Annotated in this window: 110 protein-coding genes and 5 tRNA genes (1 of these 115 only partly in view); 43 read left to right on the forward strand and 72 right to left on the reverse strand. The window is 63.8% G+C overall.

Features of this window, described 5'->3' with window-relative positions:
• Positions 1-414, reverse strand: partial view of a tRNA dihydrouridine synthase DusB gene (dusB, locus tag ACV1FX_RS07430; RefSeq protein WP_473116896.1) — the beginning only. It extends 588 nt beyond the left edge of the window; only the first 414 of its 1002 coding nucleotides appear in the window; the start codon lies at positions 412-414; its stop codon lies beyond the left edge, outside the window.
• 280 nt (positions 415-694) lie between these two features.
• On the opposite strand from dusB, the gene ACV1FX_RS07435 reads away from it, so the two are divergent.
• The 3 genes from ACV1FX_RS07435 to ACV1FX_RS07445 are packed head-to-tail and all read left to right on the forward strand — an operon-like array spanning position 695 to position 3279.
• The gene (locus tag ACV1FX_RS07435) at positions 695-1876 is read left to right on the forward strand and encodes a bifunctional 2-C-methyl-D-erythritol 4-phosphate cytidylyltransferase/2-C-methyl-D-erythritol 2,4-cyclodiphosphate synthase (RefSeq protein WP_473116897.1); all 1182 of its coding nucleotides are present in this window, start codon (positions 695-697) and stop codon (positions 1874-1876) included.
• A gap of 3 nt (positions 1877-1879) precedes the next feature.
• Positions 1880-2485, forward strand: a complete 606-nt coding sequence (locus ACV1FX_RS07440) for a CinA family protein (protein ID WP_473116898.1) — start codon at positions 1880-1882, stop codon at positions 2483-2485.
• A gap of 20 nt (positions 2486-2505) precedes the next feature.
• A complete protein-coding gene (locus ACV1FX_RS07445) occupies positions 2506-3279 on the forward strand; it encodes an alpha/beta fold hydrolase (protein WP_473116899.1) in 774 nt (257 codons plus the stop codon).
• A 51-nt stretch (positions 3280-3330) separates the two neighbouring features.
• On the opposite strand, the gene ACV1FX_RS07450 is transcribed toward ACV1FX_RS07445, so the two are convergent.
• Both ACV1FX_RS07450 and lipA read right to left on the reverse strand, forming a co-directional pair.
• Complete coding sequence (locus ACV1FX_RS07450; RefSeq protein WP_473116900.1) at positions 3331-3801, reverse strand: type II toxin-antitoxin system RatA family toxin; 471 nt, start codon at positions 3799-3801, stop codon at positions 3331-3333.
• 6 nt (positions 3802-3807) lie between these two features.
• Positions 3808-4764: a lipoyl synthase gene (gene lipA, locus ACV1FX_RS07455; protein ID WP_473116901.1), complete on the reverse strand. Its 957-nt coding sequence runs from the start codon at positions 4762-4764 to the stop codon at positions 3808-3810.
• A gap of 130 nt (positions 4765-4894) precedes the next feature.
• Here lipA and ACV1FX_RS07460 point away from each other — a divergent pair, with 130 nt between their 5' ends.
• A complete protein-coding gene (locus ACV1FX_RS07460; protein WP_473116902.1) occupies positions 4895-5497 on the forward strand; it encodes a DNA-3-methyladenine glycosylase in 603 nt (200 codons plus the stop codon).
• Positions 5498-5608: 111 nt separating this feature from the next.
• On the opposite strand, the gene ACV1FX_RS07465 is transcribed toward ACV1FX_RS07460, so the two are convergent.
• From ACV1FX_RS07465 to ACV1FX_RS07515, 11 genes are all read right to left on the reverse strand, one after another.
• The gene (locus ACV1FX_RS07465; RefSeq protein WP_473116903.1) at positions 5609-8482 is read right to left on the reverse strand and encodes a valine--tRNA ligase; all 2874 of its coding nucleotides are present in this window, start codon (positions 8480-8482) and stop codon (positions 5609-5611) included.
• Positions 8483-8625: 143 nt separating this feature from the next.
• The gene (locus ACV1FX_RS07470; RefSeq protein WP_473116904.1) at positions 8626-9399 is read right to left on the reverse strand and encodes a PopZ family protein; all 774 of its coding nucleotides are present in this window, start codon (positions 9397-9399) and stop codon (positions 8626-8628) included.
• A 309-nt stretch (positions 9400-9708) separates the two neighbouring features.
• Positions 9709-11115: a TolC family outer membrane protein gene (locus ACV1FX_RS07475; protein WP_473116905.1), complete on the reverse strand. Its 1407-nt coding sequence runs from the start codon at positions 11113-11115 to the stop codon at positions 9709-9711.
• 208 nt (positions 11116-11323) lie between these two features.
• A complete protein-coding gene (locus ACV1FX_RS07480) occupies positions 11324-11989 on the reverse strand; it encodes a protein-L-isoaspartate O-methyltransferase family protein (protein WP_473116906.1) in 666 nt (221 codons plus the stop codon).
• A 137-nt stretch (positions 11990-12126) separates the two neighbouring features.
• Positions 12127-12306 (reverse strand): hypothetical protein, encoded by a 180-nt coding sequence (locus tag ACV1FX_RS07485; RefSeq protein ID WP_473116907.1) that lies wholly within the window; start codon positions 12304-12306, stop codon positions 12127-12129.
• 165 nt (positions 12307-12471) lie between these two features.
• A tRNA-Asn gene (locus tag ACV1FX_RS07490) sits at positions 12472-12546 on the reverse strand.
• 154 nt (positions 12547-12700) lie between these two features.
• Positions 12701-13069 carry a hypothetical protein gene (locus tag ACV1FX_RS07495; protein WP_473116908.1) on the reverse strand — a complete coding sequence of 123 codons (369 nt, stop codon included), beginning with the start codon at positions 13067-13069 and terminating at the stop codon, positions 12701-12703.
• Between the two features lie 230 nt (positions 13070-13299).
• A complete protein-coding gene (locus ACV1FX_RS07500; protein ID WP_473116909.1) occupies positions 13300-15003 on the reverse strand; it encodes a flotillin family protein in 1704 nt (567 codons plus the stop codon).
• Positions 15004-15014: 11 nt separating this feature from the next.
• Complete coding sequence (locus tag ACV1FX_RS07505; protein ID WP_473116910.1) at positions 15015-15686, reverse strand: OB-fold-containig protein; 672 nt, start codon at positions 15684-15686, stop codon at positions 15015-15017.
• 10 nt (positions 15687-15696) lie between these two features.
• Positions 15697-16860, reverse strand: coding sequence for a PspA/IM30 family protein (locus ACV1FX_RS07510; RefSeq protein ID WP_473116911.1), 1164 nt, complete (start codon positions 16858-16860; stop codon positions 15697-15699).
• A gap of 283 nt (positions 16861-17143) precedes the next feature.
• Positions 17144-17404, reverse strand: a complete 261-nt coding sequence (locus tag ACV1FX_RS07515; protein WP_473116912.1) for a hypothetical protein — start codon at positions 17402-17404, stop codon at positions 17144-17146.
• A gap of 259 nt (positions 17405-17663) precedes the next feature.
• Between ACV1FX_RS07515 and ACV1FX_RS07520 the strand changes: the two genes are divergently transcribed.
• Positions 17664-17843, forward strand: coding sequence for a hypothetical protein (locus ACV1FX_RS07520; RefSeq protein WP_473116913.1), 180 nt, complete (start codon positions 17664-17666; stop codon positions 17841-17843).
• A 419-nt stretch (positions 17844-18262) separates the two neighbouring features.
• Here the strand turns inward: ACV1FX_RS07520 and ACV1FX_RS07525 are convergent.
• Positions 18263-18336, reverse strand: a tRNA-Cys gene (locus ACV1FX_RS07525).
• A gap of 139 nt (positions 18337-18475) precedes the next feature.
• On the opposite strand from ACV1FX_RS07525, the gene ACV1FX_RS07530 reads away from it, so the two are divergent.
• Positions 18476-18655, forward strand: coding sequence for a hypothetical protein (locus tag ACV1FX_RS07530; protein ID WP_473116914.1), 180 nt, complete (start codon positions 18476-18478; stop codon positions 18653-18655).
• A 373-nt stretch (positions 18656-19028) separates the two neighbouring features.
• On the opposite strand, the gene ACV1FX_RS07535 is transcribed toward ACV1FX_RS07530, so the two are convergent.
• The 7 genes from ACV1FX_RS07535 to ACV1FX_RS07565 form a co-directional block, all read right to left on the reverse strand.
• Entirely contained in the window at positions 19029-19796 is a 768-nt protein-coding gene (locus ACV1FX_RS07535; protein ID WP_473116915.1) for an ABC transporter ATP-binding protein, read from the reverse strand.
• A gap of 9 nt (positions 19797-19805) precedes the next feature.
• On the reverse strand, positions 19806-20603 hold the full coding sequence (locus ACV1FX_RS07540; RefSeq protein ID WP_473116916.1) for an ABC transporter permease: 798 nt from the start codon (positions 20601-20603) through the stop codon (positions 19806-19808).
• A gap of 146 nt (positions 20604-20749) precedes the next feature.
• A complete protein-coding gene (locus ACV1FX_RS07545; protein ID WP_473116917.1) occupies positions 20750-21490 on the reverse strand; it encodes a tRNA-uridine aminocarboxypropyltransferase in 741 nt (246 codons plus the stop codon).
• 57 nt (positions 21491-21547) lie between these two features.
• Positions 21548-24649, reverse strand: a complete 3102-nt coding sequence (locus ACV1FX_RS07550; RefSeq protein WP_473116918.1) for an efflux RND transporter permease subunit — start codon at positions 24647-24649, stop codon at positions 21548-21550.
• Position 24650: 1 nt separating this feature from the next.
• Positions 24651-27797: an efflux RND transporter permease subunit gene (locus ACV1FX_RS07555; protein ID WP_473116919.1), complete on the reverse strand. Its 3147-nt coding sequence runs from the start codon at positions 27795-27797 to the stop codon at positions 24651-24653.
• A 27-nt stretch (positions 27798-27824) separates the two neighbouring features.
• Entirely contained in the window at positions 27825-29240 is a 1416-nt protein-coding gene (locus ACV1FX_RS07560; protein WP_473116920.1) for an efflux RND transporter periplasmic adaptor subunit, read from the reverse strand.
• Positions 29230-30702 carry an efflux transporter outer membrane subunit gene (locus tag ACV1FX_RS07565; protein WP_473117214.1) on the reverse strand — a complete coding sequence of 491 codons (1473 nt, stop codon included), beginning with the start codon at positions 30700-30702 and terminating at the stop codon, positions 29230-29232. The genes ACV1FX_RS07560 and ACV1FX_RS07565 overlap by 11 nt, the downstream gene beginning before the upstream one ends.
• A 603-nt stretch (positions 30703-31305) precedes the next feature.
• Here ACV1FX_RS07565 and ACV1FX_RS07570 point away from each other — a divergent pair.
• Both ACV1FX_RS07570 and ACV1FX_RS07575 read left to right on the forward strand, forming a co-directional pair.
• The gene (locus ACV1FX_RS07570; RefSeq protein WP_473116921.1) at positions 31306-32535 is read left to right on the forward strand and encodes a class I SAM-dependent methyltransferase; all 1230 of its coding nucleotides are present in this window, start codon (positions 31306-31308) and stop codon (positions 32533-32535) included.
• Between the two features lie 85 nt (positions 32536-32620).
• Positions 32621-33655 (forward strand): cysteine synthase A, encoded by a 1035-nt coding sequence (locus ACV1FX_RS07575; protein ID WP_473116922.1) that lies wholly within the window; start codon positions 32621-32623, stop codon positions 33653-33655.
• A 99-nt stretch (positions 33656-33754) separates the two neighbouring features.
• On the opposite strand, the gene ACV1FX_RS07580 is transcribed toward ACV1FX_RS07575, so the two are convergent.
• The 4 genes from ACV1FX_RS07580 to ACV1FX_RS07595 are packed head-to-tail and all read right to left on the reverse strand — an operon-like array spanning position 33755 to position 38270.
• A complete protein-coding gene (locus tag ACV1FX_RS07580; protein WP_473116923.1) occupies positions 33755-34495 on the reverse strand; it encodes an amino acid ABC transporter ATP-binding protein in 741 nt (246 codons plus the stop codon).
• A gap of 11 nt (positions 34496-34506) precedes the next feature.
• The gene (locus ACV1FX_RS07585; protein ID WP_473116924.1) at positions 34507-36027 is read right to left on the reverse strand and encodes an amino acid ABC transporter permease; all 1521 of its coding nucleotides are present in this window, start codon (positions 36025-36027) and stop codon (positions 34507-34509) included.
• Positions 36024-37229: an amino acid ABC transporter permease gene (locus ACV1FX_RS07590; RefSeq protein WP_473116925.1), complete on the reverse strand. Its 1206-nt coding sequence runs from the start codon at positions 37227-37229 to the stop codon at positions 36024-36026. Before ACV1FX_RS07590 ends, ACV1FX_RS07585 begins: the two co-directional genes overlap by 4 nt.
• Positions 37230-37253: 24 nt before the next feature.
• Positions 37254-38270 (reverse strand): amino acid ABC transporter substrate-binding protein, encoded by a 1017-nt coding sequence (locus ACV1FX_RS07595; RefSeq protein ID WP_473116926.1) that lies wholly within the window; start codon positions 38268-38270, stop codon positions 37254-37256.
• A gap of 398 nt (positions 38271-38668) precedes the next feature.
• Between ACV1FX_RS07595 and metC the strand changes: the two genes are divergently transcribed.
• Together metC and ACV1FX_RS07605 are read left to right on the forward strand one after the other, a co-directional pair.
• Positions 38669-39862 (forward strand): cystathionine beta-lyase, encoded by a 1194-nt coding sequence (gene metC / locus ACV1FX_RS07600; RefSeq protein ID WP_473116927.1) that lies wholly within the window; start codon positions 38669-38671, stop codon positions 39860-39862.
• Between the two features lie 135 nt (positions 39863-39997).
• Positions 39998-41689: a Na/Pi cotransporter family protein gene (locus ACV1FX_RS07605; RefSeq protein WP_473116928.1), complete on the forward strand. Its 1692-nt coding sequence runs from the start codon at positions 39998-40000 to the stop codon at positions 41687-41689.
• Between the two features lie 132 nt (positions 41690-41821).
• Here ACV1FX_RS07605 and ACV1FX_RS07610 read toward each other — a convergent pair whose 3' ends face one another.
• Both ACV1FX_RS07610 and ACV1FX_RS07615 read right to left on the reverse strand, forming a co-directional pair.
• The gene (locus tag ACV1FX_RS07610; protein WP_473116929.1) at positions 41822-43603 is read right to left on the reverse strand and encodes an adenylate/guanylate cyclase domain-containing protein; all 1782 of its coding nucleotides are present in this window, start codon (positions 43601-43603) and stop codon (positions 41822-41824) included.
• A gap of 182 nt (positions 43604-43785) precedes the next feature.
• Positions 43786-44691, reverse strand: coding sequence for a LysR substrate-binding domain-containing protein (locus ACV1FX_RS07615; protein ID WP_473116930.1), 906 nt, complete (start codon positions 44689-44691; stop codon positions 43786-43788).
• A gap of 93 nt (positions 44692-44784) precedes the next feature.
• Between ACV1FX_RS07615 and ACV1FX_RS07620 the strand changes: the two genes are divergently transcribed.
• The 3 genes from ACV1FX_RS07620 to ACV1FX_RS07630 all read left to right on the forward strand — a co-directional run bounded on the left by ACV1FX_RS07620 (position 44785) and on the right by ACV1FX_RS07630 (position 47408).
• On the forward strand, positions 44785-45021 hold the full coding sequence (locus tag ACV1FX_RS07620) for a hypothetical protein (protein ID WP_473116931.1): 237 nt from the start codon (positions 44785-44787) through the stop codon (positions 45019-45021).
• 105 nt (positions 45022-45126) lie between these two features.
• A complete protein-coding gene (locus tag ACV1FX_RS07625; protein ID WP_473116932.1) occupies positions 45127-46221 on the forward strand; it encodes a hypothetical protein in 1095 nt (364 codons plus the stop codon).
• Entirely contained in the window at positions 46218-47408 is a 1191-nt protein-coding gene (locus ACV1FX_RS07630; RefSeq protein ID WP_473116933.1) for an MFS transporter, read from the forward strand. Before ACV1FX_RS07625 ends, ACV1FX_RS07630 begins: the two co-directional genes overlap by 4 nt.
• Positions 47409-47475: 67 nt before the next feature.
• Here ACV1FX_RS07630 and ACV1FX_RS07635 read toward each other — a convergent pair whose 3' ends face one another.
• From ACV1FX_RS07635 to ACV1FX_RS07660, 6 genes are all read right to left on the reverse strand, one after another.
• On the reverse strand, positions 47476-47814 hold the full coding sequence (locus tag ACV1FX_RS07635) for a lipid-A-disaccharide synthase N-terminal domain-containing protein (protein ID WP_473116934.1): 339 nt from the start codon (positions 47812-47814) through the stop codon (positions 47476-47478).
• A complete protein-coding gene (locus ACV1FX_RS07640; protein WP_473116935.1) occupies positions 47811-48542 on the reverse strand; it encodes a glycosyltransferase family 2 protein in 732 nt (243 codons plus the stop codon). The genes ACV1FX_RS07635 and ACV1FX_RS07640 overlap by 4 nt, the downstream gene beginning before the upstream one ends.
• A gap of 65 nt (positions 48543-48607) precedes the next feature.
• Positions 48608-49447 carry a phosphatase PAP2 family protein gene (locus ACV1FX_RS07645; protein ID WP_473116936.1) on the reverse strand — a complete coding sequence of 280 codons (840 nt, stop codon included), beginning with the start codon at positions 49445-49447 and terminating at the stop codon, positions 48608-48610.
• Position 49448: 1 nt separating this feature from the next.
• Entirely contained in the window at positions 49449-51191 is a 1743-nt protein-coding gene (locus ACV1FX_RS07650; RefSeq protein ID WP_473116937.1) for an ArnT family glycosyltransferase, read from the reverse strand.
• A gap of 50 nt (positions 51192-51241) precedes the next feature.
• Positions 51242-53437, reverse strand: a complete 2196-nt coding sequence (gene pbpC / locus ACV1FX_RS07655) for a penicillin-binding protein 1C (protein ID WP_473116938.1) — start codon at positions 53435-53437, stop codon at positions 51242-51244.
• Between the two features lie 11 nt (positions 53438-53448).
• The gene (locus ACV1FX_RS07660) at positions 53449-58653 is read right to left on the reverse strand and encodes an alpha-2-macroglobulin family protein (protein ID WP_473116939.1); all 5205 of its coding nucleotides are present in this window, start codon (positions 58651-58653) and stop codon (positions 53449-53451) included.
• 391 nt (positions 58654-59044) lie between these two features.
• On the opposite strand from ACV1FX_RS07660, the gene ACV1FX_RS07665 reads away from it, so the two are divergent.
• The 4 genes from ACV1FX_RS07665 (at position 59045) to ACV1FX_RS07680 (ending at position 62547) form a co-directional block, all read left to right on the forward strand.
• Positions 59045-59121: transfer RNA gene (locus ACV1FX_RS07665), tRNA-Arg, on the forward strand.
• 277 nt (positions 59122-59398) lie between these two features.
• Complete coding sequence (locus ACV1FX_RS07670) at positions 59399-59764, forward strand: hypothetical protein (protein WP_473116940.1); 366 nt, start codon at positions 59399-59401, stop codon at positions 59762-59764.
• A gap of 357 nt (positions 59765-60121) precedes the next feature.
• Positions 60122-60532, forward strand: coding sequence for a hypothetical protein (locus ACV1FX_RS07675; RefSeq protein ID WP_473116941.1), 411 nt, complete (start codon positions 60122-60124; stop codon positions 60530-60532).
• Positions 60533-60756: 224 nt separating this feature from the next.
• Positions 60757-62547, forward strand: coding sequence for a peptide ABC transporter substrate-binding protein (locus ACV1FX_RS07680; RefSeq protein WP_473116942.1), 1791 nt, complete (start codon positions 60757-60759; stop codon positions 62545-62547).
• A 575-nt stretch (positions 62548-63122) separates the two neighbouring features.
• On the opposite strand, the gene ACV1FX_RS07685 is transcribed toward ACV1FX_RS07680, so the two are convergent.
• The 3 genes from ACV1FX_RS07685 to ACV1FX_RS07695 all read right to left on the reverse strand — a co-directional run bounded on the left by ACV1FX_RS07685 (position 63123) and on the right by ACV1FX_RS07695 (position 63957).
• Entirely contained in the window at positions 63123-63263 is a 141-nt protein-coding gene (locus tag ACV1FX_RS07685; RefSeq protein ID WP_473116943.1) for a hypothetical protein, read from the reverse strand.
• Positions 63264-63472: 209 nt separating this feature from the next.
• Entirely contained in the window at positions 63473-63622 is a 150-nt protein-coding gene (locus ACV1FX_RS07690; RefSeq protein ID WP_198031917.1) for a hypothetical protein, read from the reverse strand.
• Between the two features lie 107 nt (positions 63623-63729).
• Positions 63730-63957 carry a hypothetical protein gene (locus ACV1FX_RS07695; RefSeq protein ID WP_473116944.1) on the reverse strand — a complete coding sequence of 76 codons (228 nt, stop codon included), beginning with the start codon at positions 63955-63957 and terminating at the stop codon, positions 63730-63732.
• Positions 63958-64181: 224 nt separating this feature from the next.
• Between ACV1FX_RS07695 and ACV1FX_RS07700 the strand changes: the two genes are divergently transcribed.
• Positions 64182-64448, forward strand: a complete 267-nt coding sequence (locus ACV1FX_RS07700; RefSeq protein ID WP_473116945.1) for a hypothetical protein — start codon at positions 64182-64184, stop codon at positions 64446-64448.
• A 162-nt stretch (positions 64449-64610) separates the two neighbouring features.
• The gene (locus tag ACV1FX_RS07705) at positions 64611-64781 is read left to right on the forward strand and encodes a hypothetical protein (RefSeq protein ID WP_473116946.1); all 171 of its coding nucleotides are present in this window, start codon (positions 64611-64613) and stop codon (positions 64779-64781) included.
• Between the two features lie 262 nt (positions 64782-65043).
• On the opposite strand, the gene ACV1FX_RS07710 is transcribed toward ACV1FX_RS07705, so the two are convergent.
• From ACV1FX_RS07710 to ACV1FX_RS07725, 4 genes are all read right to left on the reverse strand, one after another.
• The gene (locus ACV1FX_RS07710; protein WP_473116947.1) at positions 65044-65838 is read right to left on the reverse strand and encodes a transglycosylase SLT domain-containing protein; all 795 of its coding nucleotides are present in this window, start codon (positions 65836-65838) and stop codon (positions 65044-65046) included.
• Positions 65839-65963: 125 nt separating this feature from the next.
• Entirely contained in the window at positions 65964-66698 is a 735-nt protein-coding gene (locus tag ACV1FX_RS07715; protein ID WP_473116948.1) for a hypothetical protein, read from the reverse strand.
• Between the two features lie 160 nt (positions 66699-66858).
• Positions 66859-67068, reverse strand: a complete 210-nt coding sequence (locus ACV1FX_RS07720) for a DUF2273 domain-containing protein (RefSeq protein WP_473116949.1) — start codon at positions 67066-67068, stop codon at positions 66859-66861.
• Positions 67069-67130: 62 nt separating this feature from the next.
• Entirely contained in the window at positions 67131-67358 is a 228-nt protein-coding gene (locus ACV1FX_RS07725; protein ID WP_473116950.1) for a hypothetical protein, read from the reverse strand.
• 269 nt (positions 67359-67627) lie between these two features.
• On the opposite strand from ACV1FX_RS07725, the gene ACV1FX_RS07730 reads away from it, so the two are divergent.
• The gene (locus ACV1FX_RS07730) at positions 67628-67981 is read left to right on the forward strand and encodes a DUF6481 family protein (RefSeq protein WP_473116951.1); all 354 of its coding nucleotides are present in this window, start codon (positions 67628-67630) and stop codon (positions 67979-67981) included.
• Between the two features lie 127 nt (positions 67982-68108).
• Here ACV1FX_RS07730 and ACV1FX_RS07735 read toward each other — a convergent pair whose 3' ends face one another.
• Positions 68109-68351, reverse strand: coding sequence for a pentapeptide MXKDX repeat protein (locus ACV1FX_RS07735; protein ID WP_473116952.1), 243 nt, complete (start codon positions 68349-68351; stop codon positions 68109-68111).
• A gap of 331 nt (positions 68352-68682) precedes the next feature.
• On the opposite strand from ACV1FX_RS07735, the gene ACV1FX_RS07740 reads away from it, so the two are divergent.
• From ACV1FX_RS07740 to ACV1FX_RS07750, 3 genes are read left to right on the forward strand one after another with little or no spacing between them, the layout of a single operon-like run.
• Positions 68683-69705 (forward strand): TRAP transporter substrate-binding protein, encoded by a 1023-nt coding sequence (locus ACV1FX_RS07740; RefSeq protein ID WP_473116953.1) that lies wholly within the window; start codon positions 68683-68685, stop codon positions 69703-69705.
• On the forward strand, positions 69702-70256 hold the full coding sequence (locus ACV1FX_RS07745) for a TRAP transporter small permease (protein ID WP_473116954.1): 555 nt from the start codon (positions 69702-69704) through the stop codon (positions 70254-70256). The genes ACV1FX_RS07740 and ACV1FX_RS07745 overlap by 4 nt, the downstream gene beginning before the upstream one ends.
• Before the next feature lie 10 nt (positions 70257-70266).
• A complete protein-coding gene (locus tag ACV1FX_RS07750) occupies positions 70267-71625 on the forward strand; it encodes a TRAP transporter large permease (protein WP_473116955.1) in 1359 nt (452 codons plus the stop codon).
• A 98-nt stretch (positions 71626-71723) separates the two neighbouring features.
• Here the strand turns inward: ACV1FX_RS07750 and ACV1FX_RS07755 are convergent, their stop codons facing one another.
• From ACV1FX_RS07755 to ACV1FX_RS07770, 4 genes are all read right to left on the reverse strand, one after another.
• Entirely contained in the window at positions 71724-72635 is a 912-nt protein-coding gene (locus ACV1FX_RS07755; protein WP_473116956.1) for a hydroxymethylglutaryl-CoA lyase, read from the reverse strand.
• Positions 72636-72639: 4 nt separating this feature from the next.
• Positions 72640-74643, reverse strand: coding sequence for an acetyl/propionyl/methylcrotonyl-CoA carboxylase subunit alpha (locus ACV1FX_RS07760; RefSeq protein WP_473116957.1), 2004 nt, complete (start codon positions 74641-74643; stop codon positions 72640-72642).
• A 14-nt stretch (positions 74644-74657) separates the two neighbouring features.
• A complete protein-coding gene (locus tag ACV1FX_RS07765; protein WP_473116958.1) occupies positions 74658-76262 on the reverse strand; it encodes a carboxyl transferase domain-containing protein in 1605 nt (534 codons plus the stop codon).
• A 74-nt stretch (positions 76263-76336) separates the two neighbouring features.
• Complete coding sequence (locus tag ACV1FX_RS07770) at positions 76337-77509, reverse strand: isovaleryl-CoA dehydrogenase (RefSeq protein WP_473116959.1); 1173 nt, start codon at positions 77507-77509, stop codon at positions 76337-76339.
• A 103-nt stretch (positions 77510-77612) separates the two neighbouring features.
• On the opposite strand from ACV1FX_RS07770, the gene ACV1FX_RS07775 reads away from it, so the two are divergent.
• Positions 77613-78641 (forward strand): AraC family transcriptional regulator, encoded by a 1029-nt coding sequence (locus ACV1FX_RS07775; protein WP_473116960.1) that lies wholly within the window; start codon positions 77613-77615, stop codon positions 78639-78641.
• Between the two features lie 66 nt (positions 78642-78707).
• On the opposite strand, the gene ACV1FX_RS07780 is transcribed toward ACV1FX_RS07775, so the two are convergent.
• Entirely contained in the window at positions 78708-79202 is a 495-nt protein-coding gene (locus ACV1FX_RS07780) for an Lrp/AsnC family transcriptional regulator (protein WP_473116961.1), read from the reverse strand.
• A gap of 99 nt (positions 79203-79301) precedes the next feature.
• On the reverse strand, positions 79302-79607 hold the full coding sequence (locus tag ACV1FX_RS07785; RefSeq protein WP_473116962.1) for an ETC complex I subunit: 306 nt from the start codon (positions 79605-79607) through the stop codon (positions 79302-79304).
• Positions 79608-79893: 286 nt separating this feature from the next.
• Here ACV1FX_RS07785 and ACV1FX_RS07790 point away from each other — a divergent pair, with 286 nt between their 5' ends.
• A complete protein-coding gene (locus tag ACV1FX_RS07790) occupies positions 79894-81072 on the forward strand; it encodes an OpgC domain-containing protein (RefSeq protein WP_473116963.1) in 1179 nt (392 codons plus the stop codon).
• 24 nt (positions 81073-81096) lie between these two features.
• Here ACV1FX_RS07790 and ACV1FX_RS07795 read toward each other — a convergent pair whose 3' ends face one another.
• From ACV1FX_RS07795 to ACV1FX_RS07805, 3 genes are all read right to left on the reverse strand, one after another.
• A complete protein-coding gene (locus ACV1FX_RS07795; protein WP_473116964.1) occupies positions 81097-81288 on the reverse strand; it encodes a hypothetical protein in 192 nt (63 codons plus the stop codon).
• A 216-nt stretch (positions 81289-81504) separates the two neighbouring features.
• Positions 81505-81750 (reverse strand): hypothetical protein, encoded by a 246-nt coding sequence (locus ACV1FX_RS07800; protein WP_473116965.1) that lies wholly within the window; start codon positions 81748-81750, stop codon positions 81505-81507.
• Positions 81751-82083: 333 nt separating this feature from the next.
• Entirely contained in the window at positions 82084-82248 is a 165-nt protein-coding gene (locus ACV1FX_RS07805; RefSeq protein ID WP_473116966.1) for a hypothetical protein, read from the reverse strand.
• Here ACV1FX_RS07805 and ACV1FX_RS07810 point away from each other — a divergent pair.
• On the forward strand, positions 82223-82411 hold the full coding sequence (locus ACV1FX_RS07810; RefSeq protein WP_473116967.1) for a hypothetical protein: 189 nt from the start codon (positions 82223-82225) through the stop codon (positions 82409-82411). The two genes, ACV1FX_RS07805 and ACV1FX_RS07810, sit on opposite strands and share 26 nt — an antisense overlap.
• A 763-nt stretch (positions 82412-83174) precedes the next feature.
• Here ACV1FX_RS07810 and ACV1FX_RS07815 read toward each other — a convergent pair.
• The 4 genes from ACV1FX_RS07815 to ACV1FX_RS07830 form a co-directional block, all read right to left on the reverse strand.
• A tRNA-Pro gene (locus tag ACV1FX_RS07815) sits at positions 83175-83251 on the reverse strand.
• Between the two features lie 74 nt (positions 83252-83325).
• Positions 83326-83802, reverse strand: coding sequence for a DUF192 domain-containing protein (locus ACV1FX_RS07820; RefSeq protein ID WP_473116968.1), 477 nt, complete (start codon positions 83800-83802; stop codon positions 83326-83328).
• A 131-nt stretch (positions 83803-83933) separates the two neighbouring features.
• The gene (locus ACV1FX_RS07825; protein ID WP_473116969.1) at positions 83934-84596 is read right to left on the reverse strand and encodes a cold-shock protein; all 663 of its coding nucleotides are present in this window, start codon (positions 84594-84596) and stop codon (positions 83934-83936) included.
• A 199-nt stretch (positions 84597-84795) separates the two neighbouring features.
• A complete protein-coding gene (locus ACV1FX_RS07830; RefSeq protein ID WP_473116970.1) occupies positions 84796-85557 on the reverse strand; it encodes an SIR2 family NAD-dependent protein deacylase in 762 nt (253 codons plus the stop codon).
• A gap of 372 nt (positions 85558-85929) precedes the next feature.
• Between ACV1FX_RS07830 and ACV1FX_RS07835 the strand changes: the two genes are divergently transcribed.
• A complete protein-coding gene (locus ACV1FX_RS07835) occupies positions 85930-86100 on the forward strand; it encodes a hypothetical protein (protein ID WP_473116971.1) in 171 nt (56 codons plus the stop codon).
• Between the two features lie 69 nt (positions 86101-86169).
• On the opposite strand, the gene ACV1FX_RS07840 is transcribed toward ACV1FX_RS07835, so the two are convergent.
• On the reverse strand, positions 86170-86442 hold the full coding sequence (locus ACV1FX_RS07840) for a hypothetical protein (RefSeq protein WP_473116972.1): 273 nt from the start codon (positions 86440-86442) through the stop codon (positions 86170-86172).
• 310 nt (positions 86443-86752) lie between these two features.
• Here ACV1FX_RS07840 and ACV1FX_RS07845 point away from each other — a divergent pair, with 310 nt between their 5' ends.
• Complete coding sequence (locus tag ACV1FX_RS07845; RefSeq protein ID WP_473116973.1) at positions 86753-86968, forward strand: hypothetical protein; 216 nt, start codon at positions 86753-86755, stop codon at positions 86966-86968.
• Between the two features lie 215 nt (positions 86969-87183).
• Here ACV1FX_RS07845 and ACV1FX_RS07850 read toward each other — a convergent pair whose 3' ends face one another.
• The gene (locus ACV1FX_RS07850) at positions 87184-87384 is read right to left on the reverse strand and encodes a hypothetical protein (RefSeq protein ID WP_473116974.1); all 201 of its coding nucleotides are present in this window, start codon (positions 87382-87384) and stop codon (positions 87184-87186) included.
• 161 nt (positions 87385-87545) lie between these two features.
• Positions 87546-87893, reverse strand: coding sequence for a GrlR family regulatory protein (locus ACV1FX_RS07855; RefSeq protein ID WP_473116975.1), 348 nt, complete (start codon positions 87891-87893; stop codon positions 87546-87548).
• A 170-nt stretch (positions 87894-88063) separates the two neighbouring features.
• Between ACV1FX_RS07855 and ACV1FX_RS07860 the strand changes: the two genes are divergently transcribed.
• Positions 88064-88516 (forward strand): VOC family protein, encoded by a 453-nt coding sequence (locus ACV1FX_RS07860; protein WP_473116976.1) that lies wholly within the window; start codon positions 88064-88066, stop codon positions 88514-88516.
• A 328-nt stretch (positions 88517-88844) separates the two neighbouring features.
• A complete protein-coding gene (locus ACV1FX_RS07865; RefSeq protein ID WP_473117215.1) occupies positions 88845-89465 on the forward strand; it encodes a glutathione S-transferase family protein in 621 nt (206 codons plus the stop codon).
• Positions 89466-89547: 82 nt separating this feature from the next.
• Here ACV1FX_RS07865 and ACV1FX_RS07870 read toward each other — a convergent pair whose 3' ends face one another.
• The 3 genes from ACV1FX_RS07870 to ACV1FX_RS07880 are packed head-to-tail and all read right to left on the reverse strand — an operon-like array spanning position 89548 to position 90277.
• Positions 89548-89715 (reverse strand): hypothetical protein, encoded by a 168-nt coding sequence (locus tag ACV1FX_RS07870; protein WP_473116977.1) that lies wholly within the window; start codon positions 89713-89715, stop codon positions 89548-89550.
• Positions 89716-89721: 6 nt separating this feature from the next.
• On the reverse strand, positions 89722-89988 hold the full coding sequence (locus tag ACV1FX_RS07875; protein WP_473116978.1) for a hypothetical protein: 267 nt from the start codon (positions 89986-89988) through the stop codon (positions 89722-89724).
• Between the two features lie 34 nt (positions 89989-90022).
• Positions 90023-90277, reverse strand: a complete 255-nt coding sequence (locus ACV1FX_RS07880) for a PilZ domain-containing protein (protein ID WP_473116979.1) — start codon at positions 90275-90277, stop codon at positions 90023-90025.
• Positions 90278-90486: 209 nt separating this feature from the next.
• Here ACV1FX_RS07880 and ACV1FX_RS07885 point away from each other — a divergent pair.
• Positions 90487-90561: transfer RNA gene (locus ACV1FX_RS07885), tRNA-Glu, on the forward strand.
• Positions 90562-90796: 235 nt separating this feature from the next.
• Entirely contained in the window at positions 90797-91183 is a 387-nt protein-coding gene (locus ACV1FX_RS07890) for a hypothetical protein (RefSeq protein WP_473116980.1), read from the forward strand.
• A gap of 674 nt (positions 91184-91857) precedes the next feature.
• Here the strand turns inward: ACV1FX_RS07890 and ACV1FX_RS07895 are convergent.
• Positions 91858-92055 carry a hypothetical protein gene (locus ACV1FX_RS07895; RefSeq protein WP_473116981.1) on the reverse strand — a complete coding sequence of 66 codons (198 nt, stop codon included), beginning with the start codon at positions 92053-92055 and terminating at the stop codon, positions 91858-91860.
• Between the two features lie 247 nt (positions 92056-92302).
• Here ACV1FX_RS07895 and ACV1FX_RS07900 point away from each other — a divergent pair, with 247 nt between their 5' ends.
• Positions 92303-92623 carry a hypothetical protein gene (locus ACV1FX_RS07900; RefSeq protein ID WP_473116982.1) on the forward strand — a complete coding sequence of 107 codons (321 nt, stop codon included), beginning with the start codon at positions 92303-92305 and terminating at the stop codon, positions 92621-92623.
• A gap of 714 nt (positions 92624-93337) precedes the next feature.
• Here the strand turns inward: ACV1FX_RS07900 and ACV1FX_RS07905 are convergent.
• Both ACV1FX_RS07905 and ACV1FX_RS07910 read right to left on the reverse strand, forming a co-directional pair.
• Positions 93338-93607 carry a hypothetical protein gene (locus tag ACV1FX_RS07905; protein WP_473116983.1) on the reverse strand — a complete coding sequence of 90 codons (270 nt, stop codon included), beginning with the start codon at positions 93605-93607 and terminating at the stop codon, positions 93338-93340.
• A gap of 146 nt (positions 93608-93753) precedes the next feature.
• Positions 93754-94128, reverse strand: a complete 375-nt coding sequence (locus tag ACV1FX_RS07910; protein WP_473116984.1) for an HdeA/HdeB family chaperone — start codon at positions 94126-94128, stop codon at positions 93754-93756.
• 143 nt (positions 94129-94271) lie between these two features.
• Here ACV1FX_RS07910 and ACV1FX_RS07915 point away from each other — a divergent pair, with 143 nt between their 5' ends.
• From ACV1FX_RS07915 to ACV1FX_RS07930, 4 genes are all read left to right on the forward strand, one after another.
• Positions 94272-94541: a hypothetical protein gene (locus tag ACV1FX_RS07915; RefSeq protein WP_473116985.1), complete on the forward strand. Its 270-nt coding sequence runs from the start codon at positions 94272-94274 to the stop codon at positions 94539-94541.
• A gap of 385 nt (positions 94542-94926) precedes the next feature.
• The gene (locus tag ACV1FX_RS07920) at positions 94927-95958 is read left to right on the forward strand and encodes a PrsW family intramembrane metalloprotease (RefSeq protein WP_473116986.1); all 1032 of its coding nucleotides are present in this window, start codon (positions 94927-94929) and stop codon (positions 95956-95958) included.
• 71 nt (positions 95959-96029) lie between these two features.
• Positions 96030-96608: an HdeD family acid-resistance protein gene (locus ACV1FX_RS07925; protein WP_473116987.1), complete on the forward strand. Its 579-nt coding sequence runs from the start codon at positions 96030-96032 to the stop codon at positions 96606-96608.
• Between the two features lie 238 nt (positions 96609-96846).
• Positions 96847-97932: a 3-deoxy-7-phosphoheptulonate synthase gene (locus tag ACV1FX_RS07930; RefSeq protein ID WP_473116988.1), complete on the forward strand. Its 1086-nt coding sequence runs from the start codon at positions 96847-96849 to the stop codon at positions 97930-97932.
• Between the two features lie 53 nt (positions 97933-97985).
• Here the strand turns inward: ACV1FX_RS07930 and ACV1FX_RS07935 are convergent, their stop codons facing one another.
• From ACV1FX_RS07935 to epmA, 3 genes are read right to left on the reverse strand one after another with little or no spacing between them, the layout of a single operon-like run.
• Positions 97986-98237 (reverse strand): hypothetical protein, encoded by a 252-nt coding sequence (locus ACV1FX_RS07935; RefSeq protein ID WP_473116989.1) that lies wholly within the window; start codon positions 98235-98237, stop codon positions 97986-97988.
• A gap of 46 nt (positions 98238-98283) precedes the next feature.
• Positions 98284-99378, reverse strand: a complete 1095-nt coding sequence (locus ACV1FX_RS07940; protein WP_473116990.1) for a lysine-2,3-aminomutase-like protein — start codon at positions 99376-99378, stop codon at positions 98284-98286.
• On the reverse strand, positions 99375-100427 hold the full coding sequence (gene epmA, locus ACV1FX_RS07945) for an EF-P lysine aminoacylase EpmA (RefSeq protein WP_473116991.1): 1053 nt from the start codon (positions 100425-100427) through the stop codon (positions 99375-99377). Before epmA ends, ACV1FX_RS07940 begins: the two co-directional genes overlap by 4 nt.
• A 162-nt stretch (positions 100428-100589) precedes the next feature.
• Here epmA and efp point away from each other — a divergent pair, with 162 nt between their 5' ends.
• From efp to ACV1FX_RS07965, 4 genes are all read left to right on the forward strand, one after another.
• Entirely contained in the window at positions 100590-101156 is a 567-nt protein-coding gene (efp, locus tag ACV1FX_RS07950; protein WP_458149597.1) for an elongation factor P, read from the forward strand.
• Between the two features lie 157 nt (positions 101157-101313).
• Positions 101314-102921: a M23 family peptidase gene (locus ACV1FX_RS07955; RefSeq protein ID WP_473116992.1), complete on the forward strand. Its 1608-nt coding sequence runs from the start codon at positions 101314-101316 to the stop codon at positions 102919-102921.
• 172 nt (positions 102922-103093) lie between these two features.
• On the forward strand, positions 103094-104008 hold the full coding sequence (locus tag ACV1FX_RS07960; RefSeq protein WP_473116993.1) for an amino acid ABC transporter substrate-binding protein: 915 nt from the start codon (positions 103094-103096) through the stop codon (positions 104006-104008).
• Between the two features lie 426 nt (positions 104009-104434).
• Positions 104435-104569 carry a hypothetical protein gene (locus tag ACV1FX_RS07965; protein ID WP_473116994.1) on the forward strand — a complete coding sequence of 45 codons (135 nt, stop codon included), beginning with the start codon at positions 104435-104437 and terminating at the stop codon, positions 104567-104569.
• A gap of 34 nt (positions 104570-104603) precedes the next feature.
• On the opposite strand, the gene ACV1FX_RS07970 is transcribed toward ACV1FX_RS07965, so the two are convergent.
• Together ACV1FX_RS07970 and ACV1FX_RS07975 are read right to left on the reverse strand one after the other, a co-directional pair.
• The gene (locus ACV1FX_RS07970) at positions 104604-105104 is read right to left on the reverse strand and encodes a cupin domain-containing protein (RefSeq protein WP_473116995.1); all 501 of its coding nucleotides are present in this window, start codon (positions 105102-105104) and stop codon (positions 104604-104606) included.
• A 32-nt stretch (positions 105105-105136) separates the two neighbouring features.
• A complete protein-coding gene (locus tag ACV1FX_RS07975) occupies positions 105137-105616 on the reverse strand; it encodes a carboxymuconolactone decarboxylase family protein (protein WP_473116996.1) in 480 nt (159 codons plus the stop codon).
• Between the two features lie 56 nt (positions 105617-105672).
• Here ACV1FX_RS07975 and ACV1FX_RS07980 point away from each other — a divergent pair, with 56 nt between their 5' ends.
• Complete coding sequence (locus ACV1FX_RS07980; protein ID WP_473116997.1) at positions 105673-106173, forward strand: MarR family winged helix-turn-helix transcriptional regulator; 501 nt, start codon at positions 105673-105675, stop codon at positions 106171-106173.
• Positions 106174-106185: 12 nt separating this feature from the next.
• On the opposite strand, the gene ACV1FX_RS07985 is transcribed toward ACV1FX_RS07980, so the two are convergent.
• Positions 106186-106353: a hypothetical protein gene (locus tag ACV1FX_RS07985; RefSeq protein ID WP_473116998.1), complete on the reverse strand. Its 168-nt coding sequence runs from the start codon at positions 106351-106353 to the stop codon at positions 106186-106188.
• 91 nt (positions 106354-106444) lie between these two features.
• Here ACV1FX_RS07985 and ACV1FX_RS07990 point away from each other — a divergent pair, with 91 nt between their 5' ends.
• Entirely contained in the window at positions 106445-107671 is a 1227-nt protein-coding gene (locus tag ACV1FX_RS07990) for a lytic murein transglycosylase (RefSeq protein WP_473116999.1), read from the forward strand.
• A gap of 15 nt (positions 107672-107686) precedes the next feature.
• Here the strand turns inward: ACV1FX_RS07990 and ACV1FX_RS07995 are convergent, their stop codons facing one another.
• Together ACV1FX_RS07995 and recJ are read right to left on the reverse strand one after the other, a co-directional pair.
• Positions 107687-108496: an SDR family NAD(P)-dependent oxidoreductase gene (locus ACV1FX_RS07995; protein ID WP_473117000.1), complete on the reverse strand. Its 810-nt coding sequence runs from the start codon at positions 108494-108496 to the stop codon at positions 107687-107689.
• Between the two features lie 34 nt (positions 108497-108530).
• On the reverse strand, positions 108531-110372 hold the full coding sequence (gene recJ, locus ACV1FX_RS08000) for a single-stranded-DNA-specific exonuclease RecJ (RefSeq protein ID WP_473117001.1): 1842 nt from the start codon (positions 110370-110372) through the stop codon (positions 108531-108533).
• Positions 110373-110390 lie beyond the last annotated feature (18 nt).

Genomic DNA, 110390 nt, shown 5'->3' on the forward strand with positions numbered 1-110390 from the left:
CTTCAGCGTGACCGGGACCTTCACAGCCGCGATCGTCGCCTCGATCAGGCGCACGGCGTGGTCGAGGTCGCGCATCAGCGCCGAGCCGGACTGGCCGCCGGTGACGTGGCGGGCCGGGCAGCCCATGTTGATGTCGATGATGTCGGCGCCTTCCGCTTCCGCGATCCGAGCGCCCTCCGCCATCCAGTGCGCCTCGCAGCCGGCAAGCTGCACCACATGCGGCCCGAGGCCCGTTGCTTCGCAGCGCAACCGCGACATTCTGTGACCGTTCGCGAGCTCGTCGCTGGCCGTCATCTCAGACACGACGAGACCTGCCCCAAGCTCCGCGGCCAGCCGTCGGAAGGGGGAATCGGTCACCCCCGACATAGGCGCCAGGAAGACCGGGTTGGCGACATCAATATCGCCTATTTTCAAGGGCTTAACGCCTAATCCTACCGAGCCGGTCACGGACGTCTCGTCTCAAAGGCCGGCGCCTCATCGCGCCTGCCACGACCTATCTTGCGCACAATTCTTGTGCAGTCAAGCGTCATGCCTACACTTTAGACAGTTCTTCCAAACTTTCAAGTGCAGTGCAGCAAAAAGCTGTGGCTGACATTCCGGCAATCAGCGCTGTTCTTCCCCGGCGACCGTGCTAGAGGCATGCCAAAATCACCTCTCGCCCCATTCATCACTACCAATTGAGTATTTAAGCGCTATGGCGAAATCAGAGCGGACCGCAGTTGTTCTCGTGGCGGCCGGGCGCGGGCTTCGCGCAGGCACGGGCGGGCCGAAGCAATACCGCGCCATCGGCGGCGTTCCGGTGATCTTTCGCGCCATGGAATCTTTCAGCAACCACCCCGACGTCGCGCTGGTGCAGCCGGTCCTGAACCCCGACGACAGCGCCATGTTCACGGCGGCGGTGAAGGGCCTGCGCCACGAGCCACCAACCAGCGGCGGTGCGACGCGGCAGGCTTCCGTGCTCGCCGGCCTCGAGGCGCTCGTCCCGCACAAGCCGGACCTCGTGCTGATCCACGACGCGGCCCGCCCCTTCGTCTCGCAGGCGCTGATCTCCCGCGCGATCGACGCCGCGAGCCGCGATGGGGCCGCCATCCCCGCGATCCCCGTCAACGACACCGTCAAGCTGATCGGCGAATCCGGGCATATCGCCGATACGCCCGAGCGCGCGCGCCTCAGAATCGCGCAGACGCCGCAATCCTTTCGTTTCGATGTCATCCTCGACGCGCATCGTCGCGCGGCAAAGGACGGACGCTCCGATTTCACAGATGATGCGGCGATCGCCGAATGGGCGGGATTGACGGTCGCAACCTTTGAAGGCGATGTTGCAAACATGAAGCTCACCACCCCCGAAGATTTCGTCCGCGAGGAAGCGCGTCTCGCCAGCCAGCTCGGCGACATCAGAACCGGGACCGGCTACGACGTGCACGCCTTCGGCGAGGGCGACCATCTCATGATCTGCGGCGTGCGCGTGCCGCACAGCAAGGGTTTCCTCGCTCATTCCGACGGCGACGTCGGCCTGCATGCGCTGGTCGACGCCATCCTCGGCGCACTCGCCGACGGCGACATCGGCTCGCATTTTCCGCCGAGCGACGCCAAGTGGAAGGGCGCCTCCTCCGACCAGTTTCTGAAATATGCCATCGAGCGCGTCACGATGCGCGGCGGCCGGATCGCCAATCTCGAGGTGACGCTGATCTGCGAGCGGCCGAAGATCGGCCCTCTGCGCGACACCATGCGCGCGCGGATCGCTGAAATCTCCGGCATCGAAATCTCGCGCGTCGCGGTGAAGGCGACGACCAGCGAGCGGCTCGGCTTCACCGGCCGCGAGGAAGGCATTGCGGCGACCGCGAGCGCCACCATTCGTCTTCCCTGGGGTGTGTGAGCCATGGGCGGCAGCGACGCACGCGCCCTCTCCCGCTCGCTGCTCGATCTGTGCCGGATGCGCAAGCTGACGATCGCGACCGCCGAGTCCTGCACCGGCGGCCTCGTCGCGGGCGCACTGACCGACATCCCCGGCTCCTCCGACGTGATCGACCGCGGCTTCGTCACCTATTCCAATGACGCCAAGCGCGCCATGCTCGGCGTCGAGGCGAGCACGCTCGTGAACTTCGGCGCCGTCAGCAAGGAGACCGCGACTGCGATGGCGGTCGGCGCGCTGGAACGCGCCGGCGTCGATCTCGCGGTCGCCATCACCGGCATCGCCGGCCCTGGCGGCGCCACGCCCGGCAAGCCGGTCGGCCTCGTGCACTTCGCCGCCGCCGCGCGCGACGGTCGCATCATCCACCGCGAGCACCGCTTTGGCGGGATCGGCCGCAGCGCGGTGCGCCAGCGCTCGGTGGTCGAGGCACTGCGCATGCTGATGGACCTCGCCCGCGGCCCGCAAGCCGCCGCAAAGCCGCGCCGTGCGGCCCCAAGCCGCCTGCGTACACGCGTGGCACGCTCACCACGCCGCGGCGCAGTCGTGAAGCGGCGCCGGCCGCCGAGGGGCTGAGGCAAACTAAGAACGCTGCGATGAAGTCGATTCGACTGAAGGCCACGGGCGCCAACCTGCTCTATCACGACATCCCTGGACACGGACTGCCACTGATCTTCATTCATGGATTGGGTTGCGCGTCCTCCTGCGATTATCCCGTCGTCGCTTCCGATCCTGCGCTGGCAGGAAGGCGCATCATGCTGGTTGACCTTCTGGGAGCAGGCTTCAGCGATCGTCCCGCAAAGTTCGGCTACTCGATCGCAGACCATGCGAGCAGCGTCGTGGAATTCGTGGAGGCAATCGGCCCGGAGGCCGTCGATCTCTTTGGCCACAGCATGGGCGGATCAGTGGCCATCATGGCCGCAAGTCTGCTCGGCCAACGCATCCGGTCCCTCGTTCTGAGCGAACCCAATCTTGATCCGGGAGGCGGCATCGTGAGTGGGAAGATCGCGGCCATGTCCGAGGCCGACTACGTGGCCCGCGGACACGACCACTTGGTACGAGCTTCCAGACTCGAGGGCAATCATAGCTGGGCGGCGTCACTGGCCGTCAGTGAGCCCTTCGCGATTCATCGTGCGGCAACTTCGCTTGTCGCCGGCAGCGATCCGACTTGGCGAGAATTGCTGCACAGTCTGTCGGCCCCCAGAACCGTGATCTTTGGCGAAGCCTCTTTGCCGAACAGCGGCGATCCGAAACAGCTTCCGCAACAGGGCGTGCATGTAGGCATCGTCCCGAACGCCGGACACGCAATGGCGTCAGACAATCCCAGTGGATTGGCGCTGGCCGTGCGAAAGGCGCTGGGCGTTGCTTGACGCGCTGGCCGGCATTCCGAGCTGGATAAGCCGCGACAAGAACTCGCCAGGCTATGACGACGTGAGCTTCGGCCGGCCGTAGATAGCGTCTGCCCGCTTCTCGAATGCGGCGGAGAAGCGCGCAAAGGCGGTATCGAACATCGAGCCCATCAGCATCGCGAGCATGCGGCTCCTGAACTCGTAAGACAGGAAGAAGCCGACGTCGCAGACGCCCTCGCCCTTCGGCTCGAAGGTCCAGCGGTTTTCGAGATTGCTGAAGGGGCCCTGCAGGTACTCGACCAGGATCTTCAGATTGGCGCGATCGAGCGTGACGCGGCTGGTGAAGGACTCCTTGACCAGCTTGAACGACACCGTCATGTCGGCGGTCAGCACCTCGGTGCCGTCGGGTTTTGCGATGCGCTGGCGAACCTTGAGCGCGCTGCAAAGCGGCACGAATTCAGGGTAGCGCTCGACATCGGCGACCAGATCAAACATTTCGGATGCGCTGTGATTGACACGGCGCTTGCTCGAAAAACGGGGCATATCGGTTCAGCGGGCCGTCGTTGCCCGCGCTGCCTTCAGTCTCGCGAAATCTTCGCCGGCATGATGCGACGAACGGGTCAGCGGGCTCGCCGACACCATCGAAAAGCCCTTGGTGTAGGCGACCTTTTCATACGAGGCGAACTCGTCCGGCGGCACGTAACGCATCACGGCGTGGTGCTTGCGGGTCGGCTGGAGGTATTGCCCAATGGTGAGGAAGTCGACTTCGGCCGAGCGCAGATCGTCCATCACCTGGAGCACCTCGTGGCGCTCCTCGCCAAGGCCGACCATGATGCCCGACTTGGTGAAGATGGTCGGATCGATCTCCTTGACCCGCTGCAACAGCCGGATCGAATGGAAATAACGCGCGCCGGGCCGCACCGTCAGGTAACGCGACGGCACGGTCTCGAGGTTATGGTTGAAGACGTCCGGCTTGGCTGCGGCGACGACCTCCAGGGCTCCCTCCTTGCGCAGGAAGTCGGGCGTCAGGATCTCGATCGTGGTGGAGGGGCAGGCAGCGCGGATCGCGCGGATGGTCTTCGCAAAATGCTCGGCACCGCCATCGGCGAGGTCGTCGCGGTCGACCGAGGTGATCACGACATGGGCGAGCCCCAGCTTGGCGGTAGCCTCAGCCACGTGCTCCGGCTCGGCCGCATCGAGCGCATTGGGCAGGCCGGTCTTGACGTTGCAGAAGGCGCACGCACGGGTGCAGGTGTCGCCCATGATCATGAAAGTGGCGTGCTTCTTGTCCCAGCACTCGCCGATGTTCGGGCAGCCCGCCTCCTCGCACACCGTGTGCAGGCCGTTGGCGCGCACGATGTTGCGGGTATCGGCATAGCCGCGGGTGTTCGGCGCGCGCACCCGGATCCAGTCCGGTTTCGGCGGCGAAGCGGCATCGGGCCGGTTCACTTTTTCCGGGTGACGCGGGCGCAGCGGATTGGTGATGGTATCGACAATAACGACCATGGGGTGTCCGGTCTGTTCAGGTTCTACCTAGTCGGTATCGCAGGGCATCGCAACCCGGCTCGCGCCGCTTCAGGGAACATGGCAGATATGGGCAATATCCTGCTCTGTCGTCTAGCGATTCTCATCTCGAATGGCTCCAAAATCGAAGCCCTCCACACCTGCCCTTGGCAAGCCCCTGAAGCGGGCCTTCTTCGCGCGCAGCGTCCATGAGGTCGCGCCCGACCTGGTCGGTGCGACGCTGCTGGTGAACGGCGTCGGCGGGATCATCGTCGAGGTCGAGGCCTATCATCATACCGACCCGGCCGCGCACTCCTATCGCGGGCCGACACCGCGGAACCAGGTGATGTTCGGCCCGCCCGGCTTTGCCTATGTCTATCGCTCCTACGGCATCCACTGGTGCGTCAATTTCGTCTGCGAGGAGGAAGGCTCGGCCAGCGCTGTTCTGATCCGCGCGCTGGAGCCGACCCATGGGATCGCCGCAATGCGCCGCCGGCGCCATCTCGTCGACCTGCATGCGCTGTGTTCGGGGCCGGGCAAGTTGACGGAGGCGCTCGGCATCACGATCGCGCACAACGCCCTGCCCCTCGACCGCCCGCCGATTGCGCTGCATGCGCGCACCGGCGAAATGGAGGTCGCGACTGGCATCCGCATCGGCCTCACCAAGGCGGTCGAGCTGCCCTGGCGCTATGGCGTCAAGGGCTCGAAGTTTCTGAGCAAGCCGTTTCCGAAGTGAGGGTCATTCCGGGTTCGATGCTGCGCATCGAACCATGGCGCGCAATCGCGCACCTGAGCATCTCGAGATTCCGGGTTCGGCTCTTCGAGCCGCCCCGGAATGACAACAGGTTCACGACACCTGCTTCAACCGCTCCTGCGCCTCAAGCAGCTTTGCCTTGCGCGCCAGCGCTGCCTCGCGCTTTTCGCGCTCCTCCTCGACGACCTCTTCGGCCGCATTGGCGACGAATTTCTCGTTCGCCAGCTTGGACTCGGCACGCTTGATGTCGGCATCGGCCTTGACGATCTCCTTGTCGAGACGCGCGCGCTCGGCTGCGAGATCGACCACGCCCTTGAGCGGCAGGGCTGCGACCTCGCCGCGCACCAGGATCTGCACTGCGCCGTCGGGCGCGCGATCGGCAAACGAAATGTCCGAGAGCCGCGCCATGCGCTTGATGACGTCGGTCCAGCGCGGCGCACGCTCCTTCGTCTCCGCGGAGGCGCCGGCCAGCACGAGCGCCGTCAGCGTTGCCGGCGGGATGTTCATCTCGGCGCGCACCGAACGGATCTGCGTCACGAGATCGATCACCCAGCCGATCTCGGCCTCCGCCGCAGGATCGGTGAAGTCGGCGTGGTCGAAGATCGGCAGCACCATCGGGGAAATGAAAGCCCCGTCATTCGGCATCGATGCCGCCACCATCGCCAGTTCTTCCGCCGTCGGCCCGGTCGACTTCAGCGGCCAGGGGGCCAACGTGAGAAGTCCCTCGCGCTTGGCGGTCACTTCCCACAGCTCTTCGGTGATGAAAGGCATGAAGGGGTGCAGCAGCTTCAAGATTTCGTCGCGCGCCCAGGCAACCATGGCGCGGGTCTCGGCCTTCGCCGGACCGTCGGGACCGAGCAGCACGGGCTTTGCGAGCTCGACATACCAGTCGCAATAGACGTTCCAGACGAAGCGGTAGATCGCGCCCGCGGCATCGTTGAAGCGATAGGCCTCGATCGCCTCCGTCACCTCCCGCGTGGTATGCGCCGTCTCGTGCGCGATCCAGCGGCTCAGCGTCTGCGTCGCCTTTGCAGGCTCAAAACCTTCGGGCACCACACACTGGTTCATTTCCGCGAAGCGACAGGCGTTCCATAGCTTGGTCGCGAAATTGCGATAGCCCTCGACGCGGCTGGTCGCGAGCTTGATGTCGCGCCCCTGCGCCGCCATCGCCGCCAGCGTGAAGCGCAGCGCGTCGGCGCCGTACTCGTCGATCAGATGCAGGGGATCGATGACGTTGCCCTTCGACTTCGACATCTTGGCGCCCTTCTCGTCGCGAACGAGGGCGTGGATGTACACGGTCGAGAACGGCACCTCCTTCATGAAATGAAGGCCCATCATCATCATCCGGGCGACCCAGAAGAAGATGATGTCGAACCCGGTGACCAGAACGTCGGTCGGGTAGTAGCGCTTCACCTCCGGCGTATCGTCGGGCCAGCCGAGGGTGGAGAACGGCCACAGCGCGGAGGAGAACCAGGTGTCGAGCACGTCCTCGTCGCGGGTGATGAAGCCTTCGCGCTTGTCGCGGTCGAGCGCCATCTCGCGCCCCTGCTCCGGCGTGATCACCTCCTGCTCGACGTAATAGCCGAGCGCGTGGCTGACGGCCTCCTCCTCGGTCTCGGCGACGAACACCTTGCCGTCCGGGCCGTACCAGGCCGGGATCTGATGGCCCCACCAGAGCTGGCGCGAGATGCACCAGGGCTGGATGTTCTCCATCCACTCGTAATAGGTCTTTTCCCAGTTCTTCGGCACGAAGCTCGTCTCGCCGCTCCGCACCGCCGCGATGGCGGGCTTCGCCAGCGTCTTGGCGTCGACGTACCATTGGTCGGTGAGGAAGGGCTCGATCACGACGCCGGAACGGTCGCCATGCGGCACCATGTGGGTGTGCGGCTCGATGCGCTCGATGAAGCCGAATGCCTCCAGCCGCTCGACGATGCGCTTGCGCGCGGCGAAGCGCTCCACGTTGTGGAATTCCTCGGCGAATTGCGCGGCGCCTTCCGGCAGGTCGTGCAGGTAATCCTCGTTGTCGACGAGGGCGAGACAGCCTTCCTTGTCGAGCACGCTGATCTGGCGCAGACCATGACGCTTGCCGACCTCGAAGTCGTTGAAGTCGTGCGCCGGCGTCACCTTTACCGCGCCCGAGCCCTTCTCGGGGTCGGAGTAGTCGTCGGCGACGATTTTGACCTTGCGGCCGACGAGCGGCAGGATCACGTGCTTGCCGACGAGCTTCTGATAGCGCTCGTCCTCGGGATGCACGGCAACGCCGGTATCGCCCAGCATGGTCTCCGGGCGGGTGGTGGCGACGACGATGAAGCTCGCGGGATCGTCGGGGCTGAAGCTCTTGCCCTCGATCGGATAGCGCAGATACCAGAGGCTGCCCTTGACCTCGACCTGCTGCACCTCGAGATCGGAGATAGCGGTGAGCAGCTTCGGGTCCCAGTTGACCAGCCGCTTGTCCTTGTAGATCAGGCCATCGCGGTGCAACTCGACGAACACCTTGATGACGGCCTTCGAGAGACCCTCGTCCATGGTGAAGCGCTCGCGCGACCAGTCGCAGGAGGCGCCGAGCCGCTTGAGCTGGTTGATGATAGTGTCGCCGCTCTCGGCCTTCCACTCCCAGACCCGCTCCAAGAATTTCTCGCGGCCCATCTCCCGGCGGCCGGGCTGCTGACGTTCCATCAGCTGCCGCTCGACCACCATCTGGGTCGCGATACCGGCGTGGTCGGTGCCGGGCTGCCACAGCACGTCGCGGCCGCGCATGCGCTCGAAGCGGCACAGCACGTCCTGAAGCGTGTTGTTGAGCGCGTGGCCCATGTGCAGCGAGCCCGTCACGTTCGGCGGCGGGATCACGATGGTGAAGGGGGTGGCATCGCGCCGGTCGGGACGGCCTGCCTTGAAGGCAAGGCTGTCCTCCCAGACGACGGACATGCGGGCTTCGATATCGGAGGGCTGGTAGTTTTTCTCAATCATGGGGCTGTTAAAAAGCCGTGCGCGGGGGCCAAGTCAACGGAAAGTGTCAACGGAAAGCGCGGCGGCGGAGCGGCTTCCCGGCCCGGTCGGCTGGCCGAATGGGTCACAAGAGCGCGGCTTTATCGGGGCCGCGCGGCCCGGCCTCATCGGCCGCCGCGCGAGACCCGCTCGATCTCGGCCTTCACGATGCGTTCAACGAGCCCCGGCAGGTTGTCGTCGAGCCAGGATTTCAGCATCGGCCGCAACATCTCCTTGACCAGATCCTCCAGCGTACGCGCATTCGAGCTCAGCACGGTATGGGCCAGGGAATTGAAGGCGGATTCAACGGCCGAGACCGTCGTCTGGGCCAGGATCGGCTGCTGCGGCGGTAGCGGCGGCGCGTCGAAATCAATCGGCTGGTAGGACGGTGGCGGAGGAGCCGCCCGGAACGGCGACGCCGCGGCCTCGGCGAATTCGACATCGTTGCCCGGCTCGACCTTGCGAAAGCTCGGTGGCGGCGGCGCGGGTGTTTCCACCGCCATCTCGTCGGTCAGTTCGAGCACGTCGGGCTCGGGCTCGGGCTCGGGTTCCGGCGCCCGCATCTCGGGTGCGGGGGTGGCCTCGTCCAGCCCTGCCAACAGTGCGTCGATGTCGTCCTGGTTGTTGCTTGCGGCCGGCGCTGGCGGCGGCGGTGCCGCAGGCTTTGCAGCCGGTGGTGGCGCCGCGGGCTTTTCGGCGGCAGGTTTCGCCGGCGCGATCTTGGACGGGGGAATGTCGTTCATCGCGGCCGGCTTGGCTGCCGGCGCGGCTGCGGGCTTGGCAGGTTCGGCAGCCTTCTCGGTCAGCGGCGGCTTGGCCTCATCGTCGGCAATGATGCGCCGGATCGAGGCCAGAATCTCCTCCATCGAGGGTTCTTGGACCTTTGCAGGCTGCGTCATCTCCGACTCCACATCATCAACGCCCTCGCATGCGTTGTTTTACACCAAGCACGACAGGATTGGCCGGTTCCGAAGGGGTAGCTCGGCATTTTCGCCGCGACAGCCTGACTTGTCCCCAGATCAGGCGATTGCGACTCATTGCGCGGCGGTGCGCCCCTGCCCACGTCACCGAAGCTCTACGCAAACAACACGAGGTGCGGCGCGAATCGCGCCATCACTTCATTGAAAGGCTATGTCAGGGCGTTTGATGATTGCAAGCAAACCGCAAATCGGCATCGCGACGAGGCGACGCCGATCTCATCGCGGAGATCAGCGTCCGTCGGGAGTGCGCACGCCGGCCCAGCTGTCGCGCACTTGCTGATAGTGCACGCTGGGATCGTAAACGTTGGTCTTCAGGCCCAGTACCTGCGGAGACAGGCGGCCGACCGAGCTGAGAACGCTATAGGAGTTCACGACGCGATCGTGTTGCGCGTTCACGAGGTTGATGCGGGCGTTGACCAGCGCCTGCTGTGCGTTGAGGACGTCGAGCGTGGTGCGCTGTCCGGCCTTTGCCTCCTCGCGCACGCCGTTCAGTGCGATCTCGGATGCCGTCACCTGGGCCTGTGCCGATTGCACCTGCGCCTTGGATGCCTCGAGCTGGCCCCAGGCAGATACGGTGTTGGACCGAGCCTGGTCGCGGGTTTGATCGAGCGCAAGCCGCTGCTGCGCCAGCGTCTCCTTGGACTGCCGGATCAGCGAATATTCGGCGCCACCCTGATAGATCGGTACCGAGGCCTGCGCGATGGCGGATGCGCTGAAAGAGCGATACGCAATCAGGGTCTGCTCGTAGCTCTGCGAAACGCCAACAACGAGCGAGATCGATGGCAACAGCGCGCCTTCGTTCACCTTCACGTTCATGAAAGCGACATCGATGCCGTACATCGCAGCCGTCACCGTCGGGTTTTCGATCAGCGTGAGCTCGACCGCTTTCGGCAGCGATCGCGGCAGCAACCGATCCACCGGCGAGCCGGGCGCGAGATTGACGGGCTCGTTGCCGATGATGCGTCGATAGTTCGCACGCGTCGCCGTCAACGTGGCTTCAGACTGCTGCTCGAGGGTCTTGCCCGCCGCCAGCTGCGCTTCCGACTGTGCGACGTCGGTCCGGGTGACTTCGCCAACGTTGAAGCGGTCTTGCGTCTGCTTCAGCGTCTGCTCGAGCACGCGGACGTTGCTCTTGTTGACCTCGACCGTCGCCGAGTCGCGGAGATAGTCCATGTAGGCCTGCGCTGCTGAAAACAGCACTTGCTGATCGAGCGAGCGCAATGCCTCCCGTGCGCCCGAGACTTGATTCTCCGCGGCCCGAGTCCGGTTAGCGGTCTGGTTGCCGTTGAAGAGCGTCTGCGACACGGTAAGAGCGGCAGCACGCGGAGCGTTGGCGTTGTGTGATTCGGTCCGCACGATGCTGGTTGGCGAGCCGCCGGACGTCGCGAGGTTGTCGAGGTACTGATAGCCCACGCTCGCCGTCACATTGACCTTGGGGCGATATCCGGACAACGCCTGCGGCACGTTTTCGTCCGTCGAACGGACCTGTGCGCGCTGCGCGTTGAGCTGCGGATTGTCCTGATAGGCGCGTACAAGCGCGCCTTCGATCGTCTCCGCCAACGCGGACGACGGCCCGGCGAGCGCCATCAGGAGGACCGAAACCGCAGCTCCGGTGAAGAGCTTCACCCCATGCATCCCAGAAATTCCGTTTCATTCTTATCGCCGGCTCGTGCCCGCGAGCCGGGTGACAGAGAGTCGTTGCCCCCGGCGCACCATAGGACGGAGGCAAGCCGGACGGAACTACCTGACGGTTGTTTGCGGCGGAAACTCTTCACGTGCAGCATCCCTGCCACACTTCTGATTCAAAACGGTATTTTTAACGGGTTCCACCCCGTCAGAATACTCAGAATACGAAGGCAGGTGCCCGCGCGAGGCCCGGAAGAACCGGAGCTGCTGCGTCGAACAGCGCGCGGTAGCCAAATTCGCCGTGGGTGCGGGTCACGATCATGGCCCGCTGGGGCGTCGTCTCGGCCGACACGCCAACCAGCCGCCCGCCCTCCTTGAGCTGCTCGAACAGCGCGCTGGGCGTCACTTCGGTCGCCCCGTTCACGACGATTACATCGTAGGGAGCCGCCGCCGGATCCCCATCGCCGCTGGGCGCCGCAGCGCACGCTGCATTCGCAAATCCCAGGGCGGCCAGATTGCTCTTCGCTTTTGCAGCGAGCGCCGAATCGCTTTCCGTGGCCGTGACTTGCGCAGCGAGCCTGGCGGCAAGGGCGGCGACGTAGCCAGTGGCGCAGCCGACCACCAGGACACGATCGCCCTCGCCGATCTCGGCCGCCTGCAGCAGCTTGGCGGTCAGCGCCGGCTTGATCAGATACCGCTTGGCCGATCCGCCTTCGGCCACGTCGAGGTCGAGATCGAGATAGGCGAGCGCCTGCCGGCTTGCCGGCACGAAAGCCTCGCGGGGAATCGTGAGCATGGCATCGAGGATGCGGCGATCGGTGACGTCACTGGTGCGCACCTGGCCATCGACCATCTTTTGGCGCGCGGTCGCAAAACCGGACATTGGGGAACCCTGGAATGCGGACGGCGCCGCGGGAAAACATCGCGGCATCTTTGGAACATGCCCCGCCAAAACGCAACACGGCGATTGCCTCAAGGCGGGAGCCTCGGGCTTGTGACGCAGCTCTGGCGCCCTGCGCCCTACTCGATCGCGACGGCGAGCCGGCCAATCAAGGCGGCAACCTCATCAAGCCGAGCCGAATCGCGTTTCTCGACCGCACGGGCCAGCAACGCGAGGCATTCGTCGTCGCTGAGATCGGGGATGTCGGTGGGCAGAATCGAGGGGACCAATTGGGAATGGTCGACCTGAACGTTCGGCATCGGAATCAGCTCCGCGTAAGCCCAGCGTCAGGAAACCTCGATTTGAATTGAGTCGATTTGGCGTCGTTCCAATGTCGGCGCAGCGAACGACGTGCACGTCCGCGTGAACAAGCTCGCGCTCCGCCATGGCGGCGTGCAGCAAGATATTGAATTTGATGCGGAATTTGGCTCCCCGGGCTGGATTCGAACCAGCGACCATCCGATTAACAGTCGGATGCTCTACCGCTGAGCTACCGAGGAAAAGGGCGAACCGACGTTCGCGCGCGGCTGCGTATAACAAAGCCTCCGGCGCTTGCAAAGGACGAATTCGTCATATCCTCGCCATCAGGAGGAAGGGCTCCCCTCCCTTCCCGCCGGTACTGCCACGGCGCCAAAGGCGCCGTGATTTCGACGCTCACTCCGCGATGAAGGAGGTCGTCTTGGTGCCGGGGTCGTAGCGCAGCCTCAGCACGTTGAACTTGCAGAGGTTGACGTTCTTCCAAAGGACGGACTCGTTGTAGTTCTGCCAGTCGACGCGAATGTTCCAGACGCATCCTTCATCGTCATCGTCGAACTCGACATAAGTGCTCGCCTGGTTCTGCAAGGTCTTGTCGAGCTCGTTGTCCCATTCGTCCAGACCATCGTCCGGCGAATTGAAGCCGAGGAATTTGATGGCGTAGCCGGTCTCGTTCACGACGGAGACGTTGCGGGAATCCGCCGCCTGCGACGGCACGGCTGCGACGGAGAGGCCGAGTGCAATGAGCGCAGAAAGAAAATAATTCATGAGAGCCCCGATGAAGAAGAACATCCGGCGCCTGCACGTCATGGGCGCAGGTGCCGGGGCAACCGATGGCGTTGCCTTGCAATGTTCGTCCGGAGAGCGATCGAGCCGCTCAAGTCACGATCGACCGGCACTCCGGAACGGTACGCCACGCGAGAGGCGCACGGCCTGTTCTTATCGACTGGGGCTCACGCCAGCAATGAATGGACATTCATAGCCGGCGCGTTCGCAGCCTACTCCGCGGCGTCGGTTGTCTGGGGCGCAGGAACGCTTCCCGCAACCTCGACCGCAGCGCCATTGCTCTTGCCGGTGACGGCGCCGACGAGCGCCTTCACGGGATCATCGCCCGGTGCAAAGCCGCTCTGGCGCAGGATCTCGTCGATCATCGGCCGCAGCGCATGCACCTTCAAGAGTTCGCCGGCAAGACCTTCGCCGAAACCGGCATTGCTGCCGCTTGGGCCGTTGCCGCCGAACGCGCCGCCGGTGTGCAGGATGCGGACGTCCTTGATGTTGGCGATCGGCTTCACCATTTCGGCGAGCGCCGAAGGCATCATCTCGATCCGCTTCTTGGCGATCTCGAAATCGATCACGTTGCTGCCGAGCTTGTTCTGCGCCTCGTTCTTCATGGTGATGACGGCCGCCTCGGCTTCACCGATGTTCTTGACGCCGACCGCCTTGATCTTGTTGGCCTCGGCTTCGGCGCTGGCGAGCGTCTTGGTGGCCTCGGCGCGGTCGAGCGCCGCCTTCTTTTCGGCTTCGGCCGCAACGATCAGCTCGGTCGATTTGCGTTCGGCCTCGGTGCGTGCTGCGAGCACCTGGGTCAGACGGGCGCGGTCGGCGACCTCGACCGCACGTGCGGTCACGACCTTTTCCTCTGCGGACACGGCGACAGCTTCTGCAGTCTTCGCTTCGGCGACGGCTTCGGAGGTCTGCTTGCTCTTGGCAGCGATCTGGATCTCGTTCTCCTGCGTCGCGATCTGGATCTCGCGCTGGGCGTCGGTCTTGCGCTTGTTGATCGCGAGATCAGACTCGATCACCGCCGTTTCCTTGATCTGCTTGGCGCCGGCCTCCTTCTCGGCGACCGCCCTATCCGTGTCGATGCGGGCGTTCTCCTCGGTCAGGCGCGCGGTCTGTGTCGCGGTGGCCACTTCGGCGCGCGTGCTCGCGGTCTTGTTGGCGATGTCGCGCTCCTGCGAGAGCTCGGCTTCCTTCTTGGTCCGCTCGATCCCCAGGGTCTGCTGCCGCGCCTCGAGGTCCTTTTGTGCGATCGCCACCTCATTGTCGCGGACGATAGCGTTGCGGTCGCGGCGGCGGGTCTCGGTGATGGTCTTGAGCTGGGTGAGACCCTCCGCGTCGAAGAAGTTTTCCGGGTTGAAGAACTTCACGTCGGTCTGGTCGAGTTTCGTCAATGACACCGACTCCAGTTCAAGTCCGTTGGACTTGACGTCGGACTCTACGGTCGCCTGCACGTGCTTGACGAAATCGCTACGCTTCTCCTGCAGTTCCAGGATGGTCATGGTCGCAGCCACCGAGCGCAGGCCGTCGACGAACTTGGCCTCGACCTGGCTGCGCAGGGCTTCGGCGTCGTTGGTCAGCGCGCCCAGCGTTTGGCTCGCCAGCGCAATGCTCTCATCATCGGGGCGGACGCGGACATAGAACTCGGCGACGATATCGACGCGCAGCCGGTCCTTGGTGATCAGGGATTCCCGCTCCTTGCGCTCGACCGTCAGCCGCAGCGTCTTCAGGTTGACGCTGGCATAGGAGTGGAAGATCGGCAGGATCATGGCGCCGCCGTCGAGCACGACCTTCTTGCCACCGAGACCAGTGCGGACGAACGCCTCGTCGCGCGTGGCGCGCTTGTAGAGGACAGTGAAGACGATGCCCAGAACCACGATCAGCGCGACGCCGATCATGGCCGGGACTGCGATGTCGAACATAGGTCTCTCCGCTAATTGCTTTGCTGATTGCTTAGAGTGGATTTGGACGGTTTGAGTTCATCGCCGGCTTTCACCGCCACGAAGCGGGTGCCGAGGCGATCGACCAGCAGGACGAGGCTTCCCTGCGCCAGCGGCTCCGACGACGGCGCCGCGACTGCCCAGACGAAATGCCGGTTGCCATGGATGTCGGCGACGCTGACCCGGCCGGGCGGACCCTGGTCCAACGGCCCGATGACGACCTCGCCGACGCGACCGACGAGATCGCCGAGGCCGACGACGTAGCTTTCGTCCTTGGGAATGATCCTCGCAATGAACCCGCTGGAGATGCGCACCAGCGGGATCGACGCGACCACCGCACCGAGCGAGGCGACGCTCGCCGGCAAGGGGCCGGCGACCATCCGCGCAATGTCCTGAATCAAAAAGCCGGTGATCGAGAACGCGCCGAGGAGCAACAGCAGGAAGATCAAGAGCGGCACGCCGCCGAGATTGATCCAGGAGATCGCATTGATCACGCCGCTGTGGCCGGGGTGGCCGAAGTCGACGGCATTGCCGAGGATTTCGCTCAGGGAGGCCCCGACCATCATCGAGACCACCTCGACCGAGCCGACGATGACGATCATGGCCGCCGCGATCGCGAACGGCCTGACCTCAGGCGCCATCACATGTTCGAGCAGAACGCTCATGACACGGCACTCAGGAGCGCGTCTTCAGCCGCGCAAGCCTCGCCGCAATCTCCTTGTCGCGATGCAACGCGCTGAGCTCGTCGATGTCGCTCGAAAACGGAATGCCGGCCGGCACGCCGGTCGCCCGCGCCACGGCCCTGCCCGCGCGCATCGCCTTTGCAGCGGCCGAGTTGCCGGTCTGTTTCTTCGAAGTCGCGGTCGAATGCGTGCCCGCGGCCGCCTCGCTCTTCTCGAGATCGGCGCGCCGCTGCTCGGCATCCTGGAGTGCCGAGAGCACCGCGCGCAGCGAGGTGACGCAATTCTCGATCTTCTCGTTGTTCTCGTCGATCGCACGCGACAGCACCTCGAACTGCGCTTCGAGGTCCATCTGCCGCGCGATGCCGGCGCGGGCGAGGTCGTCACGGTTGTCGTCGATCGCGCCCTGGATCTTTGCGGCGAGATCTGTCATCGCGCGCTCGATCTCGCTACGGCGGGCATTCAGCCGATATTCCTCGGCGCGCGCGGCCGCGAGCGCCTCGCGCGCTTCGTTCTCCGCGCTCTCGATCTCGCGAATGGCCTGACCCACGACCTTCAGCTTGTTCTTGCCTTCGGCCTGCTCGATCGCGTCGTAGGCTATGCCTGCGATCAGGCGCCCGACCCGTGACAGGAAGTTCTCGGGAGCGGCAGCGATGGTATCCATGGCGTTCTCCTCCTCTGGCAGGTTGTTCGGCGTGACGCCGTAGTGAATTTCGAAACCGTCGTCGGTGCGGATCAGATGGGCGGGCACGCTCTGGCCCCAGCCCTCGGCGTAGCCGACGTAATCGAAGGGCACGCTGAAGCGCCCCTGCACGGTGGCGATCGAGATCGTGGTCGGACCCTTGAGCTTGGCGAGCTTGTCGTCGAGCGGCAGCCGGCGTGCGCTCGCCGCGCGATATTCAGCGCGGTCGCGCAAGCCCAGCGTTACCAGGCGTGACGGCAAGCCGGTCTGTTTTCGGATGGCGTCGTAGGCGTGGGCATGCAGCAGCACGACGTTGGAGCCCACATTATGCGTGCGGGCGACCTCCTCCAGGATCTCCATCATGCGGTCATAGGCCTCGAAGGTCGCCTCCAGCGCGGCTTTGACGGCCGGCTCAGGGGCGAGCCTGTAGCGCAGCGCGGACGGCGCTTCTCGGGGCGACGGGCTCATGGAAAGCACTAAAGCACCATTTTGGTGCTTTACAAGAAGGGGCGACGATCACGTTCCTCTGATCCTTATGCACTGTATTGATTGGTCGCCGCGGGTACGGGCCGCGTTCAAGGCTGGCGGTCACTGATAGATCACCGCCAATCAAGACTTCTTGCACGCGCCGGTTGTAATTTTCATCGAAATGGGAGCGATCGCCACCCACAGCTTGTCCGCAGCATGTCCACAGGGCTACGGCGCCGATTCCGACTGCGCGGGCGCTGACTTGCTGCGCACAAACTCACAGGCAGCGAATTTAGCCGCCAGCCTGTTCGAACACGGTGCGGCAGGCCTCGCTCAGGCTCGCCTTGTTGCGGCGCAGGCACGCCGTGATGGCACGGACGTTGGGGATCTCGCCGGCGCAGAGGCGGTAGACGTCGGGCGTGCAGGCCCGGCGCTGCTCCGGCGTGCCTTGCGCGAAGGCGGCGGAAGCAAGCAGCGCCAGGAACAAACCGAGGGTCGAGGCCCGCCAGGCCCTGCTCTTCACGCCTGCAAACCTTGGGAACTTCGCCTCCATGGTTGCGTCTCCTGTCGGGCTCGCCCCGGTCTCAAGTTGGCCGGTGTCTCGCCAGACCTACGGGAAAGAAACTTTCGGGAATGTGATCTCCTTCACACTTGCGCGGCAATGGAACCGCCTAGGTTCCCGCGGGCTTTCTTAGGGAATCGCTAACCAATCGAGCGCCGATCGCCGGATCGATAAAATTCGACCGATCCGCTCAATTGGGAAAAAAGCCGGTTTTGCGAATTTGCGCCGTCGGAGTGGTCCGGAGGGTGCGATGAGCGAAGCCGAATTCAACATGCTGCTGGATGCCGTTCGGGCCGCCATCGAGCCCGTGCCGGAGGAGGAATTCGTGCCCCGCTCGTGGAAATTCGACGCGCCGCTCAAAGCCGCCAACGACAATGAAGGCGCCTGGCCGCTGCTGCCTTTTCCGGATGGCTGGTACGCCGCCGGCTGAGCGCGACGTCCCGCGCTCTCCTCTCCATAACGTCCGCGAAAACAGTCGCCGCCGCGCCCCTGGCGGAGACACAATCAATCAGCTCTGAGAGCCTGACTGGTCGTCCGACCCACGGGGGTCCCTGACAGGACCAGTGGACGGAAAGATGCTCTCATAGATCGCACGGGCCTCCCGTATCAGGCGGGCCCGCTCGATCTCGGCTTTCGGAATAAATCGGACGATCTCGCCCACGTTCGCTCCAAGATGCTGGCTTCAGGATTCATCATCTAAGTGATGCGATCTTCATGCCAAGGCACCTGAATCGCCGTTGACCGCCAACCCCGGACAAATCCGGGTGAGTTCCGGGCGCGTCGCATCATCCGCCGCCACGGGCCGCTCCGCGCTGGCGTAAATTATTACAGGAAATCAGGAGTTTGTGATGGAGGCCACGACCAGAATTGAACTGGTGTAAACGGTTTTGCAGACCGCTGCGTAACCACTCCGCCACGTGGCCCCACTGCGATTGCCTTAGACATTTCCATCGCTTGTCGCAAGTGGATCAACGAATTTGCCTGCCTGGCGAGCACGGATTTCTCGCGTTCCCGTTCACATAGTTGAAGGCTCGGAAGTTCGGGCGGGAGCATTGTTCTCCAATGCGAGTCGAACAGATGCGGGCGAAAGCCAAACACTGCGAGAAGATGGCCGAGCGTGCGGATGCCGTTACGAGGTACTTCTATGCCCAGGCCGCCCTGCAATGGCGCGACATGGCCGCACAAATGGAGCTGCTCGAGCGTGAACCGGCGTATCGGATCATTCGGAGCCGCCAAGATTGAGATGAGCCCCCAAGCTGGTGGTTGGTGTCCGATAGCCAGAACGTAAGGCAATCGCCTTCATCCGACTTCCGATCGGGTTTTGGAACGTGGTCCGATTTGCGGCGGGGCGGCCGCTACCCAAGCATCTGCGCCAGCTTGATGCTTGCGCAGAAAATCATCCCCCACAGCGCGAAATTGATCTCGATCGCGGCGAGCATGAGCGTGCTTCCCTGATGGCACTGCTTTAGCCCGCAGTGCTCAGCGCCTACGATCGCTCAGCCTTGCCGTGGGCACCAGCACATAATTTCCATTTTTTGGAAGCGCGCGCCTTGGTCAGGTCACAAACGCGAACAAGCCGGAGCGTCCGATCCAGCTTTCGTGCAGCAGGCCGAAGCTACGCCCTGCCCTCGCCGGCACCAGCCAGATATTGGTCGAGGATGTCCTCGGTCGATCCTGCGGCGGCGATCCGCCCTTCGCGCAACAGGATCGCGCGGTTGCAGGTGTTCTTGATGAGATCGATGTCGTGCGAGGCCAGCACGAGGATGCCGGCGCGGGCCACGATCGCATCGAGCCGCTGGCGCGCCTTCCTGCGGAACTGCTGGTCGCCGACGCCGATCCACTCGTCGAGCAGCACGATCTCACCCTCGATCGCGGTGGCGACTGCGAAGATCAGGCGCAGCATCATGCCGCTGGAATAGGTGCGCAGCGGCAGGTCGAGCCGGTCGCCGAGCTCGGTGAACTCTGCGATCTCCGCACGCCGCGCCTCGATCTCGGTGCGCCGCGCTCCGATCACCAGCCCGCGCCTCAGGATGTTCTCGTAACCGGTCGCCTCCTCGTCGAAGCCGGCCGCGAGATCGAACAGCGACAAGCAGCGGCCACAGACATCGACCGTGCCCTCGGTCGGATAGTAGATGCCGGCCAGCACCCTGAGCAGCGTGGTCTTGCCGGCGCCATTGGCGCCGATAATACCGAGCCGGTCGCCGGCCTGGATATCGAGATCGACGCCGTTCAGCGCGGAGACAAGGTGCGGCCGCGGCGCATTGCCGGCGCTCCGAAGCGTCACCGCGCGCACGAACCGGCTGCGCAGCGAGCGGTCGCGGAACGACAGCACGGGAAACGCGACCGAGACATTACGTAGCATGATGTGGGCAGCGGAGCTCATGCAGCGCACCTAAAGCCAGTACGCCACGCGATGGCGATATCTCGCGTAGCAGCCGAGGCCGATCGTCGCCATGCCGACCGCGTAGAGCACTCCCAGCAGCCACTGCTCCGGATCGACCGTTTGAGACAACAGAGGCTTGCGTACGAGATCGAGCAACGTCGCGAACGGATTCACCCGCGTCAGCCAGTGAAAGGCGGTGCCGCGCACCGCGTCCTCGGTCCAGATGATCGGCGTGAGGAAGAAGACGAATTGCAGGCCGCTGACGATCGCCGACCCGATGTCGCGAAAGCGCGCACAGAGCAGTCCAAGCGCAGTCGCACCGCCGACCAGGGTGACCAGCAGGATCGCAAAGCCGGGAATGGCGAGCACCGAGGTCCAGTGCAGCGGCCAGGGCATCACGACATAGAGCAGACCGACGAGCAGCAGATGGTGCAGGAAGATGACGACGTTGCGCGCCGTCATCTGCAGTACGTGCACGATCAGCGGCGCCGGCACGGCCTTGATCAGATGACCGGATGCCACGAAGACGTTGGAGCCTTCCTGGAGCGTTGAGGCGATCAGAGTCCAGACGATCAGACCTACGGCGAAGGACGGGAGGAAGATCGCGACGTCCTGCTTGAACAACGTCGCATAGACCGTGCCGACGCTGGCGATGGTTGCCGCGAGGGTCAGCGTGATCCAGAGCGGGCCGATCACGGTGCGGCGGTAGCGCAAGGAGATATCCATCAGCGCAAGCGTGCCCCAGCGGTCGAACTGCGCGCCTTGCCTGACGATTTCCCTGGCCGCGGCCTGAATCCGACTTCCCATCCCGCTGCTGGCTTTCCAATCCTAACCCAACGCGCGATGACGATTCATCCCGATCCCATCGCGCTTCAGGCCCGATCACGGGATGACGATATCCCTTCGGGTCTGTATCTGCCCACCCCGCAGCGGGCAAGCCCCGGAGGTATCAGTCAGCCGCGGCGGCTGCGTCGGAAATCGCGGCGGCGGCCTCGGCCTGCCGGTTTTGGCGCAAGTTCGGGCATCTCGGCCACCACTTCGCGGTAGCGTGTTAACATCCGTTCAAAACTCGCATGCAGCGTCTCGGCAATATCGGGACGCCGCTGGAGGCTCGCGAGCATCATGGCCGCGGCCTCGATGGTGGCGAGGCCGTCGCGGCGCGGCTCGCGGCGCAAGCGCCCATAGCGCGATGGAGTTGCCGGATTGAGGATCACGCGCTGACACTTCAGCATCCAGGGATTGCGCCACCACAGCGCCTTGGCCTGGCTCCAGGTGCCATCGAGCAGCACCACGCCCTCGATCCTGCTCAGGATGGCGCGCTGGTTATCGGCGATCTCGCCCTTGCGCGTGAGCGCGATGATGTCGGCGTCGCTATCGAGATCGGTGGCGCGCGCCGATCCGAGATAGAGCACCGCCCAGCGCGCGGGATCCGCGACCGGCCGCCCGAGCGCCTTGGCAAGGCTCGGCCATGACAGCCCGACCCGCACCGTTGCATCGGCAAAATGCCGCGCCGTCAGTCGCGCAGTGCCGAGCGCCCTGTCCTGCTCCTGCGGATGCTGAAGGATCAGGAGCGCAACGCGACTCTCGAGTGGCGCAACGCTGTCGCAGATGCACAGCGGCATCGGCTTCTGGCAGTGCGGACATTCGGCAACGGGTTCGGGCGCTGCGGTGGTGACGTCAGGAGGGTTCGACATCCCGCCGCTATACGCTTGGCCCAAGGCTTCAACAACTGTTATTGCCTTCCACAACCGTTATTCCGCGGGCATATGCAATGCGCCCGGCTCGGAGCGACGGCGCAGGCGATCGATCAAGAGATAGATCACCGGCGTCGTGTAGAGCGTCAGGATCTGCGAGACGAACAGGCCGCCGATGATGGTGATGCCGAGCGGCCGGCGCAGTTCGGTGCCGGGCCCCGTCGCGATGACCAGCGGAATGCCGGCGAACAGCGCCGCCATCGTCGTCATCAGGATCGGGCGGAAGCGCACCTGGCACGCCTCGAAGATAGCATCCGCTGACGACAGGCCGCGCTGCCGCTCGGCGTCGAGCGCGAAGTCGACCATCATGATGCCGTTCTTCTTGACGATGCCGATCAAGAGGATGATGCCGACGAAGGCGATCACCGTCAGCGGCGTGTTGGTGAGCTGGAGAGCGAGCAGCGCCCCCAATCCGGCAGATGGCAAGGTCGAGATGATCGTGAGCGGATGGGCAAGGCTCTCGTAGAGCACGCCGAGCACGATATACATCGCGACCAGCGCGCCAAGGATCAGCAGCGGCTGGCGGCCGCTGGTCCTGGCGAAATCACCCGCGTTGCCGTCAAAGCTGCCGCGAATGCCTTCGGGCATGTGCAGCTCCTCGACCGCACGCTGGATGTTCTGGGTCGCGACCTGCAGCGGCACGTCCGGCAAGGTGTTGAACGACACGGTCGTCGAAGGGAATCCTTGCGAGTGAAATACGGCGAGCGAGGCGAGCCCGCGCTGGGCGCGGACCACAGTTGACAACGGCACCTGCACGTCATTGGCGCCCGCGACATAGATGCGCTCGAGATTGGACGGATCGACCTGGAACTTCGGATCAGTCTCGAGCACGATCATGTACTGGTTGCGCTGAGTGTAGATGATCGAGATCTGCCGCTGCGCAAACGCGTTGTTCAGCGCATTGTCGATGTCCTGTACGCGGACGCCGAGCCGTGAGGCGTTCTGGCGGTCGATGGACAGGGTGAGCTGCAATCCGCCGGGATCGCGATCGGCGGAAACGTCGGTGATGCCTTCGACCGTCTCCATTCGCTTGGCGACGATCGGCGCCCACTGCTGCAACAGGTCGAGATCGGTGCTCGACAATGTATATTGGTAGTTCGAGTCGCTCTGCCGTCCGCCGGCGCGGACGTCTTGTGCCGCGAACATGAACAGGCGAATGCCGGCGACACGGTACAGATTGCGGCGCAAGCGATCGATGACGATCTCGGTCGAGACATAGTTCCGCTCGGCCGGCGGTTTCAGGCTGATGAACATCGTGCCGCGGTTGGAGGTGGCCGGTCCGAACCCGCCACCACCCAGCACCGAGCCGATGCCGGCAACGGCCGGATCGGCCATCACGATGTCGGCGAGCTGCTGCTGCAAGCCCAGCATCGACTGGAACGAGATATCGGCAGACGCCCGCGTTGCGCCGATGACGAAACCGGAATCGTCGGTCGGAAAATAACCCTTGGGGATCTTGATGTAGAGCGTCACCGTCAGGGCGATGGTGGCGAAGAAGACGAGCAAGGTCAGCAGGGGAAATTCGAGCCCCGTGCGCAAGGTTCGGGCATAGAAGGCGACGATGCGCGACAGCGAACCTTCGACGACGCGGTCGAACAGTGTTGCCGTGTCCGATGTGGTCTGCCGGATGTAGTGAGCGCAGATCATCGGCGTGACCGTGAGCGAGACCAGCGTCGAGACCACGATCGCAAAAGTCAGTGTCAGCGAGAACTCGCGCAGCAGCCGGCCGACGATGCCGTCCATGAAGATCAGCGGCGTGAACGCGGCGATCAGCGACAGGCTGATCGACAGCACGGTGAATCCGATCTGCTTCGCTCCCTCCTGCGCCGCCTGGAACGGACGCATGCCGTGCTCGAGATTGCGGAACATGTTCTCGATCATCACGATGGCGTCGTCGACCACGAATCCGACCGAGATCGCGAGCGCCATCAATGAGAGGTTGTCGATCGAGAATCCCGCGAGCCACATCCCCGCGCAGGTGCCGGCGAGCGCCAGCGGCACCGAGATGCCGGCCGCGATCGTCGGCGTGATCCGCCGCAGGAACACGAATACCACGACCATCACCAGGATGGCGGTCGCAAGCAGCGTCCACTGCATGTCCTCGACGCTCGCGCGGATCGTGCTGGTGCGGTCGACCAGGGTCGAAATCTCGACGCCTGCCGGAATCCATTGTTTCAGCTCGGGGATCAGTGCCTTGACGCGGTCGACGGTGTCGATGACGTTGGCATCGCCCTGCTTGGTGATCTGCATGATCACCGCCGGCTGCTTGTTGAACCAGGCGATCGAGCGGGCGTTGCGGACGGAGTCCTCGATCTCGGCGACATCGGAGAGCCGAACGAAATTGCCGTTCGCGCTCTTGATCACGATGTCGCGGAATTCCTGCGCGGTCCGCATCTGCCGGTTCAGCCCCAGCGTCTCGCTCTGGCGCTCGCCGTTGAAGATCCCGACCGGGCCGAGCGGATTGGCATTGATGATCGCGGTCCGTACATCGTCGGTGGCGATGCCCGCATTCGACAGCGCGACCGGATTGAGCTGGATGCGCACCGCGGGCTGGTCGGCGCCGCTGATCGTCACGTTGCCAACGCCCGGCACTTGCGAGATGCGCTGGGCCAGCACGGTGTCGGCGACGTCATAGATCGCACTGGTGGTGAGAGTTTTCGAGGTCAGCGCCAGCACGTAGACTGGCGCGCCCGCCGTGTTGGCCTTGCGGAAGCGCGGCAGCGCCGGCAGATCGCTCGGCAGGTCCACCAGAGAGGCGTTGATGGCGGCCTGCACGTCGCGTGCGGCGCGATCAATGTCGCGGCCTATGTTGAATTGCAGCTGAATATTGCTGATGCCGAGCGAACTGGTCGAGGTGATCTGATTGATGCCGGCAATCTCACCCAAACGCCGCTCCAGCGGAGCGGCGACGGTTGCCGCCATAACTGAAGGATCGGCGCCGGGGCGGCTCGCGGAGACGAAGATAGCGGGAAAATCGACGTTCGGCACCGAGGAGACAGGCAGGAACTCATAGGCCACGACACCCAGGAGGAACAGCCCGATCGAGAGCAGCGTGGTGGCGACGGGCCTGCGGATGAAGGGCTCCGAGATCGATGCCATCTCACATCCCCTCGGTCGCGCCCGCAACCGGCGGGCCCCCCGGCTCGACCGGGGGCAGCGCGCGTTCGAGGCGGCGATTGATCCGGTCGAGCGCGAGATAGATCACCGGCGTGGTGTAGAGCGTCAGCAATTGGCTGAGCAGCAGGCCACCGATGATAGAGATGCCGAGCGGAAAGCGCAGCTCCGAGCCCGTGCCGCTTTCGATCGCGAGCGGCAGCGCGCCGAACAGCGCCGCCAGCGTCGTCATCATGATCGGACGGAAGCGCAACAGGCAGGCTTGAACGATCGCCTCCGTCGGCGCCATGCCCTGCCCCCGCTCGGCTTCCAGCGCGAAGTCGATCATCATGATGGCGTTCTTCTTGACGATGCCCATCAGAAGAATGATGCCGATCAGGCCGATGACGGAGAGGTCCTGCCCGCACAGGACCAGTGCCAGGATCGCGCCGACGCCGGCGGACGGCAGCGTCGACAGGATCGTGATCGGATGGATGTAGCTCTCATAGAGCACGCCCAGCACAATGTAGATCGTGATGACGGCAGCAAGCAGCAGCCAGGGCTGCCCGGCGAGCGCCTTGGCGAATTCGGCGGCATCGCCCGCGTAGACGCCGACGATGCTGCCGGGCATGCCGATGCGGGTCTCGATCGCTTTCACGGCCTCGACCGCGTCGCCGAGAGCTGCGCCGGGCGCCAGGTTGAAGCTGAGCGAGACGGCGGGAAATTGCGCCTGGTGCGAGATCGCGAGCGGTGCCGTGGTCCGTGTGAGTGTCGCCACGGCCGACAGCGGCACCTGGGCGTTCGGCGTGCCGGCGGTGCTGCTGGCCGCGCCCGGCAGATAGAGCTTCGACAGGATCGAGGGATCGCGCTGATACATCGGCAGCGCCTCGAGCACCACGCGGTACTGGTTGGCCTGGCCGTAGATGGTGGATATCTGCCGCTGCGCGAAGGCGTCATTCAGAGTATCGGTGACGGCTTGCAGATTTACGCCGAGCTGGCCGGCGCGGGTCCGGTCGATGTCGAGCTGGGCGCGCAAGCCGCCTTCCTGCGCCTCCGATGATACGTCGCGGAACAGAGGATCGCGCCGCATCTCGGCGACCAGCTTTCGCGACCATTCCGAGACGGATGCCGCGTCGGTGCCGGTCAGCGTGTACTGATATTGCGAGCGGCTCGACTGGGTCGATATCTGCACGTCCTGGACCGGCTGGAAGTACACGGTCATGCCAGGGATCGCGGCGACCCTGCTCTTCAGCCTGTCGACGACCACGCTGACCTCGTCCCGCCGCTCGCCCCGCGGCTTGAGCGTCATGACGAGGCGTCCGACATTGGTGGTCGGGTTGACCGACCCCGCCCCGATCACCGAGACGACGCCGACCACGTCGGGATCGGCCTTGATGGCATCGGCGGCCTCGGTCTGCCGCTTCTGCATTTCGGCGAACGAGACGTCTGCGCCGGCCTCCGTCACTGCCGTGATCGAGGCCGTATCCTGCAGCGGCAGAAAGCCCTTGGGTGCGACGATGTACATCAAGAGGGTCAGGACCAGCGTGGCGAACGTCACGACCAGCGTCGCACGCTGGTGCTCCAGAACCCACAGCAAGGTCTTGTGGTAGAACTCGACGGTGCGATCGATGAAGCGGCTGATCGCGGCGAGCCCTGGAACCGCCAGCTCTTCATGGGCGTGCTTGAGCAGGCGCGAGCACATCATCGGCGTCAGCGTCAGCGACACCACCGCCGAGGTCACCACCGCGATCGTCAGGGTCAGCGCGAATTCCCGGAACATCCGGCCCACGAGACCCGACATGAACAGAAGCGGGATGAAGACGGCGATCAGCGACACCGTCAGCGAGATGACGGTGAAGCCGATCTCGCTCGCGCCCCGGAGCGAAGCCTGCATCGCGCTCTCGCCGTTCTCCATGTGACGGACGATGTTCTCGATCATCACGATGGCATCGTCGACCACGAAGCCCGTGCCGATCGTCAGCGCCATCAGCGACAGATTGTCGAGGCTGAAGCCGGCGAAATACATGATGCCGAAGCTCGTGATCAGCGACAGCGGCAGTGCGACGCCGGCGATCACGGTTGCGCGCAGCGAGCGCAGGAACAGGAGCACGACGAGCGTCACCAGCACGACGGCGAGGACGAGCGTGAACTGCACGTCATGGACGGAGGCGCGGATGGTCACGGTCCGGTCCGAGACGATGGTCAGGTGCACGCCGGCCGGGATCGCGCGCTGGACCTTCGGGATCTCCGCCCGGATCTGGCTGACCACATCGATCACGTTGGCGCCGGGCTGGCGCTGGATGTCGATGATCACCGCCGGCGTGCCCTGATACCAACCGCCGGTCCGGTCGTTTTCCAGGCCGTCGACGATCTGCGCGATATCCCCGACGGTGACGGGCGAGCCGTTGCGGTAGGCCACGATGATCGGCCGGTAGGCATCGGCCCCCGCGATCTGGTCGTTGGCCGCAATCAGGTAGGACTGCTGCGCGCCGTCAAGCGAACCCTTTGGGCCCGAGACGTTGGCATTGGAGATCGCGCTGCGAAGATCCTCCATGGCGATGCCGTAGGCGGCAAGCCGGGCGAGGTCGGCCTGGATGCGGACCGCCGGTTTCAGCCCGCCCAGCACCGAGACGCGGCCAACGCCGGAAATCTGGCTCAGCCGCTGCGCCAAAATCGTGTCGGCGATGTCGCTCATCACCCGCAACGAGATCGTGTCGGAGCGCAGCGCCAGCGTCATCACCGGCGCATCGGCCGGGTTCACCTTGGCGTAGGTCGGCGGATAAGGCAGCGTCCTCGGCAGCACGCCGGCGGCCGCGTTGATAGCGGCCTGCACGTCCTGCGTCGCGCCGTCGATGTCGCGGTTGAGATCGAATTGCAGCGAGATCTGGCTGACGCCGAACGAGCTCGTCGAGTTCATTGACGACAGCGACGGGATCTGGCCGAGCTGCCGCTCCAGCGGCGCGGTAATGAGCGAGGCGATGACGTCGGGGCTCGCGCCGGGCAGTTGCGTCGTCACCTGCACGGTCGGGAAGTCGACCTGCGGCAACGCCGAGACCGGAAGCGAGAAATAGCCGAGCGCGCCGCCGATCAGCAGCGCGATGCCGAGCAGCGAGGTCGCGATCGGCCGGCGAATGAAGGGTTCGGAGACGCCCATGACGCGATCAGCCGGTCGAGGTCGGGGTCATGGCTGCTTCGCTCCATTGCCCGATGTATCTGCCCCCTGTGCCGGTCCGGTCTGGCCTTTCTGGTCGCCCTCGCCGCTCTGTCGCTTGGCGCGGCGCTCGCCATCCTTGCCTTGCGAGTCCTTCGCCCCGTCTTTGGCCTGCCCATCCTTGGCTTGACCGCCCTTCTGGGCATCCGGCGCGCGGGTGCGCTTGCGCGGCGCTAGATCGGCCGACGGCGCCTGGTCGTCGCGGCCGACGATCACCTTGGAGCCGTCGGAGAGGTTGGCAAAGCCCGTGGTGACGACGCGATCGGTCGGCGACAGGCCGCTCGCGATCACCGCCTCATGCTCGTTCTGCTGCGTCACCGTAACGGGTTTTGCCGAGACGATATCGCCCTCGCCGATCACATAGCTGAATGTCCCGATCGGCCCGCGCTGCACGGCCGATGTCGGCACCACCAGCGCCTTCGGCAGCGTCTCGACCTTGAGGCGGACATTGACGAACTGCCCCGGCCAGAGCTGGTAGCTGGCATTGGGGAATTCGGCCTTGAGCTTGAGCGTACCGGTGGTCGGATCGACCTGGTTGTCGATGCCGGTCAGCTTGCCGGTGTCGATCACCGTCACTCCGTCATTGCCGAACACGTCGACCGGCAACGAACCCTTCGACGCGGCGGCGTTGACGCGCATGATCTGCTGCTGCGGGAGGCTGAACCACACCGCGATCGGCTGCAACTGCGTGATGACGACGAGGCCCGTGGTGTCGGAGGCATGGATGATGTTGCCCTGGTCGACCTGGCGCAGACCCGCGCGGCCGGAGAGCGGCGCCACGATCTTGGTGTAGCTCAGCGTCGCCGCCGCATTGTCGATTGCGGCCTGGTCGGCCTTGACCAGCGCCTCGGTCTGCGCGACCAGCGCGCGCTGGGTGTCGGCCTGCTGCTTGGAGCCGGCGTTGGAGGCAGCAAGCTGCTCGTAGCGCGTGAGGTCGATGCGCTGGTTGGCGAGCTGCGCCTGGTCCTGCGCCTTCTTGGCCACGGCCTGATCGTACTGCGCCTGATAGATCGCGGGATCGATCTCGGCGAGCACGTCGCCCTTCTTGACGTCCTGACCTTCGATGAAATTCACCGCGATCAGCTTGCCGTCGACCTGCGAGCGCACGGTGACGGTGTTGAGCGCGCGGATCGCGCCGACGCCGTCGAGATAGACCGGCACGTCCTGGATGCGCGGGGACGCCGCCAGCACCGGCACGGGCAGATCGGGGCGCGCGTTACGGTCATTCGCCGCCTTCTGGTGCCACGCGGTCCAGCCGAAATAGCCAAGCCCGCCGAGGATCGCGAGCGTGATCAGCGTGGAAACAAAGCGGCTGCCGCGCCGGGACGTGCTGCGCTTGCCCGCCTCGTCCTTCGCGCCTTCCTTCGTATCCGGCTTAAAGAGCATTGACCGGTTTCTCCATTCTCGGCTCCCAACCGCCGCCCAATGCCTGATACAGGCTGACGATCGCCAGCAGGCGGGCGAGTTGCGCCTGCGACAGCGCGTCTTCCGCCTGGAAAAGCGTCAGCTGGGTGTTGAGCACCGTCACGATGTCGGCCGTGCCGGCGCGCAATTGCTGTTCGGCGAGATCGAACGCGCGGCGTGACGCCGCGACGACCTCGCGCTGCAACTGCAGCTTGATCGTGGTCTGCTTGATCGAATACAGCGCGTTGTCGACATCCGCGAAGGCCTGGACGACGGTCTTCCGGTAGGTCTGGAGCAACTCGTCCTGGCGCGCCCTGGCATTCTCGAAATTGCCGAGAATCTTGCCGCCGTCGAAGATCGGCTGCGTCGCGCTGCCGACGAGCTGGAAGAAGGCCGCGTGCGGCTGGAACAGCGACACCAGCGCCGAGCTCTGATAGCCGCCATTGCCGGTGAGCTGGATGGTCGGAAAGAACTGCGCTCGGGCATTGCCGATATTGGCGGTGGCAGACGCCAGCTGCGCTTCCTGCCGGCGGATATCGGGGCGCTGCGTCAAGAGCTCGGACGGCAGCCCCGGCGTGACGCGCGGGATCGCGATCCGGTTCAGCGAGCCGCCTGCGACGCGCACGCTCTCCCGTGGGCGTGACACCAACACGGCCAGCGCGTTGATGTTCTGGTCGAGCGTCTGCCGGAGCGGAGGCACCAGCGCCTTCTGGTTCGCCAGCACGCTCTCCTGCTGCGCGACGTCGAGGTCCGTACCCGTGCCCGCCTTGCGCCGTTCCTTGATGGCATCGAGGATACGCTGGGCGCTGGCGATGTTGCTTTGCGCGGTGCGCAAGCGATCCTGCGAGGCCAGCACCTGGAAATAGGCGTTGGCGACGCTGGTGAGCGTGGTCAGCGCCACGACGTCGCGATCGAACCGGTTGGCGTGGGCGGTCTCTTCGGCGGATTGGAGGGCGTCCCGATTCTGTCCCCAGAAATCGAGCTGGTAGCTTGCGCTCAGCGAGGCCGAGTAATTGACGACCTCGCGGCCGCCATTGGTGAGACCCGAGGACGAGGAGCCGGAGGTGCGGGAATAGGTCTCCGATCCCGAGCCGGACAGGCTCGGCAGCAGGGCTGCCCCGGCCTGTCGCGCCTGGGCATCGGCCTCGAAGATGCGCGAGACGGCGGCGGCGATGTCCAGGTTGACGGTCTGCGCCTCCTCCATCAATTGCGTCAACTCCGTCGACCGGAAGCCGCGCCACCAGTCGAGGGGGGGCGGCGCATCGGGCTTGCCGGCGTATTTGTATTGACTGGGCACGTCGAGCGCCGGATCGGGCAAATCCTGTGTCAGCACGCAGCCGGCGGAGCTCAGTGCCAGTGCAAACGCCACTAGCCGGCTGGCCGCGCCCGGCAGCCCAACCAGCAGCTCACATGCGCGACCGTACGATCGCCGGACGGCGACCATCGGGAATTCTCGGGTCACATCCACCCCCTGCCGGGCAGACGCAACTGCCACCGCGCGGCCGGATTAACCGATTCGCGGCGGGTCAGTTGAGGTATGGTCTCCGTTTCGTTCACAGCGTGATGCTTTCCAGGAACCGTGCCGTATATTAGCGGGGCGTGACCGGGGCGGACAGTCCCGCAACTGCGAAGCCCGCCCCGCAAACGGGCTTCACGAAGCTGCAAAACATGCCGGTTTGCCTATTTTTGTAGGGCCTTCGCGCATTTCGATGCGCTCCCGGCAGACAACAAGCTTACCAACATTTCATGTGTCATTGTCGCCACAGCGGGATCAGGACGGCCGCTGAGGGGCAGCCCTCCACTGAAACCTGCGCCGCAGCGCACCGTGGCTCGTCCGACTTCAAGCGGCAGGGGCCTGCCGTTAATGCTCCTGCCACTTGGACGCTCGACGGCAATGTGTCTCGGCAGCGGATGGCTTGGCGGCCGCCGAAACGCGCGCTTATACTATTGGTGGCTGACTGCCTGCGGGGGCGCTCTCGGGTCCAGCAAGAACCGGGATCGGCGCGGCCGCCTGAGTGGTCGGACAGTGCCAGTTCAGGTGATGCCGATGTCGAATGCGATCCCGGTCACCCCCGACAATGTCGAGACGGTTCTCGCCGACTTGCCGCGCCTGGTCCGCCTCGCGCTCGCCTTCGGCTCACGCCTGAGGCGCGGCACGCTCGACGTGATCCTGCCCGACGACCGCATCATCCGGCTCGGCGGCTGTGAGCCGGGTCCGAACGCGGTGATGAGGCTGCACAATTACGGCTTCGCGCACCGCCTCATCAATGCCGGCGATATCGGAATTGCGGAAGCCTATCTCGCCGGCGATTGGGACACGCCCGATCTCACGCAGTTCCTCTATCTCTTCTGCGTCAACCACGACCTGATCCAGGCCATGCTCCGCGACAAGCCGCTGATGCGCCTCGTCCAGGTTCTCCGGCACTGGTTCAACCGCAACACCAGGCGCCAGGCGCGGCGCAACATCCATGCGCATTACGACATCGGCAATGCCTTCTATTCGGCATGGCTCGATCCGAGCATGACCTATTCCTCGGCGCTGTTCGAGGACAACACCACCGATCTCACGGCGGCTCAGACCAACAAGTATCGCCGGCTCGCCGAAGCGATCGACCTCAAGCCGGGACAGAAGCTGCTCGAGATCGGCTGCGGCTGGGGCGGTTTTGCCGAATACGCGGCCAAGTCTTTTGGTGCGCATGTTGTCGGGCTGACGATCTCGACCGAGCAGCGCGACTTTGCGCAAAGGCGCATCCAGGAGGCCGGTCTCGCCGAGAAGGTCGAGATCCGCCTTCAGGACTATCGCGATGAGCGCGACCGCTATGACCGTATCGCCTCGATCGAGATGATCGAGGCCGTCGGCGAGCAGTTCTGGCCGAAATATTTCGCGCAGCTGCGTGATCGCCTGTTGCCGGGCGGTCTTGCCGGCATCCAGGCCATCACCATCCAGGACGGGCTGTTTCAGACCTATCGGCGCGAGGTCGACTTCATCCAGCGCTACGTGTTTCCCGGCGGCATGCTGCCCTCGCCCGCGGTGCTCAAGTCGCTGGGCGAGACGTTTGGTGTGCCCGTCATCCGGGAGCGCATCTTTGGGCAAGATTATGCCAAGACGCTTGCTACCTGGCGAAATAACTTCCGCAGCGCCTGGCCGAACCTCGTGCCACTCGGCTTCGATGATCGGTTCCGGCGTCTTTGGGAGTACTATCTCTCTTATTGCGAGGCCGGTTTCCTCTCCGGGAATATCGACGTTCGGCAGGTCGTCTTCGCAAAGCAGCATTAAGACTCTGCGCCCCTCGCCTTGTGTGGCCGAACACCCTACTTTAGGGTCTCGATCACCTCACAGAACCAGCCGGTAATTGCCTGACATGACCATCAAAAACGACGTTGTCGAAGCCATCGGCAACACCCCCCTCATCAAGCTCAAGCGCGCATCCGAACAGACCGGCTGCACCATTCTCGGCAAGGCCGAATTCATGAATCCCGGCCAGTCCGTGAAAGACCGCGCCGGCAAATGGATGATCCTGGAGGCCGAGAAGCGCGGCGAACTGAAGCCGGGCGGCCTCGTGGTCGAGGCAACCGCAGGCAACACGGGCATTGGCCTTGCGGTCGTGGCAAGCGCGCGCGGCTATCGCACGCTGATCGTGATTCCGGAGACGCAGAGCCAGGAGAAGAAGGATTTCCTGAAGCTGTGCGGCGCCGAGCTCGTCGAGGTGCCGGCGCTGCCTTACGCCAATCCCAACAGCTACCAGCATGTCGGCCGCAGGCTCGCGGACGAACTGCGCAAGAGCGAGCCCAACGGCGTGCTGTTCGCCGACCAGTGGAACAACCTCGACAATGCCAAGGCGCATTTCGAATCCACCGGCCCCGAGATCTGGGAGCAGACTGGCGGCAAGGTCGACGGCTTCGTTTGCTCGGTCGGCAGCGGCGGCACGCTCGCCGGCGTCAGCCGCTACCTGAAGGAGAAGAACAAGAACGTCGCCATCGCCTGCGCCGATCCGCATGGCGCGGGTATGTACGAGTATTTCCGGACCGGCGATCCCAAGGCGACGCCGGGGGGCTCGATCACCGAGGGCATCGGGCTGAACCGCGCGACCGCGATCGTGGAGACCGCGAAGGTCGATGATGCCTTCCTCATTCCCGACGACGAAGCGGTCAACCTGATCTACGATCTGCTCCAGCACGAAGGCCTCTGCCTCGGCGGCTCGACGGGAGTGAACATCGCCGGTGCCGTTCACCTCGCCAAGAAGCTCGGGCCCGGCAAGACCATCGTCACCGTGCTCGCCGATTCCGGCAGCCGCTATCAGTCCAAGCTGTTCAATGTGGACTTCATGCGCGCCAAGAATCTGCCGGTGCCGGCCTGGCTGGAGAAGCGCAGCAACATCAAGCCGCCGTTCGTGTGAGGCTCGCAGGGCGGGCAAGGCAAAGCGTGCCCACCACTTCTGCCGCGATCGTGGAGAGATGGTGGGCACGGCGCGATGCGCCTTTGCCCACCTGCAGCATCACCGCAAGATCTGGCTCAGGAACAGCTGCGAGCGCGCGTGCTGCGGATGGGCGAAGAATTCCTGCGGCGTGTTGGATTCGATGATCTGACCGGCGTCCATGAACACCACGCGGTTGGCGACCTCCTTCGCAAAGCCCATTTCATGCGTCACGACCAGCATGGTCATGCCTTCCTTGGCGAGGTCGACCATGGTGTCGAGGACCTCCTTGACCATTTCGGGGTCGAGCGCCGAGGTCGGCTCGTCAAACAGCATCACCTTCGGGTTCATGGTGAGCGCGCGCGCGATCGCGACGCGTTGCTGCTGGCCGCCCGACATCTGGCCCGGAAACTTGTTGGCCTGGTGCGGGATTTTCACGCGCTCCAAGAACTTCATCGCGGTCGCCTCGGCATCCTTCTTGGGGATGTTGCGCACCCAGATCGGCGCCAGCGTGCAATTGTCGAGGACTGTGAGGTGCGGGAACAGATTGAAGCTCTGGAACACCATGCCGACCTCGCGCCGCACCGCGTCGATGTGCTTCAGGTTCGGCCCGAGCTCGATGCCGTCGACGACGATCTCGCCCTCCTGAAACTCCTCCAGCGCGTTGATGCAGCGGATCAGCGTTGATTTGCCCGAGCCCGATGGGCCGCAGATCACGATACGCTCGCCCTTCTCGACATCGAGATCGATGTCGCGCAAGACGTGAAAGTCGCCATACCATTTGTTGAGGCCGGAAATCTTGACGATCGGGCTGGCGGACATGGTGACCCCGTTCAGTTGCGGCGATGGGCGTTGAGCCGGTTCTCGACGAAGAGCGAGTAACGCGACATTCCAAAGCAGAAGATGAAATAGATGATGCCGATAAAGGCAAAGCCGGTGAAGGCGGTCGTCGGTGTCGTCCAGACGGGGTCTGCAAACGACGCCCTCAGCGATCCCAACAGGTCGAATAGCGCAACGATCGAGACCAGCGAGGTGTCCTTGAAAAGCGAGATGAAGCTGTTGACGATGGCAGGAATGACGTGGCGCAGTGCCTGCGGCAGCACGATCAGCGAGGTCGTCTTCCACCAGGACAGCCCCAATGCGGAAGCTGCCTCCCCCTGCCCGCGCGGCACCGCGGCGAGCCCGCCGCGCAGGTTTTCGGCCTGATAGGCGCCGGTGAACAGGGCCACACCGATCAGTGCCCGCACCAGCCCGTCGACCGTGAAGTTGCCGGGCAGAAACAAGGGCAGCATGTAGGTCGCGAAGAACAACACCGTGATCAGCGGCACGCCGCGCCAGAACTCGATGTAGGCGATCGAAAAGATTCGGATCAGCGGAATGGTCGAGCGCCGCCCCAGCGCGAGCGCAACGCCGATCGGCAGAGACGCCACGATCCCGGTGATGGCGATAACCAACGTCACCAGCAACCCGCCCCACAGCCGTGTATCGACGATCGGCAGTCCGCCACGATCCAGTCCCATCAGCTTGATCATGAGCGCGATGCCGGCGAACGTGGCGAGACTCGAGATCAGCGCCCGCCAGCCGGTCCGCAGCCCGCCGCCGAGAACAAACATGATCGCCGAAACGACGATGGCCGTGACCACGAGATCGCCCCAGATCGGCAAGCCGGAGGCCTGGAGATGATCGCGCAGCCAGGTCAGCGGAAAGATCACCCACGAGATCAGAGTCCCGATCAGCACGATGAGGCCGCCGATCGCTGCGAGCAGCGGACCGATCGCCGACGTCTTGCTGAGACCGACCAGCAACTGACCGGCTCCGGTGATGCTGTCCTCGAAGAGCTGCAACAGGCCCGCGATCCAGCTTACGCCGAAGCCTGCGATGCCGCCGCCGTGCAGCAGGAAGAACGCGACCACGGGAAAGGCGACGAAGAACAGGCCCGAGTTCAAGCCCTTCGCCGGCAGTCGCGGAATGAGCAACGGCAGCAGCAGGATTGCGCCGAGCGCGAAGGTCACGTTCACCCGCCAGCGCTCGGCTTCCGGATAAAAACCGTAGAGCAGCTGCGTCAGCTTTGCCTGGATAAAGGGCCAGCAGGCGCCGACCGGACGCCCAGCATTCTCGGCAAGGCATGCGGTGCGGTCCTTGCCGCTCCACACCGCATTGACGAGCAGGAACTGGATCGCGGGAATGACGGTATACCAGAGCAGCAGCAGGCCAAGGATCGTGAGCAGAATGTTGGTCGGCGAGTTCAACAGCCGCGTGCGTATGAAGCCGATGAAGCCAGAGGTCTTCACCGGTGCGGGGCGCTCGGCCACCAGGTCCCGCCGAACAAAGAAAGACGCGGTGATGTCGCTCATGCCGCCAGGCTCCGGTTGATGCGCCAGCCGTAGAGGCTCATGATGAAGCTGGTGATGAGCGAGGTCAGGAGATAGACGCCCATCGTCATGGCGATGATCTCGATCGCCTGTCCGGTCTGGCTCAACGCCGTGCCGGCAAACACCGAGACCAGATCGGGATATCCGATGGCGACCGCAAGCGATGAGTTCTTGGTGAGGTTGAGATACTGATTGGTCAGGGGCGGCACGATGACACGCATGGCCTGCGGCACCACGATCAGCCGCAACGTCGCACCCCGGCTCAAGCCCAGCGAGGAGCCCGCCTCCATCTGCCCCTTGTGGACCGACAGAATGCCGGCGCGCACGATCTCGGCGATGAAGGACGCCGTGTAGGTCGAAAGCCCCACCGTCAGGGCAACGAATTCCGGAATGATCCGCGCGCCGCCGACGAAGTTGAAGCCCTTGAGCTGCGGCAGTTCAAAGGTAAAGGGCAGACCGAACATCAGCATCGTGACGAGCGGCAATCCAATGATGGCGGTCAGCACATAAGGCCAGATACGGATTACCTGCCCGCGTTGGAACAGCGCCCGCCGCGCAACGCTCCTCAGCGTCAGCGATCCGACGATGCCGAGGCCGAGCATGACCAGGAACGGGACCAAGCCGGCCTGTCCCACCGGCCAGGGCGCGATCAGGCCGCGATTGTTGAGGAAGAAGGCGCCGAAGATCGAGACGCTTTGCCGCGGCGCGGGCAACGCCGCGAGCACTGCGAGATACCAGAACAGGATCTGGAACAGGAGCGGCAGGTTGCGGATGGCCTCGACATAGAGACCGCCGACTCGCGACACCAGCCAGTTGGGCGACAACCGGCAGAGTGCCACGATAAAGCCGATCACGGTGGCGAAGAAGATGCCGACCACCGAGACCAGAAGCGTGTTCAATAGGCCAACCAGGAACACACGGAAGTAGGTGTCCGACCCTGAATAGGAGATCAGGGTCTGATTGACGTCGAAGCTCGCGCTGTTCTGCAGGAAGCCGAAGCCCGCGGCGATGTGCTGGGTTTCCAGGTTGGAACGGGCATTGGAAATGATCTCGTAAGCGATCCATGCGAGGACCGCGCCGAAGACAAGCTGGACGGCCATGCCGCTCCAGCCTGCCTTGCCACCGAGAGCCCGCTTGAGCTTCAGCGCGATTTGCGGTGGTGGTTTCCGGGCCTCGATGCCCATCGCCGCGGCCTGCGGGTTCGTCGATCAGCGGATCGGCGGCGCGTACTGGAGACCGCCCTTGGTCCAGAGATTGTTGATCCCGCGGCTGATGCCGAGCGGTGAGCCGGCGCCGACGTTGCGATCGAACGCTTCTCCATAGTTGCCGACCGCCTTCACGATCCGGATGACCCAGTCCTTGGTCAGGCCGAGCTGTTCGCCGAGATTGCCATCGGTGCCGAGCACCCGCTTGAGCTCCGGCTTGTCGGATTTCGCCATCTCGTCAACGTTCTTCTGGGTGATGCCGAGCTCCTCAGCCGTGACCATCGCAAACAGCGTCCACTTCACGATATCGAACCATTGATCGTCACCGTGGCGCACCATCGGACCCAGCGGCTCCTTCGAGATGATCTCGTTCAGCACGATGTGATCGGCGGGGTTCGTGAGCTTCAAACGACTGGCATAGAGCCCGGACGAATCATCGGTGAAGACGTCGCAGCGCCCGGACTCGTAGGCCTTGATCGCTTCGTCGATGGTGCCGAACGCAATCACCTCGTACTTCATGTTGTTGGCTTTGAAGTAGTCCGCGAGATTCAGCTCGGTGGTCGTGCCCGTCTGGACGCAAACGGAGGCATTGTTGAGCTCCAGCGCGGAATTGACCTTGAGCGACTTCTTCACCATGAAGCCCTGGCCGTCATAGTAGGTCACGCCGGTGAAGTTGGCGCCGAGCGAGGTGTCGCGCGAGACGGTCCAGGTGGTGTTGCGCGACAGCACGTCGATTTCGCCGGATTGCAGCGCGGTGAAGCGGTCCTTGGCCGACAGCGGTACGAATTTGATTTTGGTCGGATCATTCAGCACAGCGGCCGCGATCGCGCGGCAGACATCGACGTCGATCCCGGTCCAGTTGCCCTTGTCGTCGGGCGAGGAGAAGCCCGGCAGGCCCTGGCTGACGCCGCAGGACAGCATGCCCCTGTCCTTGATGGTCTTGAGCGTCTGCGCGTGGGCGACCGGGGCGGACAGGCCGGCGGCGAGAGCAAGGGTGAGAGCCAGAGTTACGCGTTTCATGGGTTGAAGCCTTTCAAGGGCGTCGCTTTTGGGGGCGACGTGCGGTCGTCTCTAGGGGCGTATGGGAACGTTCGTCGAACATGCTTCGCTGAACGTCTTTGGCTGAACGTCTTTCGCTGAACGTCGTGCAAGCTGTGGGCCAACCCCGTTGATCCCCTGCCGAAAACCTTCTGGACGCCAGGCTATCGGGCATGGTCCCTCAGGCGGTGGATCGAAGGTCGCGGCAAGCCCCTCAACATGCGGCGACAGAATAGCACCTGCGCATCACAGAACGACTGGCGAGCCGGGTCAAGGGGTTGACGGGACTCTTCTGTGATCTGTTATTACCAGTTGCGGCCGGCCCGCCGCCCCGCGCGGGGATGCCCTGCGCCGACAATCCCAATTTTGAAAGCACACGCATGGATTCTTCTGCGGGCGCAAAGCCCTTCTCGCAACATCCAGACACCCGGCTGGTGACCTCCGGCCGCGACACCAAGGCGCAGAAGGGTTTTGTCAATCCGCCGGTCGTGCACGGCTCGACCGTGCTCTACCCGACCGCCGGGGACCTGCACGCCCATCGCGGCGAGTTCCAGTATGGCCGCCACGGCACACCCACCACAAAGGCGCTCCAGGAGACGCTGATGGCGCTGGAGGGACCGAACTGCGCCGGCGTCGGCATCGCGCCGTCGGGCCTGGCTGCGATCACCACCACCCTGCTCGCGGTGCTGAAGGCGGGCGATCATCTGCTCGTCTGCGACAACGTCTATCGGCCCACGCGCAATTTCTGCAACGGCCTGCTCGCGCGCTACGGCATCGAGACCACCTATTTCGATCCGCTGATCGGTGCAGCCATCGAGGCCCTGTTCAAGCCCAATACGCGCGCGGTGCTGGTGGAAGCGCCGGGCTCGCAGTCCTTCGAGATGCCGGACATTCGCGCGATCGCCGAGGTCGCGCACGCCCGTGACGCGTTCGTCGTCGACGACAACACCTGGGCGACGCCACTCTATCATCGCTCACTCGACCAGGGCGTCGACATCAGCATGCAGGCCGCGACCAAATATATCGGCGGCCATTCCGACATCATGTTCGGCACCATCTCCGCCAATGCCAGGGCCTGGCCGCTCGTGACTGAAGCCATCCGCCTGCTCGGTGTCTGCGCCGGTCCCGACGACGTCTTCCTCGCGCTGCGCGGCATGCGCACGCTGTCGGTGCGGCTGGCGCAGCACTATCGCTCTGGGCTCGACGTGGCGCGCTGGCTCGCCACGCGTCCCGAGGTCGCGCGCGTGCTCCATCCCGCGCTCGAGACCGATCCCGGCCATGCCATCTGGAAGCGCGACTTCACCGGCGCCTCGGGCCTGTTCAGCATCGTCCTGAAGCCTGCGCCGCAGAAGGCGGTCGACGCCATGCTCGACAGCCTCAAGCTGTTCGGCATGGGCTATTCCTGGGGCGGCTTCGAGAGCCTTGCGATCCCCTTCGACTGCGACAGCTATCGCACGGCAACGAAATGGGCCCCGGGCGGCCCGACGCTGCGTCTGCACATCGGGCTCGAGAGCGTCGAGGATCTCAAGGCCGATCTCGATCGCGGCTTTGCTGCCTTCAACGCGGCAATTTGAGCTTCGAGATCGGGCATCCCGCCTAGCAAACGCGCCGCAACAAAGGTTGATGCCGGCGCGTTGCAACAAAATCGTTGATCCGCGGTCGTTTGGGAATAGCCTGACCCTTCGACTCAATTCCGAAGGACGCGGAGCATGGGAAGCATGGTTCTGCTCGACCTGATGGGCGGCGTGGCGCTGTTGCTGTGGGGCCTGCATATGGTCCACAGCGGCATTTTGCGCGCCTTCGGTCCCGACCTGCGGCGGCTGCTCGGCCGAGCGCTGAGCAACCGCTTCAGCGCCTTTGCGGCCGGGCTCGGGCTGACCGCGCTGCTCCAGAGCAGCACGGCGACGGCGCTGATCACGAGTTCGTTCGCGGCGGAAGGCCTCGTCAGCCTGGTCGCGGCGCTGGCCATCATGCTCGGTGCCAATGTCGGCACCACGCTGATCGTGCAGGTGCTGTCCTTCAACATCGCGGCCATAGCTCCCGTCTTGTTCGTGCTGGGGCTCGTCGCCTTCCGCTCGGGGCCCCGCTCGCGCATCAAGGACATCGGCCGCGTCTCGATCGGCCTCGGCCTGATGCTGCTGTCGCTGCACATTCTCCTGGATACCCTGGCGCCAGCCGAGAATGCCCCCGGCGTTCGCGTCGTGATGTCGGCCATCACAGGCGATCCGGTGCTCTGCATCGTCATCGCTGCGGTTATCACCTGGGCGGTGCATTCGAGCGTCGCCAGCGTGCTTCTGATCATGTCGCTGGCCTATTCCCAGTTCATCTCGCCCTACGCCGCCTTGGCGCTCGTTCTCGGCGCCAATCTCGGCAGCGCGATCAATCCCGTGTTCGAAGGCGCGCGGCGCGACGATCCGGCCAGCTATCGTCTGCCGGTCGGCAACCTGATCAATCGCGTGGCCGGGATCGCGCTGGTTCTACCATTTCTTCAGGTGATCGCCGACCAGCTGCACCTCTGGCAGCCGGATCTCGCCAAGATGACGGCCGCCTTCCATATGGCCTTCAACATCGCAACGGCAGTGATCTTCATCGGGCTGCTCGATGTCCTGTCGCGCCTGCTGACCTGGCTGTTTCCCGATCGCGTGCGGGAGGAAGATCCTGCCCGTCCGCGCTATCTCGACGAGACGGCGCTCGAGACCCCCTCCCTGGCGCTGGCGGATGCCGCTCGCGAAACGTTGCGGATGGGCGATCTCGTCGAGGTCATGCTGCGCAAGGTGATGGCGGCGATGATGACGGGCGACCGCGCGTTGGTCGACCAGGTCTCGAAGACGGACAACATCGTCGACAGCCTCGATGAGTCCATCAAGCTCTACGTGACGAAGCTGACGCGCGGCAGCCTGGATGAGGGCGAAGGTCGGCGTGCGATGGAGATCATCTCTTTCGCCATCAATCTCGAGCATATCGGCGACATCATCGACAAGAATTTGAGCGAGCTCGCCACCAAGAAGATCAAGCGCCGCTTCCAGTTCTCGGCCGAGGGCGCCGAGGAGCTGGCGGCCTTCCACAAGCGGACGATGGACTCGCTGCGCATCGCCTTCGGCGTGTTCATGTCGGGCGATGCCAACGAGGCGCGCAAGCTGCTGGTGGAAAAGTCGGCGCTGCGCAACACCGAGCTCGCCGCCGTCGAGCGGCATCTCGATCGCCTGCGCGAGGGGCGCCCGGAGACCATCGAGACCACCTCGCTGCATCTGGACGTGCTGCGCGATTTGCGCCGCATCCACTCCCATATCTGCTCGGTGGCCTATCCCGTGCTCGATGCAGCCGGCGTGCCCTATCGCAGGAGCGAGACTGAGGCAGCCACCCTGCCCGCTTCCGGCGCGGCGTCCGCTCTGCCTCGTTAGGGCGCGGGCTCATAAATCTTCGTCGATGTCCGGTTCGCCCCGACACCGACCGCCCTTGTGCAACCGCAGCAAATGTCGCGATGGGCCACTAGCTGACTCATTTGCACCAAAGCGCGGCTCGTGATTTCACGCTCATTCGGGCAGCCCCGCACGCCTCATTGCTTCTTCATACCGCGCTACGTCCTCGCGGCGGTAAGGGCCTAGCACTTCCTTCAGATTTGAGACGCACAATGTGGGATAGAGTTGCAGCAAACGGTAAACGGTTTCGCGGGCCTCTTCCGTTCGACCAGCCATCGCGCTACTTGCTGCTCTGATACGAAGCGGGGGTTGAGCATTGGGAGCATCCTGCAGGACAACTGCAGCCAACGATGCCGCTTCGTCATAGCGTTGTTGATAAAAGAGGCAGTGCGCAGCTCCTGCCTTCATTGGAAGAATTTGTTGATCGAGAGGACTCAAGCGCATTGCTCGTTCGAAGCACTCAAGTCCTGCTTTCGGGTCACCCAACCAATTCTTAATCCACCCGCCGTGGTGCCATGTGGTCGCCAAATTGGGGTTCATTACAAGCGAGCGATCAATCAATCTGGAGCCGGACTGCAGGTCGCCGCCAAGATACGCCAATGCCCACCCGCTCAAGGCTAACGCCAACGCATCTTCTTGGCCGCAAGCGATTGCAGCCTGTGCGAGTCGCTTCACTTCGACAATCTCGGAACTGCCTAAGCCCCAACCGCTGGCTTTTGCAATCGTGTAGCACGAAGCCGCAAATCCGTAGGCCGCAGCGAAGCCGGGATCTAAGCCGTAGGCGCTCGCAAAGAGGCCCCTCGCTTCCTCGCCGGTCCCTAGGCTGGGCGAGATGATGCACTGGTAAAACTTTGCCAAACCACGCAAATAAAGATCGTGGGCGTCAAGATTGTCGGTTGACTTGCGCTTGGCACGTTCAATTTCGGCTTTCTCCATCGCCGGGGCGATTGCTCCGACGACGCTTTCCGTGAACTGATCCTGAAGGTCGAAGATGTCAATCGATCCACCCTCGAACCGATCCGCCCATATGTGAGCACCGGTAATTCCCTCGATCAGTTGGCCCGTAATCCGGACACGAGAAGCTGATCTCCGCACGCTGCCTTCGAGCACGTAGCGCACGCCAAGTTCACGGCTAACCTGCTTGATATCAACCGCCTTGCCTTTGTAGGTAAAGCTCGAATTGCGCGCGATCACGAACAGTGATTTGAAGCGCGAGAGCGCGGTTATCGTTTCCTCGACGACGCCGTCTGCAAAATACTCCTGTTCCGGATCACCGCTCATGTTCTGGAAAGGTAGAACGGCGATGGAAGGCTTGTCTGGCAACGCTAGGGGTTTGGTGGCGCCCTCGCTGACCACCCTTCCAGCTGCAAGCCCAGGATGACTCACGCCATAGAGCCGGACCGGTCGGTCTATATTCTTCAGCAATTTTTCGCCGAGGTCATCAAACGCAAAGTCAGTCTTGCCCCGGACTTGATCAAATGCGCTACCGGAAAGATAGACTCCGCCCGGTTGGCACTCGCTCTCAACGCGAGCTGCGATATTTACGCCGTCCCCAAAGATATCGTCGTTTTCAATGATAATGTCACCGATATTGATCCCGACGCGAAACGTGATCTGTGGTCCCGTGTCCGCATTCCGTTCGGTCATCTTAGCCTGCACAGCGACAGCGCAGATCACTGCGTCAACTACGCTTGCGAATTCCACCAGCAGTCCATCGCCGATGGTCTTGACGATGCGGCCACCATGCTCCGCTAGAGCTGGATCGACGACCTCTCGACGGTGCGCCTTCAAGGCTGCCAGCGTACCGACCTCATCCGTGCCCATTAGCCGGGAGTAGCCCACAACATCGGCTGCGAGAATGGCAACAAGCCGGCGTTCAATTCGCGCTTCGGCCATATGGTGCGCTCCGACCGCGTAGACGGCAAATCTACGCGCCGGAACCGGGGCGTGTCCATCAAGTTCCGATGGCCGCTATCAGTCATTCTCGACGGATTCATCGGGGCTCGTCAGGTTGACGTTCGCTTCTGCCCGTAAGCGCCGAACCGGGTCCAGGCGCGTGGACGTCCCGGTCCAAGGAATTAGACCGTGCGCTCCCGCGAAGCTTCCAGTCGCAACCATTTGCTTACGCGCGTCACGCTTCGGCGAACCTTATGGGCGGATGGAAACACGATGTAATATCCGAGGGCGTCGGAAAAATCGGCGTCGAACAGCTTGACGAGCTGGCCGCGCGCCAGAGCCGCGGAAGCGAGCGATGCACGTGCCATCGCGATCCCTTGCTCGTTGATGGCGGCTTCGACGATGACCCCGCTGTCATCGTATTGGATGGCGTCGGTCAGATCGAGTTGATGGCCGACCTGGCGGGCATAGCGGGCCCAGTACCGATAGACGGGATCCTCGATGATCGGATAGTTGGCGATTTCCGGCAGACTCTTCGGCACGTGCTCCTTCTGAAGGAGCCGTGGACTACAGACTGCCACCATACGGTCCTTCATCAGAAGATCGGCATGAAGACCGGGCCATTCACCATCCCCGTGACGGATGGCCATATCCACGTTCTCGACTTCGAAGTCCACGTAGTGCCGCGTGACATTCAGGGCCAGCTGGATGTCCTTCACATCCTGATGGAATTTATAGAGACGCTTGACGAGCCATAGATGAGTGAATGACGGCGACACGCTGAGGCAGATTTGCTCGATCTTCTTGCTTCGCTGCGTTGTCTTGGCTTTGGACGTCGCAGTATCAATGCGCTCAAGCGCCTTGCTGACTGTTTCAAAATATTTCTTGCCGATGTCGGTCAGTACGACCGTCGCCGTTCCGCGCTTGAAAAGAGCGGCTCCAATAAAACTTTCCAGGTTTCTGATCTGCTGGCTCACCGCGCTCTGGGTGATGTGCAATTCCTCGGCCGCCAAAGTGAAGCTCTTCCTACGGGCGGCAGCCTCGAAATAGCGCAATGCATTTAGAGGTGGAAGGTTTCGGAAGGTCATACGTTGGCTTTTCTAATGTGTATTAGAAATTGTCAATTGCCTCAGCGCAACTATTTCACAAAGGTGTCACAAAAGATCAGTGCGGACCAATCAGTGGCTCCCGAAGATTTTGAAGACCAAAGCGGTGGGGCATCTCTCGTCTTCACGGACGTGACCATCGCCCCGAACCTATCGCGCGAACTCTATCGTCGTGGCGTCATCGCGGAGACCTGCGGGCCCAAGGACGAGGTTCTGAAATTCCTGCCGCCGCTGACGATCGAGCTGGAATCGCTCGCATCAGCCCTCGACGCGTTGGAAGCGGTCTGCGCAGTCCCGGCCGTCGCGGCGTGAGCCGCTGTCCCCGACGCGCAACCAAAAAGGTCGCCTATGAACATCCATCTTCATGATTCTCACCTCGACATGACCGCCATCGTCCGGCAAGCGCTGGACGCTTGTATGGCCAACGGATCAGTGAGAAATCGCGGCTTCGCGCCTGACTTTCGTCGGCTGACGAGTGGAACGGGCTCCCTCGCCTTGTTCTACGTTAGCGCAGAGCCTTCGGTCGTCATCAAGATTGGCGCTAGCGACGTGATGCGCGAGCAGACGGACTTCTTCGAAGCCGCCCGCAAGTTCACGAGCAGCGCGCCGCTTATCGACTTTCCCGCGGTGTATTGCCGATCCGTCGAACGATCTGTCGGGTGGTTCGCCATGGAAGCCGGCAAAGACGTGACGATCGAGCACGATCTCTACGATCGTGCGGGCGAACTCGTCGAAGGATGGGAACGGACGCTCAATCGCTTTGCGAACTGCATGGCTCCGGTCTATGCGGAGACATTGACGTCGGAGGCGTGGCGGCTCGATCAGTATCACCTTGCGGGACGGACCACCGCACTCCTGACCGACAACGAGGCCATGCGCATCAATGCCGCGGGGATTGTGGGCCTTCCGCCTCTTTCGGATATCGTTACGAGCCAGGTCGTCATTAACGGGCGTACGTTCGCGGCCCCGCTCACGATGCTGGACTGGGCGATGAACCGTATGACGGCCGACGCGGCGCCGTCCTCGTTCATTCATGGCGATTTGCAGTTGCGGAACATCATCCCCTCGCAGCAACACGAGGGCTTCCTGCTCATCGATCCGAGAGCGAGTTGGGAAGGAAGGGCACCGCACGTCGCCTTCCGCGGATCGCCGCTCTACGACGCTGCGAACGTCCTGCATAGCATAGCGGGCCTCTCCCCGATCCTCATCAAGAAAGAAAGCGGAAGCGCCGCCCCTCTCTGCAAGCTGTCGCTCTCCGACTCGCGGCTTGTCATGGACCTGGACGACCGCAACTTCGCCTCCACGGAGGCCGGGATCGAGGCGGCGGAAGAAAGTGTGGCGCAGATGCTGCCGGCCGCCGCGCTACGCGGAAACTGGCGGGTCAGGTTCTACCTCTATGCCGCGAACTCCTGTTTCGGATGGCTAAGATCTCAAACGGTCGTGCCGGATCTCTCGGCCTGGGCCTGCATCTACGCAACCGGCATTCGCATGCTCGGGAGGACCGCTCAATGAGAGTCGAGCCGTTCGGGCTAGCCTTCATCGTCTTCCGGTTCTCGCGCAACAGCTACTTCCACGTGGCTTTCAGCGTCTTGTACTTCCAGAGCCTGGGCTTCTCACTCGCAACGGCTCTTTCATTGGAGAGCTTCTACTATATCGCCAAAGCCGGCTTCGAAGTCCCGTGCGGCGTCTTTGCAGACAGTGTCGGCCGGAAGCTCACGCTGGTCCTTGGCTCGCTGGTGGCCGCGTCCTGCTATCTCGGTCTCGGACTTTGCGATCAATACTGGCAGATGATGCTCTTCGAGGCCGGCCTGGGCCTCTCGATGTCGATGGCGTCGGGTACTGACTCCGCTCTCGTGTATGACGAGTACAAAGCCCTCGCGAAGACCGAGGAATATGAACGGGTCGAGTCTATCGGATGGGGCATGCGGAATATCGCGCGCGGTGTTGCCTCGGCCTTCGGGTCGGTCTTCGCGACCTGGCACACGATGGGCAGCACATTCATCCTCACATCCATCGCAATCTTCATTTCGGCGCCCGTGGCTGCCGTCTTCCTGAAGGAGGGTGGCCGCCGAAGCACGGCGCTCCGAACCGTCGTTCTATCGGCCGTCGCGCTTGTTCGACGCAACGCCGAATACCGTCGCGTTCTCCTGCAGTTTGCGATCATCACGATCGGCGTAAAGGCCGGTTTCTGGGCCTTTCAGCCATTCTCGTATCTGCATCACCTGCCGCTGGAATGGATCGGCACATGCTTCACCGCACTCCTGTTCATATCGCTCGTGGCCTCGTTCTTCGTCGAGCGCATCTGTCGCGTCTTCGGCCTGCTGCATACGCAAACCGCGCTGATCGTGGCCGCCTTCGCCATCATGAGCCTCTCCTTTGCGTCCGAAGGCAAGCTCGGCATCGTCATCGTTTCCATAGGGCTTGCGCTTCACGCGGTCGCTCAAGGCATCTCCGATCCGATCATGCGCATATTGATCAACCGGTATGCTGAATCAGACAGTCGCGCGACGGCGATGTCTGTCGCGTCCATGGCGGGAGATGGGTCATTCTCGCTCGTTGCGCCTCTCTTTGGATATTTGATCGACAAGCAAGGCGGCGCGGCGGCCAGCCTTGCGATCGTCGTCGTGACGCTATGCTCGCTTTATCCTGACGTGATCAGGCGCCAGCAAGCCGGGGACCAGAAGGCGCTCAACTTATAAAGTGTCTCGGCAGAAATCGCCGGTCTACTTTGTCGGACGGGCCCAAAAGCCCCGGTCCGAACCGGGGTCAGCGACCCAGCGTCTGCGAGGCGCGCCCGCGATTCTTGACGATCAGCATGATGTTGCGGATGTAGATGATTGTCGCGAGCGCCTGTCCGAGGATGATGACCGGCTCGCGCTTCACGACGCCATAGACCAGCGTCATCAGCCCGCCTCCCATGGAGCAGAACCAGAAAGCCATCGGCACGACGCTGTTTCCGGCGCGCTCGCTGGCGATCCACTGCACCAGGAAGCGCGCAGTGAAGAACAATTGCGCGACCAGGCCGAATGCGAGCCAGAAATCGAACTTGGCGACGAAGACGTCGTAGAGATAGTTGCTCAGCGCCTGACCGTATTGAATGATCATGCTTGGACCTCGGTCACGTCAGGTGTCGGCTTCTTGCGGCGGATCAGCCACCACACGCCGGCGAGATCCATGATGCCGATCCAGAGCCGGTCGAAGAAGCCGTAGTTTGACACGCCGGCGCGGCGCGGCCGGTCGATCACGTCGACATAGGCGATCTCGAAACCCTCGCGGCGCACCAGTGCCGGCAGGAAGCGATGCAGTCCGTCGAAATATGGCAGCATCAGAAACACCTCGCGGCGAAAGGCCTTCAGGCCGCATCCGGTGTCGCGCGTGCCGTCCTTCAGGATCGCGCCGCGCACGCCGTTGGCGATGCGCGATTGCAACTTCTTGAAGCCGGTGTCCTTGCGCCCGACCCGCTGGCCGGCGACGAGGCCGATGCGATCGCTTTTCTCGACCGCTGCGATCAAGTCCGGCAGGAACGCCGGATTGTTCTGGCCGTCGCCGTCGAGCGTCGCCACGATCGCACCGCGTGCCGCCCGCACACCGCTTCGCACGGCCGCCGACTGCCCGGTCGATCTTGTATGACGGAGCTGACGCAGATTGCCGCGCTGCTTCATGATGGCCGACAGGCGCTCGCCGGTCGCATCTATCGAGCCGTCATTGACGTAGACGATCTCATAGGCCCAGCGGCCATCGAGCGCGGCGCCGATTTCCTCGATCAGAGGCGCGATGTTGTCCGCCTCGTTGCGCACGGGGACGACGATGGAAACCGAGGGCTGGAACGACAAATCGATGCTCGTGGTTGGAATTTGGCCCGCGGCGGGAACCGGTCCGGGCCCGCAGGCAGCCGCTTTTATGGGGCGGATGCCCCGCGGGCAACCCTTTTGAGGCGGGTGAACACCGGCCCCGGAAGCGCCACGATCGCCCCGTCGCTGCTGATGGAAAAACCGAGCCGGCGGGCCGCGAACCAGTAGCGCACCGTCATGGCGCCGACGATGCCGACCAGAGCGCCGGCCACGACGTCGCTCGGGTGATGGGCAAGTAGCACCAGCCGCGTCAGCAGGATGACGATCGCATAGGTGAACACGAAAACGCGCAGGCGCGGCCAGACTGCGCCGATTGCAAAGGCCAACGCGAACGCGGTCACCGCATGGCCGGAAGGAAGGCTGGCGTGAGCTTCCGTTCCACTGAAGGGAATGAAATTGAAGGCATTGGCCTTGCCGCCGACGAAGGGGCGGCCGCGGCCGATGACGTATTTCAGGATTTCGCCGACGAGCACCGAGAACAGCACGGAAAAGAAGATGTACTGTAACCGTGTGCCGAAGCCGAGCAGCAGCGCGCGCGAGGTGCCGCGCTCGCCGGCCGCAATCAATGCCACGGTCACGAGCGCGGCAGCGAGCGCCGTCAGCACATACTCGTCCTTGCCGAAATCGGTGAGGATCTTGATCGGCCACAGGCCCGGCGTGCCGCGCGCGGGCATCATCTGGATCTCGCTCATGTCAAACGCGACCATCAGCGCGATGATCAGGGCCGCGCCCGCGACACTCAGCCAGAGCGAATGCCGCGCCAGCCGGCGCGCCGCCTCCGCGCGCCGCGAATGCGAGGGGGCACGGACGAGCTGCGTCAGCGCGCGGCCTGAGACCGTCAGTAATTGCGTGCCGTAGCCGGGGCGATGTGCGGCGTCGGTGGACATCTTACTCGGAGCCCTCCGAACGGAAGATTGCAATCGAGATCGCTCGCCCCTGCGAGAAGTTGTAGCCGTCGATGCGCGAGCCGACGCGGTAGCGCAGCCCGATCGCCTCGGCACGCTGCACGAAGCTGCGCTCGGAACGCTGCTCGATGAACGCAAAGCGGCAGCTGCCCTGCTTGAGGAAGTCTGCAGCACCCGAGCCATCGGTCAGGAGCGTCGACGTCCCCGTCAGGAAGACGAGGCTCGGCTCGTGATAGCCGGCGGAAGCCGCCTTTGGACCGACGCAGCGCACGTTGCGCAATTCGCGCGCGATCTCGACGCTCGGAAACAGCGGCGTCAGCGACGGCAGCACCAGGCCGTAGACCACGACCGCCAGCATCAGGGCCGCAACCAGCGCGTTGAGCAGCGAACGTTCGGCGCGGTTGTTGTCGTAGAGCCACCAGGCGAACAGGCCGAAGATCAGCGACGCCGCGATGAACGGCCAGGCCGCGAAAGCCGGCTGGCGCGTCAGCATGACCGCGCCGACGACCGCCATGATCGAGCCGAGCGCGGGGATCGCGAACCACCAGGCCGAACCGCGCATCAGCCAGGACCGCGACAGCACGCTCCGCTCCAGCGCACCAACGGTGAGGATCGCGATCGCCGGATAGAGCGGCAGCACGTAATGCGGCAGCTTGGTCAGCACCGCCTCGAACACGATCCAGGACGGGATCAGCCACGCCAGCAGATATTGCGCGCCGGGCTCACGCCGAGCCCGCCACACCGCGGGCGCTGCCATCGCCGCAAGCGGCGCGCCCGGCCAGAAGGTGATCCAGAACAGGACCAGATACAGTCCGGGCGGCGCGCCATGGGATTCCTGGGCGCCGATCTTGCTGAGCATGTCGCCGCCCACGGAATCGGCGAAGAAGGCATCGCCCGCCCGCCAGAAGATCGCGATGAACCAGGGGAGCACCAGCACCAGCACCCACATGACGCCCCAGAGCGGACGCAGCCGCCACAGCCAGGATGCGTCGCGGTCCTGGATCGCAAGCACAATGATGGTAGGCGCTGCGAACATCAGGATCAGCGGCCCCTTGATCAGGATGCCGACGGCGATCGCGGTCCAGAAGATCGCCGGATAGCTCCACGGCGGATGCGCTTCGTCCTCGCCGCGCTGCCAGGCGAGGTAAACCCGCGCCATCGCTCCCATGGCCGCAACCACGGTGAAAAGCAGCACCGCATCGGTCTTGGCGAGCCGCGCCTCGACGCCGAGCAGGACGGAGGCGCACATTATCAGCGCCGCGAGCACGGCGGCGCGGCGCGTGACGAAGCCCAGCGCGGTCCAATAGGTCATCAGCACCGCCCCGATCGCGCCGATCAGCGACGGCACCCGGTAGACCCAGATGCGCAATTGGGCGCGCGGCAGACCGAGCGCGGAGGCGGTGTGAACGGCGGCCGCTTGCAGCCAGTAGATACCGACCGGCTTCTTGTAGCGGACGTCGTCCTGGAAGCGGATGTCGACATAATCGCCGCTCTCGACCATCTGCTTGGTCGCCTGCGCAAACCTTGCCTCGTCGCGATCGACGGGCGGAATCGTGAAGAAGCCGGGCAACAGCAGCAGCAGCGCACAGAGCACCAGGAAGCCGATTGCGCGGGCGTGGCTGCCGGTCACGGCATCGATCACCCGCACGAACCGGTTGCCCGGATTTACGGGGGTTTTCGGCTCGCGCGGCTCTCCGAAACGGGGGCGGGCAAAGGTCTCGACCATTGGTTCCGCATACGCTGAAACCGCCGCCCCTACAACCGCTTAAGCCGGGATCATTGAATTCGAATGACAACTGTGTCGGCGGCGCCAGTGGCATCGATTACGGTCAGCCGCGCAAAGCCCGGGCCGGGCGGATCGATCAGCCGCTGGCGCCGTCCGTCGATCTCGCCGAGCGCGGTACCGTTGACCAGAATGGTCATGGGCAGGACGCCGCCGGCGACCTTCACAGGCATGGCGGCCGCCTCGCTACCGGCCGAGCGATCGACGTCGATACGGGAGCCGTTCAGGGGAAACTGGATGTGGGGAGCCTGCTCGCCGCTGGTGCGGACGAGTTCCCCGACGGGGCGGAACCGCCTCAGCGGCAACGGCAGCTTGGCGTTGCTGGCCACCAGGGTTCCCTTCGGCGGCTTCGGAAGTGGAACCGGCAGCTTTCCACTCCGGGCGAACGCGTCGAACAGGATGGGTGCCGCTGCCGCGCGGCCGATCAGACCGGGAACCGGCGCGCCGTCGGGACGGCCGACCCAGACCGCGATCGTCATGCGGCCGTCGAAGCCGACCGACCAGGCATCGCGATAGCCGTACGAAGTGCCGGTCTTGAAGGCGATGCGGTTGTGGGCGGCGTTTTCGGGAGGCGGCGTACCGAGGAGCACGTTACCAACCTGCCAGGCCGCAACCTGGTCGAGCAGCCGCAGTGGCTCCCGCGCGTCCCTGTCGGTCATGACCTCGCGCAGCGGGCGCGTGGTTCCGAGCCTGGCGAGGCCTGAATAGAGCTGGGCAAGATCCTGAAGCGTGACGCCGACGCCGCCGAGGCCCATCGCGAGACCCGGCGCTTCGTCCTTGGGGAGCACCAGATTGCCGCCGGCCTGCCGCAGCCGCGAGGCCAGTCGGCTGGAGCCGACACGGTCGAGCAGCACGATCGCCGGCACGTTCAGCGACATCTGCAGTGCCCTCTTCACCGGCACTGTGCCCTGGAACGTCATGTCGAAATTTTCCGGCGCGTAAGAGCCGAAGCGGACCGGACGATCGTCGATCAGGCTGTCGGGGTGGACGAAGCCATCTTCGAAGGCGAGGCCATAGATGAACGGTTTCAGCGTCGAGCCCGGCGAGCGCAGCGCGCGGGTCATGTCGACCTGCCCTGCCCGGCTCTCGTCGAAATAATCGGCGGAGCCGACGCGCGCCAGCACGTCGCCGCTCTCATTGTCGACGACGATGATGCCAACGGAGATGTTCGGCCCCAGCGCAATTGCACGGTCGCGCGCGAGCGGCTCCAGCACCTTCTGGAGATTGGCATCCAGCGTCAGCCTGATGACCGGCATATCCTTGACGGTTGCAAGCGCGGTATCGGACGCATGCGGCGCCAGGATCGGCATCGGCTTGCGCAGCTTCGGCACGGCCACGGCCTTCGCCTGCTTCGCGTCATCGGCGCTGATCTGCTGCTCCTCGACCATCCGGTCGAGCACGCGGTCGCGCGCGATGCGCGCCGCCTCGGGATAACGGTCGAGCCGGCGCGTTTCCGGCGATTGCGGCAATGCGACCAGAAGCGCGGCTTCCGCGAGCGACAGCCGCTTCGGCTCCTTGCCGAGATAGGCGATGGAGGCTGCGCGAATGCCCTCGAGATTGCCGCCATAGGGCGCCAGCGCAAGGTAGAGATCGAGGATCTGGTCCTTGCTGAGCGTTCGCTCCAACTCAATTGCGCGCACGATCTGTCGCAGCTTCGCATGGAGCGAGCGCTGCCGCCTGGGCTCCATCAGACGCGCGAGCTGCATCGTGATGGTCGAGCCGCCCGAGACGATGTGGCCACGCGTCGCAAGCTGGATCGCAGCGCGCCCCAGCGCGAGCGGATCGATGCCGTCATGCGCGTAAAAGCGCTGGTCCTCATAGGCGAACAGCAGTTTGAGGTAGGTCGGATCCACGTTCGCCCTGGCATCGACCGGCAACCGCCAGCGCCCGTCCGCCATCGCATAGGCGCGCAGAAGCTTGCCGTTGCGGTCGACGATGGTGGTGGAGACCTGCCGCGCCTCGTCGAGCGGCAGCGGGCCAAGGGAAATGGTCCAGGCGACGAAGCCGACGATCGCCAAGATGAGTGCCGCAGCACAAGCCGAGAGGACGCGAAAACCGCGTTTCCCTCTCCGCCCGTCACGGCCGGGCTTGACCCGGCCATCCACGTCGTCGCGCACCGCCCATATGGCCGTGGATGCCCGGGTCAAGCCCGGGCACGACGATGGAGTGTGCGGGTCCACCTCGCTCATCTCACCATCACTCACTTCGCCGCCCGCACCTCGACCGACCCCGTCCCCGTCCGGCCGTAGCGCGAGGGATTGTACATGTCCTCGACATAGGCCTGCGGCAGCACGTATTTGCCGGGCGAGACCGCGCGCACGACATAGGCGACGGTGAAGACCGACTTGGCGTCCGAGGCGCGGTCGACCGCTGCGGTGAAGCGGTCGTCGCGGAACTCGGTATCCTCGGGCTCAGCGCCATCCTCGATCCAGTCCAGCGTCCCGCTGTCACCGGACGAGACCAGCCTCGGATTGTCGATCTCCAGACCCGCCGGCAGATAGTCCGACACTATGATGTGCCCGTATTCCGGCTTCGCCTCCGTGATTTTCAACACCACGGCGAAGCGATCGTTCTGCTTGACCTTGCTGATGTCGGCGGGCTTGCCGTCGAGCGTGAAGTAGTTGCGCTCGATCTTGAACCCGGCCGAGGCGGCGGGCTCCGGCGTGACCGGCGAGCCCGACACCGAGACCACCGCCTGAACCGGAGCATCACCGGTGTTGGTGATCTTCAGCGGCTTGCCCTCAAGCGTCACAGCCTTGTAGCTGCGGTACAGCGCGGTCTTGACGCCCTGGCCGTCCACATCGAGCGACATATTCTCCTTCGCCAGCGCCCGTGCTGCCAGCACCAGCCACGCATTCTCCTGCGTCGAGGTGTAAGGCGTCAGCCCGCGGGCCGTTTCGACCCGCGACACGGCTTGCGTCAGCGTCGCCTTCGGCGCGTTGCCTTCACTGGCGAGCGAGACGAGTGCCGCGGCATCGCGGAGCTGCGAGCCGTAATCACTGCGGCCGAACTCCAGCACGGGCTTTGGCGCGAGGCTGTCGAGCGCAGCGCCGTAGACCCGCTCCGCGCGGTTGCGGTCGCCGACCAGAGCGAGCGCTGCGGCAAGCTGTGATTTGGCGATCGGCGTCGCCAGATTGTTCAGCTTGGTATCGGCGAGATAGCGGAGATCGCCGATCGGAGCTGCGCCATTGCGTGCGAGCACGTAGAGGCCGTAGGCGAGATCACGGCCGCCGTCCTTCTCCGGCTCGTTGGCATTCACCACCGAGTTGCGGATGCGGTCGAGCGCGTTCTTGAACAGCACGTCCGGCACCACAAAGCCTTTTTCACGGGCGCGGCTGAGGAAGTCAGTCACATAGGCATCGAGCCAGGCGTCGTCGCCGCCGGCCGACCACAAGCCGAACGAGCCGTTCGAGCCCTGGCGGGCCAGCAGCCGCTCGATTGCATCGCGGATGCGCTGGTCGACCTCGGTGTCCATGGCCAGATGCGCGCCGGCTGCGAGCTCGTTGACGTAAAGCAGCGGCATGGCGCGGCTCGTGATCTGCTCCGAGCAGCCATAGGGATAGCGATCGAGCGCCTTGAGGATCGTCGCGGCGTCGAGCGCGGTCGACAGGCTCGCCGAGACCGAGACGCTGCCGGTACCCGGCACGAGGTCGGAGAACATGTCCGAGGTCAGCGTCAGGCTCTCGCCCTTCGCCAGCGTGCGGATCGAGCGGCGCGCCAGCACCTGCGTGGCCGCCTTGACGTCGAGCGCATAGTGGCGCGCGAGCGTTAGCCCGTTCGGCCCCTTGATGTCGACGTCGAGCGTCGCCTGCCCGGCCGCGGTCGCGTCGAGCGCGAGCGAGAACGAGTTGCGCTGCTTGGCGGCGAGCTTGACCGTGGTCGCGGGGTTGCCGGTCATCTTTACCGGCCCGGCCGTCTTCACGTTGATCGTGTAGTCGCCGGCCTGCCCTTCGACATTGTCGATCTCGAGATTGACCGTGCCGTGGTCGCCATTGAGCAGGAAGCGCGGCAGCGTCGTGGTCAGCACCACGGGGTCGCGGATCACGACGTCCGTATTGGCACGACCGAGCTTCGTCGCAGTCCACGCCACCGCCATCACGCGCGCCGTGCCGGCGAACTCCGGAGTGTCGAAGCTGACTTCCGCCGTGCCGTCAGCACCAACCGTGACAATGCCGGAATAGAGCGCCAGCGGCTTCTGCGCGGGTGGCGAGCCCTGGAGCTCGGCCGCACCGGCGTCGCCACCGGATTTGATCTGGCCGCGCGTGCCCGACATGCCGTCGATCAGTTGCCCGTAGAGATCGCGGATCTCCGCGGAGAGCTGGCGCTGGCCGAGATAGTAATCATCCGGTGCCGGCGGCTTGTAGTTGGTGAGATTGAGGATGCCGACATCGACCGCGGTGATGACGATCTTGGCGTCCTCGCCCGGATTGAGCCCGTCAAGCTTGACCGGGATCTTCAGCGTCGAATTCGGCCGGATCAGATCGGGCGGCGTCAGTTTCACGGCAAGTGTGCGGGCCTGCTTGTCGATCCCGAACCATTTCAGACCGATTGCGCGGCCCGGCATGCGCTGGGCCGCGGCATCGAGCGGACGACGCAGAGTCGCCACCACATAAGCGCCGGTGCCCCAGTCCTTGCCGACAGGCAGCTTCACCTGCGCGGTGCCTTCCTTGACGTCGATGGTCTGCGTCGTCAGCAGGCGGTCGCCGACCACGTTGACGGTCAGCTTGCCGGCGGAGCGGACATTGACCGACACGGTCATGGTGTCGCCGGAGGCGTATTGCGGCTTGTCGATCGAGGTTTCCAGCAGGTCCGGCGTGTCGGCGCTGCCGTCGGAATACCAGCCGACGTCGAACTGCACCGAGCTCACCGGGCCGTCGGCATCGTTCGACTTCACATCCAGGCGGTAGCGGCCGGGCTGCGGGTTGAGCAAAATGCGCGACGGCTTGTCGGCGGCGATGGTGAGATCGCCGTCAGCGACGCGCGAGGTCGACTTGACCGGCTCATACTCCCAGTAATTGTTCTGGCGGTACCATTGATAGCGCGACTCCATCTTCAGGAGCTCGTAGCGCAGGCCATCACGGGGAAGCGTCTTGCCCTCAGGCGAGACGAACACGACGTCGAACTCGGCCTTGTCGCCCTCCGCGACGTTCCTGTTGCCGAACAGCGGCTTGATGCCGATCAGCGCGGTCGCGGGCGCTACGGGGAGCACCAGCTTGCGCTCGACGGCGCGTCCCCCCGTTTCGACCATGCGGACGAAAATCTGCGCCTCCTGGGGACGCGTCGACGCCGGCTGCTTCTCCAACGTCACCGGGAAGGTCGCAACGCCGTTGGCGTCCGCTTCCGGCAAATTCTCCAGCGGCGTGCGCTCGTTCGAGGTGGTCTCCTCGTCATCGACGCCGAACTGGTAGCCGGCAAACCCCGGTCGTTCGCTTGCGGGCGCGATCAGCATGTCGCCTTCGAGGCTGAGGCCCGACGCCGGCGCGCCGTAGAGGAAATGGCCGTCCGCCTTAAGCTCCACAGGAGCGTTAGCTTTGATCAGCTTGTCCTTGGTGGACAGGTCGAATTCGATCCGATCGGGGACGTAATCTTCCACCATGAAAGTGGTCTCGCCGACCGAAGAGCCCTTCGGATCAGTGAAGGCGCGCGCCCGCCACGTCCCGGTCGGAACGGCCGAGTTGAGCGGTACAGAAAGCGTGCGGCCGCCGGCGCCCTGGTCCGCCAGCACGGCGCGGCGGAATTCGACGCCGTCGGGGCGTTCGATCACCAGGGTCAGCGGTCCGCCATTGACGGCATTGCCCTGCCCGTCGCGCAAGAGCGCGGTGAGGTAGACGGTCTCGCTGGAGCGATAGACACCGCGCTCGGCGTAGACGAAGGCATCGGCACCCGCAGGCACCGCACGGCCGGCGACGCCGCGGTCAGAGAGGGCAAAGGCTGATGTCTTCAGGCTGAGGAAGGCATAGTCGGTCTTCTCACCGGTGACGGTGAGCAGCGCCGGCGACAGCCCGCCCTCGCCGCGCGCCAGTCCTGCCTCGAACAGCACGTGGCCGGCCTCGTCGGTCTTGCGCGTCGCCAGAATCTCGTTGTTGCGGGCAACCAGCCGCACCTCGGCCTTGCCGACCGGATCGGTCGACGCCAGCGAGTTGACGAAGACATGGATGCCGTCATTGCCGGAATAGGCTGTGACGCCGAGATCCGAGACGATGAACCATTGCGTCGCGAGCTGGGAATCGTCGTCGCTGCCCGGCCCCTTGGCCGCGGCCGTCATCACGTACACGCCGGGCTGGAGATCGCCGAGTGCCTGGTCGACCGGGAATGCGGTGGTGACGTCCTGGTTCAGCGTCATCGCGGTCGAAAGCTCGCCGGACCACACCTTTACCCCGCGCTCGCCACCGAGATCGGAGAGCTGGTAGCGCGACAACGTCTTCTGGAAATCGCTGTCGACGACCGTATTGATCAGGTTGCGGTCGCCGATCCGGAACACGTTGATGTCGACCGACGGCGTGTTGACGCTGACCACGGGAATGCCGCGCTGGCCGGTCCTCGGCAGCACGTAGGCGCGGCTGGTGAAGCGCACGAACGGCTTGCGATCGCGCACATAGATGTTGAATTCGGCCGATTTCGGCAGCCCCTCCTTCACCGTCGACGGCAGGCCGGCGCGCAAATTGATGTTGTAGCGCTCGCCATGCTTGAGGCCGTCGACGCAGAGCTGCTTGCCCTCGGCCGACAACGCCGGCTTGTCGGTGCCCGCGAGCGCCAGGAACGGCGCGAAATCGGTGCGTTTGGCCAATTCTTCGGAGAATTGGAAGCAGGCGCGCGGGCTGGCCGAGTCCGAATCGACGGTGTAGTCGAGCAGCCGGAAGCCATGCTCGTCCCGCAGCTTCTCATATTGGCCTCTGATGTCGGCGACCTCCCGCATGTCGAGCGACAGCCGCAGCGCATCCAGCGCCGGCCGGAACAGATGCCGCTCGGCGAGCGACTTGCCGAGGACCGCGAGCGCATCAGCCTCCTCGCCCGGATTGCCGGCGCGCATGTAGGCGATGTAGGCGGCGGTCGAGGCGCGCTCGAGCAGGACAGTCTGCTCGCTCGAGCTTTTCGGGGTGATCTGGAAGATGACGCGCGCAAGGCGCAGCCAGTTGCCGGCATCCTCCGGCGTGGTGGCGGCGATCTGGCCGAGGATGGAAAGGCCGCTCCGGCCGTCGTTGCGCCTGAAGGCGGCGTCCGCGTCGGTGCGCAGGGTCGCGCTGGTCTTGGCGACCGGCCCCGCCTCGGTCTTGATCTGGGCCTCCAGCTTGATCGCGGCATCAGCGAGATCGTCCCGCTTGAACGCCTTGTCGGCGGCCTGCGCCGATACCAGGCCGAGCGCCAGCGTTGCGCAGATTGTGACGGCGCGAACCAAACCGATCATGATGGACTCCCGGGAGCGCGGACGAACGCCGCGTAGGCGATGAAATGCGCGGAAAGGTGACAGACTCAAGGCGATGGAACCAGAATAGCAAAACGTCGCATGCGCCATTGGCAAGCAAGCCCGAACGGGCCTCCGAAGTGCCGCCCCTGGCGCCGCCTCAGCCTGTGGCAGCACCGGACAAAATTAGCCGGTGGACAAGGTCCCGAACGCAGGTGCGACGTCTGGAGCGCCGCTGCGCAGAACGGGACGAGAAGAGTCCATCGCATCGCTTTGTCGCGCGGCGGGGGAAAAGGGTTCGATGCGGACTCGAATTCAGACTTGGCGGACGCGCGGATTTTTCATATTTGGCGTGCTAAGACGTCGCCGGGCCCCTCCCCGGGGCCGTCCAGACGGTCCCGTAGCTCAACTGGATAGAGTAGCGGATTTCTACTCCGCGGGTTGCAGGTTCGAGCCCTGCCGGGATCGCCATTGATTTCAGTCATATAGCAAAGGCACTGTGTTCGAAGGTCCGTCGCTCGACTTGCTGTAATTGTCGAGGGGCTCTCATAAACCTCTGATTGCCGTGTTACCCTTCGGCGTCCCGTGCTCAAGGGACGGATATTTTCAGTTGGTTTAGGAGGGGAATGCCATGCGAAAATCTGTCATTGCCTTGCTGATCATCACTTCTGCACCTTCCGCTTTTGCGGCCGAGCTGCCCAAGGAAGGAAACTACGACTACACCGCGTGCTGATCCGGCACGAATAACATGATCACATTCTCCAAGACGCACACGGCGGCGAGCTACGAAATGACGGGCGTTGTTCGAAGCACTGTTCCGGGCGGGATGTTTGACAGGCACACCTTCCGCTGCGTGGGGATGAATGCTTCGCTCGACGGCAAGGCCACCGGCACCACGGTGTGCGAAGCCATTGATGAGGATGGTGACAAGCGCTTGTCATACTTTTCCCTGGGCAATGACGGCAAGGTCACGCGGGAGAACGTCGTGGGCACTGGAAAATACGAAGGCATGGTCGCAAGCGGCACTGTCCAGCCTCTGGGGCCGTTTCCAGTCATCAAAGCTGGGACGTTTCAGGACTGCAATCATCAGAGCGGCACTTACAAGCTGAAGTGACACAGCACGGGAAATGCCGCCGTTTGGGGGGCGGCATTTCTCGCTCGATAGACGTGACATAGGCGCCGGACGCGGTTGACCGATGGCCCGACGAAATCCGGTTCTCTGACCTCGAGCCCCGGTTTGTCTGCCGAGCTTGCAGAACACACGGCACCAGTCTCCGGCGGGCAGAGCCCAAAATGGCACCGACCTGACAGCACTCAGGCTGGACGGAACCCTGCCGCGATGGCGCGGGCGTCGAGGAGCCGGTCAAGGCGGGCGGTCGCAAGCTTGTGACCGGCAGCGACCACAGGGAACGCGGCGCGTTTTGCAGGGTTGGCTGGTCAAGCGTTTGTCTCTTACGAGTGGAGATGATCCATGAGCACCCTGAAAACTGCCGCCGCGCTCTTTTTTGCCGGCACGATATCGTTGGTCAGTGCGCCAGCTTCTGCAGCTCCGCTATCAGCCCTTTCCGGGTTGGCGAAATCAACTGAGAACACGGTACAGGTTCGCTGGGTTGGTGGCTGGCACGGTGGCGGCTGGCGTGGTGGAGGCTGGCATGGAAGAGGCTGGGGCGTCGGCGCAGGACTTCTTGCGGGCGGTCTGATCGCAGGCGCGCTTGCTGCCCCCTACTATGGTGGCGGCTACTACGATCCCTATTATTCCTACGGCTACGCTCCGGACGTCGGGTATGGGGACCCCTATTATGGTGGGGGATACGGATATCCACCCGCTTATGCGCCTCCGCCTCGCTTCTACGGGCCCCCGTATGGAGGTCCCTACTACTGATTGGCACGCTTCGGACGTGTCACAAACCTGTGGCATGAGCCTTGCTATTTCATAGCCAACCGGGATTTCAGTGCCCGGTTTTGAGACAAGGCGCTGCCGGGGGGACTGGCATTTCGAGCCCGGCAGCGCTTGTCTTGTCGGTGTTCCATTGCCGCCTCGTTCATGTTGAAACATGATGCTCTTCAGCCGGTGACGACTTTTCTTCGAGAGGCTGAGATCATCCGATGAACGAAAACGAAATCCGCAAGGCCGTCGCTGAGGTGAAGCAAGGCACGCAGTCGCGACGCTCGTTCATCCAGACGATGGCCGCGGTCGGGATCGCAGCGCCTGTCGTGAGCCAGATCCTGGCCTGGAACGATGTGGCGATGGCAGACGCCACGCTGCCATACAAGCCGACCAAGGCCGGCGGCGGCGGCCCGCTCAAGATCCTGCTCTGGCAGGCCCCGACCCTGCTCAACCCGCATTTCGCGATTGGCACCAAGGACCAGATCGCCTCGCGCATCTTCTTCGAGCCGCTCGCCGGCTGGGACAAAGAGGGCAACCTCATTCCCTGCCTCGCCGCCGAGGTCCCAACCAAGGCGAACGGCGGCGTTGCGGCGGACGGCATGAGCGTGATCTGGAAGCTGAAACAGGGCGTGAGGTGGCATGACGGCAAGCCCTTCACGGCCGACGACGTGGTCTTTACCTGGGCATACGCCGCGGACATCGCGACCGCCGTCTACACCACGGGGGCCTACAAGGACATCGCCGTCGAGAAGATCGACGACCACACCGTCAAGGTGATCTTCAAGGCCCCGACCCCGTTCTGGGCCGATGCCTTTGTCGGCGCGACCGGCCAGATCCTGCCGAAACATCATTTCGGCGATTATGTCGGCGCGAAGTCGCGCGAAGCGCCGGGCAATCTGAGGCCGGTCGGCACCGGCCCTTACAGGTTCGTCGAGTTCAAGCCGGGCGATATGATCCGGGCCGAACGCAACCCCGACTATCACGTGAAGAACCAGCCGCATTTCGACACGCTCGAGGTCAAGGGTGGCGGCGACGCGGTCTCCGCGGCGCGCGCGGTGCTGCAGACCGGCGAATACGACTACGCCTGGAACCTGCTGGTCGAGGATGAGGTCCTCAAGCGCATGGAGGCCAGCGGGAAAGGCAAGGTCGACGTCACCCCCTCCGGCAACGTCGAGTTCATCATCCTCAACACGACGGACCCGTGGACCGAGGTCGACGGCGAGCGTTCCAGCGTCAAGACCAGACACCCGACGCTGTCCGATCCGGCCGTTCGCCGGGCGATCAACCTCCTGATCGATCGCGAGGCGATCCAGAAATTCATCTACGGCCGTGGCGGCATCGCGACGGCAAGCTTTGTCAACCAGCCTGCGCAGTTCAAGTCGGGCAAGCTCAAATACGCGTTCGACGTCGACAAAGCGAACAAGATCCTCGACGAGGCTGGCTGGACAAAGAGCGCGGACGGCATCCGCGAGAAGGACGGCAAGAAGCTCAAATTCGTCTTCCAGACCTCGATCAACGGCCCGCGCCAGAAGGCGCAAGCGATCATCAAGCAGGCCTGCCAGCGCGCAGGCATCGAGATCGAGCTCAAGTCGGTCACCGCATCAGTGTTCTTCTCGTCGGACGTCGGCAATCCCGACACCTACTCGAAATTCTATGCCGACATGGAGATGTACAACACGACGCAGCCGCAGCCCGATCCGGAGCGGCTCCTGAACCAATGCGTCTCCTGGGAGATCGCCAACAAGGAGAACAAATGGCTCGGCCGAAACATCTCGCGCTGGTCCGATCCGGAGACCGACAAGGCCTACAAGGCCGCGCAGATCGAGCTCGACCCGGTCAAGCGCGCCGCGCTGCTGATCAAGGTCGACGAGTCCTTCTGCGAGGCAAATGTGTTCCTGCCGCTCCTCTCGCGCAACCTCGTCGGCGCCGGCGTCAACAACCTCATGGCCGACATCTCGGGGTGGGACGTCACGACGTGGAATCTGGCGAGCTGGTATCGCAGCACGTAGCAACCGGCCCCCGCCCCCCGAAAAACTACGGCTGTGGCGCGCACATCACTGTCGACGAGAGAACGTCACGACAGGGCGCGCGTACAATTGTCGGGGATTCCGCGAATCACCTAGACCGCAAGTGGGGCTGGGAAGCGGAGAGTAAAATGAGAGTCGCTTCCTTGGAAAGTGTACTGGCGGCAGCCAGTTTGATCTTGGGTATCATCATCGTGTTGTGGGGAATCAAGATCTTCTACGGCGTGTAACGTGTAAACAGACAGGACGCAGGCGTCGAACAAGAGACCATCGTTAGAGGTCCACGACAGGCATCCCTTCCGCGGCGGCGGAAGCCCCTGCCGTTTTTCGTAAGCTGACGCGCGTGACGAATGATGCTCCGTCACATGGTGTCGCGGGCGCTTTCGGAAGCGAGGCGACGACCGGCTCGCCGTTCAAAGCCATCCATGAATCGGTGCTTCACGGGGCAAGCATTGCCGGTACTATCGTACGGACGGCCGGGACCTCTCGTGCATGGGGTCGTTTTCGCAAAAAGGCGCAAGGCGCGAACGGCCGATGTCCGGTCCCGTGGATCCGCGGGATCACTTTCCCTGGCCAACCGACTGCGATGGGGGCGTCGAGAGCTGATCGATGGCCGCCTGCTGCGCACGTTCGCCGAAATGAATGCACAGGAAGAGGACGAAGCCCGCCACGGCGACGATCGCAAACCAGGCGACGCTCATGCGCGCCTGCTTCGAGCGAAGTGGTCGATGTGAAGATCGCCGCATCGTCGGCGTCCGTCGTCAAGCCGAAACGGCCTCGGCTGGTACGGGGGCATCACACCGAGGCCGCCATTCCCACGTGCCGACAGTCGGCGGTCGTCGACACAGCAAGGCAAGTCGGTCAGGAGCCAACAGTTCCAGCACACCGGAGGCGCCGTCGCGGGAGGTCCCTACTCCGCGTCGTTCTCACGCCGCTCGCGCGCGAGCTGATGCCAGGCCAGCGCAAGCTGGATCAGCCTTTGCCGGTCGGCGCCTTCGGAGGCCGCAGCGCGCTTCATCGCCGCCTCGGCTTCGCTCTCGGGGTCATACTCCGCACTCATGACGGCGATCATGACTCGCAAAAGTGGACAAGGGCATGACATTTCGCCCCGTATGAATGCGGTGTCGCCGCGCCCATTTTCCGGATAATCGGAATAGTCGGAAGCAGCTAAAGCTCTTTCGCAATCGCCGAAGCCGGCTCTTCAAGGCTTTTCAGGCCGCTCTCGATCACCGCGATATCGTCGTCGATCTGCGCGATCGACTGGCGACAGTCGAACCCCTTGATGGACTTCAGATCGACGGCGAGGCGCCGCCTGTGCATTCGCAGGTCTTCCAACGACTGGCGATCTCTGACGCGCGCAAAACCTTTGACGATCAGCTCGATGGCCTTGGACATGACGCATACCCCAGCTCACAACGCAGCCGGTCCGAGCAGCCCGGACCGATACGCCAGTTTAGCCCCCGGCAGCGTCCAGGTTCCATCGTTAGCGCAGGTTTGGTTAACGCCGCAGCGCAGCAAGATGCGGGCAGCCCCTCTCCCTTCAAACTGGCATTCGCTTTGCTCAGCCATGCCCAATCAGTCAGACCCGCCGTGGGTCTGTTTCACAGTGAGGCAAGCCCATGCAGCCGATGTCCCGCTTCGAAGCGACCGCCGCCACACAACTCCATGCCTTGATCGCCGACCTCAGATGGAGGGTTCAACTCCTCGATTCCGACATCAAGGAAGAGGAGCACAAGGCCGGCGTGTCCGATCCCGCGAACCATGCCTATCCCATGCTGGCCGTGACGCTGCGGGGACGCCGCGACAACCTGCAGGCGACGGTTGCGACCTTGCAGCGACAGCTGCAAGCCGTTGCTGCCTCGCCCGACTGGGGTCGGGCCGCCTGAACCGCTGAGATCGTGTTGACGACAGTTCACGGCTCGCGGCCGCGATTGTGAATTTAATCACAGAGGCGGCGAGATTCCTCGGCTAAAAGGCAGGCCACGCGGCCGTTCGAAGTTGCGGCCGCGGTCCCGCCAACGACGCATCAACCGACAGCCCTCCCCGCCATGACGCACGACGCCGAAGCAGGAGCCACGGACGCGGACGCACAGGCGCCGCGCCCGAGCCGTGATCTGCTCGGCGTCGCTTATCTCGCGACCATCGCCGTCGTCATGGTCGCCTGGATCGGTGGCCTGATCTGGGCCGGAGTAGCCGTGGTGAGTTGGCTGATCTTCTAGAAAAGATGCGGCGCGAGTTGCGCGGCCTTGATGCTGCCGCACACGATCATTCCCCAAAGCGCAACGCTGATCTGGATAGCGTCCAGCATGTCCCGTTTCCCCGTGAATCTAATTCCATCGTTTTTTCTTTGATCAAAACCGCGAACTGGCCGGGAGCGCCAGAGAAAATTTCAGGCAGTTGTTGTGCGCCGCCGAAGTATGCACAGCGCTCGTCGAGCGACCGTGTCCACGTGATCGGGACTCAGGCAGCCACGCCGATTGCCTAACGCGACGCCACGCGTCGCCATTTGGCCTCGATCCGCGCCTTGATCGCGCGCACACGCGCTTCATGTGCGGTCCAGAATGCGCGGCTGGCCGCTGCCGTGCCGCGTTTGTAGGTGGCATAGACGTCGGTCGGCTTGACCGGTTTTGGCCGCGCTTGCGGTTTGGCGCTCAAGAGGGCCCGCGCGGGCTCGGGATCCGGCACGACTGCCGCCGCCGCGCCTGGCGCCGCGAACGGCGAGTTCATCGCGATCAGACGGTTGCGTGCGCGATTGCAGTAGATCACGGAGCGCGCCGTCATGGTCTCTTCGCCGTGCCCGGCCCGGTATTTCATCAGGGCGCGGCAGAGGTCGCCCTGCGCCAGCCGCCATGCCCTGGCGAGATAGGTCACGCCGTAGTGGATATTGATCTCGGGTCTGGCGAGCTCGGCCGTGGTACCCTTGAAGCCGAGCATGGCCGCCGTCTCGGGTCTGACCTGCATCAGCCCGATCTCGCCGACGCGGCCGATGACCGTCGAATCGTAGCGGCTTTCGACGAAGACGACGGCTTCCGCGATATCGGGCGGCAGTTTCGTTTTGGCGGCTTCCTTCTCGATCAGTGCGCGAACGGATGCGCGCGCCGGAAACGGCTCGGCATTCGCGGCTGAGGGAGCCTCCACACTGTCCGACGTGACCGCGCCGGTGACGTCGGCAGCCGTATCATCGGTGGCGCCGGCGTGCACCGGACCGGCCGCGAGCACCGCCAGACAGAGCTGCGCGGCGTACAGGATCCGGGGAAGGCGCGTGGGAGACCTCATCGGCGCTTCATAACGGAAGGCCAGTTAACAACGCTTGTCGGCTGCTCGCCCCGACGCACCGCAATTCAAAACGAAAGAGGCGGGCCTCGGGCCCGCCTCGGTCGGATCGCGGATCAATCAGCAGGTCAGTAGCAGGCGCGCCGATCGGCGAGCACGTACTGGCCGCTTGGATAGCGGTAGTAGCAATTGCCCTGGGACCAATAATAGCCCGGCTGCGACGCAGCCGTTGCGCCGGCAATCGCACCGGTCGCGCCGCCAAGGACGGCGCCTGCGGCCGCACCGGTCGCGTTGCCGGAGATCAGCCCGCCCAGCACGCCGCCGACGATGGCCCCGCCGAGCGCACTCGCGCCCGGGTCTGCCGGAGCAGGCGGCGGAGGCGGCGCATAGGCCGGGGGCGGCGGCGCATAGGCCACCGGTACGTCGTCGATGTACTCTTCGGAGACGTAGGCGGGTGGCCCGTCCATGCGCTCCGGATAATAATACCAGACCCCGCCGACGTCCCACCACCAGCCGTAGCGGCCATTGTGGTTCTCATGCCGCCAGCGTCCGCCGTCCCAGGCGAGATTGCCGCGATAGGCGTGTCCACCCCAGTCGCGCTGCGGTACCGGTCCGCGGGCCACATAATGCCCCTGTGGCGGTCTGCCGGGCGCCCCCTGATGTGCGCCCTGCGGCGGCGCGACTCGTGTGGCCTGCTGCGGCGGTGCGACCCGCGAGGGAGCATTGGCGTGGGGCGGTGCACCCGCTCCCGGCCGCTGGCCGCCCCTTTCTACGTTCGAGTCCTGCGCCTGCGCCGAAAGCGCGAACAGCGACACGGCCGAAACCAAGGGAATGATAATCTTCATCCGGCTGGATGCACGCATTGGTGCCTACCCCTTACCTGTAACTTTCATCTGTCATCGCCGTGGTCCGGACGCCCAACAATTGGGGATCCGGTTGATGCCGACGGACAAAGCTGATCCCGTTGATCAGCGATGTCCCGTTACAAATGGTTAAGATCACGGCAATTTTTCGTCCGCCGCGTCAGCGCGCCGGCTCGATCACGTTGCAATTCGTGCGTCCCGACATCACGCAATCCTGCATCTTGCTGGCAGCGGTGAGATCCCGCGCGAGCCAGAGGCCGACGCCGAGGATGACCACGGCGATGATCAGTCCGGCGATGGCGCCGCGGCGATTGTCGCCAGGCGGCCTTTGTTGCTGCTTTGATTGTGAGTTGGGCTGGGTATCAGGCATGGCAAGGTGAAGCCGTGGGTTGCCGCCCCTTAGCATCTCTGCGTCGCCACGTCACACCCCGCTCAGGGCTTGGGTGCGCGGAGCGCCACCTTGTTCGATGCCGAGGTGGCCTGCTGCACCCGTGGCGCGCAGGTCGTCAGCACGAACGCCGTCCGGCTGCACTGCCATTCGGCGCCGAGCAAGCCGCTTTCGACGGGTTTGGGCTGGGCCAGGAAGACTGCGATGCCGGCGAGCGCCACTGTCGCAAATGTGATCGCGAGCGTTCGCAAAGGCAGCCGGAAGATAGTCATCGCCGTAGCTCCGTTCGTCTCGGTGCGGACACTAGGCGCCGCCCCCGTGCTCCCTTGTTAGGGGGATCACAATTCGGCAGTTTTTCCGGACTACGAAAGATCGGCGATTCCAGCGATTTTTCGCGACCTGATAGGCTGCGATTATGGGTGGCTTCGCGACGCGCATAGATGTACACGCTTGTTCGTCGCGCGGCGCGCATCTGTTCGCGGGCCGCCGCACCCACAAGTGCTGATGTAGGATTGAAAGCGAGGAAGACAAGGCTCGTTCGATGAGTGGATTCAGGGAACCCGGCTTCGCAGACCGGCAAAAGGCGGCACAGGACGCCCGCAAAAATCTTTTGAACAAATTCAAATCGCAGCCGGGGCACGACGACCCCGCAGTGGCGGCACGGCGTGCCGAGCGTGAGGCGATTGCCGCCAAGCGTGCCGAAGTAAAGTCGGCACGTGAGGCAGAAAAGGCTGAGCAGAAGCGGCTTGACGAAGAGGCCGCCGCTGCGGAGGCCACGCGGATTGCCCGCGAGGCTGAGGAAGCGGCCGCCAAGCTGGCCGAGCTCGAAGCCGAGCAGAAGGCCAAACGCGACGCGCGCTACGCCGCCCGCAAGGCCAAGGGCAAGCGGAAGTAAGCGTCACACCGTGGCGATGCGACGGGACCGCGCGAGCGCGAGCCCAACCGTATCGCCTCCACAATGTGTCACTGCGTATTCCGGGGCTCGCGGCAGCGCGCGCCCCGGAATGACGATCACGGCGCGATCAGTTCTTCTTCATCATGCCGCCGTCGTCCTTCTTCATGCCATCCTTCGACATCGTATCCTTTTTCATGCCGTCGTCCTTCGACATGGCATCCTTCTTCATGCCATCCTTGGACATCGTGTCCTTCTTCATGGTGTCGTCCTTGCCCATCTTGTCCTGAGCGAAGGCAGCCGGCGCGAGCGCCAGGCTGAGCGAGAGAGCGGCAGCGGAGACGCCGAGGGCGATGCGGGTGCGAATGGTCATGGTTGATCTTCCCTTCGAGGATGGAGGTTGCCAGCGACGGATGCCGCTACTCCTGCTCGACGGGCCGGCCGGCTACGTTGTTACACGGGCATTCTAATTTTTTCGGCGCCTTGCCCCGCTTCCGTTTCCAGCTCGACACAATTTCGCCCGCGTGGGCCGTGCTAGTGCGGCGGAACCGGAAGGAGCGTGTGCACCGCAGCAAATGCCCGCGACTTGCCGCCGCATCCGGTCTCGAACTATCAGATGAGAGAATATCGGGCGCAGGACCAGCTAGGATGGGCCACACGCCGGCCTCAAGACCCAATCAAGAACCGCTCAAGGGGATCATTCCATGTTCACGCGACGCCACCTTCTCGCGACGGCTGTTGCCGCGCCAGCCATTCTCCGTTTCGGCATCGGGACCGCGCAGGCCGCGACCACGCTCAAGATCTCGCACCAATTCCCGGGTGGTACGATCGACAAGGGCGACTTCCGCGACCGTCTCTGCCGCATGTTCGCCGCCGAGGTCGCCAAGCGCAGCAATGGCGACATCGCCGCCGAAATCTATCCGAACTCCTCGCTGATCAAGACCAACGCGCAGTTTTCGGCGATGCGCAAGGGGGCGCTCGACATCTCGCTCTATCCGATGCCCTACGCTGGCGGCGAATTGCCGGAGACCAATATCGGCCTCATGCCCGGTCTGGTCACGACCTACGACCAGGGCATGCGCTGGAAGAAGGAGCCGGTCGGCAAGGCACTCTCCGACTTCCTCGCCGACAAGGGCATCATCCTCTTGAGCTGGATCTGGCAGGCCGGCGGAGTCGCCAGCCGCTCCAAGTCGATCGTCGCGCCTGAAGATGCCAAGGGCATGAAGGTGCGCGGCGGCTCGCGCGAGATGGACATGGTGCTGCAAACCGCCGGCGCATCCGTGCTCTCGGTCCCCTCGAACGAAATCTACGCCGCGATGCAGACCGGCGCATGCGATGCAGGCATCACTTCCTCCACCAGCCTGATCTCGTTCCGGCTTGAAGAAGTCGCAAAATCGCTCACCTCGGGCGCCGGCGCTTCCTACTGGTTCATGCTCGAGCCCTTGATGATGTCGAAAGCGATCTTCGACAAGCTGCCGAAGAACCATCAGGACATCCTGCTTGCGGTCGGCACCGAGCTCGAAGCCTTCGGCCGCAAGGGCGCCCAGGACGACGACATCGAGGTCGCCAAGGTCTATGAAAAAGCCGGCGCCAAGGTCAGCGCGCTCGACGCGGCGACCGTCGGCAAGTGGCGCGAGATCGCCCGCGATACCGCCTGGAAAGACTATGGCGCGAAGACCGCGACTGCAGCGAGCCTGCTCAAGCTCGCCTCCGAAGTCTCGGCATGATGCACGGTCCGCTAGGGGATCGTGACGACCCGGTCGCTGCCGCCGCACGCCATGGGCTTGCGGCGGTGCTCGATCGCGGTCTGGCCGTCCTCAACGGCATCATCGTCGTGCTGGCTGCGCTTGCATTGGTCGCCGCCTGCGCGATCCTGAGCTACAGCGTGCTGAGCCGCGCCCTCTTCAAGGCCGCCAATTACTGGCAGGACGAGGCGGCTGTGTTCCTGCTGGTCGGCGCCACCTTCATGACGGCTGCCTATGTGCAGCAAAATCGCGGCCATATCGGCATCGAGGCCTTTGTCGGGCTGCTGTCGCCCCTCGCGAACAGGATCCGGCTCTGGCTCGTCGACGCCGCGACCCTGCTCTTCTGTGCCTTTTTCACCTGGAAGTCCTGGACGCTCACCCATGAGGCCTATGTCGACGGCCAGGTCTCGAATTCGATGTGGTCGCCGCCGCTCGCGATTCCCTACAGCCTGATGGCGCTCGGCATGAGCCTGCTCTGCGTGCAGATCCTGGTGCAGCTCGCGCTTCCCTTCACCGGAGCCAAACGTCGATGAGCATGTGCCGATGAGCGTATTCGGTATCGGCCTGTCCTACGGGCTGGCGACGCTATTTGCGATGTTTTCCGGCATGCCGATCGCGTTTGCGCTCGGCGCGGTCGCGGTCGTGTTCATGGGCATCTACATGCCCGCCGCCTCGCTCGATACGGTGACGCAGAACGTCTACGAGGAAATGGCCTCGATCACGCTTTTGTCGATCCCGCTCTTCATCCTCAAGGGGGCGGCGATCGGCAAGTCGCGCGCCGGCCAGGATCTCTACTCGGCCCTGCATGCCTGGCTGCATCGCGTGCCCGGCGGCCTCGGCGTCGCCAACGTCTTCGCCTGCGCGCTGTTCGCCGCGATGGCGGGCTCCTCGCCCGCGACCTGCTCCGCGATCGGCTCGGCCGGCATTCCCGAGATGCGCAAGCGCGGCTATTCCGGTGGCTTTGCCGCCGGGATCATCGCCGCCGGCGGCACGCTCGGCATTCTGTTGCCGCCCTCGATCACCATGATCCTGTTTGCGGTTGCCGCGGAAAAATCGCTCGGGCGCCTTTTCCTCGCGGGCATCGGCCCCGGGCTTTTGCTGGTCAGCCTGTTCGGCGCCTATGCCGTCATCCGCTTCCGCCAGGAATATGCGGCGGCCGAAGCCGCCTACAAGAAGGGAGGGCCTGAGACGGCGATCCTGACCCGCGACGAGTTCACCCTCGCCGAACGCTTCAGCGTGCTGCCGCGCGTCATTCCGTTCGTGCTGCTGCTGACGGGCGTCATGATCGCGCTCTACGGCGGCTATGCTACTCCGTCGGAGACTGCGGGCCTGGGCGGCCTGCTCGCACTCGCCCTGATCGCGATGATCTACAGCGTCTGGCGGCCGACCGATCTCGGGCCGATCATGAAGTCGACGATCCGGGAATCGACCATGCTGATGATGATCATCGGCATGTCGCTGCTCTATTCCTACGTGATGAGCTATCTGCACATCTCGCAGTCGGCCGCCGAATCCATCGTCGCGATGCACCTGCCACGCTGGGGCCTGCTGTTCGCGATCCTCGCCATGGTGATCGTGCTCGGCTTCTTCCTGCCGCCGGTCTCGATCATCCTGATGACCGCCCCGATCATCCTGCCGCCCTTGCGTGCCGCCAATTTCGACATCATCTGGTTCGGCGTCGTCATGACCATCGTGATGGAGATGGGGCTGATCCACCCGCCGGTCGGCCTCAACATCTTCGTCATCCGCAATGTCGCACCCGACATCCCCCTGAGCGAGGTGATCTGGGGCACGCTGCCCTTCGTGCTGTTGATGATGGGCGCCGTGCTCCTGCTCTGCTTCGTGCCGGAGATATCGACCTGGCTGCCCGACCTCGTGATGGGGCCGGACGGGAGCAGGTGACACTCTCTTCCGCCGTCATTGCGAGCGCAGCGAAGCAATCCAGAATCTTTCCGCGGAGGGACTCTGGATTGCTTGGCTACGCTCGCAATGACGAAGAACTAGGTCGCAGTTCGCCTTCGCTTCGCATTCAGCGCCGATGCGACACGGCTCACCGGGGTCCGGCCCAGCAGTCGGCTGATCTCGTTCGTCGCTGAAAGCAGCTTCTCCATGTCGATGCCGGTTTTAATTCCCATGCCCTCGAGCATGTAGACAACATCTTCGGTCGCGACATTGCCGGTGGCGCCGGGAGCGTAGGGACATCCGCCAAGCCCGCCGGCGGCGGAATCGATGACGCGGATGCCCTCCTCCATTCCCGCATAAAGATTGGCGAGCGCCTGGCCATAGGTGTCGTGGAAATGCATCGCGAGGCGGGAGGTCGGAATGTTCGCGGCAACCGCGCGCAGCATGTCCTTCGCCTTGGTCGGCGTGCCGACCCCGATGGTGTCGCCCAGCGAAATCTCGTAGCACCCGAGATCCCACAGCGTCTCGGCGAGATCGGCGACGGCTTTCGGCTTGATCTCGCCGTCGAAGGGACAGCCCAGCACGCAGGAGACATAGCCGCGCACTCTCACGCTCTCGGCTTTGGCGCGGGCAAGAACCGGCTTGAACCGCTCGATGGACTCGGCGACCGTGCAATTGATGTTGGCCCGCGAGAATCCTTCCGAGGCTGCAGCGAACACGGAGACGACCTTCGCGCCTGCTGCACGCGCGGCGTCATAGCCCTTCTCGTTCGGCACCAGCACGTGGAATTCAGCATTTTTCACGTGGCTCACGCCGCGCAGGACGGCATCCGAGCCGGCCATCTGCGGGATCGCCTTGGGCGAGACGAAGGCGCCGACCTCGACGGTATGAAGGCCGGCTGCGACCAACGCCTCGACGAAGGCGATGCGCGCCTCCACGCTGACTGGCGTCTTCTCGTTCTGGAGGCCGTCGCGCGGCCCCATTTCGATGATGTGGACCTCGTCGCTCATGATCTCACTCGCCGATCGGTTCGACCTCTGCAAGCTCGACGCCTTCCTGCACGATGTCGCCGACCTTGCACTTGATAGCCTTCAAGATACCCGCAAACGGCGCGCGCAGCGTCTGCTCCATCTTCATCACCTCCAGCGTCAGGATCGGTGCGCCCTTCTCGAGCTTGGCCCCCTCCTCCGCCAGCACTGCCACGACGGTGCCCGGCAAGGGCGCCGCGATCTTGTCCTCGCCGACATGCTCCTCGCTCTCGCCGCCGAACGGATCCACCCAGTGCAGATCGAACCGACCGTTGCGCGTGCGCAGATAGAGCTCGTGACCATCGATAACAGCCGTGACCGACGATTTGACGCCGTCGAGCGTCAAATCGAATCCACCCTCTTTCAGTACGGTCGCGAAAGCCAGCTCTCTTTCACCGATGACGAGCGTCGAGGGGCCGCTGCCGTAATTCAGCGAAATCTTCTGCTCCGGTCCGTGGCTGACGCGGAAGGCGAAGCTGCGCTGGCGACGTCCGACCGGTTGCCAGCCAAAGGTCCGCCAGGGCGAATTCGCATCGTTCTGAGCGGCCCTGCTCTCCTCATTGACGATGGCTGCAACGGCCGCACACAGCTCGAACTCGCCGGGCGCAGCGCCCGCGGCGGTCAACCCAACAAGCTCCCGCTCGATGAAGCCGGTATCGATCGCGTTCGACCGCACCTTCGGGTGCGCCATCAGCGCCGAGAGGAACGGAATATTCGTGACAATGCCGCGGACGTCGGAATTCTCGAGCCCGCGGTTCAACCGCTCGATCGCCGCATCCCGCGTCGGCGCCCAGGCGATCACCTTGGCGAGCATCGCGTCATAGTAGGGCGAGACGGTATCGCCCGCGCGATAGCCGGCGTCGATGCGCAGGCCACCGGCGTCCTCGGGTAAGCGCCAGGTCGAGATCGTGCCGACCGAGGGCATGAAGTTCTTGGTCGGATTCTCCGCGTAGACGCGCGCCTCGATGGCGTGCCCGTTGAGGCGGATCTCATCCTGCTTCAGCGGCAGCGCCTCACCGAAGGCGACGCGTAATTGCCACTCGACGAGATCGATCCCCGTAATCAACTCGGTCACGGGATGCTCGACCTGGAGACGCGTATTCATCTCGATGAAGAACACGTCCTTGCCGTCCGAGACGAACTCGATGGTGCCGGCGCCGACATAGTTCACCGCACCGGCGGCCTTGCGCGCGGCGGCACAGACCGTCTCGCGTTGTGAGGCATTGAGCGTCGGTGACGGCGCTTCCTCGATCACCTTCTGGTGCCGCCGCTGCAGCGTGCATTCGCGCTCGAACAGCGACAACAGATTGCCGTGGCTGTCGCCGATCACCTGCACCTCGATATGGCGGGGATTGTCGACATATTTCTCGACCAGCATTGTGTCGTCGCCGAACGCAGCCTTTGCTTCCCGTTTGGCGCTGACGATCGCAGGCCCGAGTTCAGCCGAAGAGCGCACGATCCGCATGCCGCGACCACCACCGCCGGCGGAGGCCTTCACCAGCACGGGAAAGCCGATCTTGTCGGCAGCCTTCGCAAGCGTCGCATCGTCCTGCGCCTCGCCGTGATAGCCGGGCACCAGTGGCACGCCGGCCTTCTCCATCAGCGCTTTCGAGCCGGATTTCGAACCCATCGCAGTCATCATTCCAGCGGTCGGGCCGACAAAGACCAATCCAGCATCCAGGCAGGCCCGCGCAAACTCGGCATTCTCCGAGAGGAAACCGTAGCCGGGATGCACGGCCTCGGCGCCCGTTTTCCGCGCGGCCTCGATCAGCCGCTCGATATTGAGATAGCTGTCGCGCGCCCGCGCCGGCCCAAGCAGAACGGCTTCGTCAGCCAGCGCAACATGCATCGCGTCGCGGTCGGCATCGGAATAGACGGCAACAGTGCGCAGGCCCATGGCGCGCGCGGTGCGGATGACGCGGCAGGCGATCTCGCCACGGTTGGCGATCAGGAGCGTGCGAAAGCGCCGGTAGAGGTTTGAGCGGTCCATCATCAGTTCCTGCGTCACATCCTGAACAGGCCGAATTTCGTAGGTTCGATCGGCGCGTTCGACGCCGCTGACAACCCTAGTCCCAGCACGAGCCGCGTATCGGCCGGATCGATCACGCCATCGTCCCACAGCCGCGCCGTCGCATAGTAGGGATGCCCCTGGCTTTCATACTGCGCACGAATGGGGCTGCGGAACTTCTCCTCCTCTTCCTTCGACCAGCTCTCGCCCTTGGCCTCGATGTTGTCGCGCCTGACCTGGCTCAGCACCATCGAAGCCTGCTCGCCGCCCATCACCGAGATGCGCGCGTTCGGCCACATCCAGAGAAAGCGCGGTGAGTAGGCGCGCCCGCACATGCCGTAATTGCCGGCGCCGTAGGAGCCGCCAATCACGACAGTGAATTTCGGTACCGAAGCGGTCGCCACCGCCGTGACGAGCTTGGCGCCGTCGCGGGCGATGCCACCGGCCTCATATTTCTTGCCGACCATGAAGCCGGTGATGTTCTGCAGGAACACGAGGGGAATGCCACGTTGGCAACACAGCTCGATGAAATGTGCGCCCTTCAGCGAGCTCTCGCTGAACAGGATGCCGTTATTGGCGATGACGCCGACCGGATAACCCCAGATATGGGCGAAGCCGCAGACCAGCGTCGTTCCGTAGAGCTTCTTGAACTCGTCGAACTCCGAACCGTCGACGATGCGCGCGATGATGTCGCGCACGTCGAAGGGCTTGCGGCCGTCGACCGGCACGACGCCATAAATCTCTTCCGCTGCAAACAGCGGATCGCGCGGCGGATGCATGTTGAGGTTCGGCCGTATCGCCGGCTTGAGCGTACCCACGATACGCCGCGCGATGCCGATCGCATGCGCATCGTTCTGGGCGTAATGATCGGTGACGCCTGACTGCCGCGAATGCACGTCGGCGCCACCAAGTTCTTCGGCGCTTACGACCTCGCCGGTCGCGGCCTTCACCAGCGGCGGGCCGCCGAGGAAGATGGTGCCCTGATTGCGCACGATGATGCTCTCGTCCGACATGGCCGGCACATAGGCGCCCCCGGCGGTGCAGGAGCCCATCACGATCGCGATCTGCGGGATGTCCTGCGAAGACATCTGCGCCTGATTATAGAAGATGCGGCCAAAGTGCCGCTCGTCCGGAAAGATGTCGTCCTGCATCGGCAGGAAGGCGCCGCCGGAATCGACCATGTAGACGCAAGGAAGATTGTTCTGGCGCGCGACGTCCTGTGCGCGCAGGTGCTTCTTCACCGTCATCGGGTAGTAGGTGCCGCCCTTGATAGTGGCATCATTGGCGACGATGACGCATTCGCGCCCCGAGATCCGCCCAACTCCTGTGACGACGCTCGCCGAATGCACGTCGCCGCCGTAGAGGCCATAGGCGGCAAGTGGCGAAAGCTCCAGAAACGCGGTGCCGGGATCGACCAGGAGATCGACACGCTCGCGCGCCAGCATCTTGCCGCGCGCGGTGTGCCGCTTGCGCGAAGCCTCTCCGCCGCCGCCGGCGACCTGGGCGAGCTTTTCACGGAGGTCAGCGACGAGCGCGCGCATCGCCTCGGCATTGCCTGCGAAATCCGATGATGAAGGATCGATGGTGGAATGGAGCGGCATGTGTCCAGTGCTTCTGTTGACCTGGTGAGATGCCGCAACAGGGTGAACCATTTTCGCGGCAATTCCAAATGCGTTCAGGCCGTCTCGGCCATCAGCTCGCGGCCGATCAGCATGCGACGCACTTCCGAAGTGCCGGCGCCGATCTCGTAGAGTTTCGCGTCGCGCCACAGACGCCCGGTCGGAAATTCGCTGGTGTAGCCGACACCGCCAAGCGCCTGGATCGCCTCGCCGGCCATCCACGTCGCCTTCTCGGCGGAGTAAAGGATCGCCGCGGCAGCGTCCTTGCGTAAGCTGCGCGCGTGACCGCCGCGGTCGCAGGCGCGCCCCACCGCGTAGACATAGGCGCGCGTCGCCTGCCAGGTCGAATACATGTCGGCGAGCTTGCCCTGCATGAGCTGAAAGTCGCCGATCGGCTGGCCGAACTGCTTTCGCTCGTGCATGTAGGGCACGACGGCATCCATGCAGGCCGCCATGATCCCGAGCGGGCCGCCGGACAGCACGGCGCGTTCATAGTCGAGGCCGGACATCAACACCTTGACGCCCTCGCCCACGCCGCCCAGGACGTTCTCGGCCGGCACCTCGCATTCGTCAAAGAACAAGGGATAGGTGTTGGAGCCGCGCATGCCGAGCTTGTCGAGATGCTGGCCGTGCGTAAAGCCCTTGACGCCTTTCTCGATCAGGAAGGCGGTGATGCCGCGCGGGCCGGCATCCGGATCAGTCTTGGCATAGACGACGAGCACGTCGGCGTCGCCGCCATTGGTGATCCACATCTTGGAGCCATTGAGGACGTAGCGGTCGCCGCGCTTGTCGGCGCGCAGCTTCATGGACACGACGTCGGAGCCGGCGCCCGGCTCGGACATCGCGAGCGCGCCGACATAGTCGCCGGAAATCAGCTTCGGCAGATAGCGCTGGCGCTGCGCGTCATTGCCGTTGCGGCGGATCTGGTTGACGCAGAGATTGGAATGCGCCCCGTAGGACAGGCCTACGGCGGCCGAGCCGCGCGAAATCTCCTCCATGGCGACGATGTGGGCGACATAGCCCATATTGGCGCCGCCATATTCCTCCGGCGCGGTCATCCCGAGCAGGCCGAGATCGCCGAAGCGCTTCCAGAGGTCGGCGGGAAACAGGTTCGCCTTCTCGATCTCGGCGGCGCGTGGCGCAACCTCGGCCTCAATGAACGCGCGCACCGTATCGCGCAGCATGGCGATGTCTTCGCCCAGGTCGAAATCGATGCTCGGAATGTTCATGGGCTGCTCCTCCGATCTTGTCTTGCCCGCCAACCTACCTCCGATCGGGCATTCCGGCCGTCGAAAAGGTTGCATTTTCCGCCATAGTTGGCGAGGATTCGGCATGCCTTTTCAAGCCACCGCAGCGGTTCCTCGCCGCGCCGTGACACCGGCGGCCTTCGTGCGCGGGGTGGTTGCGGCCTACGCCAGATATGGCCGCGACGCGGCCGAGGCCCTAGCCAGGAGCCAGGTGCCCGCGGACCTCATCAGATCGGCGGACGGGCGGGTCACCGCGGCCCAGTTCGAGGCCCTGGCGGGCCATGCCATGCGCGAACTCGACGACGAGGCGCTCGGCTGGTTCTCACGCCGGTTGCCATGGGGCACCTATGGCATGCTGTGCCGGGCCTCGATCACCGCCCCCAATCTCGAGGTGGCGCTGAAGCGCTGGTGCCGGCACCATCGCATCCTCACCGAGGACGTGCTGTTCGAGCTTAGTGTCGACCGCGACGCTGCCGTGATCTGTATTCACGAGCGAGGCGACCTCGGGACGTTGCGCGAATTCTGCCTGGTGACGCTGCTGCGCTACGTGCTCGGCTTCTCCTGCTGGGCCGTCGACTCCGCGATCGCGCTCCGCGCGGCGGAATTTCCCTATGCCGAGCCGAGTCACGTCTCGGTTTATCCGACGATCTTCTGCAAGAACGTTCGCTTCGATGCGGAGCGCGCCAGCATCACCTTCGACAAGCGATACCTGGCGCTGCCGCTGAAGCGCAGCCCGTCCGATCTTGATCAAATGCTGAAGGGGGCGCTGCGCCTGACCGTGCTGCCCTATCGGCGCGACCGTCTGATGGTGGAGCGGATCAGGCGCGTGCTACGCGGTGCACGAGGTCGGATACTCACGGCCGACGATGTCGCAAGTGAGCTTGCGCTGTCGACCCGCACCATGCATCGTCGCCTGCACGACGAGACGACCTCGCTGCGCGCATTGAAGGAAGAGGCAAAGCTCGAACTCGCCAGGGAAGCCCTGATGCGTGGCCGTACGCCGATCAAGCGGATCGCCGAGATCGCCGGTTTCCGCAACGAAAAGAGTTTTTCGCGCGCCTTCCGCAACTGGACCGGCACCTCGCCGCGCGAGTTTCGCACCAGGTACCGTTAGGTGCGTTTGAATGCAGATATCTCCGCTCAGCCAGATAGCGTGCCGCGCTCCGGGACTCAGATCTGATCAAACAGCCGGCGCCGCAGCAGCGACGTCTAGCACCGGCAGCGGTACGTCCTTGGCAACGCCCAGCACGGGAAAGCTGCGGACGTTCTTCACGTTCGGCATGGCGGCGAAATGCAGGAGCTGTTGCCGCATGCTTTCGACGTTCGGGGCCACGCATTTCAGGAGATAGTCGGTATCGCCGGAGATCCGCCAGCACTGCTGGATGCGCGGGATGGCGGCAATGGAGATCTCGAAGGCTTCCAGAACCGGTTGGGCCTGACTGCCGAGCTGGATGGCGACGAACGAGACTACCTCATAGCCGAGGAGCCGCTCGTCCAGAATGGCACGGACCGCCTTGATCACGCCGCGGCTGGCCAGGGATTTAAGCCGCCGCAGGCAGTTCGGCGCGGAAACGCCGACACGATGCGCCAGCTCATTGTTGCGGACGCGGCCGTCTTCCTGGAGCTCCGACAATATCCTCAGATCGACGCCGTCGAGCTGGTAACGCCCGGCCATACCCACCTCGTCATGATCCCGTCACGCTTCGCTCAGCGAAGCACGCGAGAAAATCCCTGCCAAGGTCTCCAGGGGAAGCTGGCGCTCAGTGCGTCCGGATCAGTGGGTCCAAGGTTCGCCGCGGCGGAAGGAGAAATTGTCGGCATAGGCGACCGGGCGGCGGATCGACTCCTGGGGCTCGATAACCTGATAGGCAATGCCCTTGCGCTCGCAATAGGAGATAGCCTCCTCCTTGGTCTCGAAGCGCAGCGTGATCTGCTGCTTCATGTCCGCCGACGAGGTCCATCCCATCAGCGGCTCGACCGCGCGCGGCTGCTCCGGCTCATAGTCGAGCTGCCATTCCCGGGTCTTCCCCTTGCCCGATTGCATCGCGTTCTTGGCGGGCTTGAAAATGCGTGCGGTCATTGGACGGCCGGACCCCTCTAACGTCTATTCGGTCTAACTCTATGCGTCACCGAAGCTATTGGTGGAAACCACCCGGATAGTATAGAGAACACCGTATCGGGAATTTGAACGGTGATTCCACAATCCTGGGGGTAGCGTTGCCAACGGGTATAGTCATTATGCTGCGCCGTGACAATCTCGCCCCGCGTACACCGCGGACCGGCAGCCTGGCCCCGCGGTACGGCTGATCTGGCGCCTGGCCCGCGCCCCTCGTGTTCTGTGTTTCCTCCTCGAAAGTCCGCTTCGAATGGCCTTCCTGAACATCAACGCAACGCTTCCCGAAAAAGGCCGTGACCTCCGGCTGGATCTGTTTCGCGGGGTCGCGAACTGGGCGATCTTCCTCGATCACATCCCCGACAACGTCGTGAACTGGATCACGACGCGAAATTACGGTTTCAGCGACGCCGCCGACCTCTTCGTCTTCATCTCCGGCTATACCGCATCCTTCGTCTATGCGCGGATGATGCTGGAGCGCGGCTTCATCGTCGGCGCCACCCGGTTGACCAAGCGCGTGTGGCAGCTCTACGTCGCCCACATCATCCTGTTCGTGATCTACATCGCCGCGATCAGCTATTTGGCGTTGCGCTTCGGCGATTCCGACATGATCGATGAGTTCAATGTCGCGGGCCTCGTCGACAACGCCACCGAGACGCTGCGGCAGGGCTTGTTCCTTCGTTTCAAGCCACTCAATCTCGACGTGTTGCCGCTCTACATCGTGCTGATGGGATTATTCCCGCCGGTCCTGTGGTTCATGCTGCGCAAGCCGGACCTCACGATGGGGCTGTCCATCGCCCTTTGGCTGGCAGCGCGGCATTTCGGCTGGAATCTCACCGCCTACCCGGCCGGCACATGGTATTTCAACCCGTATTGCTGGCAGGTCCTGTTCGTGTTCGGGGCCTGGTGCGCGATGGGCGGAGCGCGGCGCTCGATGACGCTGATCAATTCGAACGTCACGCTCTATTTGTGCCTTGCCTATCTGCTTTTCGCGCTGATCATGACCATGGCGGGCCGCTTCTCGAACCTTGGCGCGATGTTTCCGGAGTGGCTGTTCTCAGCGTTCAACCCGAACGACAAGACCAACCTTGCGCCCTATCGCTTCATCCATTTCGTCGTGATCGTGATCCTGGTGATCCGCTTCGTGCCGAAGGACTGGCCGGGGCTGGAATGGAAGATCTTCGATCCCGTGATCGTCTGCGGCCAGCAGTCGCTCGCCGTGTTCTGTGTCGGCGTGTTCCTGTCCTTCGTCGGCCATTTCGAATTGTCGATGAGCTCGGGGTCGCTGTTCGCGCAGCTCTTCGTCAGCATTGCCGGAATCGCGATCATGACCACGGTCGCCTACTACATCTCCTGGTCGAAGCGGCAGGACAAACCGCTGAAGCCGCCCGCCACGGCGAAGCCGGCGGCTACCGCTGCGAAGGCGGGCTGAGCGAGCAAACGCGAAGCGGACGGTTCAGGCCGCTTCGTCCTCGCTATATTCGGTGAACTTCTTGTAGATCCACTGACGTCCATCGTGGCGGCGCCAGACCTTGCCGTAGACCAGCTGCCCATTGATCGAGCGCCTTGGCACGATAATGGTCCACAAATGCCAGATCTCGGTCCAACTGGATCGTAAATCAGGGGATGAGCTGCGATCGAAAACCATGACGAAAACTCGCGAGAAACAAAAGCGCCGCCATGTCTGTGATGTTGTGTGAGCCACGTTCGTAGGCACAGCGGCGAGCCGGTGCCCGATTTGATAACAGTCGACGAAATGGCCGCAACACGAGCGCGTGCTTAACCTAACTGGTCAACCTTAACTGCCGTAGATGTGCAGGCCGTGACGGGTTGAAACAATGCCCGGTCTTTTCTAGAATGCGCATCAGATTTGAGATGACCGCGCCGTTTTGAGACGTCTGACGATTTCGAACTGAATTGAGTTTTTGAGACACCTGCTGTCCGGGTTGATCGACATGAATTTGCTCAGCATGAATTTGCTCAACGTGAATCTGCAATGCGTATGGTTGCACCTGGTGGCCGCGGCTCCGCCGTCGGCGGCGACCGCCGCACCAGCCGCCAAGGCACTTCCCGATGCAGCGAACGACAACAAGACGGTCTGGCCGTTCATCCCCTTCCCTGCGGGTTGGTGCGCGTCAAGCTGAGATGCACGACTGATCTGTCGGCTCTGAAAAGCGCGACGCCGCACAAGCGGAATATCGTCGCTTGGCGGCGTCCGTTTAGGTATTGGGCGCTCAAATCCCCAATATCCGTATGTCTATTGCGGACCCCAAAGGTTCGACAAAGCCTCGATTATTTCGCACGCGGCTGAGGCGGCAACTGTCTGAAAAATCGCGCAGAAGTCGCGATGCGCTGCAAACGGGAACCAGAGGTTTGAACAGGCGCTTGTGCGAGACGATCGCGCGCGTCGGCTGACCGGCGTTCCCGGTCTCGCCCTTTTGCCTCAGGTGCTTCCAGAGGCCGTACCGAGCGTGCCTTGAGCCGTGTAGGTCTGGCCAGCCTGGTTGGACTGACCGCCCTGGTTCTGGCCGCCTTGCGAACTGACCGAGGTTTGGACTTCGGTCGTGCCGTCGGAATAGGTGATGACCGTGGTGGTGATCCCGTTCACGGTCGTGGAGACCTCGCTGACGATGGTTTTGGCTGAGCTGCCGCTACCGCTGTCTGCTCCGCCACTTCCGCCTGCCGACTGGGAAGACGATACAGTTGCCGAGGACGAGCTCGTCGCCGATGTGGACGATGTCGCCGAGGAAGAGGAGCTTGCCGCGGACTGAGACGTTGCCGCTGCGCTGGAGACCGAACCGATCGCCGTGATCGACATGGGAGCCTCGCCTATGTTGCCGGGCGCAACGCAAGATGCACGATCCGCCCTTTCCTTCAACGCGGCTCCCCGCCGAAACAGGCGTCGGGATCACCTGGAAAATGACAGTTTCTCGGCGAGGGCTTTGGATGGGTGGTGCGCGGACCTGCCCCGCGGTGCGTCTGTGGAACACCCTCGCGCTTATCGGCGGTGCATGCACGCCTGCACGTACTCTTTAAGGGCGGGCTGTCCCTTGCCCCCACTGAGACCCATTCCTCGGGCCTCCTCTTTGCACCGTTCTATCTTTGCATCGAGCTGCGGATGGTTTGCTTCGGCGCACTGACGGCGGAAAGGACCGGGGGGATACTGCATGCAGTTTTGCGCTTGAGCGCTGGTGCTGCCTAGAACCAGTGAGACGGCAACCAGCTTTCGGATCATGTCTGAATGAATGGTCTGCACCACGTCATTTCTCCTCGCCCAGATCTCGACCCAAAGATGTTCGGGCAGCCTCAAAGCGCGCGCAAGCGGATTTCCCGAGAGCGGAGATGGATACTGGCTGAACAAGCGTAATGCTCGGCGGAGCCTGGCAACTCCGCCAAAGGCCTTGCCCGGCCTGTTTGTCACTGGGGCGATGGCGGAACGGGCAGGCGCGCTCTCACATGCCTTCCCATGGTCTTCCCCTTCGAAATCCTGGGAAGGAAAGACCTGCTTAGTGTACCGTAAGCATTTGAAATTGCTGGTCGGGGCAGCTGGATTCGAACCAACGACCTGCAGTACCCAAAACTGCCGCGCTACCAGGCTGCGCTATACCCCGAATGTCCAGCAGGCCCCGTCGATACACGCTTCAGGGGCCGCCAGCAAGGCGGCTGTGCGCCGCCGATTTCGGCTCTATTTGCCGCCGAACAGCGGGTGCGCGACGCGGTCGCCGGGGCGGATGCCGTATTTCTGCGCCGTGCCGGCCGGCACCTCCAAGACGGCCCGCGCGAGACCGCGCGAAGGGATGATCTTGGTCGACAGCGGCTCGGTATTCTCGGCAATCCTTAGAATGCGACCGTCGGCGGCGATGAAGATCATGTCGAGCGAGATGTAGGTGTTCTTCATCCACATCGTCACTTCCTGCTCGGGCGAGAAGTCGAACAGCATCCCCTTCCCGTCCGCGAGCTCCTTCCGGTACATCAGGCCAGTCGTCTTCTCCTCCTCGGTCGTAGCCATCTCGACGGAGAACACCTGAACGCCGTTCCTGGTCGCAATCTCGAGCGGCTGGAAACTCGCGGCCCGCATGGGGCCGGCGCAAACGGCAAAAACAAGGACTGCGGCCAACAGGCCCCGGACCAGAGACCAGGCTGTCTTGCGATCAAAATTCATGGAACGGCACTCATGCCAGCGGCGTGGGTTGGGACGCGCATCGTAACCCGGCGATCATGGCAAATGCCAGACGGCCCCACCCGCTCCGGCTGCTCACGAATCCGGGAACAGCCGACAGGGAGATTTCGTGGCTAGTGGGACTGGAGCCCAGGCGATCCGGTCTCGGGATGGATCTCGGCGGCCATCATGCCCTTCGAGCCCGGCCCAAAGCGGACCAGCACATACTGGCCCGGCCGCAACTCGGTCATGCCGAAGCGGCGCAGCGTCTCCATGTGCACGAAGATGTCAGGCGTGCCCTCGCCACAGGTCAAGAAGCCGAAGCCGCGCAGCCGGTTGAACCATTTGACCTGCGCCCGCTCCAGCCCGCTGGTCGGCGTCACCGTGACATGGGTGCGCGGCGGCAGCATCTGCGCGGGATGGATCGCGGTCGACTCGTCCATCGAGACGACGCGGAACGCCTGATAGCCCTTGGCGCGCTGGATGCACTCGACGACGATGCGTGCCCCCTCATATGCGGTCTGGAAACCGTCGCGCCTGAGCACGGTTACGTGCAGGAGCACGTCGGGCCAGCCATTGTCGGGAACGATAAAACCGTAGCCCTTCGAAGCGTCGAACCATTTGATGACGCCCGTGACTTCGACAAGATTGGCACTCCCTTCACCAAGCCCGGTGAAGGGATTGAGCGCTGTATCGCGACCGACACCTGCGATGTCGCCCGGTGCCAGCCGCCCAGACGACGCGCCCGGCGCTGGAACTCCGACCTTTTTGGACTCGAATCCGTCCGACGACCCCATAACCCCGGACCTCACACATCAAAGGCAAACCGCCCTCAGCGACGGTGCCGAATCACGCGTCAGGACGAGAACTTCTCACCATGACGCCACACGAATCTCTCGAATCAAAAGATAACACTCCCGGTTGCGACGCATAGACAAAAAAGAGATTCGCCGGAACCTATGAACAGCCTTGCACAGGCGCGAATCAAATTCGACGTCAGTTACCGACGAAGGGTCCCAAGGTCTCGCCGATGTCGTGGTGGATCACGAGATCGGCGATGTCGTCCTGCTCGGTCGGCTCGCGGTTGATGATCACGAGACGCGCTCCGCAATTCTTCGCCATCATCGGAAAGCCCGCCGCCGGCCAAACCACGAGCGAGGAACCGATCGCGATGAAGAGATCGCACTGCTGCACAAGCTCGGTCGCACGCTGCATCGCATCTTCCGGCATCGCCTGCCCGAACGAGATCGTCGCCGTCTTCACCGGTTCGGCGCACACGGTGCAGTCGGGCGCGGCGCCTTCTGCGTCGAACCTCTGCTTCACCCAGTCGAGCTGATAGGCCTCGCCGCAGCCGATGCAGCGCGCGTAAGTGGTATTGCCGTGGAGTTCAATCACGTGGTCGGGAGCGAAGCCCGATGCCTGGTGCAGGTTGTCGATGTTCTGAGTGATGACGGCGGGAGCCTTGCCGGCACGGTAGAGCGAGGCCAGCGCACGATGGCCGCGTCCGGGCTTTGCCGCGGCAAAGGTCGGCTCCATCGCGAAACGGCGGCGCCAGGATTCGTCCCGCGCCTCCTGGCTCGCGACGAATTCGTCGAACGGGATCGGACGGTTACGAGTCCACAATCCACCCGGCGAGCGGAAATCGGGGATGCCGCACTCGGTCGAGATGCCCGCTCCCGTGAACGGCAAGATGCTGCGTGCGGTGGCGATCATGTCGCCGAGCCTGTCGACGCCGGTGCGAAGATCTGATGCAATCACAAGCAGCCATCCCGTGCGCGAACGTGCCACCTATAGCACGTCCGACCGATCGCGATGATCTCTCTCATCACAAATGACGCCCGCGCTGCCAACGTCGTCCTTTGTCGCTCGGAGATCGATCTTCGTCGTCGCAGCGACGCCTGATTTGCCTATCTGGGGCTAGCGGCAGAGCGCGCAAGCGGCAAGGTTGTTGACGCGCTTATCCACCATGAAGCGCGACGAGGTCGGCAAATTTTTCCGCTCCGTCGCTTATCACAATCCGGCAATGCCTCGTCCCCATTGACGCCCCATTCGAGGTCGATCAATGCAACCGTTCGAATCCGACTCAACGCGATGCGGCGGCAGCGCTTGAGGTCAGTTGGTAAGAAGGGGATGGACATGACAGAAGAAGAACAGCGTAAAGCAAGGGATCGAGAAGAGATCGCCGCGCGCGTCGCCGCTTTTCGTGCGACACAGGAAAAATTCAAACGCGAGCGAGAGGAATATTTTGTCTCGACGCTGGAGAACGCCCGCAAGGTCGAGCGGCCGTCGCTTTGGCCGTAAGGCCGTTTTGGATTGATCAAGCAAAAAGCCCGGAGCGCCGCTCCGGGCTTTTCGTTTTGGCGTCTGGTTTTACCAATGACGCCAGTGATGGTGCCGGTAATAGACCGGTCCGCCATAGTAGGCGTAGGGACCCGGTCCGTAATAGCTCGGACCATAGTCATAGTAGCCCGGACCATAATAATAAGGATGGGACGCAGCGATCGCGCCCGCTGTGAGTGCGCCGGCCGCAAGACCGAACGCGAGACCCGGTCCGATGCCGCGCCCGCGCGCCTCTGCCGGTGCCGCAATCGCGGTAGCTCCGACGGCCGCAACCGTGGCCAGAACTGCCAAAGTCTTTCTCATGCGCTTTCTCCTCCATCGCTCGTGGAGGACCAACGCCTGCACCGTCCGATGGTTGCGGGCAATCGATGTGGGCGAAACCGCTGCCATTCGAAAAAAAACTCGCACCGCCCTGGAACGAACCGGCTTGCGGGCGCATTTGATTTCCAAGTGCGGCAGCCTCCGCCATCCGGGTCGAGGTGAAAGCACGAAGACCCCGTCAGCATCCTCCGCGGTGTTGGCGGGGTTTTCGGTTTCAGGGCGCGGTGGCAGCAGAGGCGCCCCTTTGCCAATGGGGAGGGCATGTGAGGAGGTCCGTTTGCCGATATCCGCATTGCTGGCCCGCATCCGCAGGCTGATCCCCAGACGCCAGGATAAACACTATGAGGAGATCGTCCGCAGCTTCGGTGTCGGCGCCTTGCGCCCGCCACCGACGCCGATGAGCGATCGCGAACTTGCCCGCGCGATTGCCGAGTTCCTGAAAGACGCTCCTTCGACAAACTCGGTTTCGAGTCTTGGGCGACGGCTGGACCCAACCTCCGGAACCTGACCAATTTTCTCGTCTGCTCCCGGAACAAACCCGCCCTTAGCGCGTTGGCCATCCTCGTTCGCGCAAAGAGGCTGCGATGCCAGCGTGGCTTGAAGTCCTGCTCAACCTGGTTGGGTACGCCGGATTCCTGGCGCTGGCCGCGCGCAGCGCCTCGCGGGCTCGCGGCCCCGGCGATGACTCACATTTGCAGCGATAGGATTCGAGCGGCGGCGCGCTCAGCGCGTCTGCGGCGGCTGTCCTGCCGTCCGCACCAGCCGGTCGGCCTTCACGAGCACGTGTGACCCGTCTTCCACCTGCGGACGCAGCGAAAGGCTGATCGCCACAAAGGCGGCGCAGAACAACATGCCGACGACCGCGACACGACGAAAGGTCTGTCGGTCGGCCTGGTAGAAGGACAGCGTCGAAGGTGGTGTCATGGCCATTGTGCCTGGCTCTCTCGTTTCGGCTTGCCTGCCGACACCTATCCCAATGCGTCGGAACTGCAACGCGATCCGGCTTTTAACCTAACCGAATAGGGTTATCCGATCTCGTGAAAGCTTTCGTTAGGCTTTGCCGCGGAGCGCTTTCCGCCGCGTGATCAGATGTCGGCGAGCCGCTTCAACGTCGCGCGAAAGCTGAGGCTGCGATTGCCGACCAGCACGGTGCCGAACACTTCCGCCTCCTTATCGGTGAACGTGCCGGAGAAGCCGCTGTTGACCTCCTGGCCGCCGAACAACGGGCGGACAAAGGGATCGGCAAATGGCGTGTGCTGATTGGTGGCAAGCTCGCCCTTCCAAGTGCCGTTGCCGATCGTATACGAGCCTTGCGACCAGAAATATGGCCCGCCGCCGAGCAGCACCCCGTCGCGCAGCACCAGCACCCCACTGTCGCGGCCCTTCACGCCGTCGAGCATGTGGATGTGGATGGAATAGAGCCCGTTTTTCATGGCGGACCCGACGATACAACTTGGCGCCGACAGCGTCGAGCGGCGGCGTGAAGCGCGAGCCTGCCATGCAGCCGCTTGAACGCTCCTCCCCTGCCCTCGCTGCGCGTTTGCTGCTATGGAACTGCCGAACCAAGCCTGCCTCAGTCAAAGACCGCCAGGGAGAAAAGACCATGCGTTACCTCCACACCATGCTGCGCGTGCGCAATCTCGACGTCGCGCTGAAATTCTACCAGGACGCGCTCGGCTTGAAGGAGGTGCGGCGGATCGAAAACGACAAGGGACGCTTTACGCTCGTATTCCTGTGCTCGGCGGACGATCTCGAAGCGCTGAAGAAGCAGCCCTCGACGCGCGGGGCGCCGCTGGTCGAGCTCACCTACAATTGGGACGAGGAGAAGTACGGTGAGGACCGCTATTTCGGTCACCTCGCCTATGAGGTCGACGACATCTACGCGACCTGCGATCGGTTGATGAAGGCAGGCATCACGATCAACCGCCCGCCACGCGACGGCAACATGGCGTTCGTCCGGTCGCCCGACCTGCATTCGATCGAGCTGCTTCAGAAGGGCGATCCGAAGCCGCCGCAGGAGCCGTGGCAGTCGATGCCGAACACCGGTCACTGGTAAGCAGCACGCGCGTTCCGCCTGGAACGAGCCCTGCCCCTGGGCGTTCTCTCCTCAACGAGGACATCTGGAGGAGGACGCAAATGGCGAGAGGGCTGTTGCTGTGGTTACTTGGCGTGCCGATCCCGGTGATCATTCTGCTGTGGCTTTTCTTCGGCCACTGACGCCTGTCACCGGTTGTCGGATGCGTCTGAAAGCTCCGCCCCTGGCGGAGCTTTTTGCATGAGACGGCTTCGCGAACACCGCTCGCGCGATGCGCGAGATTTCGCTATCAACCGCAGCAAAGCATGAACGCGGGAGAAGCAACGTGGCGGAGCATAAGCCGCAACTGATGGTCTGGGGGCGCGCCAATTCGGTCAACGTGCAAAAGGTGCTGTGGTGCCTGACCGAGCTCGATCTTGCCTTCGAGCGCATCGATGCCGGCATGCAGTTCGGCCGCACCCGCGAGGCCGACTATCTCGCGATGAACCCCAATTCGCGCATCCCAACACTCGTCGACGGCGACTACGTGTTGTGGGAATCCAATTCCATCATGCGCTACCTCTGTCTCGCCTATCGTCAGGACACGACGATCTATCCGCAAGCAGCGAGACGACGCGCCGGCGTCGACCGCTGGCTCGACTGGACGCTCTCGACGCTACAGCCGGCCGATCGTCCGGTGTTCTGGGGAATCGTTCGCACGCCGCCCGCCGAACGCAACATGGTGCAGATCCAGAAGGATGCAGATGCGGCGACCGAGGTCTGGCGCATCCTCGATCAACAGCTCGCGACACGCCGCTTCGTCGAGGGCGACGACTTCAGCATTGCCGACATCGCACTCGGCGCCTATGCGCGGCGCTGGCTCGGCGTCGAGGGCATCACGCGCCCAACGCTTTCCAATCTGAGCCGCTGGTTCGCAGAGCTCGCGAGCCGGCCGGGCTTTGCAAAGTATGTCGCACCGCCGATGTCCTGAAGGGCTATTCTTTGGGGCATGACCTGTTCTGAAAACCGGTGCCCACTTTCCGCTTCGCGGCCCTTCGGGTCCGGATCATGCCCTAACGCCAGCCGCGCTCGACCAGCAGCACACAAACGACCAGCACCAGCGTGACGGCGGCGGTCGCAAGCCGCGCGGTCCAGCTCATGCCGCGACCGACCCACCAGAGCAGCGCACAATAGATCAGGACGGGGACGATGATGTCGAGCGACAGCCCGGTCGACGGCATGCACCGCTAGCGGCGGCTCGAGGCGGTAACACCGACATCCAGCGTGCCGCCGATCTTCACGCAGCTTCCGGTGCTCTCGACGCGAACGAAGCCGGGACCGTAGGCGGCGCAAGTGCTGGCGCTCCCCGTGCCCTTGAGCGGCAGCACCTTGCCGGTCTGGGGCGACCGCTCCGGGCTGGGCAGGCGCGCCGTCTCGGCACGAGCCGACGAGATTACGAGACAGCCGATAGCGATGATGGAGAGAGCGCGCATGCCGTCTTGTAGCGCGGGCAAGGTCCGATTTCCATGAGGACCGGCGGGACGTAGGTCAGATGAATTTGATTCCGGCGGACTTGCCGCGCCGCCAGATCACCTGGCAGCTCCGCCCGGTCCGGGCATCGCGCGCGAAGGCCAGCCGGATAATGCCGGGCAGTTGAGCCGCGTCCTCGTCAAGCGTGATGCGGGCGCCCGAGCTGGAGATGTCGGCCACGAGGCACTGCCGCGCGGCGAACCCGCCCTCGAGCGTGATCCAGGCCTGCTGCGACAGCAATTTGCGTGCTTCCCGCTTCTTGGTTGCGGCCATGACCAGAAAATCTCCCGATCCAGCGCTACCGCAGGAAATCCTAAGAAACCGTTGAAAAAGCGCCAGAACTTTCCCAGGGCGAGTTTCTCCACCGGTCCCAAAAGACGTTCCCGAATGGCTTGCCCCACCGCCCAAAGGCCACTATACGTTCGCCCGCCGCAGGGCATTCCGGGGACGACTCGTTCGGGCCCCGGCACGGTGCAAGTCTTGCTCCCTTCGTCTATCGGTTAGGACGCCACCCTTTCACGGTGGAGAGAGCGGTTCGATTCCGCTAGGGAGCGCCATCGCCTGAAGTCGCGCCTTAAAATCATTCAACAATTTGGCTCTGATTGATCCGCTTTTTGGAACGACCGTTCCGGTGGGCCACATTTCGTTCCAGACGGATCTAAGTCCGTTTACACCTGAACTCGAACCCATGAGCCCGCCTCCCGGCCCGGCTTTCGTAAGCCACTGAGCGGTCTTTTCGCGCGCTAAATCGCGGTCGTTAACGCTTCGCTCTAACGCGAACGGAAGTGGTCCGTGAGTTTCGGAATTCTGAATTGGACCCTGCTTGAGGGACGCGGTGAGCGCGATGATTGCAGCCTCGCGTTCTTCAGCGCCGGTGCCGCATCCGATGCGAAACGGCAGGAAGAGCGCTCCGCCGCATCCGGCCGCCAGGAAGAGCTGCTCGGAAACTTGAGACGCGGCTTCCCTATGCCAACCCGGAAGCCGCAGCGCGCAAGCTGGTCGCGGCTCGCCGCAGGCGTCGAAGCCGTCCAGGACGGCCGCATCCGCGTCGAGAAGATCAACGCGCCGTTCCTCTACAAGCTCAAAGCCAACGCCCCTGAGTTTGGCGCTGGATCAAGGCCGCGGTCGAGCGCGGCTGGCTCAAGCTGCACGAGTCTGGGAACGGTGTGCGGCTCTTGAAGACAGGCGCCCCGCCTTCGGGGCTTTGAGTCAAAGACGGCCCCGGCCGGGGGGCGTAGGAGTTGCGTGGGAAGGCCGGGGCCGTTGGAGGTGCTTGGCTGCAGGCCAAGCGAGTGATCATAGACTGACGCAGGTCACTGATCTGTTCGCCTCCATACACTCGTGGTACCCCGCTGACGCGGCTTTCAGCCGCAGACATTTGCCGCTTCCTGGCACAAACTACATAGCTGCCCGACACCATCCGTGTGACGATACGCGCATGGGGAATGACCGGCTATTTCAGTCGATAGTACTCGCTGCCGGCGCGCTATCCGTAGCGGCGTTCTCGGCCCTCGTGCTGATCTTTCATTGATCTAACTCAACTCAGCTTAGCTATCCGGCGCGCCTTCTGCGGATGATCAGAAATCCGAGCGGGCACCGCAATGACGCGTGATCGGCAGTGGATGATTCATTGGCTGGCATGGACTTTGGCCGCGATAGGTCTGCTGACTATCGTCTCTCTCCTTTGATTGGAGACTCGCCAGCGTGAGCCGCTAGCTACCATCACTAGATCGCGGATCGGGCATCGCGATACCGCAAATCAATTCTCTTATGCTGAAGGTCCGACGCTGCACGAGAGCGGCACCCATGTGCGACACTTGAAAGCAGAGGCCGCCAATGAGGCGGCCTTGCTTCTAGATGGGCGGCTTAAGGCCTGGTGAATTTAACCATTCATCGATACGGGCGGTGATGTCGGCCTCGTGGGCCTTCCTCAATAGGTCATCACGTTCCTTGCCCGCTGGTAGTTGTAGTGCCTTTTCCCTTGCTAGCCGGGCTTCCTTGATCAGTTGTTCTCCCAGCGCTTTGTCTGGTTTGAACCGCAGGCGTTTCACGATCTCCTCCCGTCATGAAATTCGCTCCACTCTAAAACGCCTTGGAAGCGCAGACGTTCGACGGGGAACATTCTCGTTCCACTCTTGGACCCTTTGATTCCATGGCGAAACCGGAATTAGGGTACCCCTACTCACGGTAATCATCCGGAATCCACTAGGCTTAGAGACAGTAGGGCGTACGAACTCTGCCTGGCGACCGCCGGCAAGCAGGTCCCATCAGGACCGGACTGCATCCACGAGGTGAAGCATGATGGCTACCGGATGCTGTCATCCGGGAAGACGCTCGCGTACGCCTGCTGTCTCGCAACGGGAGCGACTGGACCAAGCGCTATCCATCGATCGCCGAGGCCGCGCTGATGAACCGGCAGAAGCACTTCGTATCGACGACGAGGCCGTGATCCTCGGCGTCGACGGCATTTCCGACTTCAACGCGCTGCACTCCGGCAAGCACGATCAGGAAGTGCAGCTTTACGCGTTCGATGTTCTCGCGATCTTGTCGCGGCTCAGGGCAAAACGGCCCAATAGCGGCGGCCATTGGCTTCTGGATCTGTGGTGTCGCTGGCCTTGAATCGGATGTAACGCGCCGCCTCACGTGGATTTAGTTTGTAGCGGCCCTTGGGAAGCGGAGACGTGTTCTCGTAGATGAGGACATGGCTCCATTCCTCGGGAGATGCGAAACCATTCACTGGCGCCGACCACCACGGCGGTTCTGGCCTTGGAAACAGGAGTGCGATCTTCGTCCCGTGAGGTATTGAACTTGGCTTGTAGTCGCGTCCAATCCAAATCATGACCGGCAATCCGAGAGCGTAGATCGCGAGGCAAATCGCGACGATACGGCTGAATCCTGGTCCTGTCTGTCCTGCAGATGGCATGGGGAGCTTTTACAATCAGACCTGGAGCAACAAGATGGCAGACTTCGTCTTGCCACTTCTCGCTCCGTTGGCAGTGTTGCGCTTACGAGGCTGTGCGGATCGTGCCAATGCGAAGCACGCAAGAAGGTTCCGAAACCAACGTATAGCTATCGCGATACCGCAAACATTGGCCTATGCGACGGCATGAGGAATGAAACAGCCTGGATCGTCATCCCCGCTATCGGCCTCGCCATTTTCCTGGGCGTCATCGTTCTGCTCATTGGGCGGTAAGGTTCCATATCGCCTCGCCGGAACCCGCGCCCTCATTGCCTCCATCGTCCGACCTCATGCCGACTGTCACGGCCACGTAGCGGTCCGCGTGCCGGTGCGTGGTCGGCGACGGCTCGCCGTTCGAGTTCCCGAAAGCGTACCTACTGCCGATTCTCGTAGCGCTCACAACGGGGATCGCCGCGCTTCACCAGGGCGATCTCCTCGAGCGGGGGGCCACATTGCTGGAGGGAGTATTGGCTCTCATAGGGCGGCGGTGAACGTCGGCAGAGCTTCACGCCAACGGGAACGTCATAGGATTGGGCTCCGATCGTATAGAAGCATGTGCTTGGCTTGGGAGCCTGCTCCTTGGTCTGGGCTTGAGCTTGCCCGAACGAGAGGATTGCGATCGCAACAAACGGGAACGCGCGCATTGTGATTTTCCTTCACGTCTCACCCGCCATGGAACCTGCCCGCATAGCGACTCTAGGAAGCAGCAAGCCGCTGCGCAATGGTGCAGCCGAGACGATCGCGCGATCGAAGCCGGTGCCACGGCCTGACGTCGCCGACCGACCTCAGGCTATTTCGCGACGGCCTCTACTGCGTCGAGCAGCTTCACGTCGCGATGGGACTCGCAAAATCGTGCAATCCGGTCGGCGGTCTTCTCAAGCGCCTGGGTATCGACCACGGGATTGTTGCGAAGCCCCGCATAGTAGCCGCTCAGCCAGACGTTGACTGTCCTCATGTGCGTGAAGCGCTGGGTCGTATACTGCTCGCAGGTGATCCTGGAGACGTCGACCGTGACCTGGGCTTGCGCGCTTTGCCCCAGCACTATTGCCACCAGCAGCCCCAGGCCAACCTGCCTCGCGTCCTGCATGATCCCTTCCCGCGCCATCAATGCCAAACGAAGGCAGACATTCCGGCAGCGGAACCGCTTCGCCTTGACCCAGATCAACGGACTGGCTCCTGAGGTCGCGACCCCGCCTTAACCGAGTTCGACCGATCGCCTTGCCTTGGCCCAAATTGCTCAGGCAAACTGGTGTCGACCGTGCCTTGCGCGGCCATCGTTGTCATTGCTCGCTTGCGACCGGAGACCGAATGGCTGTCAACAAGATCACCTGGGAACGCGTCGGTCGGGTGACCGAGCCCGGCCGTTACATGTACACGTTCGGCTGGCTGACGATTACGGAGGGAGACCTCCAGGTCTGGCAGCAATATCCCGACGCGGCCTTCACGCTTCTCGCACACGTGCCGTCAGCCGATGCGGTCGGCGATGAATTCCATCTCGGCACATTCGATATCTCGCCCGACGCTCAATCAGCTGCCGACAGCGCATATGCGGGTGGGGCGACAGGCGGGCTGCACTAGGCTGCGCCTCTGCACGGGACGTTGAGCGCCGCGGAGCAACTGATGGCATAGGTGTTGCCTTGTCGGGCGCATGATCCATCGTGCCGCCCCCGATCAGGCTATCCGGCTGCGGCTCATCAAGGTCTGCCCTAGAGCCAAGAAGCGATCGAAACCCATTGACTTGTCTAACTAATTGCGCGCCCGTGCGGCGCGCGGAATTCTTGATGTAGATATCAAGCGGAGACTGTTATGCGGTTGATTGCGCTTGCGCTTTCGATTCTCGCGCGAAACGCGGATGAACCGGGGCTGTCGGGATCGTTAAGCGTTGCGACAGCAGGCGCATGACACATCGTCGCATTGCTTCGAGTGGATTAGCTGACCAAGGGAACCTATTGTCCAGCCAATGATGACCTTGCTTGAAGCATTGCCGACCGTGATCGGGACGGCCGCCGTCGCACCGGCTTTGTTGATGCTCTGGCTCGTCATCGCCGCCGAGGAGCGCCCCGGCCCGCCGGCCCAGGTCTGGACCGCCTTCCTGCTCGGTGCGGCCAGCATTTCGCTGCTGGGGCTCGCCCGTGCACCGTTCGCCAGGATGGTCGCTGCCCCGGACAATCCATGGGCGGAGCTCGCCATGCATTCGATCTTCGGCGTAGCGCTGCCGGAGGAAGCCGTGAAGGTCATCGCCATCGTGCTTGTCTCCTCGACCAAGCGGCGGACCTTTGCCAATCCGATGGACACGGTGGTCTATGGTGCCGCGGTCGGGCTCGGCTTTGCCGCCTACGAAAACCTTGCCTATCTCGTGCAGCATGCCGACATGTGGCGCTCGCTGGCGGCCTTGCGCAGCGTGCTCACGGTCCCCTTCCACGGCGCGCTCGGCATCATTGCAGGTGCCTATCTGACGATTGCGCGCGCAGGCACGGCGTTAGGAGCCAACCGCCATCATCGCGACTGGGCGCGTTTCTCGAGCCGCGTCCTGATGCTGATGGGCCCCCTCGCCCTGCATGCGAGCTTCGATTTTCCGCTGCTGACCCTGCAGCGGATGCCCGACCTCGATCCAAATGTGCGGATGTGGTTCGGTGCAGCGAGCCTTCTGATCGGCTTCAGCTCGATCGCTTTCGCCATCCGCCTGGTGCGCCGCGTTGCGCGCCACCACGCGCCGCGCACCGAGATCGCGCGCGAGCGCCTCAGCCAGCTTCGGCGGATGTGGGCGCTGCTGGTGATTGGCGGTGGTGTCGGCTTTGTCGGCCTCGCCTTCGTGCTCACCTCGATCCATCACTGGCTGGTCAATCCCGACCACAACGTGACCCTGGTGCTGATCCCAATTGGTCTCAGCTCGATCCTGCTCGGTATCGCCCTATTGGTTGTCACAACGGCGATCTACATTCTCGGGCGCAACCGCATCCGTACCAGCGCGGAAGGATTTTCATCCGCGCCCTGAGGTGGGTGGTCACTGCGGTACGCACGTACTAAAGTGAGCCGCATTTGGTTCCTGCGGCCTTGGAGACCTTCATGACGCCGCCCGAGGATTTTACGCGCTTGCAGTCGGCCATGAGCCGGGCGGCCAAGGCGCATTGGAGAGCCTTCCTGTTCGAAGGCATCCTGCTCGCCATTCTCGGCGTCGCAGCGCTGATCCTGCCACCGCTTGCAAGCCTCGCGATCACGATTTTCCTGGGCTGGATGTTCCTGATCAGCGGTATCGGCGGGCTGGTGGTGACCTTCTGGGCGCGCAACATGCCGGGCTTCTGGTGGTCGCTGATCTCCGCGGCACTGGCGGTGCTCGCCGGCATGGTCCTATTGGCGCGGCCGATGCAGGCGGTGCTGACGCTGACGATCGTGCTCGGGGCGTACTTCCTTGCCGAGGGCGTCGCCACCATCATGTATGCGCTGGAGCATCGCCGCGAACTGACCGGTCGCTGGTCGTGGCTCGTGATCTCCGGCCTCGTCGACATCGTGATTTCGTTCCTGGTCATCACGGGCCTGCCGAGCTCGGCGGATTGGGCAATCGGTATCCTCGTCGGGATCAACCTCCTGTTCGGCGGCGCTACGCTGATCGGCATCGCGCTTGCGGCGCGCAACAGCAACACCTGACCGGCGCGCTGGGCTCGCCTTTCGAGTTTGGGGGGGGTGACAAGCCCCAGAGGCTGCGCTATAGAGCCCGCCATGATCACCTCCGCCACCAGCTATTTTTGGTACTTTAGCTACGACAGCTCGCTGGCGGCGGGAGGATCGCGCTCAATCTGACACATTGCAGCAAGACATCCGAACAGCCGCCAGACCTGGCGGCTTTTTTATTGGCCGGCAGGTTCTCCAACAACAGGAGCCCGCCGTGCTGAGCACGACCGACGATCTTCGTATCCGCGAACTGAAAGAGCTGAGCACGCCGGAAGAGGTGATGCGGGAAATTCCGCGCACGCTCACCGCAACCCGCGTGGTGATGGCGGCGCGCAACGCGATCCACGCCATCCTCAATGGCCAGGACGACCGCCTTCTGGTCGTCGTCGGCCCCTGTTCCGTGCACGATCCCGAGGCCGCAATCGACTACGCCGAGAAGCTCGCGCGCCTGCGCGAGGATCTCGCCGACCAGCTCGAGATCGTGATGCGGGTCTATTTCGAGAAGCCGCGGACCACGGTCGGCTGGAAGGGCCTGATCAACGACCCCGACCTCGACGGCAGCTTCGACATCAACAAGGGCCTGCGCCTTGCGCGCAACGTGCTGTCCGCGGTGAACAATCTGGGCCTGCCGGCCGGCGCTGAATTCCTCGACATGACGACGCCGCAATACATCGCCGACCTCGTGTCCTGGGCTGCGATCGGCGCGCGCACGACGGAAAGCCAGATCCATCGCGAGCTGGCGTCGGGGCTGTCCTGCCCGGTCGGCTTCAAGAACGGAACCGACGGTAATGTCCGCATCGCTGCGGACGCGGTGAAGTCAGCCGCCCATCCGCACCATTTCATGGCGGTGACCAAGCGCGGCCGCTCGGCGATCGCGTCGACGGCGGGCAACGAGGACTGCCACATCATCCTGCGCGGCGGCAGCAAGCCGAATTACGACGCCGCCAGCGTTGCGGCGGCCTGCAACGAGCTCGCCAAGTCAGGTGTCGGGCCGCGCCTGATGGTGGATGCAAGCCATGCCAATTCGAGCAAGAAGCCGGAGAACCAGCCGATCGTCACCGCCGACATCGCCGGCCAGATCGCCGGCGGCGAGAGCCGCATCATGGGCGTGATGATCGAGAGCAATCTCGTCGCCGGCCGCCAGGACGTGGTGCCGGGCAAGCCGCTCACTTACGGCCAGAGCATCACCGATGGCTGCATCGACTGGGCGACGACGGCGACGGTGCTCGGGCAGCTGGCCGACGCGGTCGAGATCCGGCGGAACGCACAGCGCGCGGGCATCCACGAACGCACTGCCTAGGCGGACCCCTGCGGGCGGGGCGAGCTGTCGCGCCCTGCCCGCTCGCTACGCGGCTAACACCCGCGGCAGATGCTCTTGATCTTCTTGTCGAGCGCCTGATTTTCCTTGCTCAGGGGATCACTGGGATCGCTGAGGTTCTTCTCGCTCGGCACGTCCGAGACGCGCGGCTGGCGATGGCCGACCGGTGCGGGCGGCACGGAGCCGGCGGATTGACCCGATGTCGCCGATCCCTTGCTGCCGGTCTGCGCAATGGCCGTGCCGCCGAACAAGGCCAGCAGCGACAGTGCCACGACGAATTTTCTCATTCTGCTCCTCCACTCCGAAAAGCCGGCGCGCCCTCGTTTTGTCCGCTCAGCTCTCCGGCGGATAGAGGTGAACGTCGCCGCAATAGTCAACGATACGATAGCGCGTTTCCGATGCCGCTTCACCTTCGGTGGGTGCGGTATTTTGCGCCGCCAACACGTAATTCGGGCCAACTGGCGATTTACCGGCACCGCCGGGAAGATCGAGCACGAACTCCGGCTGGCACAGGCCTGACACCCGGCCGCGCAGCTCGCGCATCAGGTCCTGCCCCTCGGCAAGCGTGGTGCGCAGATGCGACGTGCCCGGCGCGAGATCGCCGAGATGCAGGTAGTAGGGCTTGATCCGGCATTCGACGAAAGCACGCATCAAATCCGACAAAGCGGCGACGCTGTCGTTGACGCCGCGCAACAGCACGGACTGGCTGACCATGGGAATACCGGCATCAACGAGGCGCGCGCAGACGGCGCGCGCCTTGTCCGTAAGCTCGCGGGCGTGGTTGGCGTGCAGCGCGACCCAGGTCGTGGCGCCCTTCACCATCAAGGCGGCGACCATTTCGTCGCTGACACGATCGGGATCGGCAACCGGCACGCGGGTGTGCAGGCGGATGATCTTGACGTGATCGATTTCGGCCAGGTCGGCCATGATCTCGCCCATTCGCCGCGGCGACAGCATCATGGGATCGCCGCCGGTGAGGATCACCTCCCAGATCTCGCTGTGCGCGCGGATATATGCGATCGCTGCGCGATAGGCGCTCGCCGACAGCGCGTTCTCCTTGCCCGGGCCGACCATCTCCCGCCGAAAACAGAAGCGGCAATAGACCGCGCAGACATGCACGAGCTTGAACAGTACCCGGTCAGGATAGCGATGCACGATGCCGGGGACCGGCGACCAGGCGTGATCACCGATCGGGTCGGCATCTTCGCCCGACTGCACCTGAAGTTCCGCGGCATTCGGAACGAATTGCCGCGCGATGGGATCATCGGAATCGGAGCTGTCGATGAGACCGGCGAGCTCCGGCGTGATCGCGACCGCGTAGCGCGCAGCGACGCGCTCGAGCGCCGCGAGCTCCGAAGCCGGCGCGAGGCCGCGCTCCACGAGTTCGGCCGGCTCGCGCAAGGTGCGCGCAAGATTGGTCTTCGTCATCTGTCACCTTGAGGCGGCGTCCACACCACCTGATCAATCCGCAACGCGCCGCTCGCCAGCATCACCAGCCGGTCGAAGCCGAGCGCCACGCCGCTCGCCTCCGGCATTTGGCCGACGGCGGCGAGAAAGTCCTCGTCCAGCGGATAGGCCTCGCCATAGCGCCGCTGCTTCTCCGCCATCGACAGTTGAAAGCGCCGGCGCTGCTCCTCGGCATCAGTCAATTCGCCAAAGCCGTTGGCAAGCTCCACTCCGCAGGCATAGACCTCGAACCGTTCGGCCACCCGCGGATCGTCCGCCTTCGCCCGTGCGAGCGCTGCCTCGGGAGATGGGTATTCGAACAAAATGGTCAAACGCCCCTGCCCCAGATGCGGCTCGACATGCTCGACCAGGACCTTGCTGAAAATGTCCGACCAGGTGTCGTCCTGAGCTAGGCGCACCTTCGCTCCGGCGACAGCGGCGAGCGCATCGCGATCGCCCTCGTCGCCTGAAATGGTCGACAGCAGGTCGATGCCTGCAAATTGTTCGAAAGCATGGGCAACGGTCAGAAGCTCAGGCTCCGCAAAGGGGTCGGCAGTCCGGCCACGGAACGAGAACTGGCCGATCCCCGTCGCCTGCGCGGCGCGTGCGATCACCACGATGCAGTCGGCCATGATGGCGTCATAGGGGGCGCCTGCGCGGTACCACTCCAGCATGGTAAATTCGGGCAGATGCAGGTCGCCCCGCTCCCGGTCGCGAAACACCCGCGCCAGCTCGAAAATCCGGGTCTCTCCCGCCGCGAGCAGCTTCTTGCAGGCGAATTCCGGCGAAGTCCGTAAATACCGTGACACCCGGCTGCCGTCGGGGCGCATGATCCCGGTCCGGGGCGCATGCAGATGGGTCTCATTGCCCGGCGAAACCTGCAAAACCGAGGTTTCGACCTCGACAAAGCCCTGCTCGGCGAAGAAGGCCCGGACGGCCGCCGTGATCGCCCCCCTCGCCTGGAGGAACGGTCGCCGGTCGATATGCCGGTCGGGCGCCCAGAACGGGCTGATGGGCTTGTCCCCAACCATCAACGGACAATCCCGGGGAGCAGCAAAACGCTGGCATCCAACGGCAAAATCAGTATGTTGCGGCCCGAAATGGGCGCCGAGGTCCGAGTCAAGGCCCCCAGTCCCCCATCAATTTGACCGCGCCCTGGCCGGTGCCGGGCTAAGCAAGCAGGAAATACACCTTTGAGAGTCATCGCCAGTTCTATTCGCAAGGGCAACGTGATCGAGCAAGACGGCAAGCTTTACGTCGTCGTGACCGCCGAGAACATCCATCCCGGCAAGGGCACCCCGGTCAGCCAGATCGAAATGCGCCGAATCAGCGACGGGGTAAAGATCTCCGAGCGGTACAAGACCACCGACCAGGTCGAGAAGGTCACGATCGAAGAGCGCAACTACACCTTCCTCTATGAGGACGGCGACGGCTACCACTTCATGAACCCGGAAACCTATGACCAGGTCCAGGTTTCCAAGGACATCATCGGCAACTCGGCGGCCTATCTCCAGGAGAGCATGACCGTCAAGCTGTCCATGCACGACGCCAACCCGGTGTCGATCGCGCTCCCGCAGCGCGTGACGCTGGAAGTGGTCGAGACCGAGCCGGTGACCAAGGGCCAGACTGCCTCCTCCTCCTACAAGCCCGCAGTGCTCTCCAACGGCGTCCGCACCACAGTGCCGCCGCACATCTCGGTTGGCACCCGCGTCGTGGTGATGACGGAAGACGGTTCTTACGCCGAGCGCGCCAAGGACTAAAGCGCGATCAGGCTAGGATGAATCGTCATCGCGCTTTAGGTTGTTGTTGTTGGCGCATGATTTTTCCGGAAAACCGCTTCGCACTTTTCCGGATCATGCTTTAGGCAAAGCGACCGAGCGGTCGGAACAGGCAAGGTCGCCGGGGGGCGGGACAACAGTGGGCAGGCACAGCTACCGCTTCGTCTCGTCTCTTTTGGGCTTGCTTACGCTTCTGGCCGCCGGTTCTGCGCCGCTCTCTGCGGACGAATTCCGCACCCCCTCGCTCACGGCCCTGCGCGTCGACTGGCGCGCAGCGCTCGACCAGCTCCGTAGCGAAATCAACGCGCATCCCGCGATCGCCGGTGATTTCGTGTTCACACAGCGCCGTTCGGTCGGCCGCTTCGATCCCCGTGCACTGCCGGCGCTGGTGCAACTGAACGGGGTTTCCTCGCAATTCTTCTCCGGTATCGCGCGCAGCTCCGTCCCGGTCCTGCTGCCCTTCGATGCCGCCGCCTATCTCGACGCGCAGCGCGCCGGCGCGTCAACGAACCTGTCGCTGGCCCGCTATCAGTCCGACTTCAGCCCGGCCGACCTGTTCGACGCGGGCCCTGCGGGCTACGACGCCGTCTTCTCACTCGAGCCGGGCGCCGGCGACGGCCTGCCGCAGCGAGTGTTCGCAAAACCGGTGGAGATCCAGATCACCGGCTCCGCGCTGATCTACGATATCGCGGATCCCACGGGCGGTAAGGGTGAGCCGGTCAAATCGCTTTCCGGCCAATATCCGGACCTGCGCCGTTTTATCCGCGAAGGCTATGTGCGCTACGCCTTCAGCCGTTTCGGCGCCGCCTATGTCGTGTCGATCCAGTGCCTTGACAGCGCCGCCAAGCCGCGGCGGCTCGCCTGCAAGGAGGCCTATCCGGTCGCCGAGCGCTTCCTGAAGGCGTTGCATGTGGCGGGCGGCCAGCGCATGCGCCCGCTGACGGACGCCGTCTCCGAGATCGTCGATCGTCCTTTGGCGCGATCGGCGGATTTCGGCTATCGGTCGAGCGGCGACATCATTCCCAACACCGGCTACCGCAAGCAGGCGGGCCATCCCGACGTGATGGCCTATGCGCAGATTCGGTTTCCGCTGGCGAAGGCGCCGGCTTTCGTCCGCTCGCAATCCTACGGCAAGCGCGACAAGACGGACGGCCCGACCGCCTATCCCTGGCGTGACAATTTCTGCGAGTCCCGCAGCTTCGAGGTCTGGCAATGCCCGGGCGGCTATGGCCATCAAGGCGAGGACATCCGCGCCGCCGATTGCCCGGCGAATACTGACGCCGGCGAACGCTGCAACCCCAAGCATCAGAGCGTCGTCGCCGTGCGCGATGCGACCGTGATCCGCGGGCCGAAGGACCAGGCGGCCACGCTCCAGGTCAACAGCCGCACCGAGCACATCCGCTTCCGCTACATGCACATGAACCCGTCCACGATGAACGCCGACGGCCTCGTCAACGGCCACGCCGTCAGCGAGGGCGAGAAGATCGGCGTGATCTCCAACTATCTGGACCATCCTGGTGGCACTTCGCTTCATCTCCATTTCGACGTCCAGGTGTTCACCCGCGACGGTTGGATCTGGGTCAACCCTTACATCACCCTCGTCTCCGCCTATGAACGCCTGATCCGCGGCCGCGGCCGCGAGATCGGTCCGGAGGTCGCCGGCGCGGCACAGCCGCTTGCGCACGCGCTGCCCGAGGATGCGGTCAAGCCGGACCAGCGCGAAGGCGCGAGCAACGAGGAGAATTGAGGCGAGCACGCCGTCGACAGACGGCGGCTGCTCCGCCTCAGCACCGTCGCGGCGAGCGATCCGGACCTGCCCCCTTCGGGCTCCGCCCTATCTGGCCTCAGAATTGCTTGGGCACAGGGCGGGCGCTGCAGCTGCGCGCGAGCGCCGCAACGAAACCGGATAAGGGAAGCATATGCGTTTTTTGACAACGGCGGCCGTGCTGACCGTCGCGCTCGCTACGCCTGCGCATGCGCATGCGCAGGAACTGAGCGGCACGTTGCAGAAGATCAAGGACACCGGCGCGATTTCGCTCGGCGTGCGCGACTCTGCCCTGCCCTTCAGCTACATCGATGACCATCAGAATATCGTCGGCTACGCGATCGACATCTGCATGAAGATCGTCGACGAGATCAAGGCCGAGCTCAAGCTGGACAAGCTCGACGTCAATGAAACCGTGGTCACCTCCTCCAACCGCATTCCGCTGATGGCCAACGGCACGGTCGATCTCGAATGCGGCTCGACGACCAACAACGCCGAGCGCCAGAAGCAGGTGTCCTTCACAAACACTCATTTCCTCACGGCCAGCCGCTTCGTGTCCAAGAAGGCGCTGAAGCTCGACCAAATCGACGATCTCAAGGGCAAGGCTGTCGTCTCGGTCTCGGGTACGATCAATCTGGGCCAGCTCACCAAGGTCAATGCCGCCCGCTCGCTGGGCATCACCGTGATGAACGCCAAGGACGTTCCCGAAGCATTCCTGATGGTGGAGACCGACCGCGCCCAGGCCTTCGTCATGGATGACATTATGCTCGCGACCATGATCGCTTCGTCGAAGGATCCGTCGCTTTACGCGATCAGCTCCGCCGCATTCAACGATCCGGAGCCGTACGGCATCATGATGCGCAAGGAGGACGTTCCGTTCAAGACTGTGGTCGATCGGGCGACCAGCAAGCTCTACAAGAGCCCGGAGATCGAGAAGATCTACAATAAATGGTTCATGGAGCCGGTACCGCCGCGCGGCCTGAACTTCCACATCCCGATGCCGGCCGCGATGAAGAAGTCCTTCGAAAATCCGTCCGACAATCCCAATCCCGCCTCGTACGGAGGTTGATCCCCGCACGGACCAACCGAAGACGCAAGTTTCGGCATTCAATTTGCGCAGCGCGCCGCGCGTTGACCTCTTGGCCGCGAGAACGTCGATGGCACGCAAAATGCTTTTCAGTCGAGATGTTCGCAATCTTCATCATCGTCGGCATCTTCAGTGCGGGAATGGCCGCAGGCTACGGCATCCGGGACGCGATATCCCGGCGCCGGCGCAGGAGGTCGAGACAGGCCGGCTAGATCTGGAACTGCACTGGTTCACGATCTTCTGACCCTGTCCGCGGTTTCGGACCGCGCCGGCAGCTCCTATCCTGCGATGCGACAGGCGAAATGTTGCACCGAACGGATCATCCCCACCATGCACAACAGACCATCCACATTGGCTGTGCTTGCAAGCGCCCTATTTCTGCTTTGCACCCACCGTGAAGCCTCCGCCATGCTGAAGGATGCCTCGATCAATCACGACACGGGCAAGGCCAAGCGCAACTTCGAGCGCATGCTCCATTCCGATCATGCGTCCACGATCGACTGGAAGTCGATGGTGTCGGGCGCTGGCAAGGCGACACAATAGCGCGGACCTCTCCGCGCCATTCTGCCCCTCCTCGCTAGTTGATGAACGTCGTGAGCTGGGCGCCTTCATCCGCCACAAACACGGCGATCAGCTCTGCCGGCTCCGTGTTGCTCGCATTCGCCGATACCAGATGCGTCGAGCCCGGCGGTTCGAAGAAGGACTGTCCGACCGTGAAAGTCTCGACCGGGCCGCCGCCGAGCTGGGAGCGAATCTCACCCTTGGTGATATAGGCGGTGACCGAGCCGGCGTGCCGGTGCGGCCGCGAAAAGCCGCCCGGGCCGTAAGTGACGCGCACGATGGTGACGCGCTTGCCCGGCACGTTCGGCAGCGCGTAGGAGCCGATCGGCTCGACCTTGTCGAGCGGCGATCCTTCCGCCGCGTTGGCGCAGAGCGGCGCCAGCACGCCGGAGACGGTATCCATCGTCATCGGCAAGGCTTTTCCAAGGGCAAATGCGCAGGCGAGACCCGCGACGATCGCGAGCGACAGCGCTCGTGATTCAAGCCGCCACGGCGTGGCGGAGATGGCAGATATCATTGACGACATCCTGTGTCCTCCCGTGGGTGCGATCACGACGCCTTGGCGTGCGCGACGGCTGGCCGTTGCGGCGGCGTCCAGCGATAGGCGGCTCCAAAGCGGTTCCAGACGTTGATCGAGGCGACCGCCGAGGTCAGATACATCAGCTCCTTTTCGGAAAATTCACGGCTAGCCTCGGCATAGACGTCGTCGCTGACACCTTCGGGCAGGAAAGTCAGCGCCTCGGTCCAGGCGAGCGCGGCCCGCTCGCGCGCCGAAAAGATCGGAGCCTCGCGCCACACCGCAACCAGATTGAACTTGTCGACGGGCACGCCAAGCCGCTCGGACAGCAGGATATGGTGCTGCACGCAGAAGGCGCAGCCGTTGATCTGCGAGGCGCGCAGCTTGATCAGTTCGAGCAGTTGCTTGTCGAGACCGGCCTTGGCCGCAAGCTGGCCGAGCGCGAGCGTCAGGTCATAGGCATCGGGAGCAAGCGCCTTGAAGTCTTCATATTCGCTGCGGGCGTGAGACATGGACCTCACCTCGTGATATTATAAGTACACTTACAAGTTATCAGGGCTCTTATATTATGCACAAGCCTCGCCGGATCACAAATGCGCAACCGGAAAGCATGGTCGTTCCGCCCGCCCCCGGCGAAGGCAAACGCGGCGAAGAGGGTTATCTCGGCTACCTCTTGCGCCAGGCTCAGGCCGCCGTAAGGCTCAGCATGGAGCGGAGCCTCGCCGATCTCGGCGTCACGCCGCCGCAATTTGCCGTGCTGACCATGCTGAAGGCCTATCCCGGCCTCTCCGGCGCTGAAGTCGCCCGCCTGACCTTCCTGACGCCACAGACCGTCGGCGTGATCATCAGCAATCTCGAACGCGACGGCGCGATCCGCAAGTCACCACATCCCGTGCACGGCCGCATCCTGCAATGGACGCTGACGGCGCGCGGCAAGGCGCTTCTGAAGACGTGCCGGGAGCGCGTCCTCGCCCTCGAGCAGCGCCTGGCAGCAGGGCTCGACGCGAAGGCGGAAATCACCGTCCGGCGCTGGTTGGCGCGGATCGCAACGGAGTTGCAGGCGGGCTAGGAAGGACGCGGCCTAATCGTCCCAGGATATGTCGGGGAATTCGGCGCCATCGCCGCCGCGTCCGTAATGTTCCGCCAGAATCGCCACGATGACGACGATCAACCCGGCGGCAAAGGGCCAGGGATTGGCGCGGATGAGGTCGAACAGCTCCTGCATGGCCGCCATTCTGCGCAATAACATGCGAAAGTTCCGTAAACCGGTGGGCCGAAAGTCGCCCCTCCGGCTTCAGGTTTCACCAACGAGCGCACCTGCTTCCGGCTAAACTATCGGCATGAACCAGCCTGATTCCTCACCTCATCCGACCCGCCGCGCTGCGCTGCAATCCCTGCTCAGCGTAGCCGCCCTCATCGCCTCGCCTGCCCGTGCGGCCACCCCGCCCGGCTTCGAGGAATGGCGCGAGAGTTTTCGCGCACGTGCAATGGCCAAAGGCATTTCGGCCGCCACCTGGCAGCGCGCGATGGCGCGCGTCGAGCCGGACATGAGCGTGTTCAAGGAGATCCGCAACCAGCCGGAGTTCAACGAGCAGGTCTGGCAGTACATCAACCGCCGCGTCTCCGACTGGCGCATCATCAACGGCAAGATCGCACTGAAGAACAACGAGGCGCTGTTCGCGCGTATCGAGCGTGATTTCGGCGTCGAGCGCGGCACGTTGCTCGCGCTGTGGGGCGTGGAATCGGCCTATGGCGATCCTCTGGTGCAGCAGAACCACATGAAGCCGGTATTTCCCTCGCTTGCCGCGCTCGCCTGGAACGAGCCGCGGCGAAAAGCCTATTGGGAAACCGAGCTGATCAACGCGCTGCGCATCGTCGACAAGGGCTGGAGCACGCCGCAAGAGATGCAGGGCTCATGGGCTGGCGCGATGGGGCATTCGCAATGGATGCCGGAAGTCTGGCTCAATGTCGGCATCGACTATGACGGCGACGGCAAGGTTTCGCCATTCGGCAAGCCGGACGATGCGCTGGGCTCGACGGCAAAATATCTCGTCAACCGCGGCAAGTGGCATCGCGGCGAGCATTGGGGCTACGAGGTGCGTGCGCCCGGCAACATGAGCGGCGGTCGAACCTATGCAGCCTGGCAAGCTGCCGGCGTCACGCGCGCAGACGGCCAGCCATTCCCGCAACCCAATGCTTCGGCGCAGATGTGGACGCCGGTCACCGGCGGGCCGACGTTCCTCCTGGGACCGAACTTCTATTCCGTGAAGAGCTACAATCCGTCGATGAACTATGCGCTGGCAATCTGCCATCTCGGCGACCGTTGCCTCGGCGCGCCGCCCTTCATCCAGCCGTTCCCCGGCTCCGAGCGCGTACTGACGCTCGCCGAGGTGCAGGAAATGCAGACGCGATTGACGAAAGCCGGATTCGACACCGGCGGCACCGACGGGCGCGTCGGCAACGACACGATGAAGGCGATCAAGGATTTTCAGCAGCGAGCCGGCATAACACCCGCGGACGGCTATGGCGGGCTGAAGGTGTTGGCGAAGCTGCGGCAGGGTGGCTGACAGCTTCGCGTCAGCTCACACCCGTCGCGGTGCGCTGCCGGCGTTCATGCCGCCGTCGATGACGAGCTCGGTGCCGGTGACGTAGCGCGAGGCGTCGGAGGCGAGATAGAGCACGCCGGCCGCGATCTCCGCCGCTTGGCCCGCGCGGGCGAGCGGGGTTGCGAGCTTGGCGCGCCCCTCGGGATCGATCGGCGCATTGCCCTGGCTGCCGGCGGCGCCCGTCGGGATCTTGCCCCAAATCGGCGTGTCGATGATGCCGGGATGCACCGAGTTGACGCGGATGCCGTCGCCGGCGCCGGCACATTCCATGGCGATCGATTTTGCGAACAACCGCACACCGCCTTTGGTGGCGGAATAGGCCGAGAGCCCGGGCGCACCGCGCAGGCCCGCGAGCGATGACATCATGATGATCGAGCCGCCGCCAACTTTACGCATCAATGGCAGGCAGTGCTTGACCGACAGGAACACGCCGTCGAGGTTGACCGCATTTTGCCTGCGCCAATCGGCGAGCGTCATGTCGACGATCGAGGGCACCGCGATGCCGATGCCGGCATTGGCGACCAGCACGTCGAGCCGGCCGTAGCGTTTTGCGGTCTCGGCTACGATCTCCACCCAGCGCTCCTCGCTGGTAACGTCCTGCTCGAGGAAGATCGCCTTGCCGCCCGTTCTGGTGATCCGCGCAACGACCTCGGGGCCGCGGAGATCATCGACGTCGGTTGCGATGACCGCGGCGCCCTCTTTCGCCAGCAATTCGACGACGGCTTCGCCGATGCCCGAAGCGCCGCCTGTCACCAGCGCGACCTTTCCCTCTACCTGTCCTGTCATTTGCACTCCCCTTTTCTTGTTGTTGGTTTAGCGCTTATCGGATGGTTTGTGGCCCCTGATCAGGCAAGGCGACGTCGATGACGCGCAGTTGCACGCGCTCGGCACCTTGATAGCGGTCGAGCGACAGCGCGCCCGCGACATGCAGCTGCTGGCCGCGGTTGGCGAGAAGCGCGTTGCCGAGCTTCTGGCCGATGGAGCGGAACGCGATGCCGTTGACGATCGCACCATCGCCCGATTTGAAGCGCAGCCGCAAATGCGCCTGTCCCACTTCGTCGGCATAGACGAGTTGGTGCGCCGGCAGCGCAAGCACGGCTTCCGGATTGCCGCTGCCGAATGGACCGGCGCGATTGAGCGTGTTGGCGAGCTCGGGCGTCACCGCGCGCGCGGACACCGCGCCATCAATGAAGAGCTCGTTGACGTGGCGCGCTTCCGCGACGTCGCGCGCAAGCGCGCTTTCGAGATAGGCGCGGAATTCGGCAAGCTTCTCCTTGCGCAGCGTGACGCCGGCAGCCATCGCGTGTCCGCCGCCTTTCAGCAAAATGCCGTCGGCAACGGCCTGACGTACCGCCTTGCCGAGATCGACGCCGGCGATCGAGCGCCCCGAGCCGGTGCCGATGCCGCCGGGCTCGAGCGCGATGGCAAACGCCGGCCGTGAAAACTTCTCCTTCAGCCGGGAGGCGACGAGGCCGACCACGCCGGGATGCCAGCCTTCGGACGCCGTGACGATCACGCCGAGCTTGTCCTCGAGCCCGATCGAGGCAAGCGCCTCCGCTTCGGCCTGGGCTTCCGCAGCCTGCTCGATGATGCGGCGCTCGCTGTTGAGACGGTCGAGCTCGGCCGCAATGCGTGCGGCTTCGACGCTGTCGCCTTCCAGCAGCAGCCGCACGCCGAGGTCGGCGCGGCCAATGCGGCCGCCTGCATTGATGCGCGGTCCTAGCATGAAGCCGAGATGCCAGGCCTCCGGCGGGCCGTTGAGCCGTGCGATGTCCATCAGCGCGGTGTGGCCGACATGGTCGCGCCGTCGCATCGCGATCAGCCCTTTGGCGACGAAGGCGCGGTTGAGGCCAATGAGCGGCGCCACATCGGCCACCGTGCCGAGCGCGACGTGATGCAGCATGCCCAAAAGATCGGGCTCGGGCATCTCGGAGGTCCAGAAGCCGCGCTGGCGCAGCTCGCGATTAACGGCAACGAGCGTCACCAGCACGAGACCAACAGCGGCGAGGTGACCAAGGCCCGAGATATCGTCGAGCCGGTTCGGATTGACCAGCGCATCGACCGCCGGCAGCTCCGTGCCGGCCTGGTGGTGATCGATCACGACCACCGACATGCCGAGCCGCTTCGCTTCGGCCAGCGGCTCGATGCTGGTGGTGCCGCAGTCGACCGTGACGAGCAGCGTCGCCCCCTTCGCAGCAAGCGCCCGCACCGCTTCTGTGTTCGGGCCGTAGCCTTCGAAAATGCGATCTGGAATGTGGATCAGGGGATCGAGCCCGCAATGGCGCAGGTGCCAGGCGAGCAGCGCGGCCGAGGTTGCGCCGTCGACATCGTAATCGCCGAAGATTGCGACCTTCTCGCCCCGCACCGCCGCCTCGGCGATACGCCGGGCGGCTACTTCCATCTCCGTCACCGTGAACGGATCCGGCAGCAGTCTGCGGATGGTCGGATCGAGGAAGTCACTGACCGCATCGATGTCGACGTCACGCCCGGCCAGCACCCGCGCCAAAAGCTCCGGGAGCTGATGGCGCTGGACGATGGCGAGCGCCCTCGCCGCTCCGCGCGCGTCCAGCCGGTCACGCCAGAGCTTGTCGGTCAGCGAGCGCGCAACGCCGAGAAACGCCTGGGGCAACTCGACGGGCAAGGCGGTGGCGGGCAGAGTCATGATTCGAGGGCTTCGATG

The organism is Bradyrhizobium ingae (assembly GCF_055791185.1).

Bases quoted from the DNA above. Each gene is read 5' to 3' on its own strand.
- ACV1FX_RS07435 (WP_473116897.1), top strand. From the start codon at position 695: ATGGCGAAATCAGAGCGGACCGCAGTTGTTCTCGTGGCGGCCGGGCGC.
- ACV1FX_RS07440 (WP_473116898.1), top strand. From the start codon at position 1,880: ATGGGCGGCAGCGACGCACGCGCCCTCTCCCGCTCGCTGCTCGATCTG.
- ACV1FX_RS07445 (WP_473116899.1), top strand. From the start codon at position 2,506: ATGAAGTCGATTCGACTGAAGGCCACGGGCGCCAACCTGCTCTATCAC.
- ACV1FX_RS07450 (WP_473116900.1), bottom strand. From the start codon at position 3,801: ATGCCCCGTTTTTCGAGCAAGCGCCGTGTCAATCACAGCGCATCCGAA.
- lipA (WP_473116901.1), bottom strand. From the start codon at position 4,764: ATGGTCGTTATTGTCGATACCATCACCAATCCGCTGCGCCCGCGTCAC.
- ACV1FX_RS07460 (WP_473116902.1), top strand. From the start codon at position 4,895: ATGGCTCCAAAATCGAAGCCCTCCACACCTGCCCTTGGCAAGCCCCTG.
- ACV1FX_RS07465 (WP_473116903.1), bottom strand. From the start codon at position 8,482: ATGATTGAGAAAAACTACCAGCCCTCCGATATCGAAGCCCGCATGTCC.
- ACV1FX_RS07470 (WP_473116904.1), bottom strand. From the start codon at position 9,399: ATGACGCAGCCTGCAAAGGTCCAAGAACCCTCGATGGAGGAGATTCTG.
- ACV1FX_RS07475 (WP_473116905.1), bottom strand. From the start codon at position 11,115: ATGCATGGGGTGAAGCTCTTCACCGGAGCTGCGGTTTCGGTCCTCCTG.
- ACV1FX_RS07480 (WP_473116906.1), bottom strand. From the start codon at position 11,989: ATGTCCGGTTTTGCGACCGCGCGCCAAAAGATGGTCGATGGCCAGGTG.
- ACV1FX_RS07485 (WP_473116907.1), bottom strand. From the start codon at position 12,306: ATGCCGAACGTTCAGGTCGACCATTCCCAATTGGTCCCCTCGATTCTG.
- ACV1FX_RS07495 (WP_473116908.1), bottom strand. From the start codon at position 13,069: ATGAATTATTTTCTTTCTGCGCTCATTGCACTCGGCCTCTCCGTCGCA.
- ACV1FX_RS07500 (WP_473116909.1), bottom strand. From the start codon at position 15,003: ATGTTCGACATCGCAGTCCCGGCCATGATCGGCGTCGCGCTGATCGTG.
- ACV1FX_RS07505 (WP_473116910.1), bottom strand. From the start codon at position 15,686: ATGAGCGTTCTGCTCGAACATGTGATGGCGCCTGAGGTCAGGCCGTTC.
- ACV1FX_RS07515 (WP_473116912.1), bottom strand. From the start codon at position 17,404: ATGGAGGCGAAGTTCCCAAGGTTTGCAGGCGTGAAGAGCAGGGCCTGG.
- ACV1FX_RS07520 (WP_473116913.1), top strand. From the start codon at position 17,664: ATGAGCGAAGCCGAATTCAACATGCTGCTGGATGCCGTTCGGGCCGCC.
- ACV1FX_RS07530 (WP_473116914.1), top strand. From the start codon at position 18,476: ATGCGAGTCGAACAGATGCGGGCGAAAGCCAAACACTGCGAGAAGATG.
- ACV1FX_RS07535 (WP_473116915.1), bottom strand. From the start codon at position 19,796: ATGAGCTCCGCTGCCCACATCATGCTACGTAATGTCTCGGTCGCGTTT.
- ACV1FX_RS07540 (WP_473116916.1), bottom strand. From the start codon at position 20,603: ATGGGAAGTCGGATTCAGGCCGCGGCCAGGGAAATCGTCAGGCAAGGC.
- ACV1FX_RS07545 (WP_473116917.1), bottom strand. From the start codon at position 21,490: ATGTCGAACCCTCCTGACGTCACCACCGCAGCGCCCGAACCCGTTGCC.
- ACV1FX_RS07550 (WP_473116918.1), bottom strand. From the start codon at position 24,649: ATGGCATCGATCTCGGAGCCCTTCATCCGCAGGCCCGTCGCCACCACG.
- ACV1FX_RS07555 (WP_473116919.1), bottom strand. From the start codon at position 27,797: ATGGGCGTCTCCGAACCCTTCATTCGCCGGCCGATCGCGACCTCGCTG.
- ACV1FX_RS07560 (WP_473116920.1), bottom strand. From the start codon at position 29,240: ATGCTCTTTAAGCCGGATACGAAGGAAGGCGCGAAGGACGAGGCGGGC.
- ACV1FX_RS07565 (WP_473117214.1), bottom strand. From the start codon at position 30,702: ATGGTCGCCGTCCGGCGATCGTACGGTCGCGCATGTGAGCTGCTGGTT.
- ACV1FX_RS07570 (WP_473116921.1), top strand. From the start codon at position 31,306: ATGTCGAATGCGATCCCGGTCACCCCCGACAATGTCGAGACGGTTCTC.
- ACV1FX_RS07575 (WP_473116922.1), top strand. From the start codon at position 32,621: ATGACCATCAAAAACGACGTTGTCGAAGCCATCGGCAACACCCCCCTC.
- ACV1FX_RS07580 (WP_473116923.1), bottom strand. From the start codon at position 34,495: ATGTCCGCCAGCCCGATCGTCAAGATTTCCGGCCTCAACAAATGGTAT.
- ACV1FX_RS07585 (WP_473116924.1), bottom strand. From the start codon at position 36,027: ATGAGCGACATCACCGCGTCTTTCTTTGTTCGGCGGGACCTGGTGGCC.
- ACV1FX_RS07590 (WP_473116925.1), bottom strand. From the start codon at position 37,229: ATGGGCATCGAGGCCCGGAAACCACCACCGCAAATCGCGCTGAAGCTC.
- ACV1FX_RS07595 (WP_473116926.1), bottom strand. From the start codon at position 38,270: ATGAAACGCGTAACTCTGGCTCTCACCCTTGCTCTCGCCGCCGGCCTG.
- metC (WP_473116927.1), top strand. From the start codon at position 38,669: ATGGATTCTTCTGCGGGCGCAAAGCCCTTCTCGCAACATCCAGACACC.
- ACV1FX_RS07605 (WP_473116928.1), top strand. From the start codon at position 39,998: ATGGGAAGCATGGTTCTGCTCGACCTGATGGGCGGCGTGGCGCTGTTG.
- ACV1FX_RS07610 (WP_473116929.1), bottom strand. From the start codon at position 43,603: ATGGCCGAAGCGCGAATTGAACGCCGGCTTGTTGCCATTCTCGCAGCC.
- ACV1FX_RS07615 (WP_473116930.1), bottom strand. From the start codon at position 44,691: ATGACCTTCCGAAACCTTCCACCTCTAAATGCATTGCGCTATTTCGAG.
- ACV1FX_RS07625 (WP_473116932.1), top strand. From the start codon at position 45,127: ATGGCCAACGGATCAGTGAGAAATCGCGGCTTCGCGCCTGACTTTCGT.
- ACV1FX_RS07630 (WP_473116933.1), top strand. From the start codon at position 46,218: ATGAGAGTCGAGCCGTTCGGGCTAGCCTTCATCGTCTTCCGGTTCTCG.
- ACV1FX_RS07635 (WP_473116934.1), bottom strand. From the start codon at position 47,814: ATGATCATTCAATACGGTCAGGCGCTGAGCAACTATCTCTACGACGTC.
- ACV1FX_RS07645 (WP_473116936.1), bottom strand. From the start codon at position 49,447: ATGTCCACCGACGCCGCACATCGCCCCGGCTACGGCACGCAATTACTG.
- ACV1FX_RS07650 (WP_473116937.1), bottom strand. From the start codon at position 51,191: ATGGTCGAGACCTTTGCCCGCCCCCGTTTCGGAGAGCCGCGCGAGCCG.
- pbpC (WP_473116938.1), bottom strand. From the start codon at position 53,437: ATGAGCGAGGTGGACCCGCACACTCCATCGTCGTGCCCGGGCTTGACC.
- ACV1FX_RS07660 (WP_473116939.1), bottom strand. From the start codon at position 58,653: ATGATCGGTTTGGTTCGCGCCGTCACAATCTGCGCAACGCTGGCGCTC.
- ACV1FX_RS07670 (WP_473116940.1), top strand. From the start codon at position 59,399: ATGATCACATTCTCCAAGACGCACACGGCGGCGAGCTACGAAATGACG.
- ACV1FX_RS07675 (WP_473116941.1), top strand. From the start codon at position 60,122: ATGAGCACCCTGAAAACTGCCGCCGCGCTCTTTTTTGCCGGCACGATA.
- ACV1FX_RS07680 (WP_473116942.1), top strand. From the start codon at position 60,757: ATGAACGAAAACGAAATCCGCAAGGCCGTCGCTGAGGTGAAGCAAGGC.
- ACV1FX_RS07685 (WP_473116943.1), bottom strand. From the start codon at position 63,263: ATGAGCGTCGCCTGGTTTGCGATCGTCGCCGTGGCGGGCTTCGTCCTC.
- ACV1FX_RS07690 (WP_198031917.1), bottom strand. From the start codon at position 63,622: ATGAGTGCGGAGTATGACCCCGAGAGCGAAGCCGAGGCGGCGATGAAG.
- ACV1FX_RS07695 (WP_473116944.1), bottom strand. From the start codon at position 63,957: ATGTCCAAGGCCATCGAGCTGATCGTCAAAGGTTTTGCGCGCGTCAGA.
- ACV1FX_RS07700 (WP_473116945.1), top strand. From the start codon at position 64,182: ATGCAGCCGATGTCCCGCTTCGAAGCGACCGCCGCCACACAACTCCAT.
- ACV1FX_RS07705 (WP_473116946.1), top strand. From the start codon at position 64,611: ATGACGCACGACGCCGAAGCAGGAGCCACGGACGCGGACGCACAGGCG.
- ACV1FX_RS07710 (WP_473116947.1), bottom strand. From the start codon at position 65,838: ATGAGGTCTCCCACGCGCCTTCCCCGGATCCTGTACGCCGCGCAGCTC.
- ACV1FX_RS07715 (WP_473116948.1), bottom strand. From the start codon at position 66,698: ATGCGTGCATCCAGCCGGATGAAGATTATCATTCCCTTGGTTTCGGCC.
- ACV1FX_RS07720 (WP_473116949.1), bottom strand. From the start codon at position 67,068: ATGCCTGATACCCAGCCCAACTCACAATCAAAGCAGCAACAAAGGCCG.
- ACV1FX_RS07725 (WP_473116950.1), bottom strand. From the start codon at position 67,358: ATGACTATCTTCCGGCTGCCTTTGCGAACGCTCGCGATCACATTTGCG.
- ACV1FX_RS07730 (WP_473116951.1), top strand. From the start codon at position 67,628: ATGAGTGGATTCAGGGAACCCGGCTTCGCAGACCGGCAAAAGGCGGCA.
- ACV1FX_RS07735 (WP_473116952.1), bottom strand. From the start codon at position 68,351: ATGACCATTCGCACCCGCATCGCCCTCGGCGTCTCCGCTGCCGCTCTC.
- ACV1FX_RS07740 (WP_473116953.1), top strand. From the start codon at position 68,683: ATGTTCACGCGACGCCACCTTCTCGCGACGGCTGTTGCCGCGCCAGCC.
- ACV1FX_RS07745 (WP_473116954.1), top strand. From the start codon at position 69,702: ATGATGCACGGTCCGCTAGGGGATCGTGACGACCCGGTCGCTGCCGCC.
- ACV1FX_RS07750 (WP_473116955.1), top strand. From the start codon at position 70,267: ATGAGCGTATTCGGTATCGGCCTGTCCTACGGGCTGGCGACGCTATTT.
- ACV1FX_RS07755 (WP_473116956.1), bottom strand. From the start codon at position 72,635: ATGAGCGACGAGGTCCACATCATCGAAATGGGGCCGCGCGACGGCCTC.
- ACV1FX_RS07760 (WP_473116957.1), bottom strand. From the start codon at position 74,643: ATGGACCGCTCAAACCTCTACCGGCGCTTTCGCACGCTCCTGATCGCC.
- ACV1FX_RS07765 (WP_473116958.1), bottom strand. From the start codon at position 76,262: ATGCCGCTCCATTCCACCATCGATCCTTCATCATCGGATTTCGCAGGC.
- ACV1FX_RS07770 (WP_473116959.1), bottom strand. From the start codon at position 77,509: ATGAACATTCCGAGCATCGATTTCGACCTGGGCGAAGACATCGCCATG.
- ACV1FX_RS07775 (WP_473116960.1), top strand. From the start codon at position 77,613: ATGCCTTTTCAAGCCACCGCAGCGGTTCCTCGCCGCGCCGTGACACCG.
- ACV1FX_RS07780 (WP_473116961.1), bottom strand. From the start codon at position 79,202: ATGGCCGGGCGTTACCAGCTCGACGGCGTCGATCTGAGGATATTGTCG.
- ACV1FX_RS07785 (WP_473116962.1), bottom strand. From the start codon at position 79,607: ATGACCGCACGCATTTTCAAGCCCGCCAAGAACGCGATGCAATCGGGC.
- ACV1FX_RS07790 (WP_473116963.1), top strand. From the start codon at position 79,894: ATGGCCTTCCTGAACATCAACGCAACGCTTCCCGAAAAAGGCCGTGAC.
- ACV1FX_RS07795 (WP_473116964.1), bottom strand. From the start codon at position 81,288: ATGGTTTTCGATCGCAGCTCATCCCCTGATTTACGATCCAGTTGGACC.
- ACV1FX_RS07800 (WP_473116965.1), bottom strand. From the start codon at position 81,750: ATGAACGGCCAGACCGTCTTGTTGTCGTTCGCTGCATCGGGAAGTGCC.
- ACV1FX_RS07810 (WP_473116967.1), top strand. From the start codon at position 82,223: ATGACCGTGGTGGTGATCCCGTTCACGGTCGTGGAGACCTCGCTGACG.
- ACV1FX_RS07820 (WP_473116968.1), bottom strand. From the start codon at position 83,802: ATGAATTTTGATCGCAAGACAGCCTGGTCTCTGGTCCGGGGCCTGTTG.
- ACV1FX_RS07825 (WP_473116969.1), bottom strand. From the start codon at position 84,596: ATGGGGTCGTCGGACGGATTCGAGTCCAAAAAGGTCGGAGTTCCAGCG.
- ACV1FX_RS07835 (WP_473116971.1), top strand. From the start codon at position 85,930: ATGGACATGACAGAAGAAGAACAGCGTAAAGCAAGGGATCGAGAAGAG.
- ACV1FX_RS07840 (WP_473116972.1), bottom strand. From the start codon at position 86,442: ATGAGAAAGACTTTGGCAGTTCTGGCCACGGTTGCGGCCGTCGGAGCT.
- ACV1FX_RS07850 (WP_473116974.1), bottom strand. From the start codon at position 87,384: ATGACACCACCTTCGACGCTGTCCTTCTACCAGGCCGACCGACAGACC.
- ACV1FX_RS07855 (WP_473116975.1), bottom strand. From the start codon at position 87,893: ATGAAAAACGGGCTCTATTCCATCCACATCCACATGCTCGACGGCGTG.
- ACV1FX_RS07860 (WP_473116976.1), top strand. From the start codon at position 88,064: ATGCGTTACCTCCACACCATGCTGCGCGTGCGCAATCTCGACGTCGCG.
- ACV1FX_RS07865 (WP_473117215.1), top strand. From the start codon at position 88,845: ATGGTCTGGGGGCGCGCCAATTCGGTCAACGTGCAAAAGGTGCTGTGG.
- ACV1FX_RS07870 (WP_473116977.1), bottom strand. From the start codon at position 89,715: ATGCCGTCGACCGGGCTGTCGCTCGACATCATCGTCCCCGTCCTGATC.
- ACV1FX_RS07880 (WP_473116979.1), bottom strand. From the start codon at position 90,277: ATGGCCGCAACCAAGAAGCGGGAAGCACGCAAATTGCTGTCGCAGCAG.
- ACV1FX_RS07900 (WP_473116982.1), top strand. From the start codon at position 92,303: ATGATGGCTACCGGATGCTGTCATCCGGGAAGACGCTCGCGTACGCCT.
- ACV1FX_RS07905 (WP_473116983.1), bottom strand. From the start codon at position 93,607: ATGCGCGCGTTCCCGTTTGTTGCGATCGCAATCCTCTCGTTCGGGCAA.
- ACV1FX_RS07915 (WP_473116985.1), top strand. From the start codon at position 94,272: ATGGCTGTCAACAAGATCACCTGGGAACGCGTCGGTCGGGTGACCGAG.
- ACV1FX_RS07920 (WP_473116986.1), top strand. From the start codon at position 94,927: ATGACCTTGCTTGAAGCATTGCCGACCGTGATCGGGACGGCCGCCGTC.
- ACV1FX_RS07925 (WP_473116987.1), top strand. From the start codon at position 96,030: ATGACGCCGCCCGAGGATTTTACGCGCTTGCAGTCGGCCATGAGCCGG.
- ACV1FX_RS07935 (WP_473116989.1), bottom strand. From the start codon at position 98,237: ATGAGAAAATTCGTCGTGGCACTGTCGCTGCTGGCCTTGTTCGGCGGC.
- ACV1FX_RS07940 (WP_473116990.1), bottom strand. From the start codon at position 99,378: ATGACGAAGACCAATCTTGCGCGCACCTTGCGCGAGCCGGCCGAACTC.
- epmA (WP_473116991.1), bottom strand. From the start codon at position 100,427: ATGGTTGGGGACAAGCCCATCAGCCCGTTCTGGGCGCCCGACCGGCAT.
- ACV1FX_RS07960 (WP_473116993.1), top strand. From the start codon at position 103,094: ATGCGTTTTTTGACAACGGCGGCCGTGCTGACCGTCGCGCTCGCTACG.
- ACV1FX_RS07965 (WP_473116994.1), top strand. From the start codon at position 104,435: ATGCTGAAGGATGCCTCGATCAATCACGACACGGGCAAGGCCAAGCGC.
- ACV1FX_RS07970 (WP_473116995.1), bottom strand. From the start codon at position 105,104: ATGATATCTGCCATCTCCGCCACGCCGTGGCGGCTTGAATCACGAGCG.
- ACV1FX_RS07975 (WP_473116996.1), bottom strand. From the start codon at position 105,616: ATGTCTCACGCCCGCAGCGAATATGAAGACTTCAAGGCGCTTGCTCCC.
- ACV1FX_RS07980 (WP_473116997.1), top strand. From the start codon at position 105,673: ATGCACAAGCCTCGCCGGATCACAAATGCGCAACCGGAAAGCATGGTC.
- ACV1FX_RS07985 (WP_473116998.1), bottom strand. From the start codon at position 106,353: ATGTTATTGCGCAGAATGGCGGCCATGCAGGAGCTGTTCGACCTCATC.
- ACV1FX_RS07990 (WP_473116999.1), top strand. From the start codon at position 106,445: ATGAACCAGCCTGATTCCTCACCTCATCCGACCCGCCGCGCTGCGCTG.
- ACV1FX_RS07995 (WP_473117000.1), bottom strand. From the start codon at position 108,496: ATGACAGGACAGGTAGAGGGAAAGGTCGCGCTGGTGACAGGCGGCGCT.
- recJ (WP_473117001.1), bottom strand. From the start codon at position 110,372: ATGACTCTGCCCGCCACCGCCTTGCCCGTCGAGTTGCCCCAGGCGTTT.